The following is a 112272-nucleotide window of genomic DNA, read 5'->3' as shown; positions in this document are numbered from 1 at the left end:
GAGGTGCTGGCCAAGCTCACGCCGTACCCGGTCGACGACAACGGCTTCATGATCGGCGCCGACACCCCGTACGCGCAGTCCCACCGGCACTACTCGCATCTGCTGATGGTGTACCCGCTGTACCTCGTCAACTGGGACCAGCCGGAGAACCGTGAGCTGATCACGAAGTCCGTCGAGCACTGGCACTCGCTGACCGGGTCCCACCGGGGCTACAGCTACACGGGGGCCGCCTCGCTGTACGCGATGACCGGCGACGGCGACACCGCGATCGCCTACCTGCGGAAGTTCTTCGACACCAGCACCCGCTACCCGTGCCGCCCCAACACGCACTACACCGAGGCCGGTCCGGTCATCGAGACGCCGCTGTCCGCCTCGCAGTCGCTGCACGACATGTTCTGCCAGAGCTGGGGCGGCGTCGTGCGCGTCTTCCCGGCCGTCCCGGCCACCTGGGCGGACGTCACGCTGCACGACTTCCGCACCCAGGGCGCGTTCCTGGTCAGCGCCGTCCGCAAGGCGGGGGCGACCCGGTTCATCCGCGTCAAGAGCCTGGCGGGCGAGCCGCTCAGGCTCCGGCACGGGCTCACCGGCCGCGTCACCGCCGTGCTGGACGACGGCTCCCCGGCCCGCACCCACGACCTGGGCGACGGCACCCTCGCCATCGACCTGCCCCGGGGCCGCGAGGTGCTCGTCCACACGGGCTCCCGGCCCGACCTCGTCATCGCGCCCGTCGCCGTCAGCGAACCGGGCCCGGCCTGGGGACTGCCGTAACCAGCTGTCCGACCGACCGGCTGTCCGACCGACCGGATTCCCGACCGACCGGATTCCCGGCCGTCCGAACGGCCGTCCGTACGCACGTACAACAGAGAGGTTCTTCATGGCTGTTCCGATCAGGACCGCGGTCGCCGCGCTCTGCACCGGGCTGCTGGCCACGCTCTTCACGACCGCGCCCGCGAGGGCGGAGCAGGACTCCGGTGCGCACCAGCGCGCATGGACCGTGTCCGCGGCGGCCCACGCGCCGCGGGCGCAGATATCCCTGGACGACACCACCGGCTCACTGAGTCTGACGGTGTCCCGGGACGGCCGCACGGTCCTCGAACCGTCGCCCGTCGGCATCGTCACCGAACAGGCCGACCTGTCCCAGGGGTTGCGCTTCCTGCACCGCAAGGACCGCCGGATCGAGGAGAGTTACCGGGCGAAGTCCGGGAAACGGCTCGACCGCAAGGTCCGTATGAACGAGACCCGGCTGTCGTTCGCCTCCGCCGCCGGCGCCCGGCTCGACCTCGTCGTCCGCGCCTCCGCCGACGGCGTCGCCTACCGCTACGTCCTGCCCGGCGGGTACGGAGACGTGCTCGGCGAGACCTCCGCCTTCAACCTGCCGCCGGACGCGAGCGCCTGGCTCAGCACCTACCGGGTCGACAACGAGGGCCAGTTCGTCCAGCACACCGCCGCGAGCGCCCCCACCGGCGCGTACTCGCCGCAGGCGCTCTTCGCCACGCCCGGCGGCTACGCCCTGCTCGCCGAGTCCGACCTCACCGGCGCCTACTCCGGTGCCCGGCTCGCCCACACCCAGGGCAGCAGCGGCTACCGGATCCAGCTCGCCGACCAGCGGGTCCGCACCGACGGCCGACTCGCCACCCCCTGGCGGGCGATGGTCACCGGCGACCTCGCCACCGTCACCCGGTCCACCTTCACCGACGACCTCGCCCCCGCCTCCAAGGTCGCCGACCGCTCCTGGATCCGGCCCGGGACCGTGCTGTGGACCTGGCTCGCGGGCGGGAAGGAGGCCGGGCAGAGCCTGGCGGCGCAGAAGGCGTACGTCGACTACGCAGCCGAACGGAACTGGCCCTACGAGGCCGTCGACGCGGGCTGGTACTTCAAGACCGACGCATGGGACACCACCGACCCGGACTGGCAGACGAACAGCTGGATGCCGGAACTCGTGGAGTACGCGCGCGCCAAGGGCGTCGGGATCATCGTCTGGATCCACCAGCGCGAACTCGACACGGCCGAGGAACGCGCCCAGTGGCTGCCGACGCTGGAGCGATGGGGCGTCAAGGGCGTCAAGATCGACTTCATGGACTCCGAGGCGCAGTCCATGCTCCAGTGGTACGACGCCATCCTCCCGGAGACCGCCGCCCACCACCTCATGATCGACTTCCATGGCTCCACGCTCCCCAAGGGCATCCAGCGCACCTGGCCGCACGTCATGACCCTGGAGAGCGTCGCCGGCGAGGAGAAGCGCACCAACACCGCCGCCCACCTCACCACCCTGCCGTTCACCCGTAACGTCCTCGGTTCCATGGACTTCACCCCTGGCGCCTTCCAGCGCGTCGGTCTGCGTCCCAACTCCGACGCGGCCGAGGTCGGGCTCACCGTCGCCTACGAGTCGGGCCTGCAGATGTTCGCGGGCACCCCCGCGTCGTACGACCAACGGCCGCTCGCCCGGGCCTACTTCGACCAGGTCCCGGCCGCCTGGGACGACACCCGGCTGCTCGCCGGGGCGCCCGGCCAGGAAGCCGTCGTCGCCCGCCGCAGCGGCGACCGCTGGTTCATCGGAGGGGTGTACGCGGGCGCCGCCCGCACCGCCGAGGTACCGGTGGACCTCGGGCCGGGACGCTGGCTGGTGCAGACGATCCAGGACGGCGCCGAGGGGCTCGTCCAGGACAGCAGGGTCCTGCGCAACGGCGACACGCTGAGCGCGGACATCGTCGGCAACGGCGGTTTCGCCGCCCTCGCCTGTCCGTGGCGGCCCGGCGTCACCACCTGCTACCGCTGACCCGGCCGACCGCCCGCCCGGGACCTAGTCGGGGGCGTGATCCCCTTGGTCCCGGGCGGCGCGGAAGGTCCCTAGGCTGGGCGCATGTCCACCACAACACCCGGTCAGACGACCCTGGTTGAGCACGACCAGCTCATCGCGGACCCGTACCCGGCGTACGCCCGGCTCCGCGAGGCGGGGCCCGTCCACCGCATCACCGGAACGGACGGGCTGCCGGCCTGGCTGGTCACCCGCTACGACGACGTACGCCGGGCCCTCGCCGACCCCCGGCTCTCGCTCGACAAACGCAACTCCAGGCCCGGCGGCTACCGCGGACTCGCGCTGCCGCCGGCGCTGGACGCGAACCTGCTGAACATGGACCCGCCGGACCACACCCGCATCCGGCGCCTGGTCTCCCGGGCGTTCACCCCGCGCCGCGTCGCCGCCCTGCGCGCACCCATCAGGGAGACCGCCGACGCGCTGCTCGACGCGATCGAACCGCTCGGCCGCGCCGACCTGATCGCCTCGTACGCCGCGCCGCTGCCCATCGCCGTGATCTGCGATCTGCTGGGCGTGCCCCCGCACGACCGGCGGGACTTCCGGTCCTGGACCGACGCGCTGGTCGCCCCGGACCCGGCGGAGCCGTCCCGGGCGAAGCACGCCGTGGGCAGCATGCTGGCGTTCTTCACCCGGCTCATCGCCGACAAGCGCCAGAACCCGGCCGACGACCTCCTGTCCGCCCTGATCGCGGTACGCGACGAGAGGAACGACGACGAGAACGACGACGAGGCGAACGGCAGGAAGAACGGCAAGGCGGACGGCGAAGCGGTCGGCGCGGACCGGCTGAGTGAGGACGAGCTGATGTCGCTCGCCTTCCTCATCCTCTTCGCCGGCTACGAGAACACGGTCCACCTCATCGGGAACGCCACCGTGGCCCTCCTCGGCCACCCCGGCCAACTGGCCGCCCTGCGCGCGGACCCCGGTCTGCTCGGGCCCGCAGTGGAGGAACTGGCCCGCTACGACGGCCCGGCGCCGCTCGCCATCCGGCGCTTTCCGACCGAGGACCTCACCATCGGCGGCGTCACCGTCCCCGCGGGCGACACCGTCCTGCTCGGCCTCGCCGCCGCCCACCGCGACCCGGCCCGGTTCAGCGATCCCGACCGGCTCGACCTCGGCCGCGACGCGACCGGCCATCTCGCCCTCGGCCACGGCATCCACTACTGCCTGGGCGCGCCCCTGGCCCGGCTGGAGACCGAGATCGCCCTCGCCGCCCTCCTCGACCGATTCCCCCGGCTGTCCCTCGCCGTGCCCCCGGACGCACTGCGCCGCCGGCCGTCGATGCGCGCCCGCGGCCTGCTGGAGCTACCGGTCACCTACTGATCGGGCGGCCCCGGCGGACCGCTACGCGCAGGACGCCCCGCCCTCCTCCCGCAGGGTCCCGATCTCCTTGCGGGAGGCGATGCCGAGTTTCGAGAACACCTTGCGCAGGTGCCACTCGACCGTGTGGGGGCTGATGAAGAGCTGGGCGCCGATCTCGGGGTTGGTGAGCCCCTCGCCGGCGAGTCGGGCGATCTGCGCTTCCTGCGGGGTGAGGGCCGCCTGCGTCGCCGTGGTGCGCTGTCTGCGGACCTTCGCCCCCGTGGCCTGGAGCTCGCGTCGCGCACGTTCGGCGAAGCCATCGGCCCCCATGTGGCTGAGCATCTCGTGCGCGGTGCCCAGCTGGGTGCGGGCGTCGGCGCGGCGGTTCGCCCGGCGCAGCCACTCGCCGTAGAGCAGCCGGGCGCGGGCGGCGTCCATCCGCACCTGGGTGTTGCCGAGCCGCTCGACGGCCTCCCGGTAGAGGGCGTCGGCGACCTTCCCCTCGCTGACCAGGGCGCGGGCGACGGCCGAGACGCCCAGGGCCCAGTCGGTGCCGCCGGCCTGTGCCATCTCGCCGATCCGCTGGACGGCCTCGGCGGCCTCCGCCGGTCGGCCGAGTCGTGCCGCGGCTTCGACGAGCTCGGCCGTGGACTGGATCGACAGGCCGAGCTCCTGGGGGTTCTCGCTGCCGCGCCGGGCGGCCGCGAAGGCCTCCTCGTAGCGGCCGAGGCCGTTGTAGAGCACGGCCGCCGCCCATTGCGTGGCGGTGTTCACCTTGCCGTCCCCGCGCAGCATCAGGTCCTGGGTGATGGCGTCGATCGCCTGCCGGGTCGCGGACTCCCGGCCCTTCCACGGCTCGACGACCAGGGCGCTGTAGTGCGCGAAGAAGCTGCTGCCGGTGGCCTCGCCGATCGCGGACGACTCCACGACGAGGGACTCGGCGCCCGCCAGATCGCCGGCGAAGACCCGGTTCGACAGCCGCAGGAGCAGCGCCGACGGCAGCACGGACAGGGCGCCCGTCTCGCGTGCCATGTCGACCAGCCTCGCCGAGAGCACGGACCAGGTGTCGAAGTCCCAGGTGCTGTGGGCCATCCGGCAGACCAGCGGGAGCCAGCCGAGCCCTTCGCCCCGGGAGACCTCGTCGGTGCGGAACTCACGCAGCGCGCGGAGCACCAGCGGCGCGCCGACGCCGTAGCCGTCCGTGATCATCCGGGCGACGCCGTCCAGCAGCAGATCGTCGCGGGTCGGTTCGACGGGCGTCGGGGCGTTCAGCACGGCCTGGGCCACTTCGAGGACGCCGCCGTTCGGCAGCCGGCCGGCGGTGAGCGCCGCGTAGATCGCGTCCCGGTAGGTCTCCCGGGCGATCCGGGCGTCGAGCGGCCACAGCCGCTTGGCCGCTTCGAGCATCAGCGGGATGCCCGCGCCCGCGCTCCGGGAGGCGGACATGATCCGGCCGCGCAGCAGTTTGGACTGTGCGGCCTCCAGTTCGTCGAGGGCGCTCAGCTCCGCCGCGTCCGCGAGCTCGCGCGCGGCGTCGAACGCGCCGGCCTGGTACTTGGCCTGGGCCGCCGCCAGCTGTCTGGTGCCTCGCCGGACGGGGTCGGGGGTCAGTTCGGCGGCCCGGTCGAGGAAGGCCGCCGCCGCGGCGACTCCGCCCCGCGCCTGGGCGCGGCCGGCCGAGCGCTCCAGTTCGGCGGCCACGCTCTCGTCGGGTCCCGCGGTCGCGCGGGCCAGATGCCAGGCCCGACGATCGGGATCGAGCCCGGCGTCGGTGGCCTCCGCCAGGGCTCTGTGCACCTCGCGACGGTCGTACAGGTCGGCCGAGCGGTAGGCCGCCGAGCGCACCAGCGGGTGCCGGAAGCGCACCCAGGTGCCTAGCGTCATCAGCCCGGACGCCTCGGCGTCCACCGCGGCCGTCTCCAGGTCGATGCCCAGCAGTGCGGCCGCCCGCCGCAGCAGCGGCACATCGCCGACCGGCTCGGCGGCGGCGGTCAGCAGCAGGCGTTGGGTCCCGGCCGGGAGCGACTGGACGCGGCGCAGGAAGCCCTGCTCGATCTGGCCCGCCAACGGTTGTGCGTCGGGGTGCCCGAAGCCGCCGGCCAGCTCCACCGTGGACAGCCCGCGAGGCAGCTCCAGCAGGGCCAGCGGGTTGCCGCGCGTCTCGGCGATGATCCGGTCGCGCACCCGCTGGTCCAGGGGGCCGGTGACGACCAGGTCGAGCAGGGTCCGGGAGTCGCTCTCGGTCAGCCCTCGCACCGGCAGTTCGGGGAGACCGGCGAGGATCTCGCCGGCGGTGGGCTCGCGGACGGCGAACACGAGCAGGATCGATTCAGCAAAGAGCCGGCGGGCGGCGAACGCCAAGGTCTGCGCCGACACGTGGTCCAGCCACTGGGCGTCGTCGACGAGGCAGACCAGCGGCTGCTCCCCGGCGGCGTCCGCGAGCAGGCTCAGCGTGGCCAGGCCCACCAGGAACCGGTCGGGCGCGCTGCCCGCCCGCAGCCCGAACGCCGTGCGCAGCGCGTCGCGCTGGGGCTCGGGCAGGTGGTCGAGGCCGGCCAGCAGGGGGGCGCAGAGCTGGTGCAGGCCGGCGTAGGACAGCTCCATCTCGGACTGGACGCCGGCGGCGCGGACGACGCGGCAGGCGGTGGAGCGCTCGAAGAGGTGGTTCAGCAGTTCGGTCTTGCCGATCCCCGCCTCGCCGCGCAGGACCAGGACCGCGCTGCGCCCGCCCTTGGCGCCTTCCAGGAGGCCGTCGAGGGCGCGGCACTCCTCCTGCCGCCCGAGGAAGCCGACTCTGGGACCACGGTCCGTCATGGCAGCCTCCTCCGCACCGGTACTCCGAGCCGCGACCTGCCCGCCCCCACCGCGCCGCACACCCCGGTGCAGCGGCGCACAGGCCTCACTCCGCCTCGTGTCTCCGCAGGTGAGGCGGGTCGGCCGGCGTCCGGCCACGGACCCGCCCGGGTACGACCACGAAGCCGACCACGGCCTCCCCGGGGTGCGCGGGAGTGCGTCCGGGCGTAAGGCTGGTTGTCACCAGCCTTCACCCCCCGGACCCCCGAACGAAGGAGCTGGTCGTGGACAGGTACACCGCCCCAGCCGGACAAGTTCGCGAGCGGGTCGGCCGTGCGGCCGACCCGATGGTCGGCGACCTGGAAGGGGCGACGAACGTGTTCGTCCGCGACATACCGGGGCTGCTCAAGATCGCCAACCGGATCGTGGGAAACGCGAACGAGGCCGAGGACGTCGTCCAGGAGGCCTGGCTGCGCTGGCAGGGCACCGACCGAACGGTCGTCCTGAATCCGTCGGCGTTGCTCAGGACGACAACCGCCCGGCTGGCGATCAACGTCGTCCAGTCCGCCTGGAGACGCCGGGAGTCCTGCGCCACTCCTTGGCTCCCGGAACGCACAGACATCCATGAGACCCCAGAAGTGCTGGTAGAGCAGCAGGACGCTGTCGAGGAAGCGGTTCTCCTCCTGATGGAGAGACTCACGCCCAGTCAACGGGCAGCCTACGTTTTGCGGGAGGGATTCGGCTACCCGTACGACCGGATCTCCGAGCTCCTGAGCCTCACCGTCGCCAACTCCAGGCAGCTGAACACCCGCGCCCACCAGCGGCTCGCCGCCGATCGCGGCAGGCAGCCGGTGGACGCGGCCGCGCATCGGCGTCTCGTCCAGGCCTTCCTCGCGGCTGCCCGGTCCGGTGATACCGCGCAGCTGGAGGACGTCCTCGCCGCGGACGCCGCCCGCGACCGCTGCGGCCCCGCACAGCCCGCCGCACGACCCGCCGTCCGGACCCCGTGCGGACCCCGCCGGGGGTAGGCCCCGGGGGCCGCGCCGCTCTCAGCAGATCCGGGGCAGTTGCTCCCCGATCGGCAGGTCGACCACCCGGGTGCCGCCCAGCCCGGTCCGGGCCACCACCATGCCGGGATGCGCCTCGACGGCCTCACCGATGACGGCGGCGTCCGCGCCCAGCGGATGGGCCCGCATCGCCGCGAGGACGGCTTCGGCGTGCTCGCGCGGGACGAAGGCCACCAGCTTGCCCTCGTTGGCCACGTACAGGGGGTCCAGGCCCAGGATGGCGCAGGCGTTGGCCACGGCCGGCGGCACGGGGACGGCGCGTTCCCGGACGACGACGCCCGTTCCGGACGCCCTGGCGATCTCGTTGAGGGCCGCTGCCAGGCCGCCCCGGGTGGGATCGCGCAGCACGTGCAGATCCCGGGTGACGGCCAGCATGGCGTCGACCAGACCGCCGAGCGCCGCGCAGTCGCTCTCGATCTCCACCCCGAACTCCAGGCCCTCGCGGACGCTCATGATCGCCACACCGTGGACGCCGACGGCCCCGCTGACGATCACCACATCCCCGGGGACGACCCGCTGCGGGCGCAGATCGACGCCTTCGGGGACGAGCCCGATGCCCGCGGTGTTGATGAAGATCCCGTCGCCGTGCCCGGCCTCGACGACCTTGGTGTCGCCGGTGGCCACCTCGACGCCGGCGGTGCGGGCCGCCGCGCCCAGGGCCTTCGCGACCCGGGCGACCACGTCGAGCTCGACGCCCTCCTCCAGGATGAACCCACAGGACAGGTAGGCCGCGCGAGCGCCGCTCATGGCGAGGTCGTTGACCGTGCCGTTGACGGCGAGGTCGCCGATGCTGCCGCCGGGGAAGAACAGCGGCCGCACCACGAAGGAGTCGGTGGAGAACGCCAGCCGGGCCCCGCCCAGGGACACGGCGGCGGCGTCGCCCAGCTGGGCGAGCACCGCGCCGCCGTAGGCGGGAGCGAAGATCTGCTGCACGAGTTCGGCGGAGAGGACCCCGCCGCCGCCGTGGCCCATGACCACCCGGGGCCGGTCGCGCAGCGGCGCGGGACAGGTCCACGCCTCGATGTCCAGCGCGGTCGCCGGGGCGGGGGCGGTGGCCGGGGCGGGGAGGTCGGTGGTGTCAGACAACGGGGGTCGCCTCCCGGGCCGTCGCGGTGGGCAGGTCGAGCCGCCGGTAGAGGTAGTAGGCGGCGCAGGCGCCCTCGCTGGAGACCATGGTGGCCCCCAGGGGCGTCCGCGGGGTGCACAGCGTGCCGAAGGCCTCGCACTCGTGCGGCTTGAGCAGCCCCTGGAGCACCTCGCCGGCGCGGCACTCGGCCGGTTCCTCGGTCCGGATGCCCTCGACCGAGAAGCGGTGCTCGGCGTCGTGGTCGCGGTACTTCGGCGACAGTCGCCAGCCGCTGTCCGGGATCACCCCGATGCCCCGCCAGGCACGGTCGGTGACCTCGAAGACGTCCTCCAGCATGGCCTGGGCGGCCGGGTTGCCCTCCGGGCGGACCGCGCGGGCGTAGGCGTTGTCGACGGTGTGCTCGCCGCGTTCCAGTTGGCGCACGGTCCGGCGTACGCCTTCGAGGATGTCGAGCGGCTCGAAGCCCGTCACGACGATCGGCACCCGGAACCGCTCGGCGAGCTCCGGGTACTCCGCCATGCCCATGACGCTGCAGACATGCCCGGCCGCGAGAAAGCCCTGCACCCGGCAGCTCGGCGAGGACATGATCGCCTCGATGGCGGGCGGCACCCGCACATGGGAGACCAGCATGCTGAAGTTGCGGACGCCCAGTTTGCGGGCCTGATGGACGGTCATGGCGTTCGGCGGGGCCGTCGTCTCGAAGCCGATGCCGAAGAACACCACCTCGCGGTCCGGGTTCTGCCGCGCGATCCGCAGCGCGTCGAGCGGCGAGTAGACGACCCGTACGTCGCCGCCCTCGCCGCGCACCTGGAACAGGTCCCGGCCGGTGCCGGGCACCCGGAGCATGTCGCCGAAGGAGCAGAAGATCACGCCCGGCCGGGAGGCGATCTCCAGCGCCTTGTCGATGACCTCCAGCGGGGTCACGCACACCGGACAGCCGGGTCCGTGGATCAACTCGACCTCCTCGGGGAGGAGTTGGTCGATGCCGTGCCGGATGATGCTGTGCGTCTGGCCGCCGCAGACCTCCATCAGCGCCCACGGCCTGGTCACCGTGGCGTGGATGTCGTCGAGGAGCCGGCGCGCCAGGTCCGGGTCCTGGAACTCGTCGATGTACCTCACTGGTTGCTCACCTCTTCCACCGGGCCCGCGCCGGCCTCCGGCACCGTCTCCCAGGGATCGCCGAACTCCTCCTGGAGCAGGCCGAGTTCGGCGAAGAGTTCGAGGGTCTGCTTCGCCGACTCCTCGTCCAGCCGTTGCAGGGCGAACCCCACGTGGACGATGGCGTACTCGCCGACCCGCAGGTCCGGCAGGTACTCCAGGCACACCTCCTTGACCACCCCGCCGAAGTCGACGGTGGCCATCCGGGTGCCGTCCCGTTCCTCGATGTCCAGCACTCTGCCGGGTACCGCCAGGCACATGGGCCTCTCCTCGCTGTGGCACGTCTTGGTCAGTCGGTGGCATCGGTTGCGTCGACGGCTTCGGCGTCGGCGACAGGGGCACGGGCACGGGCGGCCACCATCAGCTGGCCGAGGGCCAGCCCGCCGTCGTTGGGCGGCACCAGGCGGTGTCGCAGGACCGTGAAGCCGTCCTCGCGCAGGAGAGCGGCGCAGGCCGAGGACAGCAGTGTGTTGGCGAACACGCCCCCCGTCAGGGCGACCGTGTCCAGCCCGTGCCGCTCCCGCGCCCGCCCGCAGACCCGGCGCACCAGGCCCGCCACGCCCCGGTGGAACCGGGCCGCGACCAGGGCGGGTCGCATGCCCGCCCGCAGATCGGCGACGATCGCCGCGAGCACCGGCGCCGGGTCGGCCTCCACGGGGCCGTCCCCGGGCGAGCGCAGGCCGAAGACGTACGCCGTGGCGTCCCCGGCGGGTGCGCCCAGCGCGGCGTTCTCCAGCTCGACGGCGGCCTGCGCCTCGTAGCCGGACCGGTGGCACACCCCGGCGAGCGAGGACACGGCGTCGAAGAGCCGACCCATGCTGGAGGTGGGGACACAGTTCAGCCCGCGCTCCAACTGCCGTTCCAGAACGCGCAGTTCGTCGGGCGGGCAGACGGCCGTGCAGGCGAGGTCGGCCGACCAGCCGAGACCGGCCGCCCGCAGCTGCGCCAGCGCCATCCGGTACGGCCGGCGCACGGCCGCGTCGCCGCCGGGCAGCGGAACGTAGGCGAGATGCGCGAACCGCGTGTACCCGTCGTAGTCGGCCAGCAGGAACTCGCCGCCCCACACGGCCCCGTCGTCGCCGTGACCGGTGCCGTCGAAGGCGACCCCGATCACCCGCCGCCCGCCGTCCAGCCCGTGTTCGGCCATGGCGGCGGCGATGTGGGCGTGATGGTGCTGGACGCGTACGACGGGCCGGGCGGCCGCGTTCCGGTCGGCCCACTGTGCGGAGCGGTATCCGGGATGCCGGTCGGCCACCAGGGCCTCGGGCCGCACGCCGGTGATGGACTCCAGCTGGGTCACCGCGCGGGCGAAGACGGCCTGGGTGCCGAGGTCGTCCATGTCACCGATGTGCGCCGACAGCCACGCCCTGCGGTCCGCCCCGAGGCAGAAGGCGTTCTTCAGGTCGCCGCCGACGGCGAGGGCGGGCCGGACGGGCAGCGGCAGGGTGACCGGCAGCGGTGCGTAGCCGCGGGACCGGCGGATCACCAGCGGCTCCCCGTCGCACACGCGGACCACGGAGTCGTCGCAGGGGACGTGGATCGGCCGGTCGTGCACGAGCCAGGCGTCGGCCAGGTGCGCGAGCCGCTCCAGCGCCTCGGCGTCGTCGATGACGATCGGCTCCCCGGAGACGTTCCCGCTGGTCATGACCAGCAGCCGAGGGCCGTCCGGGTCGCCGGGCAGGCCGAGCAGCAGGTGGTGCAGGGGCGTGTACGGCAGCATCACGCCGAGGTCGGGGCTGCCGGGCGCGACGGCCGCGGCGACCGGCGACGCGACCACCTGCGATGCGGCCACCGGCGAGGCGGCCACCGGCGAGGCGCGTCGGCGCAGCAGCACGACGGGCCGGGCGGGGTCCTCCAGCAGCCGCCGCTCCTCGGGGCCGAGGCGCACCAGGTGCTCGACATCGTCCGCGCTTCTGGCCATGACCGCGAACGGCTTGTCCCCGCGCGCCTTCCTGAGCCGCAGCCGGGACACGGCGTCGTCGTCCGTGGCATCGCAAGCCAGGTGGTAGCCGCCCAGCCCCTTCACGGCGAGGATCGCGCCACGCGCCAGCAACGCCCGCGCCTCGGCGACCGGATCGCCGCCGCCCGCGTCCGCGCCCGCGCCGACCAGCCGCAGCCTCGGCCCGCACTCCGGGCAGGCGACCGGCTGCGCGTGGAAGCGCCGGTCGGCCGGATCGCCGTACTCGCGGGCACACTCCGCGCACATCGGGAAGCCGGCCATGGTGGTGTGGGCGCGGTCGTAGGGGACGCCGGTGACGATGGTGAAACGCGGGCCGCAGTGCGTGCAGTTGACGAAGGGGTGCCGGTACCGCCGGTCGGCCGGGTCGGCCAGCTCGGCGAGGCAGTCGGCGCAGGTGGCCGTGTCCGGGGAGACGAGCGTACGGGCCGGGCCGCCCCCGCGCGAGGCGAGGATGGTGAACGCCTCGCCTCCCGCCGCCGCCAGTTCCTGGTGGTGGACGGACTCCACCCGGGCCAGCGGCGGCGCCTGCGCCGCGATCCGGTCGCAGAACTGGGCCACGGCCGCGAAACTGCCCTCCACCTCGGCGACGACGCCCTCCGGGGTGTTGGTCACATGCCCGACCAGGGCGAGTTCGGTGGCGAGGCCGTACAGGTAGGGCCGGAAACCCACGCCCTGCACCACGCCCCGGACCACCACCCGCCGACGCAGCGCCGGGGTGCTCACGAGGGGAGGTCGGCCAGATCGCCGCCGCCCGCATGCGCATGCGGGTGCGGGTGCGGGTGCGGATGTGCATGCGGTGCGCGGGCCATGACCGGCTGGTGGACGGGCGCTCCCGAGGCCGCCACGAGCGCCCGGTCGAGCACCGCGCCTACCCCCTCCCCCCGGCGCGCCGAGGTGCGGACGATCTCCACCCCCGGATTGACCTGTTCCACGTGCGCGCGGAAGGCGTCCTCGTCGAATTCGACGGCCGCGGCGATGTCGGTCTTGGTGATCACCACCAGCTGGGCGAGACCGAAGGCGGTGGGGTACTTGAGCGGCTTGTCCTCGCCCTCGGTCACGGACGCGAGGACGACGCGGAGCGTCTCCCCCAGGTCGTAGGAGGCCGGGCAGACCAGGTTGCCGACGTTCTCCACGAACAGCAGCCGGGTGTCGTCGGGCAGCCAGCCCACCAGGTGCCCGGCGAGCATGCCGGACTCCAGATGGCACAGTCCGTCGGTGAGGACCTGTTTGACCGGGACTCCCGAACGGGCCAGCCGGGCCGCGTCGTTCTCGGTGGCGAGGTCGGCGGTCAGTGCCGCAACCGGCAGGGAGCGTTCCCGGGCCAGCAGCAGTTCGCGTTCCAGCAGGGCGGTCTTGCCGCTGCCGGGGCTGGACAGCAGGTTGACGATCGTGGTGCCGCGGGCCGCAAGGTTGCCGCGCAGCGCCTCGGCGCCGGCGTCGTTCTTCGCGAGTACGGCCTGCCGGAGGTCGACGGCACGACACATGGTTCAGCACTCCTCGGAGATCGGTTCGCGGGTGGGCGGGCGCGCCGTCGTCGGCTCGCCGCCGGCGTCCCAGCGCACGCCGACGATGCTCAGCTCCCGGCCCGCGAGCAGATCGGTCTGCGTCCCGCCGCACGCGGGACAGGTCAGCCGGGGCGGCATGCCGACGGCCCAGGTGTGCGCGCAGGACGTGCAGCGGGCCCGTCCGGGCACCGTTTCGGTGACCAGTTCGGCGCCTTCCAGCAGGGTTCCGGCACAGGCCAGTTCGAAGCAGAAGGCGAGCGAGTCGGGTACGACGCCGGCCAGTTCGCCCACCTGGAGCCGGACCGAGCGCACCGCCGTGACGTCTCCCGCCTCGGCGGCGGCCGTCTCCACCTGGTCGATGACGGCGAGCGCCACGGACATCTCGTGCATGGGTCGGTCTCTCCGTCCTCCCGGAACCGACTTCATTACAGATGCGGGTTCCGGGTCCGGCGGCCAGGCACGCCGTGACCGGCCGGGTGGGTACGCCGTTCGCCCCACCGGATCTCTGGTTCACATCCGTCGGATCCGCAGATAGCGCCGGACGTCGGGGAGCATCTCGACGAGCACGACGGCCACGACCAGGGCCGCCCCACCAGCGATGATCTTCTTCATCCCGTCTCTCCTCGGGTCGGGGCCCCATCGGTCGAGGCCTGCGCCACGGGCGGCTCGGCGCCGCCCCGCAGCAGCTCTTCGATCAGCCGCACGGCCTCGGGCACGGCGTGCGACACGGGGGCGCTGAGGCCGATGCCCTCCGCCACCGAGGCGGGCTCGCAGCCGACGATCAGGACGTGCCGCGGCGGCTCGCCCCCGGTCCCTGCGCAGAGGGTGTGCAGCAGCGCCAGGACGGCGTCGGGGGTCATCCGGTGGCCGTCGATCGCGGGCGCGGCTCCTTCGGCGGTGTCGCCGGGGCCGTCGTACTCGATCACGTACAGGGTGCCGGGGGCCTCGCCGCGGGCCGTGGCGTCGACGAGGACGAGGGTGTCGTAGCCGTCCAGGAGCTGGTAGGCGAGGTGCACCCCGCGCACGCCGATGTCGACGATCTCGACGTGCGGCGGCAGTCGCCGCTGCGTCCGTTGGCGTTCGGTCAGCCGGCGCGCGGTCTCGACGCCGAAGCCGTCGTCGCCGAGGAAGATGTTGCCGATGCCGGCGACGAGGGTGCGGGTCATGGCCGGCCGTCCAGGGGGACGATTTCGTCCGGCTGGAAGTAGAGGTAGCGGCCCTGTGCGCGGCGGATGTCGGCGCCGGGGTCGCCTTCGACGGTGACCGCCAGGTGCACCGTGCCGTCGACGTCGTGCAGTACCGCCTCGACGGTCGCGGCGCGGCCCTGGAGGAACAGGTCCTGGGCGTCGGTGTGGCGCAGGCCGGGCCGCAGTTCCACGCGGCTGCCCTTGCGCACCGGCCGGCCGTCGACCACGACCGTGTCCTGCTCGGGGTCGAAGCCCGCGTCGCTCGCCGGGTCCCACCAGGGCGTGTCCGGGCGCTGCACCCCGTGCTCGTCGGGGAAGCCGGGCGTCGTCTCCCTGATCTCCCCGGGCTCCCCGGTGACCTCCCGCAGGCTGCGCACCGCGCCGTGCAGGCGTTCCAGGACCTCCGGCGGCATCGAGTCCGCGAGGTCGATCACGGCGGCGGCCCGCTCGTCGGTGCCCCGGGCCTCGCGTTTCTCCTCGTCGGTCAGGGCGGCCGTGCGCAGCGCGAGGATCTCGTCGATCTCGGTGGCGTCGTAGAGCGTGCCCGGGCTCTCGGGGGCGATGGCCGGGTGGTCCTCCAGGATGATCGGCGAGGAGAGCACGAGGTCGGCGCGGCCGGGTTCGCCCGCGAGCACGGGCCAGGTGTGCAGGTTGCGGCACGCGGCGGCGGCGCCCTTGGCCCACTCGGGGGGATCGGTCATCGAGAGGAACGATCCGGCGCTGAGGGCCATGAGGAGGTGGGCGGAGACCAGGGAGTGCGGGAGTGCCGCGTCCCGGTCGGCGCCGCGCCCTTCGGGGGCCGTCCAGTCGCTGGTGTTCTCGACGACCGCGGTCAGCCGCAGGGTGCGGTAGGGGCCGTCGAGTTCGCGGGCGGACAGCCTGATCCGCCCGCTGATCTCCTCGCACCGGCGCACCAGTCGGCCGACGGTGCGGCCGGCGGCGTCCAGGACCGGTTGGGCGTCCTCCCGGGCGGGCCGTCGGAAGGGGTGCGTGACGCCGTCGCCGAGCAGGTCCGTCACCTGCGCCACGACCTCGACGCGCTCCTCGACGCCCTCGTCCCAGGGCACCAGCACCCGGTCGTCGAGGCGGAGTTCGGGGACCGTCTCGTAGTCGCCGTCCGGGCGGAGCCGCTGCACGGTGCGCCGCCGGGCGTGCAGGAAGCGCGCCTCGACCGCGAGGGTCGCGCCCGGCTTCGGCTCCATCAGGCACTCGGTGTACTGGAAGTCGTGCTCCTCGCACTCGGCGCCCCAGCCGGGCGGCACGAGCACCCCGAACTGCCAGCGCAGCCGGTTCTTGGCCGCCGAGGCGCGGTACGGGTAGAGCACATAGCCCTCGAAGAGCACGGCGTCGGCCACCTGCCGGGCGAGGGCGAACCGCTCCTCCGTCTCGGGGGCGAACGCGGTCACGGTCACGGGTCGGTCCTTCCGGTGAGCGCACAGAACGGGTCGCGCACGGACGGGTCGGGCGCAGACGGATCGGGCGCAGACGGGTCGGCGTGGTCCAGCAGCGCCTTCAGCGTCGCCTCCCAGGAGGGCAGCGCGTGCCGGGAGCGGTAGGCGAGGAGGGCGTCCATGGTGTCGCTCGGGAGTCGGATCCAGCCGCAGCCGGGGAAGTGCTGTTCGAGCATCTCCCGCCATACGGCGACCGGCATCCGGAAGTTCGCCTCCCGGTCCCATGGGACGGGCTCGACCTGGAAGCCGGCGGCTCCGGTGAACGCCGTGCCGGAGAAGAGCATCAGCAGCGGGACCTCTCCGTCGGCGAGGGCGGTGAGGTACCGGGTGGCGGCGATGTCCATGTCGTAGGTGCAGGGGACGACGAGATCGACGTCGGTCTCCCCGGTGAAGGAGGGCACCATCACCGGCACCTGGGCGAACTGCACCGGCTGGAGCGTGCTGCCCCAGCGGGAGCGTTCGCCGAAGAGGTCGCTCAGGCCGTCGGCCTCGGCGGACGTGTAGCCGCGGCGGGCGGGTTCGATGCGGAGCTGGCAGCGCAGCGCGAGGGCGTGCACGGGGGCGTTCCGGGAGGCCGTGACGCGCAGCCGGAAGACGAGGGTCGGGCCGGCCGCGTACCGGTCGGCGCGGACCCCGGTGCAGGCGAAGGAGAACTCGGTCACGGTCGGACCGCCTCCTCCACCGGTCGGGCCCGCCGCCCGACCTCGTCGAAGAAGGCGTCCAGGGCGGCCCGGGCCTCGGCCCCGCCGTCGAAGCCCTGCCACAACAGCCGCATGCGGCCCACGAGTTCGTAGCAGATGTCGATCGGGACGAGATGGCACTCGATCCGGCCCTCGGTGCGGCGCAGGAGCAGCGCCTCGACGTCCGCTTCGAGGAGCTCCGCGAGCCGGCTGCCGCCGAGGACCTCGGTCCAGACGGCCGGTTCGAGTTGGCTCTCGGTGGCGCCGGCCGGACTCGGGTAGAGGGCGACCAGCCGGTCGAGGGCGGCGTTGCGGAAGAAGAAGGCGACGCCGACCGGGATCTGGAGCGCGTCCCAGGCACCGTCGTCGAGGCGGTGGGCAGGGTCGGTCAGAAAGCGGTCCGGGACCGCGCGGAAGCGGCCCGCGGCGGCGCCCGGCGTTTCCATCAGCAGCGCGCAGGCGGTGCAGGCGCAGGCGAGGGCGCGCTTCTCGGTGTCGACGAGGTGGCGGTGGTCGCCGGGCACGGGCACCGCGCACAGTTCGCACCGTTCGGGCTGCGGCGGGCGCTCGGTGAGGAATCTGCGCAGGCCCAGCGCGTTCATCGGCTCCCCACCGGGCCGGTACCGATCTGGAGCAGTGCGGGCGCCGACTCCACGACCACCGCCGTGACCTCCGGCGCGAAGCAGGCGAGGGCGGCCCGCGCGGCTTCCTGGGCATCGGCTCCGGAGCCGCAGCCGCAGCCGCCGGAGGCGCGCGAGCGCAGCCGCAGGGCGCCGCTCGCCGTGTCGAAGTCCACGGCCTCCAGGCCGTGTTCGCGCACGCTGTCGAGGGCCCGGGCGATCCGGGCGTCGCGGTCCTCGGGGTGCAGGTCGTGCAGGACGAGCAGGCTCGCGACCAGTTCGTCGCCGAGCAGCGTCCCGGGAATGCCCGCGGGCGCGGCGGACAACAGCTGGACGACGCGGGCGAGGCCGGAGCCGTAGAAGTCCATGAGGGAGCGGACGAGTTCCTCGGCCGCGGCCGACGCGAGCGGGTCGCCGCTCGCGGCCAGCTTGTCCAGGACCTCCTCGATCCGGCGCCCGGTCTGCTCGGCGTCGGCCGGCCGGGCCGCCGCCGACGGGCTCGCGCTCATCCGCCGAGTCCGCTCAGGCCGGTGGGCACGTGCATGGTCTTCACCGTCTTGCCGCCGCCGACGTACATGTGGACGCCGCAGGGCAGACAGGGGTCGAAGCTGCGGACGGCGCGCATGATGTCGATGCCCTTGAAGTTCTCCGGGGTGTTCTCCTCGAAGATCGGGGTGTTCTGCACGGCGTCCTCGTAGGGGCCGGGCGTGCCGTAGGAGTCGCGGACGCTGGCGTTCCACGGGGTGGGCGGGTAGGGGTGGTAGTTGGCGATCTTGCCGTCGCGGATCACCATGTGGTGGGAGAGGACGCCGCGGACGGCCTCGGTGAAGCCGACGCCGAGCCCTTCGTCCGGGACCTCGAACTTCTCCCAGGTCTGGGTGCGTCCGGCGCGGACCTCCGCGAGGCCCTGCTCGGCGCAGTGCAGGGCGACGGCGGCGGCGTAGGCCTGGAAGTAGGTGCGGGCGCGGTTGCGCTCCAGCGCGTTGGACCACTTCGGGATCTTCCACTCGAAGGTGGTCTCCGGCTTGGTCATGGTGCGCGGCAGGTTGATGACCACGCTGTGGCCGGTGGCCTTGACGTACCCGATGTCGACGAGCCCGGACAGGGCGGTGGACCACAGGCGGGCGATGGGGCCGCCGCCGGTGTCCAGCGCGAGGTGGTCCTTGCCGTCGAACCAGCGCGGGGACATGACCCAGCTGTACTTGTCGTCGAAGTTCCGCTTCTGCGGGGCCGGGATGGTGTGCTGGTTCCACGGGTGGCGCGGGTCGACCGGGTTGCCGAGCGGGTCGTGGGTGACGAACTGCTCCTGGCCCTGCCAGTCCTCGTAGTAGGAGCTGCCCAGCAGGATGCGGATGCCGAGGTTGATCTCGGTGAGGTCGTTGGTGACGAGCTTGCCGTCCACGATGACGCCGGGGGTGACGAACATCCGCCGGCCCCAGTTCGTCATGTTGGCGTAGGTGAAGTCGCAGTACTCGGGGTCGTTGAGGGCGCCCCAGCAGCCGAGCAGGACGCGGCGGCGGCCGACCTCCTCGTAGCCGGGCAGCGCCTCGTAGAAGAAGTCGAACAGGTCGTCGTGCAGGGGGACGACGCGCTTCATGAACTCGACGTACCGCATCAGGCGGCTCATGTAGTCGGTGAAGAGCTGCACGGAGGCCACCGTGCCGACGCCGCCCGGGTAGAGCGTGGAGGGGTGCACATGGCGGCCCTCCATCAGGCAGAACATCTCCCGCGTGTACCGGCTGACCTGGAGGGCCTCGCGGTAGAACTCGCCTTCGAGGGGGTTGAGCGAGCGCATGATGTCGGCGATCGTGCGGTAGCCGTGCTCGGCGGCGTGCGGGGCCTCGGTGCGCTCGGCGAGTTCGAGGACGCCGGGGTTGGTCTCCCGGACCATCTTCTCGCAGTAGTCCACCCCGACCAGGTTCTCCTGGAAGATGTTGTGGTCGAACATGTACTCCGCGGACTCGCCGAGGTTGATGATCCACTCGGCGAGGTGCGGCGGCTTCACGCCGTACGCCATGTTCTGCGCGTACACCGAGCAGGTGGCGTGGTTGTCGCCGCAGATCCCGCAGATGCGGCTGGTGATGAAGTGCGCGTCGCGGGGGTCCTTGCCGCGCATGAAGACGCTGTAGCCGCGGAAGACCGACGAGGTGCTGTAGCACTCCGCGACCCGCTTCTGCTTGAAGTCGATCTTCGTGTGGATGCCCAGGCTGCCCACGATCCGGGTGATCGGGTCCCAGGACATCTCCACCAGGCCGCTGCCGTCGCCGGCCGTCTTCGTCCGTGCCATCGTCTGTGCCGTGCCCTTCGTTGCGGGTGGGGTGTCGGGTGCTCCGGTGCGTCGGGTGCTCAGCTGCGGCGGCGGGTCACCACGGGGGCCGGTAACCGGTGGTGATCTTCTCGCCGGTTCGGCGCCACTTGGGTTCCTTGTCCAGCGTCTTCGCCGTGATCGTCCGCATCCGTCGGACCACGGCCCCGTAGGCGCCGCTGGCGGTGGTGGAGACCTTGGCTCCGGGGGGCTCGTCCATGAACGGCATGAACTTGTCGGGGAAGCCGGGCATGGTGCAGGCGATGCAGATGCCGCCGACGTTCGGGCAGCCGCCGATGCCGTTCATCCAGCCGCGTTTGGGCACGTTGCACTTGACGACCGGACCCCAGCAGCCGATCTTGACCAGGCACTTCGGCGAGTCGTACGTCGTCGCGAACTCGCCCTGCTCGTAGTAGCCGGCGCGGTCGCAGCCCTCGTGGACGGTGTTCCCGAACAGCCAGGTCGGGCGCAGCTTGTCGTCCAGCGGGATCATCGGGGCGGAGCCGGCCGCCTGGTAGAGCAGGTAGGTGAGCGTCTCGGCGAAGTTGTCGGGCTGGATCGGACAGCCGGGGACGCACACGATCGGGATGCCGGCCTTGGACTTCCACTCCCAGCCGAGGTAGTCCGGCACGCCCATGGCTCCGGTCGGGTTGCCCGCCATGGCGTGGATGCCGCCGTAGGTGGCGCAGGTGCCGATGGCGACCACGGCCAGCGCCTTGGGCGCGAGCCGGTCGATCCACTCGCTGGTGGTGATCGGCTGGCCGGTCTCGGGGTTGTCGCCGAAGCCGCACCAGTAGCCCTCGGGCTTGATCGCCTCGTTGGGCACGGACCCCTCGACGACCAGCACGAACGGATCGATCTCGCCCCGCTCGCCCTTGAAGAACCACTCGATGAACGTGTCCGCGCCGCCGACCGGACCGCACTCGAAGTCGATCAGCGGCCAGTGCACGGCGATCTTGGGCAGCCCTGGCAGCACTCCGAGGACGATCTCCTCGATGCTCGGCTGCATGGCCGCCGTGAGCGCGACCGAGTCGCCGTCGCAGCTCAGGCCCGCGTTGATCCAGAGGATGTGGATCGTGGGTGTCTCTTCGGCCGTCTTCGGCGCCGCCTCAGTCATGGGATCGCCTCCTGGGGAGGTAGGGGATCAAGGCGAGCATTCGCCCTAAATGTTCTCCGGAGTCCTTCATGTTTCTTCGTATCAGCCGTTCGGCCGCGACGAGACGCCATGGGGGGCCGTTCCGGTGAATTCGACGGCGAACGGCCCCGTAGGGGTTTAGACGAGGTGCGAGGGGGTGTGGCCGGGGCGCTCCTTGCGGACGAAGGCCCGGCGCAGGGCGTGGTACGGGGCGTCCGGGTCGTCGAAGGTCTGCCGCATCCGGGCCAGCTCACGCTCCCGGAACCCGGCGAGCGGGGCGGTGCTCTCCCGCAGCTCCAGCTCCCTCTTCTTCGCGGCGATGCGGGCCTCCGTCGCCGGCAGCCCGGCCAGATACGCGGCCAGCCGGCGGACGTCCGCGGCGAACGCCTCGGGGTCGGCCTCCACCACCAGGTCGACGAGGCCCAGCTCCTCGGCGCGCGCCGAGCTCACCGGCAGCATGTCCCGCATGAGCCGGTCGGCCACCGCCGGACCGACCCTGCGGGGCAGGGTGTGCGTCCAGTACTCCGAGCCGTACAGGCCCAGCAGGCCGTAGTGGGGGTTCCACACGGCCCCGGCGCGGCACCACACCTCGTCCGCCGCGAGGGCGAGCATCGCCCCGCCGGCCGCTGCGTTGCCCGCGACGGCGGCGACGACCAGGCGGTCCGTGGTGGTCAGCACCGCCTCGACGAGGTCGTCCATGGCGTCGATGTTGGCCCAGGACTCGGCGCCGGGGTCGTCGGCGGCCTCGATGACGCCCAGGTGGATCCCGTTGGAGAAGAAGTCGCGCTCGCCGCCCAGCACCAGTACGGAGGTGGGGCGGGCGCAGGCCTCGCGGTAGGCGCGCAGCAGGCGGCGGCACTGCTCGGTGCTCATGGCGCCGCCCGGGAAGGAGAACGAGAGGCAGCCGACGCTCCCGTCCTCCCGGTAGCGGATGTCGGTCCATCCGGGGTACCCCGCGTCGGGCAGCGTGGGCGGGGCGTGCTCGGGCAGGGGCGGCAGCCGGTCGCCCAGCGCCTGTACGGCGGGGAGCCTGAACGTGGGCGGCCGCCCGGGCAGCCGGCGCGGCCTCAGCTCGGGGATCCACACCGCGCCGTCGGTGGTGGCCCGGCAGATCGCCCCGGCCCGGGTGGCGAGCAGTTCGCCGGGGCTGCCGCGCAGCACGCCTTCGGGGTGGCCGCCGTGCAGATACCATTCGCCGCCGAGCAGCACGTCGAGCACTCCGGGCTGCGAGTCCGCGGCCCGCAGCTTGCGCACGACGGTCCGGGTGGAGTCCTCGGCCCAGTCGATGCGCCGCACGCTCTGGTCGAGGTAGGGGCGGACGCGCGGCAGGCCGTCCTGCGCGCACAGTTCGCTCTGGGGGCGCGGCTCGTGGGTCCCGCCGGCGAAGCGGTCCACGGCGAGGAGGACGGCTTCGAGGGCGGCGTCGGCGATCTCGCCCCGGTACAGGTCGCTCTTGGCGACCGGGGGAACCCGGCACGCGACACCGGCCCACACGTCGCCCGCGTCCAGCTCCCCGACGGCCTGCAGCACCGTGACGCCCCACGCGTCGACGCCCTCGTGGATCGCCCAGTCCAGCGAGGAGGGTCCGCGGTCGCCCACCGGCCCCGGATGGACCACGAAGCAGGTGTACGCCGTCCACACCTCCTCGGGGATCGCCGTCTTCAGTATCGGCGCCACGACGAGCTGCGGGTCGTGGCGGCGGACGGCGGCCGGCAGCGAACCGTCCGGGAGGGCGAGTTCCACGGCCACGTGGTGGCCGCGGTCGCGGAGTTCGGCGTGGACACGCTGGGTGAGGCTGTTGAACGCGCCGGCCACGAGCAGGATGTGCACAGCTGTCTCCAGGCGGACGAGGGGCACGCCGGGACGCCCCGGCCGACTGCGATCCTCCGGTGCGCCGGGCGGCTGCCGCCGCCGACAGACGGTGAGGTCATCCGAAAGCAGGCCTCGATCCGCCGTCCGGCCTCAACGCCGGGGCGATGTCCTGGTCAGCGTGGCCGCAGGCCGCTGATGACGCGCTCCCAACGGGAGCGGGTGGCGCCGAACCCGGTCTCGTGGGTCCAGCTGTGGGTGCAGGAGGGGCACTGCAGATGCAGCAGGCTGCCGGTGTTGGAGAGCAGGTAGCGCCAGTGCGTGGAGCAGCTGCGGCCGTCGGCGCAGGCGGCGCAGCCCTGCCGGTCGTCGCAGTTCGGGCAGGCGATCCAGGCGCGACGGCCGATGTCGGCCTGCGGGTCAAGGGGCAGCATGGCCGTCCCCTCGCCCGGGGAGCACACCGGCGGCGACCAGTTCGTCGTGGACGCGCTGCTGGTCGGCGTCGAGGCCGGAGTACAGCAGGGCGTACGCCTCCTGCTCGCCGCGCAGGGCCTCGCCGGGATCCCAGTCGGGGCCCACGGCGTCCAGCACGTGCGCCCGCCGGAGCATTTCGTGCGCGCTGAGATCGATGGCGAAATCGTCGGACATGCGACTGAACTTAGGTAAGCCTTCCTCTCCCGGGCAAGAGTAGGTGGGGGAAGTCACAGCTCCGAAGACCGCAGGGCCGCGGTGCAACCTTCAGGTCAATCCGGTTGTCTCAGTAGATATCCGACACATACAGCTTCGGGGGAGATCATGGTACGAACCAGAATCGTCTGGGCGACCGCCGCCCTGCTGACCGCCACGCTGGCCGTGGCCGCAGCCCCGGCCGTCGCCGCACCCACCACCGCCACCCGGGCCGCCGCCGCCTGCCCGACCGGCTGGGGCAGCCTCGACAAGACGTACCTCTCGGGCACGACGACGCCGGTGACGAACGTCAGGACCGGCCGCCACGACTGCTACGACCGGTTCGTCATCGACGTTCCCGGCACGAGCAGCGCCGAGCTCGGCTACGCGGTGGGCTACGTCGACCAGCTCTACCAGGACGGATCCGGCCGGCCCATCGCGGTCGGCGGCGGGGCCGTCATCGAGGTCCGGGTGAGCGCGCCCGCCTACGACGTCGAGACCGGCGCCTCCACCTATCCCGGGCGGGTCGCACAGCCCCTGCCGGGAGTGAACCTCACCGGGTACTCCACGTTCCGGGACACCCGCTACGCCGGCAGTTTCGAGGGCGTGACGCAGTTCGGGCTCGGGGTCCGCGCGCGGCTGCCCTTCCAGGTGCTGCGGCTGCCCGGCCATGTCGTGGTGGACGTGGCCCACACCTGGTGACACCTTCCAGGCCGCGATGTCCGACCCGGGGACATCGCGGCCGAGTCCTCGTAGGCTGACGGTCGCCGCTCGCACGCCCGCCACCCCCCGCAGAGGACCGGATGCCGACCACTCGATCGACCCGACTTGTCAAGTACCTGACAGCACCTGCCGTGGTGCTCGCCCTCCTGACCCCGGCGCCGACCGCAGCGGCGGCCGACGCACCGGCCGAGGCCACCGCTCAGGCCGCTCCCCGGAGCGCTTCTCAGGCCGCTTCCCCGGCGGCCGAGGCCGCAACCTGGCAGCCGCCCCTGTCCACCCGCGGCCGCTACATCGTCGACGCCCAGGGGAACCGCTTCCGGCTGAAGTCGGCCAACTGGGACGGCGCTCAGGGCTCGTGGACGGGCAGCGGCAGCACCGCCGACCCCGCCAACCACCACGCCGGCCAGAACTCCTACGGAGTGCCCCTGGGCCTGGACCGCGCCCCGCTGCGGCAGTTGCTCGCCGATTTCCACGCGCTCGGCGTCAACAGCATCCGGCTGCCGTTCTCAAACGAGATGATCCGCGCGACGGCCGCGGTGCCGGACGCCGCCGTCACGGCCAACCCGCACCTGCGCGGCAGGACGCCCCTGCAGATCTTCGACGCCGTCGTGGCGGCCCTCACCCAGGACGGGTTCGCCGTCGTCCTCAACAACCACACCAACACCTCCCGTTGGTGCTGCGGCCTCGACGGCAACGAACGCTGGAACAGCGGTCAGAGCACCCGGCAGTGGGCCGACGACTGGGTCTTCATGGCCCGCCGCTACGCCGCCGACCCCCGGGTGGTGGGCGCCGACCTCTACAACGAGGTACGCCGTGACGTCCTGGACGACCCCAACTGGGGCCTGGGCGACGACCACGACTGGTACGCCGCGGCCCAACTCGCCGCGGACCGCATCCTCACCGAGGCCAACCCCGACCTCCTCATCGTCGTCGAGGGAATCAACTGGACCGGGCTGCCCGTGGACGGGCTGCCGCACGAACGCCCCACCCTCGCCCCCGTGCGCACGCTCTCGCACACCCTCGTGAACGCGCGCAAGCTGGTCTACTCCGCCCACTTCTACGGCTACACCGGCCCCCGGCACAGCGGCGCCACCGGGATCGGCGAGACCCACGATCCGCGCTACCAGGACCTGACCCGCGACCAGCTGTACCAAGTCCTCGCCGACCAGGCCTTCTTCGTCACGGCCGAGGGACAGCACCACACGGCGCCCGTGTGGATCAGCGAGTTCGGCGTCGGCGGCAACGAGACGGGCGCCGCGGCCCGCACCTGGTTCGGCAACCTCACCGACTACTTCGCCGACCACGACGCCGACTTCGCCTACTGGCCCCTGGTCGGCTGGGAGGGCCACGACGACTGGGCGCTGCTGCGCTACGACCCGGCCGGGCGCCGCTACGGCATCCTCGACCAGGGCGACTGGCGCGGCACGGCCTGGAGTCACCTGATGACGGCCGCGTCGGTCACCGGGCCGGTCGCGCCGACGGCCGTCCGGCGGATGCTCGCCACCGACCACGGCGACTCCGTGCAGTCGCTGCGGGTGCGGGCCGGCGGGGACTGGGATCCGGGGGCGTCCAAGGCCGCCTGCCCCGACGGGCTGCGGCTGACCGGCCTCAGCCACACCGGCGGCCGCGGTCTGTGCACCGACGAGCCGGGCGGCGACCTGCGGGCCCCGGGCAACGCGCAGACCGTCGTCACCGACGAACGGCACGTCCCGGCGGGCGGCGACTGGGCCGGCGGGTACACCAAACTCCAGTGCCCCGCCGGGCAGTTCCTCATCGGCTACAGCCGCCGCGGCGAGCGGGTCTCGGCGGCGCTGTGCGCCCCCGCCCGCACACCGCTGGGCGGCGCCGGACGGACCGTGTGGTTCGACCGCTCCGACAACCGGCCGGCCGACGGCGGCGACTTCGCCCAGGGCCGCTACAAGGGTCAGTGTACCGCCGCCGAGTACGCCGCCGGCATCGCCTTCACCACCCGCCTCGGCAGCACCCCCGGACCCGCCGCCCTGCTGTGCGCCCCGCTGCGCCCCTGAAGGTCCCCCTCAAGTGTCCGCAATCGGTAACAGGCGGATCCCGTACGGCAGTTTCGTCGTCCTGACAGCTGCACGGGGTCAACCACGAGGGCGAGGACAGGGCAGACATGGCGCGACATGGCGGGCGGGGATGGCACGTCCGAGTACTCGCGGCGGCGATCGGGGTGACGGCGCTGGCGGCCGTCACCTCGGTCTGGACCGCGCAGGCCGGATCCGTCGGCGGGGCCCAGGCGGGAGCGGGCCCCTCCGCGAGCCCTTCGGCGCCGGGCGCCGCCCGCGTCCTGGCGGCGGTGTCGGTGGAGATCGCGCACGCGTCGGACAAGGGCGCGCGGGGCGTCAACATCACCATCGACGACGGCCCGGACCCGGGCTGGACACCGCAGGTCCTCGAGGTGCTGCGGGAGAACGGCGTGAAGGCGACGTTCTGCATGGTCGGCACCCAGGCGCAGGCCCACCCGGACCTGGTCAAGGCGGTGGTGGCGGACGGGCACCGGCTGTGCGACCACACGGTCTCGCACGACACCACCATGGACACCAAGCCCGAGTCGTACCAGTCGCAGCAGATCCTGGACGCCGAACGCATGATCACCGAGGCCTCCGGCGGTGTCCGGCCGATGTACTACCGGGCGCCGGGCGGCGCCTTCACCCCTTACAGCCGCAAGCTGGCCGCCTCGCGCGGGATGCGGCCGCTGGGCTGGAACGTCGACACCAAGGACTTCGAACGGCCCGGCGCCGCCGGCATCGTGGCCACCGTGCAGCATGAGGTGACCAACGGTCCGACCATCCTCTTCCACGACGCCGGCGGGGATCGCGCGCAGACCGTCACCGCCCTGCGCGAGATCCTGCCCTGGCTGAAGGAGCAGGGGTACGCGTTCGGTTTCCCCGTGCGCTGAGGCCGGCTCCCTCGGGTCCGCCTACTTGCTCAGGGCGGACTCGATGCTGTCGATCACGCCCATCGCGGCCGTGTACGAACCCGGCAGGAAGTCGGAGGTGCCTTGTTGGCGGGGGAACCGTCGCTGTTCGCGTAGTAGACGACGTAGTCGGCGTCCTTCAGCAGGTCCGCCCGCTCGTAGGACACCGACGACGTGCCTCCCGCCTTCACCCCCGCGGACGCCCCAGCAGGCGCGCCGCGACGGCATGGGTCCCGCGCACGCCGGTGGGGCGCACGCCGCTCGGGCGCATGCTCGTGACGCGTATGCCTGTGGTGCGCATGCCTGTGGTGCTCATCGTGCTCCTTGGCGACGTGCGTGCCGACGCAAGGAACCGGCGGGAACGGCCGGACCTGACCGGGCGGAGCGGAACGGCCGTCGCCGTTCCGCCCGCCTGCCCGCCCCGGCAGCCCGCCCCTCAGCGGACGGCGGCCTGCCCGTACGGGACCAGCCGTACGGGGCCCGTCAGGCCGTGGTCCTGGCGGGCGACGGCGCCGAAGACCGCCGGCTGGGCGACCCGCAGCCGGTTGACGAGCGGGGTCGCCACCTCGACCTCGATCACGTTGCGGCCGCGCCGCAGCAGCGGGCCGACGTCGACGACCGGGCGGAGTCGGTCGACGGGCGGCGCGCCGACGCCGTTCACGGTGACGCGCGCGGTGTCGGAGACCTGGCCGAGTTCCAGCCGGGCTCCGTGCGCGGAGGTCCAGTCGGACGGCAGGTCGATCGTCGTCCGGTAGCGCCCGATGCCCGCGGAGTCGGCCAGTTCCGGGATCCGCGACCAGGGCGCCAACGTGTCGAGCGTGAGGCTGCGGTGGACGCGTTCGGTGCGGGTCGCCGAGGCTCCGGGGTACCAGTCCTCCACGTCCAGCTGCCACCGGTCCGGGGTGACGGGAGCGGGCACGGGCGGGATGGACGTGGTGACGGTACGGCCCGAGGACAGCCGGGTCGTGCAGGTGCCCGAGCTGTCCGAACGGACCGTCAACTCTCTTCCGACGAACAGGACTTCGGGCGCGTCGGAGGCAAGGGCGTGCGGCCGTGCCCCGTTCCGGTCGCCGAAGAGTCCCGGGCGTCCCAGGGCGACGATCGTCGCCTGGCCGGGCTGGAGGGCGACGCGCACGGTGACGTCGCCGCCGTCCTCGGTGTACCGGGCGATCCGGGTGACCTCGCCCGTCCACGGGTCCAGCAGGTAGGGGACCGTCGTCCCGTACCGGGTGCGGCGGGTGTGGCGCAGGGTCACCTCGTGGTCGATCGCGGCCACCGGCGGTTTCACCGTCTCGGCGTGCTTGCCGTTGCAGAGGTAGTAGTAGTCGGCGTCCCAGGTGACGCGGTGTGCGTTCAGGAGCGTGGACGCGGTGGCGTGGCGTACGTCCGGGGTGATGCCGAGCCGGGCGAGGGCGTCGCCCACGGCGGCCTTGTCCGTGACGCGGACGACGTTGGGCAGGCCGAGCAGCCGGGCGAGGAGTGCGCGCAGCCGGTCGGTCTCGCCGTCGTCGGGGATCCCCGGGGTCAGGGCCTGGTCGAAGGCGCCCAGCACCACGATCGGCAGCCCGGCCTCGGCCAGCCTCAGCAGACGGCGGGCGTCGGTCACGGCGAGGGTCGGGGTGGAGGCGTAGAAGAAGTCGCCCTCGACGAAGAGGGCCTTGTAGGCGGGTCCGTCCGGGGCGAGGCGGCCGGCCGACACGGTGGCGTTCGGCAGTTCGAGCAGCGGCCCGCTGAGGAACTGGTGGGTCCAGCCGAGCGGGACGCCGGTCGCGGTGAACCAGGAGGCGCCGATGCCGGTCGCGGCGTAGCCGGTCTGCCGGAAGACGGCGACGTCCGCCCGTGCGGTGCCGGACTGGAGCACCCCGTGCACCCGGCCGAGGTAGGAGGCGATGTCCGGGAGGTGACGCCAGGTCGGCTGGCGGGGACCCCACGACTCGCCGTAGCCGGGACCGCCGTTGTACGGACTGAAGGCGGCGAAGCCGGGCCAGCTCACGCCCGGGACGGTGGCGTAGGAGAAGCCGTGGACGACGGTCTGGTTGACGCCCGCCGCGTAGGCGCCGCCCATGGTGCGCAGGAAGCGGTCCCAGGTGGTGCTGTACGCGGAGCCGTTGTACGCGCCCGCCTCGCAGGACAGCACGGTGTGGCCCGCCATGTCCCGGCCGCCGGCGAGGCAGCGGAAGTCGTCGAGGTTCTTGAAGCCGAGGGACTCGCCCTCGGCGTGGTCGAGGATCGCCGCCGACGCGATCGCGTCGGTCTGCAGCCCGTAGGGCTGGGCGCGCAGGGTCATGCCGAGGGAGTGCGCCCAGTCCCGCAGGGCGCGCACATGGTGACGGTTGAACAGGTCCGAGAACGTCTCCCAGAAGTCGTGCCGGAGCTGCCGGGTCAGCTGCGCCTCGAAGGCGAACACCTGGTTGCCGTCGCTCAGGATCAGAGCCGGCAGATACGGCAGCAGGAGTCGGCCGGTGTGCTTCTCGAAGGCGTCCGGCAGCGCGGACGTCCAGGTCAGGCCGTCCGTCTCCAGCTCCACGGAGTCCTCGAAGAAGGCGCCGCCGGCCGCCTTCAGCAGGCCCCGCAGGGCGGGCGTCAGCAGTTCCCGCTCCCAGAAGCCGGTGACGGCGGCGGTGCCGGCCGGGGCGAGATGGTCGACGACATGGGCGGCGGGCGTGGAGTGCGGGCCGGACTCGGGCTGCTGGCCGCTGCCGCGCACCCAGTAGGAGATCAGCGCCCACTCCCCCGCCTCGGGCGCCGTCCAGGTCAGGACGCCGTCCTCGGCGACGGTGGCGGTGAGGTCGCGGACGCTGGAGAGGTCGAGCCCGGTCTCCTTGCGCGTGGAGTGCGCGGCGTCGACGCGGGCGGCCTGCACGGCGAGGAGGCGCTGCCGGGTGACCCCGGCGGCGGGCGCGTGCACGGGTGGCGGCACCGGCCCCCGGTAGGTGGCCCCGCCGCTCAACGAGGCCCGGCCGTGGACGAGTTCCTTGGCGGCGGCCTCGTCGTCCGGGCCGATGCCGGGGACGGCGACGGGCCAGCTCGGGCCGAGGGTGAGATCGAGGGTGAGGCCCCGGCGCGCGGCGCGGCGCAGGGCGGCCTCGACGCCGTCGCGCCAGGGTCTGCCGCCCCAGCCGTGGTGCGCGGGGTCCAGGACCGACTTGTCCTTGACGCTGTGGTGTACGGCGGCGATCTCGGCGCCGCCGAAGCCCGCGTCCGCGATGGTGTCGACCTCGCGGGTGATCTCGTCGGGGTTCACCAGACCGTCCGGCCACCACCAGCGGAACTTGGGGCGCACCGCGCGGGCGGGGTCGGCGAACCGGTCGGCGGCGGTGCCGTGCGTGTCGGCGACGGGCCCGGCCTGGGCCGCCGCCGCGGTCGTCGCGGATCCCAGGGCCGCGACGGTCCCGGCCGCGATGCCCGCAGTCGCCCCGGCGGCGAGGACCGCCCGGCGCGACACGCCGTTTCCGTCGGCGTCTCCGTGAGCGTACCCATGGGCGTTCCCGTGGGCGAGGGACTCTCGCTCGAACGGTTCGTGCCCGAGCGGCTCCGGCCCGAACGGCTCCGGCGCGAACGGTTGCTGCATGAGCGTCCCCCCAGGTGGTCCCGCAGGTCGTCCCGCAGGTCGTCCGGCATGATGTGAATCGTTTCAATCAGGTGCCAACGCGGGAACGCTAAGCCCCGGTTCCGACCGGGGTCAAGATCTACGACGCGTCAACCGGGGCCCGGGACCGTGCCGCCCTTGAGGCGTTCCAGGTCCGAGGGGCGGACCTGGATCACCAGGACCGCGATCAGCGCGGCCAGGACCGTGAAGATCGCCGCCATGACGAAGGCGGCCGAGACGCCGGCGGTGAGGACCTCGTCCGCCCAGGGGTCGGGAAGCACCCCGGTGCGCCGGAACTGCAGCCGCTCGGCCGGGGTCGCCTGGGACAGGAAGTCGGGGAGCTGCTTCTCCGCCTCGTTGCGGCTCGCCGTGCCGTACATCGTGACCAGGATGGACAGGCCGAGCGAACCGCCCACCTGCTGGGTGGCGTTGAGGAGTCCGGAGGCCGCGCCGGTCTCCCGCGGGGACACGTTGGAGAGCGCCATCAGCGTGAGGGACACGAACTCCATGCCCATGCCGAGGCTGAAGACGAGCATCGGCCCGAGGACACTGCCCGCGTAGGTGGAGTGCACGTCGGTCAGGGTCAGCCAGGACAGGCCGCCCGCCGCGAGGATCGCGCCCACCACCATGAAGGGCTTGGGGCCGTATGTGGGCAGGAACTTGGAGGCCAGCCCGGCGCCGATCGCGATGACCGCGCTGACCGGCAGGAAGGCGAAGCCGGCCGCGAGCGGGCTGAAGTCGAGCACGTTCTGCACGAAGAGCGTGAGGAAGAAGAACATGCCGAAGATCGCGGCGGCGAGGCACAGCATGATCCCGTACGTGCCTGCCCGGTTGCGGTCGGCGAACATGTGCAACGGAGTGATCGGCTGCCGCGAACGCCGCTCGACCAGGATGAACATCGCCAGGATGACGACGGCGGCGCCGAACGAGGCCAGCGTGAGGGCGTCCCGCCAGCCTTCCTGCGCGGCTCTGATGAACCCGTACACCAGCAGGACCATGCCCGCGGTGGAGGTGAGCGCGCCGGTGATGTCGAAGTGGCCGGGGTGCCGTTCGGACTCCTTGATGAACCGAGGCGTGGCGAGGGCGATGAGCAGTCCGATGGGCACGTTGACGAAGAGCACCCACCGCCAGTTCAGCCACTCGACGAGGATGCCGCCCGCGAGCAGGCCGATGGCGCCGCCGCCCGCCGAGACCGCGGCGAAGACCCCGAAGGCCCGGTTGCGCTCGGGGCCTTCCTGGAACGTCGTGCTGACCAGGGAGAGCGCGGTCGGGGAGGCGATGGCGCCGCCGACGCCCTGCAGGGCGCGTGCGGCGAGGAGTTGGGCCTCGTTCTGGGCGAGTCCGCCGAGCAGCGAGGCGAGCACGAACAGCAGCACGCCGAAGATGAACACCCGCCGTCTGCCCAGGATGTCGCCGACCCGGCCGCCGAGGAGCAGCAGACCGCCGAAGGTGAGGGTGTAGGCGTTGACCACCCACGCCAGGCTGGTGGTGGAGAAGTCCAGGGAGCGCTGGATGTCCGGCAGCGCGATGTTCACGATGGTGATGTCGAGGACCACCATCAGCTGGCACGAGGCGATGACGAGCAGCGCCATCGCCTTCCCGCCACCGTCCTGTCGGGCGGAGGCCTGGGTCGCTGAAGTCGGCTGCGGAAGGCTGCTCATAGTGTGTTCGCCCGCTCGGGGGCGGGCCCTTGGAGAGGTCAGCGGACGGCCGCGTCCACTGTCGGGTCCACCGTTTGACGGTACGCCCGCCTCCGGGCCGTCACCACTCGATCATCCGCGGCGCTCGGTCCCCGCGGCCGGTGTGCGGCGGCGGGGTCTCCGTGCCGTGCCAGGACTCCCCCGTCGTCCTGGCACGGCCCGCGTCCACGCGGCCTGCGCCGCGGTGATCTTCATGGTGCAGGAGGGACGCCCGCTGTGTCGTTGGCCTACCGTCCACGCCTACTTGGCAGAGCGTCCACACCGCCGGACAACGCCGCGTTCATGGCCTGTTCGCGCAGTTCGCCGGGCGGAAGGCCGTAGGCGGTGCGGAACGCCCGGCTGAACTCGGCGGCGCGCGGGAAGCCCCAGCGGGCGCCGACGGCGTGGATGGGCAGCGCGCGCAGCCGGGGGTCGACGAGGTCGCGGCGGGCCTGCTCCAGTCGCTGGTCCCTGATGTAGGCGGCGACCGTGAGCCCTTCGGCCTGGAAAAGGCGGTACAGGTAACTGCGGGAGATGTGGTGCACGGCGGCGACCCTGCCGGGGGTCAGGTCCGAGTCGCTCAGATGCCGGCGGATGTACGACTTGGCGCGGAGGGCGAGGGTCCGGCCGTGGGCCTCCGGCAGGAGCCGGAGGTCGGCGTCCGCCGCCTGCGCGAAGAGGGCCGTGACGAGGTCGACGACCACCGTTCCCAACCGGGGCGCGTCCGAGGGCTGGTAGGGCGAGGTGTCCGCGACCAGTTGGAGCAGGAACTGCGCCAGCAGCGCGCCGATGCCCTCCTGCCCCGAGACACGGCCCCCGACGAACCGGTCGAAGCGGTGGCCGGGCACGACCACCGAGGACCGGGGGAGTTCGAGGCCGACGAGGGTGACCGGGTCGGGGCCGGTGGTGATGTCCCAGGACCGGGAGGAGGAGTTGGTGTGGAAGTCGTTGATCCGGTAGGCGGCCTGTTCTCTGCCCCAGTTCGCAGCTCCCTCGCCCGCCAGCAGGAGGGACAGGTGGTACGTCTCGGGGTCGGACTGCCGGATGAGTTTCGGCGTGCGGCGGAAGACCAGATGGTCGAAGGTGGCGGGCCACACCATGACGTCGTCGCCCAGCCCGATCACGCGCTGGTGGCCGTGGTAGTCCGCGGTGCGGTCGCTGCTGAGCTGCATGGGCGCGTGCGTACCGCCCATGCGCTCCGCCCACGCCTCGAACCGCGTGTCCACCGGTAGGTCCGCGGTCCGGAAAACCGATTCGTGCAGCACGGACAGAGTCAACCACACCGCCTGGACGGGCTCGCAGGGGCGAGGGCCAGCACGTTACCGATCAGTCATATTACTGAACCGTAACCTACCGACCGCTACCCGAGGTAACCCACCCCCCGCTACGGTCCTGACAGTTCGTCCAATAGCGGTGCCGGGCAGCGGTGGACGACCGAGGCCCCGCACCGCTCGGTCGTCACGGTCCGCACCCCACCGGGCCGTCCCCCACCCGAGCCGCAGACGAAGGCTCGGCCTCCCCCTCACCGGAGGTCCGCCATGCCCGCCCCCACCCGCCTGCTGGCCGCAGCCGTCGCCGCTGCCGCCTGCCTCGGAGCCACCGCCGTACCCGCCGACGCGACGACCCCGTCGGACGCCGTCGTCTCGCGCGGCGTCACCATCCCCACGTTCTACAACCCGCCCGCCTCGCTCCCGGCGGCCGACGGCGCCCTGATCCGATCCGAGCCGCTCCCCCTCGCGTTGAGCCTCCCGGGCATCGACGGACCGCTGCCCGGCACCGCGACCCGCCTGATGTACAAGTCCACGGACTCCGCGGGCCGGCCCATGGCGGTCACCGGCGCCTACCTCGAACCGACGGCCCGCTGGACGGGCAACGGGCCCCGGCCGCTGGTCGCCCTGGCGCCCGGCACCATGGGCCAGGGCGACCAGTGCGCCGCCTCCCTCGGCCTCGAACACCCGCTGCTCGTCAACGGGCAGACCCTGTCGGTCGGTTACGAGACCCTGGCGATCTACCGTCTCCTCGCCCGGGGCATCGCCGTCGTGGTCACGGACTACACCGGGCTGGGCGCGACGGATCGGCTGCACACCTACGTCAACCGGGTGGACGAGGCCCACGCCGTGCTGGACGCCGTCCGCGCGGCCCGCTCCCTCGGCGGGACGTCGCTCACGGCCGGCTCCAAGGTGGCGCTGTTCGGCTACAGCCAGGGCGGCGGGGCCACGGCCGCCGCCGCCGAACTCCAGCCGTCCTACGCCCCCGACGTCACCCTCTCCGGAACCTACGCCGGGGCGCCGCCCGCCGATCTGGCCGCCGTCACCGAGGCCATCGACGGCAGCGACCTGGCCGGGGCGCTGGGCTGGTCGGTGAACGGCTTCCTGGAGTCCGACCCCGCCCTGGAGCCGATCGCCGGCGCCCATCTGAACGCGGCCGGCCGCGCCGCGCTCAAGGACCTGTCGACGATGTGCGTGGGCGACGCGCTGCTCGCCTACAACTCGGCGCGCAGCACCGCCTGGACCACGGACGGGCGGTCCATCAGCGATGTCGTCCGGTCGGAGCCGGCGCTCGAGGCGTTCCTGGCCGACCAGCGCATCGGCCGCCTCGAACCGACGTCTCCGGTACGGGTGGCGACCGGCACCGCCGACGACCTGGTGCCGCACGCGCAGGCCCGCGCCCTCGCCGTGGCCTGGTGCGCCAAGGGCGCCGACGTCACGTACAAGCCGGTGATCCTGCTGCCCCTCGGCCGGGCGCTGATCAACCACTTCACGCCGCTGCTCGTCGACCAGGGCGACGCGATCTCCTGGCTGGCCGACCGGCTCGACGGCAAGCCCGCGCGCTCCAACTGCTCCACTCTTCCGCTGCTGCCCTGACCTCGGGGGGCATCGCTCACCCGGGCACGGTCGCGGCCGGCGTCCGTGCCCGGTGTGCGACGGGTCACCGGCCTGTCGCGGTGCGGCGGCCCGCTCAGCCGAGGTGATAGCTGTCGCCGTACACCTTCCAGTCGAGCGGTGTGTCGAGGTTGAGGTTGCCCTTGCGCAGGAACACGCGCTGGGCGGTGTCGACGCGGCTGGTGTCGCTGTGCGCCTCCTCCTGCTTCATGGCCCAGACCCGGGCGTCGAGGAAGGCGTTCAAGTACGCCGTCTCGCCGCCGCCTTGGGCCGGCGGCTTCGCCTTGGCCAGCGCACGCTTGCGGATGCTGCGGAAACTGGTCGGGTCGGTGCCGTCGCCGTGCATGACGATGGCGTCGTAGTACACGAACTGACCCAGGACGCCCAGGCCGTCCGTCTTGCCCTGGCTGACGGCCGGGTTGAAGTAGACGCGGTCGCGTTCGTCGTTCTGGGCCTGCTGGAACGCCGTGTCCTGGGCGGCCTTGCGCCAGTCCTTGGGGTAGTTCGGGTCGAGGCCGGCATGCGAGTCGGTACCGTCGACCGCGCGCAGGGCGGGCAGGTACTTGGCAAGGACATTGCCGGGCTTGCGGTCGGTGTAGAGCTCCACGAGGTCGAACATGTCGCTGGTGCCGGAGCAGAAGCCGACGATGCCGGCGGTGTAGCCGCGGCCGTCGCCGATGTCCTCGATGTACTGGTACTGGGCCTTCCAGTCGAGCGAGGAGTTCTCCGCACTCGACACCAGCTTCATGGCGATCTCCTTCTTCGCCGGATCGTCCAGGCCCTTCGCCTTCGCGGCGGTGGCCGCGCCCGCGCTCTGCGCGTCCAGGAGCGGGACGGCCGCCAAGGCACTGGCGACGACTCCGGTCAGGGCGAGGAAGACCCGACGGGAGGTGGGGGCGGGGGTCGGGGTGGGGCCGTCGACCGGCCGGGATATGTGCGCCACAGAGGCTCCAGAGGAGGAGTGGGGGGTGGGGGTGAGTTCCGCGTTGCGATCGAGTTCCGACTGACAGGAAAGTTTCCTATCAAGCGTGCGCGACAGAAGTAACCCTGTCGAAGTCATGTTCGTGCGATCGAACAAAGATCCGTCGCGCCGCGGGTCAGGCTAGAGCAGACGCATCATCAGAAACACGAAGAAACCAATGAGTCCGATATGAAAAACGACCATGCAGATCCACTGGGACACCGGCATACGCCAGCCCGTCGACCCGAGGATCTCCCACTCGCTCACCGCGAAGGCGGCCAGCACCAGGCCGAGCACCTCCCACAGCACGATCCACCAGCCGGACGGACTCGCCCCCAAGGTGCCGTCGATCGCAGCCGGAATGCGCGTCGCCCGATTCAGCAGGAAGAGACCGATGAGGAGCTTGTGCCAGCCATGACGGACCCCGGGTACGGCGGTTGCGTGTGCGGCTGGCGTGGCAGGCGTGAATCCGGTCGACATTCGCACATTTGATCACCCTCGCGCGACGGAAGCCATCATTCCCGTCGCCGCGAGATCCCTTTACGTCAGTGTCATGGCCCTGTAACTTCCGTCGACAGGTTCGCAAGTCCTTTCAGGAAATTGCCGGTTGCTCTTTCAAGGCGACGGCGAGCTCCCCCTTCACTGCCCTTCACTGCCCTTCACTGCCCGTACCGGGAGAGGCCATGAGGCGCGCACCAACGACGTCCCGCAGACGCAGGCCAGCACGTCCGCTCGCCGCCGCCCTGGCGGCGGCCGGGCTGTTCACCCTGGTCGCGGGGCCGTCCGAAACCGACCCCGCTGCCTTGCAGCCGACCGCGGCCGCCGCGTCGAACACGGCGACCGTCTTCTACTACACGAAGACCAAGAACTGGGCCTCCACCTATCTGCACTACGCCCCCGACGGCGGCGCCTGGACCACCGTCCCCGGCACGCAGATGGAGTCGGCCTGCACGGACTGGGTCAAGAAGACCGTCGATCTCGGCTCCGCCGCCGGGCTGCAGGCCACGTTCAACAACGGCAGCGGCACCTGGGACAACAACGGCGGCAACAACTACGCGCTGGGCACGGGGACGATCACCGTCAAGGACGGGGTGATCGCCCACAGCGACCCGTGCGCCGACACCGGCGGCGGGTCCGGCAACCAGGCGACCGTCTACTACTCGACGGCGGCCACCGGCTGGACCACCGCCAACATCCACTACGCGCCGGCCGGCGGCTCCTGGACCACTGTCCCCGGCGTCGGCATGGAGAGCGCCTGCACCGGCTGGTGGAAGCGGACGCTGGACATCGGCACGGCCACGTCCCTCAAGGCCGCGTTCAACAACGGCAACGGCGTGTGGGACAACAACAACAGCGCCGACTACACGATCCCGCTCGGCACCACGACCGTGAAGGACCGGACGGTCACCTCGAACGCCGCGAACCCGTGCGCGGCCGAGCCGCCCGACACCGAGCCGCCGACCGCGCCCACCGGTGTCACGGCCGCCGCCACCGGCACATCCGTCGTGGTCGGCTGGAACGCGGCCACCGACAACAAGGGCGTGACGAAGTACCAGGTCACCCGTACCGGCGGCAGTTCGGGAACCGTGGTCACGGATGTCGCCTCGACGGTGTTCTCGGACCCGGGCCTCGAAGAGCGGACCTCCTACACGTACACGGTGAAGGCGGTCGACGCGGCCGGGAACACCTCGGCGGCCTCCGCCGCGGCGACCGCGACGACCGGTGAGCGCGACCCGGCCCCCGCCTCCGGCACCCCGCTCGGCACCGATCCGCGCAAGGACCCGATCTACTTCGTGCTCACCGCCCGCTTCTACGACGGCGACACGAGCAACGACCGCGGCGGCGGCCAGCACACCAAGTCCGGCAACGCGGCCAACAACGACCCGATGTTCCGCGGGGACTTCAAGGGCCTGGTCGAGAAACTCGACTACATCAAGGCCCTCGGCTTCTCGGCGGTCTGGATCACCCCGGTCGTCCTGAACCGCTCGGACTACGACTACCACGGCTATCACGGCTACGACTTCTACAAGGTCGACCCGCGCCTGGAGTCCGCCGGCGCCTCCTACCAGGACCTGATCAACGCGGCCCACGCCAAGGGCATGAAGATCTACCAGGACGTCGTCTACAACCACAGCTCGCGCTGGGGCGCCAAGGGCCTGTTCACCCCCACCGTGTACGGCGTCCGGGACACCCAGTGGAGCTGGTACTACGACGAGAAGGCCGAGGGCTTCGAGTACGACGGCCTGACCGTGGAGCCGAAGTCCGGGAAGTCGTACTACAACGGCGACCTGTGGTCGACCGCCGAGCCGACCGGCAACACCTGCCTGAACTGGGGCACGCCCACGGGCGGCAAGAGCGCCGAGGGCTACACCCTCTACAACTGCCAGTGGCCGAGCCCCACTTCGGGGATGTTCCCGAAGGCGTACTACCACCGCTGCTGGATCGGCAACTGGGAGGGCGAGGACTCCCGGTCCTGCTGGCTGCACGAGGATCTCGCCGACTTCAACACCGAGTCGACGCCCGTGCAGAACTACCTCATCGGCGCCTATGACAAGTACATCGACATGGGTGTCGACGGCTTCCGGATCGACACCGCCGTGCACATCCCGCGCGTCACCTGGAACCGTCGCTTCCTGCCCGCCATCTACGACCGCGTGACCCAGAAGTTCGGCGCGAGCGCGGCGCAGAACTTCTTCGTCTTCGGTGAGGTGGGCGCCTTCGTCAACGACAAGTGGAACCGCGGATCGGTGAACCACTCCGCGCAGTTCTTCACCTGGAAGGAGCGCAAGGAGTACAGCGCCGACGACGAGACGGCGGCCCTGGAGCAGTTCACTTACGAGAACAACCTCGGCACCGGCAACCAGCCGACGTCGACCAACGCCTTCCTGAACGGCAACAGCTACCACACCCCGGACCGCAGCCAGTTCTCCGGCATGAACATCATCGACATGCGCATGCACATGAACTTCGGCGACGCGCAGAACTCCTACAGCAACGGCAAGGACTCCGACGACAGCGTCAACGACGCCACCTACAACGTGGTCTACGTGGACAGCCACGACTACGGCCCGAACAAGTCGAGCACGCGCTACAGCGGCGGCACCGACGCCTGGGCCGAGAACATGGCGCTGATGTGGACCTTCCGCGGCATTCCGACGCTGTACTACGGCTCGGAGATCGAGTTCCAGAAGGGCAAGCAGATCGACTGCGGGCCGAGCTGTCCGCTGGCGTCCACCGGGCGCGCGTACTTCGGCGACCACCTGGCCGGTTCCGTCACGGCGTCCGACTTCGGCACGGTCGCGAGTGCGAGCGGCACGGTGGCCACCACCCTCGCCCAGCCGCTGGTCAAGCACCTCCAGCGGCTGAACCAGATCCGCCGTGCGGTGCCGGCCCTGCAGATGGGCCAGTACTCGACCGACGGGATCAACGGCGGGATGGCGTTCAAGCGCCGCTACACCAGCGGGAGCACGGACAGCTTCGCCCTGGTGACCGTCACCGGCGGGGCGAGCTTCACCGGCATCCCGAACGGCACCTACACGGACGCCGTCACCGGTGACGTGAAGACCGTCTCGAACGGCTCCCTGACGGTGTCCGCGCCCGGCAAGGGCAACCTGCGGGTGTACGTGCTGAACGGACCCGGAAAGGTGGGCGCGGACGGGCCCTATCTGAAGTAGCGCCGCACACGGCCGAGTTCGCTGCCCCTGCCCCTGACCCTCATGGGATGTCGCCCCGCCAGTCGAAACGGCGGTCGTCGGCGCCGCGCCGCTCGTACAGGGCGCGGCCGCCGGGCCCGTAGCGGCCTATCTCCGTGGTCAGCGCCACCTCGCGCAGTTCGTGGGCGGAGCGGTCCGTGACGTCCAGCAGCAGTCCGTCCAGCGGGCCGCCCACCAGTTGGGCGTACACGCGGTCCGGGCGGGGGCCCGCGTCGTCGTGGTCGGCGCCGTAGACCCGGCCCCGCAAGAACTCAACCTCGTCCATGACCAGCAGCTTGTCACCCACCACTGACAACGGCCCGTCGCGCGGCCCGCCGGGGGCGTCTTCGGCCAAGGCCGTGGCGGGAAAGCGACGTACGGGCGCAATTCCCATGGGGGCGGGTATCCATCCGGTACACGTCGTTTGTGTACGGGCTGGGGGGCCGACCCTGATGGCACACGCGCGGCAGCAGGGGCAGGCGCCGGCACACGGCGGCGAGTCGGCGGGGGACCGGCGCCGTCGGGCGGTGCGTGAGCTGCGTGCGGCGGGCCGCTACGGGCCCCGGTTGCGCGAGGTGCTGCCGGCCCTGGCCGCTCTGATCGTCGTCGGCTGCGGCGCGGTCGCGGGAGTCGCGCTGGTCTCCCGGAGGTTCGGCGGGCCGGCCGGTGCGCTGGTCCTGGCGCCGTTCGCGGTCGTGGCCGTCGTCGTGCTGCGTCGGTCCCGGCGGCCGAACCGGCGGCGGGGCGGCCACTACACCGCCGAGGAACTGGCGGAGCTGGACATGCCCGCGCTGGTGGTCGCCGTGGCCCGGATGCTCCGGCGGGACGGCTGGCGGGTGCTGCCGCCGTCGCGGCACGACACCCTTCATCTCGCCGCCCGGGACGGCCGGGGGCGGCTGCTCGACGTCGCGTTCCGTCCGGTGGCCGAGCCGCTGCCCGACGAGGAGGCGGCCTGTTCCTGCCGGGCGCGGGTGCTGGCGCGAGGCCGGGCCGGTCCCCCGCTGCGGCTGGTCGTGCACCGGGGCACGTTCACCCACCGGGACGAGCTGTGGGCCGCGCGCGAGGCCCATACGTATCTGATAGACGGCCCACGGCTGCGGCTGTGGGCGCACGGCACGCCCTTGGCGCAGCTCGCGGGCGGGATCGTCCCCGCGCCCAGGCGGCCCTGAGGACCGCGAGCACCGCCCGGGCCGCGACGGGCCCAGGCGGTGCTGTGGGGCGGAGTGTGCTCAGGCGGGCTGTGATCAGGGGGTGAGCTGCCAGCGCTGGATGTAGCCCACGTCGATCGCCGCGCGGTCCTGGACGCGCAGCTTCCAGGTGCCGTTGAGCGGCTGGGCGGACGCGTCGACCGTGAAGGTCTGGTCGACGTTGTCGGCGGCGCCGCCGCTGCGGTTGAGGAGCGAGTAGACCGTGCCGTTGGGGCCGACCAGGTCGACGGTCAGGTCACCGCGGTAGGTGTGGACGATGTTGACGTACACCGAGGCGGTGGCGGAGGCGTTGCCGTCCCGGCCCGCGATGGTGATCGGGGACTCCACGGCCCCGGCGTTGTCCGGGATGTCCACCCGGGTGCTCGTGGCGTAGACGTAGGCGATCCGCCAGCTGAAGGTGTCCGTGACGGACGCGCCCGTGCTGTCGGTGACCGTGACGGAGACGTCGCTGGTGCCGAGGGTCGTGGGGGTGCCGGAGATCAGACCGCTCGCGCTGAGGCTCAGGCCGTCGGGCAGCCCGGTCGCCTCGTAGGTGAGGCCGGCGCCGCTGTTGGTGGTGTACGCGTCCACCTGGAGGCTGACGTCCTGGCCGATGCCGCTGGTCTGGTCGGCGATCGGGGCGACGTTGACGCCGAGCGCTATCCGGCTGCCGACGTTGACGCCGGCCCAGGCGTCGGCGACGGCGAGGTAGGTCGGGCTGTACGCGCCGAACAGGTCGGTCGCGGCCTGGAGGGTGGCGGTGCGCGCGCCCGCGTAGTTGGTCGACGAGGTCATGTACGTCGTCAGCGCCCGGTACCAGATGGCGGCGGCGTTCTCGATGCCGATGCCGGTGACGGCCCGGCCGTCGGAGGTCGGGCTGTCATAGGCGACGCCGTTGACGGTCTTGGCACCGCTGCCCTCGGAGAGCAGGTAGAAGAAGTGGTTCGCGGGGCCCGAGGAGTAGTGGACGTCGATGCTGCCCAGCGTGGAGCTCCAGCTGTCGCGCGAGGAGCCGTCCCTGGAGGGCTTGTCCATGTAGCGCAGCGGGGTGCCGTCGCCGTTGATGTCGATCTTCTCGCCGACGAGGTAGTCGGGTGCGTCGGCAGCGAGGTCCGAGTGGAACTCGACGGCGGCGGCGAAGATGTCGGAGGTCGCCTCGTTGAGGCCGCCGGACTCGCCCGCGTAGGTGAGGTTGGCGGTGGCGGCGGTGACGCCGTGGCTCATCTCGTGGGCGGCCACGTCGAGCGAGGTCAGCGGGTGGGTGTTGCCCGAGCCGTCGCCGTAGGTCATGCAGAAGCAGCTGTCCTGCCAGAACGCGTTGACGTAGTTGCTGCCGTAGTGGGCGCGGCTGTAGGCGGCGACGCCGTCGTTGCGGATGCCGTTGCGGCCGTACACGTCCTTGTAGTAGTCCCAGGTGGCGGCGGCGCCGAAGGCCACGTCGACACCGGCGGTCTGCCGGTTGGACGGCAGACCGTTGCCCCAGACATCGTTGTCGTCCGTGAAGAGGGTGCCGGTGCCCGAGGTGCCCTGGTTGAGGTCGTAGGTGCGCTGGTTGGCGCGGGTGGGGTCGACGAGCTGGTACGTCGATCCCGACAGGGTCGTGCCCAGCGGGACCGTGCCGCTGAACTGGCCGGTGCCCGTGCCGGTGTGCACCTTCTCGGCGGCGAGCAGCTGCTTGCCCGTGCTCGCGTCGGTGACGACCTGGAGTTCGCTGGGGGTGCCGTCCTGCTGGACGCCCTCGACGACCGTCTCCCAGGCCAGGACGGACTTGGTCGCGCCTGCCCAGACCACGAGACGGGGCGCGCGCTCGGCCTCGGCGCCGGTGACCTCGGCGCTCTTCGCGGCCGCGAGGGCCTTGCCGCCGGCGGTCGACGCGGTGAGCTTCGGGGTGAGGGACGCCGGTGCGAGCGTCGCGTCCGTGGCCTTGGACACGGTGGTCCGGCCGCTCTGGAGGTGGACGACGAGGTCGCCGCCGAGCACGGGCAGTCCGGCGTAGGTGCGCTCGTAGCGGGTGTGCGTGGTGCCGTCGGCGTCTCGGACGACGTCCTTCACGACGAGCTTTTCCTGGGCGCCGAGGGCGAGCCGCTGGGCCGTGGCGCCGGACGTGCTCTGCGCGCTCTTGATCAGTGAGGCGCGCAGGGCCGGCGACAGGGGCGTCGCGGCGGCGCCGGCGCGCGGTGTGGCGGTGCGGGCGGACGGGCCCGGGTCGGCGGGGGCCGCGCCGGCGGTGCCGGTGGGGGCGCCCAGGGCCAACAAAGTCCCGATGGCCGTCAGTGCGATGGCGGTGGCGCGTCTGCGCCGGAGGGTGGGGCGGGGTCGCCGGGGCAACGGGTTCTCCTTCAGTGCGACGGTCGGCCGGTGATGGAGGCCGAGGTGGGGGCGGACCGACGGGGTGGGGCCGGTCCGGAGCGCTGCACGACAGGCGGGTGGAAGGAGGTGGGGGGTGAATGGGGGGATGCCCCGCATGATGCGGGTGTGAAGGAATGGTGAACTGCGGCAGCAGCGTGGCACTGCGTGCACAGCTTTGTCATGGGAATGCCAAAACATCGGCTTGAATTGACCATGGCGGTCTGGGGATTCGCCCTGCTCGGCGCACGTTTTCAGCCGCGACCGCGCGCGGCCCCTTCCGCGAACCGAGGAATGCGGGTACCTCGACGGCGCGTCGCAGGCGCGGGCGGGCGTCCCGCGGGGCGGCTCTGGACCGTTCGAGTGGTCGCCTTCCGCTCGTCGTCGTAGCGTCGGTAGAGAACTTCTTCGGGGCGCGGCACACCGACGGGCCCCTGGTCGGGCGGGCGGGAGCGAAGATGCGACACACGACGAGAACAGTGGTCATGCTCGGTGCGGCGCTGGGCCTCACGGCGGCCGTCGGCTCGGCCTCGGCCGTTCCGTCCGCGTCGCCGCCCACGGCGCGCGAGGCCGTGGTGCGGCAGGCCACGACGCCCGTTCTGGTCGACTGCTTCTGGAAGGCCCAGGTGCGGCCCGGCGACTTCATCCTGGCCTGCGGCGACGGCAACAGCCGGCTCGTCTCGCTGCACTGGGACAGCTGGGGCGCGGAGTCGGCGCGGGCCACCGGGGTCAACGTCGTCAACGACTGCGATCCCTACTGCGCGGCGGGCGAATTCCACCCCTACGCCGTCGAGGTGAAGCTGGACCGGCCGCAGGCCTGGGAGAAGAACCCGCAGGTGCAGCACTACAGCCGGATCACCCTGACCTACCCCGGAGCCAGGCCCGAACAGTTCGGCCAGGTCGTGACGTATCCCCTCTGGAACTGAGCGGGACCGCCTACTCCATCAGGCCGGCCGCCAGCGTCGCGCCCAGTTCCCAGCAGGCCGCCAGCTCCGCCTTGCCCGGTTCACCGGTGACGGTGACCGGCTCGGCGGCGCGGCGCCAGCCCAGGCCCGTGGTGACGGCCTCGATGCCGCGCACCGCGCCGGTGACGTCGTTCCCGCCGTGCACGTAGTAGCCGAAGGGCCGGCCCGCGGTGGTGTCGAGGCAGGGGTAGTAGACCTGGTCGAAGAAGTGCTTGAGCGCCCCGGACATGTAGCCGAGGTTGGCCGGGGTGCCCAGCAGGTAGGCGTCGGCGGCCAGGACGTCGGAGGCGGTCGCGGCGAGCGCGGCCCGCCGTTCGACGCGGACGCCCTCGATCTCCGGCGCCGTCGCGCCCGAGACGACCGCCTCGAAGAGCGCCTGGCAGTTGGGCGAGGGCGTGTGATGGACGATCAACAAGGTGGCCACGGCACGGAACCCTGCCCGCTCCCCAAGCCAACCGCAAGCAGCACCGCTGCGCGGGGCGATGCGTGGTCGCCAGCGCCCCGAAGGGGCGCGGGGAACTGCGCGACCAGCCACGACGGCGCCGCAGCGAAACGACGACACATCGCGGCACGCCGGTGTCCGTGGTCAGGCGCCCCGGCGGATCCGGGCGGCCTTGCGGGCCTCGGCCGTCTGGCGGGCCTCGGCGGCGCGGCGGGATTCGCCGCCCGCGCGACCGGCCCGCCCCGGGCGGGTGCCCATGCCCCGGAAGGGGGCGCCGCCGCGCTGCGGGCGCTCCGTGACCGGCGCGCTGCCGTCGACGGGGACCCCGGAAGGGGCCTGCGCGCCGGTGATGCGGCTCAGTTCGGCCTCGCCGGAGCGGACCTGGGTGATCTGCGCGCGGATGCCCGCCGCGGACATGAGCCGGGCCATGTCCCGGCGCTGGTTGGGCAGCACCAGCGTGACGACGCTGCCGGACTCGCCGGCGCGCGCGGTACGGCCACCGCGGTGCAGGTAGTCCTTGTGGTCGGCGGGCGGGTCGACGTTGACGACGAGGTCGAGGTCGTCGATGTGGATGCCCCGGGCGGCGACGTTGGTGGCGACCAGCACCGTGACGTGGCCGTCCTTGAACCGGGCCAGGGTACGGGTCCGTTGGGGCTGTGACTTGCCGCTGTGCAGCGCCGCCGCCTTGACGCCGCTGCCCAGCAGGTGCCGGGTGAACTGGTCGACGGAGTGCTTGGTGTCCAGGAACATCAGCACGCGCCCGTCGCGGGCGGCGATCTCGGTGGCGGTGGCGTACTTGTCGGCGCCGTGCACCTGCAGCACGTGATGCTCCATCGTGGTGACCGCGCCCGCCGACGGGTCGACGGAGTGGACGACGGGGTCGTGGAGATAGCCGCGGACCAGGAGGTCGATGTTGGCGTCCAGCGTGGCCGAGAACAGCAGGCGCTGGCCGTCGGGGCGTACCTGGTCGAGCAGTCGGGTGACCTGGGGCATGAAGCCCATGTCGGCCATCTGGTCGGCCTCGTCCAGGACGGTGATCTTCACCCGGTCCAGCCGGCAGTCCTTGCGCTCGACGAGGTCCATGAGCCGTCCGGGCGTCGCGACGACCACCTCGGCACCGCCGCGCAGGGCGCTCGCCTGCCGGCCGATCGACATTCCGCCGACGACGGTGGCCAGCCGCAGCTTGAGCAGCCGAGCGTACGGGGTGAGCGCGTCGGTGACCTGCTGGGCCAGCTCGCGCGTGGGCACGAGGACCAGGGCCAGCGGCTTGCGCGACTCGGCGCGCTGCCCGGCCGTGCGCACGAGGAGCGCCAGGCCGAAGGCGAGGGTCTTGCCCGATCCGGTGCGTCCGCGGCCCAGGACGTCGCGTCCGGCGAGGGAGTTGGGCAGGGTGGCGGCCTGGATCGGGAAGGGCTCGGTCACGCCGTGGCCGGTGAGCATCTCCAACAACTCGGCGGGCATGTCCAGTTCGCCGAAGGCGGAGACCGCGGGAAGCGCCGGGGTGACGGTGACGGGCAGCGCGAACTCCCCTTGCGGACGATTACGGTCGTTCGTGCGAGTTGAACGGCTCATGGCGAACCTTCCTCGACAGGGCACGCATCGAGGAATTCCCGACAGGACCGCGTCGGATGAATTGCAAGAACGAGCCGAATGCAAAACTGACAAGAATCCGGTGGATTAAATGGGAAAGCAGGAGCCGGGGCCCCCACTGGGTGGGGGCCCCGGCTGCTTCATGCTGTTCCGCGTCAGGCGGGGGTGATGTTCTCCGCCTGCGGGCCCTTCTGGCCCTGCACGACGTCGAAGTTCACCTTCTGGCCTTCCTGAAGCTCACGGAAGCCCTGCGCGGCGATGTTCGAGTAGTGGGCGAAGACGTCGGGGCCGCCGCCGTCCTGCTCGATGAAGCCGAAGCCCTTTTCCGCGTTGAACCACTTGACGGTGCCAGTAGCCATGTCACATCTCCTTCGGGGCAGTGCCCGCGGGCCCACTCTGTGTGGACCCCTGCGTTGCCACAAATGAACCCCGTCCGGATGAGCACCGGAGATACAAAAGTGCCCGGCGACATCCAGTCGCCAAGGCACTTGAAGTTTCGGGAACCACAACTGCAACTAGTAACGAGTATAGCACGGCACATTAATACGCACGTTTTGTCCGGTGGCCGGGCTCGGCAGTCGTTCTCGTGGCCGGAATATGTATGCCGCTCTCGGTCGTGCCGTCGGGGAAGCGCAGCCGCAGGCTGCCGTCGGGGGCGGGGACCGCGCTCGCGCCCGTCAGGCCGTCCCCCGCGACCAGCGGGTCGGCGGTGAGGAGCACCAGAGTCGCGAGCAGCAGCACGCCGCCCGGGTGGGGTGCGGTGAGGACCGGGACGGCCGAGTGCTCGCCGTAGGCGTTGTGGCCGCGGGCCCGTGCCACCTCGGCGACGGCCTCGTCGCAGCCGAGCAGGCCGACGAGGGCGGAGGTCAGTCCGTCGGCCCGGCGGGCCACCGCCCAGGTCCGGCCGGTCTGCCCGGCGGGCGGGGCGTCGTCGCAGGCCACGGCCCAGCCGCCGGCCCGGACCGGGGTGCCCGCCGGGGCCTCGACGCGGTGCACCCGGATCTCCCAGGGTCCGTGCACCACGCTCACGGTGGTGAGCGGCGCAGCCCCGTCGCCGTCCGCGCCGAGCGGGATGTGCGAGGAGGCCGCGCGCCGGCCTTCCGTGCACAGCGGGTGGATGCGGCCCCGCCGGGAGGGGCCGGTGGGGGTCAGCAGGGCGATGCGGTTGTCGGGGCCCGGTTCCGCGCCGGGGGGCGGGGTCTCGGGCGCGGTCGCGGTGGAGTAGGCGAAGCCGGTGTAGTGCGGGCTGTCGGCGGAGGCGGCGGGCGGGGGCGGGAGCCGGTCGCTGCCGTGGTTGACCAGGCGGACGATCCCGTCGGCGGCCGTCGAGTGCAGCAGCCAGCCCGGTGCGGGCAGGGAGAGCTGCCGGTCGGCGGTGTCCACGGGGCCCGCTTCCTCGCGCGCCGTCCAGACGGGGTGGTCGGCGGGCAGGAGCAGACCGAGGAAGGCCTTGCTGGCCCAGTACGGGGAGGCCGGTCCCGAGTACGGCTGGGTGACGGGCAGGTAGGGGCGGTACCAGCCGAGGCTCAACAGCCCGTTCTCGTCGGACACTTGACGGCCGGTGAAGTGTTTCAGCGCGCCCGAGGCGAGGCGGCGGGTGCGGCCGGGCGGCAGCGGGGTGGCGTCGGCGAGGGCGCCCGCCCACAGCGGTGCGGCGGCGGCGTAGCGGTAGGTGAGGGAGCGGCCCTGGTGGACGGGGGCGCCGTCGGAGCCGAAGAAGTACTGGTGGACGCCGAGGAACTCGCGCAGCCGGGAGCGGTGGACGGCGACGCGGGCCGGGTCGGCGCGGGGGCCCGCGATCCGGGCCCACAGGACGGGGTAGAGGTGCAGGGCCCAGGCGTTGTAGTAGTCGAACTTGCGGCCGTCGCCGTCGGTGTACCAGCCGCCGCCCCGGTACCAGTCGTCGAGGCGGTCCAGGCCCGCGTCGATCTCGGCGCGGTCGTGCGGAGCGCCGACGGAGGCGAGGAACTCCTCGGCGATGACCTGGAAGAGCCGCCAGTTGGAGTCGTTGACGGTGGCGCCGACGAAGCCGCCGAGCCAGTCGGCCGTCCTCGCCTTCGTCCTCTCGTCGAGCCGGTCCCAGATCCAGGGGCGGGTCTCGTGCAGGGCGAGGGCGACGGAGGCGGCCTCGACCATGGGCTGGCTCCGGTCGGTGATGGGCGGCCAGTGCTCGGGATGGCGGGGGTCGACGCCCGCGGCGAGCCCGGCGGCGTAGCGCTCGACGAGATCGGGGCCGACGGCTCCGTCCGAGCCGGCGATGCGGAAGGCGGCCAGCAGGAAGGAGCGGGCGTAGCCCTCCAGGCCGTCGGACCAGGCGCCGGAGTGGCCGGTGCGGCCGGGCAGCCGGTACTGGGCGAGGCCGGGGGTGGCGTACGGCCGGAGCGCGGCGAGCAGCCGGTCGGCGGTGGTCTCCCAGTGGGCGCGGGTGTAGCCGGTGCGGGGGGACAGGTCGGGGTCGGGGGGCGGCAGGTGGCCGGCGTCGGCCGACAGATGCGGCGCGGTCATACGGGGGCGGTACCTCCGTCGGTCAGTGGGCGCGCCCGGGTGGGGGGCGCGGCGACGCTGTCGCGTACGACGATGTGGGTGCCGAGCAGATGGTGGGATCCGGCGGCGTGTTCGGGGTCGCGCAGGGCGATGCGTACGGCGGCGCGGCCGAGTTCCTCGGCGGGGGTGCGGACGGTGGTGAGGGGCGGGTTGAAGTCCTCGGCGAGCGGGATGTCGTTGTAGCCGACAACGGAGAGGTCGTCGGGGACGCGCAGTCCGGCTTCGGCGATGGCGCGCAGCGCGCCGGCCGCGACCATGTCGTCCCCGGCGAAGACGGCGGTGAACTCCGGGCGTTCCTTGAGGAGTCGGGCCATGGCGCGCAGGCCGGCGGCCCGGCCGAGGCCGCAGTCGACGACATGGGCGGCCTCGGGCGGCAGTCCGTGTTCGGCGAGGGCGGCCCGGTAGCCGTGGACGCGGGCATCCAGGGCGGTGTTGCCGGGCAGTCCGCCGAGGAAGACGATCCTGCGGTGGCCGGCCGAGAGCAGGTGTCCGGTGATGGCGCGGGCCCCGGCCTCGTTGTCGAACTCGACGACGAGTGCGGGGATGTCGGGGTCGGGTGCGGGGCGTCCGCACAGCACCAGGCGGGCGCCGGCGGAGTCGAGGGCCTGGGCGTAGTGGGCGACGCGCTCGCGGTAGGCGTCGTCCTCGACGACTCCGCCGACGAGGATCACCAGCCGGGCCCCCTCCTCCCGCATGAGCTGCACGAACTCCAGCTCGCGCTGGGGGTCGCCGCCGGTGGTGCCGACCAGGCAGAGCCGGCCGTGGACGGCGGCCTCGGCCTCGACGCCCTCGGCGACCTGCGCGTAGAACGGGCTGGTGACCTGGCGGACGACGACGGCGACGGTCTTGCGGCCGCCGCCGACGAGGGCGCGCGCGTGTGCGTTGGCGACGTAGTCGAGGGCCCGGGCGGCGCGCAGGACCCGGGTGCGGGTGGCGGGCGGTACCGGGTAGTTTCCGCTGAGCACGCGGGAGACCGTGGCCACGGACACGCCCGCCCGTTCGGCCACCTCTCGGATGGTCACCCGCCCCTGCCCCTGTGCCGTCATGTCGCTCCCCGTTCCCCTCGGCCGTGTCTGTGTTCGCGTCCGCCGCTGTCGCCGACTCAGGTGTTGGCGTCGTACTCCTCGGCGAACTCCCCGGCCATTCTGTCGCCGCCCCGGGAGCGCCAGGTCCGTACCGCCTCGTCGTACTCCGACATCGGGGCGCGGCCGGCGACGACGGCGGTGACCGTGTCGTCCATCAGGGCCTTGAGCGTGGCGCCCTGGGAGGTCTCGGTGCGGGACTTCAGGCCGAAGGAGGCGTTGCGGATCGCGACCGGGACCACGGCCTGCTGCCAGCCGTGCAGGGCTCGTACGGCGTCGGGCAGGCCCGGCAGGAACAGCACCTGGGGGCCTTCGGCGAGGTAGCGGAACGGCAGGTTGGAGACGTTCTCCACCTCGCCGAGCTTGGTCGCCTGCGGGGAGCCGTCCTTGCCGCGGGTGAAGTGGACGCCCTCCAGGCCGTAGTGGAGGAGTTCCCATTCCTTGCTGCCGAAGGGGGCGGCGAGGTGGTCGAGGAGGCGCAGCAGCAGCTGGATGCGCTCCTTCTTCGCCTTCTTGAGGATCGTGTAGCCGAAGGAGCGGCGGGCGGCGACGATGCCGCCGGGCGTGCCGTCGACGCTGTACGGGAGGGCGGGCGCCGGGGTGAGCAGGCCCTCGGCGTCGCGGTAGCGGGTCTGGTAGGAGCCGAAGCCGTCCTGGAGGGAGGCGACGGTGCCGTTGAGGAAGAGGGTGCTCAGGTCCACCAACGACATCGAGGTGGCGTCGGGGTGGTAGGAGCCGTTCTTGCGCAGTTGGGCCTGGAAGGCGACGGCGGCTTTGTACCGGTCGTCGGTGTAGTGGGGGTGGAAGACGCCGTTCTGGTCGACGGCCCAGGCGTTGGGGGCGTTGTGGGCGGCGGCGTGGACGGCGTTGCCGAAGAGGGAGCCGACGGAGGCGCCGAGCGCGTACTGCTTGCCGTGGGTGCCCTTCCCGGCGACGGCGGTGAAGTCCGCGGAGGTCCAGCCGTTCTTCATGCCGGCCTCGGTGAACGCGCCCTGGTTGAGCCAGAGGGTGGAGCCGGGCAGGGGGCGTTCGAGGGGGATGCCGTAGAGCCGTCCGCCGATGCGGCCCATGTCGCTCCAGGCGTGGGTGGGGATGCCGGCGAGGTTGGGGTAGTCGCGGACCGCGGCGCCGGAGAGGTGCGGGGTCAGGTCCTCGGCTCTGCGCTGCACGAACTGGGCCTCGCGGGGCAGGGTGACCCCGGTGAAGACGTTGATGATGTCGGGCAGGCTGTCGGGGTCGCCGGCCATGACGGTGGCCATCTTCTTCTGGTAGTCGGCCTGCGGGACCACCGTGAACTCGATCTTCACGCCGAGGGCCTTCTCGACGGCCCGCCAGTACTGGTTCTGGGCGGCCGGCTTGGGCGGGGTGCCGAAGGTGACGGTGAGGACCTTCACGGTGGAGCCGTCGCCGGGGGTCCGGGCGACCGAGGTGACCAGGGAGGAGGGGTAGGAGGTGAATCCGGCCTGGACGCCCGCCTCGGTGGGGGCGAGGTCGGGCCGGGGCCCGGCGGGCGCCGCGTAGGCGGGCCACGGGGCGAGTTCCTTGCCCGCGTTGGAGACGTCTGGGTCGTCCGAACCGGTGGAGCAGGCGGTGAGCAGACCGGGGACGGTGACGGCGGCGCTGCCCGCGGCCATGGAGCGCAGCAGCGTGCGTCGGGACATGCTGGGCATGACGAATGACCTTTCTGCGTGCGGGTCTTGAAGGCGGTGGTGTCGCTCAGCTCTTGACGGCGCCGGTGAGGACGCCCTTGGTGAAGTACTTCTGGAGGAAGGGGTAGACGAGCAGGATCGGCACGGTGGCGATCACCAGCACGGCCATCTGGATGGTCTGCGGAGCGTTGACGGTGGCCTCGCCGGTGGTGGTGTCGGTGAGGCCGGAGCCGGCCACGACGTAGGTGCGCAGCACCTGTTGCAGCGGCCACTGGTCGCTCTCCAGGTAGAGCGCGGCGTAGAACCAGGAGTTCCAGTACGACACCGCGTAGAAGAGTCCGACGACGGCGAGCGCCGCCTTCGACAGCGGCAGCACGATGGACCACAGGACCCGCCAGTCCCCGGCGCCGTCGAGGCGGGCCGCCTCGTAGAGTTCCTCGGGGATGCCCTGGAAGAAGCCGCGCAGCACGACCAGGTTGAAGACGTTGACCAGCACCGGCAGGATCAGCGAGCCGTAGTTGCCCAGCAGGTCCAGTTCCTTGACCAGCAGGAAACCCGGGATCATGCCGGGCGGGAAGAGGAAGGTGAACAGGATCAGCAGCAGGACCGGGCGGCCGCCGAACACCCCGGGGCGGGAGAGGGCGTAGGCGAGGGCGACCGTGCAGGCGAGGCTGAGCGCGGTGCCGACGACGGTGACTCCGGCGCTGACGGCGAGGGCGTGGGTGACGATGCCGCCGTCGAGGATGTCCCGGTACGCCTGGAGGGTGGGGTGTTCGGGCCACAGCACCCAGCCGCCGTTCGCGACGACCTCGCGGGGGGCGGCGAGCGAGGTGGACAGGATGACCAGGAAGGGCACGCAGACCAGCAGGACCACCGTGGCGAGGGCGAGGGCCTTCGCCGCCTGGGTCAGGGGTCGCGGCTTCTCCATCCAGCCGGGCCGGACGTGGGCGCTCAACGGTAGACCCCCTGTTCGCCGAGGCGGTGGGCGACCTTGTTGGCCGCGTACACGAGCAGGGCGCCGATCACGCCCTTGAACAGGCCTGCGGCGGCGGCGAATCCGTAGTCGCCGCCGACGATGCCCTGGTAGTAGACGAAGGTGTCGATGACTTCGGCGGTCTGCGGGCCGACGGCGTCGCGCTGGAGCAGCATCTGCTCGAAGCCGACGGAGAGGACGTCGCCGAGCCGCATGATGAGCAGCAGCACGATGACGGGCCGGATGGCGGGCAGGGTGATGTGCCAGAACCGCCGCCAGGGGCCGGCCCCGTCGATGGCGGCGGCCTCGTACTGCTGCTCGTCGACCTGGGAGAGCGCGGCGAGGAAGATGATCGTGCCCCAGCCGGCGTCCTTCCAGATCACCTGGGCCACGACGAGCGGCCGGAAGGCGTCGGGGTTGCCGATGATGTCGACGGTGCTCAGGCCCGCGTCGCCGAGATAGCCGTTCACCAGGCCGGTGTCGCCCAGCACCTGCTGGAACAGGGCGACGACGATCACCCACGAGATGAAGTGCGGCAGATAGGCCACGGACTGCACGAAGCGCCGGACCGTGGTCCAGGTGAGGCTGTGCAGGAGCAGGGCGAGGCCGAGCGGGACGGGGAAGTAGAAGACGAGTTGGAGGACCGCGATCCAGACGGTGTTGAGGACCGCGTCCCAGAATCCGGCGTCCTCGAACATCCGCCGGAAGTTGCCGAGGCCGACCCAGGGGCTGCCCCAGACGCCGTCGAAGGGCACGTACTCCTTGAAGGCGATGAGGTTCCCGGCGAGTGCGCCGTAGTGGAACACCAGGAAGTAGACCAGCCCCGGCAGCATGAGCAGGAACAGGGTCCGGTTGCGCCGATCCTGAAAACGTTTCCGGTCGCTTCGCCGCCGCATCGAACGGCGGAACGAGCCACTCTCTTCCGTCTTACTGGGGTTGTCACGCAGCAATGTCGCCACGCAGTCTCCTCCCCTCGGGGTCCGAGTGAGGTGAAGTTAAAACGTTTTCAGAGACTCGGTCAACACTTCTGACACAACTGCGCGCCGGAGCCGACCACTTCGGTGAAAGATCGGGACATGCCCCGCACACGACACCTCAGCGACCCGGCCACGGGCCGGACCTGGACCAGCCACTGCGCCGACGGCGTCGTCGAGACCGTCGCCGGTTCCCCCGGACGGGAACGGCGGACGAGGAAGGAGGGGGCCGGGCCGCAGGACGCGGTGAAGCAGGAGTGGGCCCGGCTGCGGAAGGGGTTCCTGCTCAGCGATCCCACGGCCGCCCCGGGAGAACCGGTCATGCACCGGTATCTGGGCCCCGCCTACACCGGCGCGATGGTGGCCGAGGCGGTGGAGGGACGGCTGCTGTGCAACCGGTTCGACGACACGGACAAGCGTGATCGGCTGTTCCTTGTCGACGAGGACGGCGGCCTGGCCGACAGCGTGTCGCTGCCCGCCGGCCGGCTCGCCTGGCAGGCCCGCCCGATCCTTCAGGGCCGGGGTGAATGCCCGCTCCCGCGGAGCGGGCCAGGGGCAGCCGGATCGCAATCAGGACGATGCGGCGTCCTCGTCCAGGATGCTGAGGGCGGCCGCGGACAGGTGGCGGTGACGGGGAGTCGATGACCCGGTGGCCGGTGGGGGTGTAGTCACCCGGACGGGTGACGGTGGTCAATGAAGTGCGTGGCCGGGGAACGCGTGCTCTACGTTCGCGGCATGGCACGGTTTCGGATGTACCCGACGGGCGGGCAGGAGCGGCGGATGCTGCTGCACTGCGCGCACGCCCGCTACGTGTGGAACCTCGCCGTGGAGCAGCATGCGCACTGGAGGCCGGGCCGCGGGTCCGCGCCGGGGTTCGCGGAGCAGTGCCGTCAGCTGACCGAGGCCCGGCGCGACAACGAGTGGCTGGCCGCGGGGAACGCGGACGTGCAGCAGCAGGCGCTGAAGGACTTCGCCACGGCCAAGAACGCCAGGTTCACGTCCGGGTTCGGTGAGCCGACCTGGCGCAGGAAGCTCGAGCACGAGGGCTTCCGGATCATCGGCACCAACCGCGTCCCCGAATGTCAGGAGGACGGCAGGCCGAAGCTGAACGCGAGGACCGGCAGGCAGGTCATGGGCCGCTCAGTGGTCGTGCGCAAGCTCAACCGGCGGTGGGCGCAGGTCAGGGTGCCCGGCTGCGGATGGGTCCGTTTCCGCCTCAGCGCCGGGGGCAGGGGCGCGTTGCTCCCTGCAGCAAAGACGTTCCGGGTCACCTTCCGCAACGGGCAGTGGCACGCCGCGTTCGCCGTCGTCCCCGACCCCGTCGACAAGCCGGGCACGGGCGAGGTCATCGGCGTCGACCGGGGCGTCAAGATCACCGCCGCGCTCTCCGACGGCCGGAAACTGAACTGCCCCCAGCTCACCGTGAAGGAGCGCGCCCAGGCCCGCAAGCACCAGCGGCGCGCCGCCCGCGCGAAGAAGGGCAGCCCCGCCAAGACTGCCGAGTACGCCAAGGTCGCCAAGCTCAAGGCGCGCGAGGCCAACCGGCGCAAGGACTGGTGCGAGAAGACCTCCACCCTGCTCGCCCGCTCCTACGACCTGATCCGGTTCGAGAAGCTGAACATCAGGAACATGACCCGCTCCGCGAAGGGAACCCTGGAGCAGCCCGGCCGGAACGTGGCGCAGAAGACGGGACTGAACCGGGGCATCCTCGCCCAGGGCTGGGGCCTGCTCCGCCAGCGCACCGGACACAAAGCACCGGGCCGGGTCGAGGACGTCCCCGCCCCCTACACCTCTCTGCGGTGCAGCGCTTGCGGCTGGATCGACAAGAACTCGCGCAAGAGCCAAGCCGAGTTCGAGTGTTCCTCCTGTGGTTTCACCTGCAACGCGGACACCAATGCAGCAGTCAACGTCGCGGCAGGACAGGGCGGGATCCCCCGCCCCCGGCGAACAGCCGGTGCCGGAGGGGTGACAGCGGCCACCGGCCGTTCGAGCGCCCGTGAACCTCAGCCCAAATGGGTCGAAATCCCCCTCCCTCCAGGGCCTGCACCTCCAGGGGCAGGCTGAGCAGCACGGTGCGCCGCTCGCGCACGGCGCGCCGCACCGCGGCCAGGGCCTGCGCCACCGCGTCCTCGGCCGAGGTGATCCGCATCGGCTCCGCGCCCACCGCACGCGCCAGGGCCTCCTGGCCGATGTGGAAGTTGGAGCGCGGCTCGGTCACGTCGGCCGCCAGGACGAGCAGCGGCGTGCGGCTCTTGGCCGCTTCGGCGATCCCCGTCAGGGCGTTCGTCAGCCCGGGACCCTGGTGGACGCTCAGGGCCGTCAGGTCGCCGCTCACGCGCGCGTACGCGTCCGCCATCGTCGCCGCGCCGCCCTCGTGACGTGCGGCGACATATCTCGACCCGGCGGCGACCATGGCGTTGGTCAGATGGAAGTTGCCGGAGCCGACCACGCCGAAGACCTGGCGGACCCCGGCCGCGGCCAGCGCCCGGCCGACGGCTTCGGCGACCTTCATGCGCGCTCCACCAGGGCGAGCACGCGCGCGGGCGCCCCGGATCCCGTGACGATGGGCAGCGGGCCCGCGACGACGACGCTGCCGGTCGCGGGGAGCGCCGCCAGGTTCCGCAGCTGGGTCAGTCCGTACTTGTCGCTGCCCATGAGGTGGGCGTGACAGGGGAACGCCGGGTCGAACGAGTGCGCGCGTCCGGCGTCGGTGCCCACCGTCTCCACGCCGAGGCCGATCACCGGCGACTCCTGCGCCACCCAGCGGGCGCACTCGGGTGACAGGCCGGGGGTGTGCGGGCCGGTCCCGTCCGCGTTGAGGAACGCCTCCTGGGAGTGGCCGCGGGCGTCCCAGCCGGTGCGCAGCAACAGCCAGCCGCCCTCGGGCAGCGGCCCGTGCTCGGCCTCCCAGCGCCGCACGTCCTCCACTTCCACGAGGAAGTCGGGGTTCTTCGCCGCCTCGGCGGTGAAGTCGAGCACGGCGGCCGGCGCGATCAGCCGGCCGGCCGGCACGGACGCCACGTCGTCGAGGTCCTTGCCGGTCACCCAATGGTTCGGGGCGTCGAAGTGGGTGCCGGTGTGCTCGCCGCTGCGGAAGTTGTTCCAGTACCAGGCCGGGCCCCGGTCGTCGTACCTGCTGATCTCCGTCAGCTCGAACACCGCCGTCTGACCGAACTCGGGCGGCAACTGGATCACCGGCGTGGACGAGGACAGCGGTGAGGTGAGGTCGACGACCTCGATCGACCCGGCGCGCAGCGCGGACACCAGCGCGGCGAGAACGGACGGTTGGGACATGCTTCCTCCCGGGAGACGGCGGAACTCACAGCATGGCACTCTGATATGACGGTTCTTCAGGTATCGACACGCGAGGAGTGCGCAGTGCTCGCTCGGAGTTCGGCGATGGTGTGCGCGGCCGGTGTGCTGGCCCTGGTCGGCTGCTCCCCCGGGGACGACGGGGATTCGGCGAAGCCGACGTCCACCGCACGCACCACCGCGACCGCGTCCCCTTCGTCCCCCTCCGGCTCGTCGACGCCCTCCCCGTCCGCCTCCGCATCCGAGTCCGCCTCCCCCACGCCGTCGGTCCCGGCGTCCGCGCTGCCGTCGCCGGTGCCCGTCACCGGACCGGATCAGAAGCTGGTCGTCATGACCGTCAGCGGTGGCTTCGCCGGGGTCAGCAAAGAGGTGGTCCTCCGGGGCGACGGCACCGTCCGCACCGCCGACGACGGCGAGACCGCGGTGCGCCGCACCACCGCGGCCCAGTTCACGAAGCTGCGCACGCTGCTCGGGGATCCGGCGCTCGACGACGTGCCGTCGTTCACCATGAACATGGCGGCGAACGATCTGTTCCAGTACACGCTGCGGTTCGACGGCCGTACGGTCATGACGGACCGCTCCAGCGAGGAGCCCGCGCTGGACCGGCTCATCGACGCCCTGGAGCAGTGGCTGCCGAAGAACTGACCCGGAACTGACCCGGCGGGCACGGCGCCGGATGCGCCCCGACCTCCTGACGGCCGTCTGGCATCATCGGTTCGGACATTCGGATATTCGGACATGCGGCCACGAGGAAGCGTCATGACGCGAGGGACAGGACGGGGCGGCAGCTCCGCGGCGCCGCGCAGCGTGGACGTGGCCCACCTGGCCGGCGTCTCCCAGAAAACGGTCTCGCGGGTTTTCAACGACGAGCAGTACGTCTCCGCGGACGTCCGTCGCCGCGTCCTCGAAGCCGCCGAGCAGCTCGGCTACCGGCGCAACAACGCCGCCCGCGCTCTGGCCTCCGGGCGGAACCGCTCCATCGGCGTGGTGACGCTGGGCACGGCCCTGTACGGGCCCGCCTCCCTGCTCATGGGCGTCGAGCGGGTCGTCCGGGACACGGGGTACGCGCTCCGCGTCGTCAACACGATGGAGGGCGACCCCGCCGGCATCGCGGGCGCCGTGGACTCGCTCCTCGACCAGGGCGTGGACGGCATCGTCATCTCCGAGCCGATCGACGAGCGCACGGACGGCGGCGCCGGGTCCCTGCGCGTCGACGTCCCGGTCCTCGTCCTCGGCGCGCCGTCCCCCGTCTCCGCCCCCCTCGTGCTGACCGCGGGCGACGGCGCCGGCCTGATGGCGCGCGCCGCCACCGCACACCTGCTGGCCCTCGGTCACCGGACGGTCCACCACCTCGCCGGACCGCGGCGCTGGTACGCCGCCCGGGACCGGCTGGAGGGCTGGCGGACGACGCTGGCCGCCCAGGGCCGGGACATCCCGCCGGTCGTCGAGGGCGACTGGTCGGCCGCCTCCGGCTACGCGGCGGGCCGCGCGCTGGCCGCGGACGCCGAGGTCACCGCCGTGTTCTGCGCCAACGACGACATGGCGATCGGGCTGATCCGCGCGCTGACGGAGGCCGGCCGCCGGGTGCCGGAGGACGTCAGCGTCGCCGGCTTCGACGACATTCCGGTCGCCGCCTATGTGACTCCCCCGCTGACCACGGTGCCGCAGCCGTTCGACGCCATGGCGCGGGACGGGCTCGAACGGCTCGTGCACGCCATCGAGCACCCGGACGCCGACCCGCTGCCGGCGAGCGACCCGCCGGTCGAGCTGGTCGTCCGCGCCTCCACCGCGCCGCCGCCTAGCCGGTAGGCCGCTGAGCGCTCCGCTGGAGGTGCCGCGATGTGCCCTCGTTTCGGTGCGGCGCCATCGTGGCTGGTCGCGCCCTCGCGGCGGAGCCGCATATGTCAGCGCCCCGCGCCCCTTTGGGGCGCCGCCGAACCGCAGCCGACTTCGCCCGACCCGGTCAGGCCGTCGTGTGCAGGGCGCGCAGCACGTCGGCGTCCGAGAGCTGCCGGAAGTCGTCGTACCAGGGGCCGACGGCCATGAAGTGGGCCGGCTGATGCAGACAGATGACGTCGTCGGCCTCGGCGCGCAGCCGGTCCACCGTGTCCCGGGCGCCGACCGGCACGGCCAGCAGGACCCGCCGGGCCTCGCGGCGCCGTACGGAGCGCAGCGCGGCGCGGGCCGTGACCCCGGTCGCGAGCCCGTCGTCCACCACGATCACGGTGTGTTCGCGCAGGTCGGGGGCGGGGCGGCCGTGCCGGTACAGCCGTTCGCGGCGGCGCAGCTCCGCGCGTTCGCGTGCCACGACCGGGGTGAGCGCGTCCGCGCTCAGGCCGAGCCGGTCGAGGGCGTCCGGGTCGAAGACGGCGTCCTCGTCGTCGCCGGTGATCGCGCCGACGCCGAACTCCTCCTGGAAGGGGGCGCCGATCTTCCGTACGACCAGCACGTCCAGCGGGGCGTCGAGCGCCCGGGCGACCTCCGCGGCCACGGGGACGCCGCCGCGCGGGAGGGCGAGCACCACGGGGTCGGGCAGAGCGCCCCGCTGCTGCCGGGCCCGCAGCGGCTCGGCCAGTTTCCGTCCGGCCTGCCGTCGATCGAGGAACCGCATGGCCGCCGCGTACCCCTGTCGATCCGCTCAATTCATATATCCGTGTGATCAGAAAAGTGCGGGGATCTTCGTCTTCCGAAGCCCTTTGGCCCAGTCCCGGACCGTGTCACCCCTGCGGGGGACGGGCTCCGTACGGTCGGCGGACCAGCGGGGCCGGTGGAGCCCGGGCCCGCGCAACCGGCAGGAGAAATGTCATGGCGAATGTGGAGATCTCGATGAAGGAAACGATGACCGCGATCGAGGGGGCGCTGGGGGTCGCCGTCGTGGACTACACCAGCGGCATGGCGCTCGGCACGCTCGGCGGCGGCAAGGACCTCGACCTGAACGTCGCCGCGGCCGGCAACACCGATGTGATCCGCGCCAAGGTCCGCACCATGGAACACCTGGGCCTGAAGGGCGAGATCGAGGACGTCCTGATCACGCTCGGCAGCCAGTACCACCTCATCCGGCTGCTGAAGGGGCGCGGCGGCAGCGGGCTGTTCCTCTACCTCGTCCTGGACCGCGGCCGGTCGAATCTGGCCATGGCCCGGCACCAGCTCAAGCGCATCGAAGCCGAGCTCGAGGTCTAGACGAACGGAGGTCAGCGGCTTCGCTTGCCGTCGAATTGAAGGTTTCTTCATCTCGACACATCCAGATGGGCGCATCACACGGATGTGCGGAGCCCCCAGCCACCAGGATCGAGAACCACGCACCGAACGCGGCAGGGAGCGAGCGACCGACCATGCAGGTTCCCCTCTACCAGGCCAAGGCCGAGTTCTTCCGCATGCTCGGGCACCCCGTCCGCATCAGGGTCCTCGAACTGCTGCAGGGCGGCCCCGTGGCCGTGCGGGACCTGCTCACCGAGATCGAGATCGAACCGTCGAGCCTGTCCCAGCAGTTGGCGGTGTTGCGCCGGTCCGGGATCGTGGTGTCGATCCGGGAGGGCTCGACGGTCAGCTACGCGCTGGCGGGCGGTGACGTGGCAGAGCTGCTGCGGGCCGCCCGCCGCATCCTGACCGAACTCCTCGCGGGGCAGAACGAGTTGCTGGCCGAGCTGCGCCAGGCCGAGCTGCCGTTGCCGGTCCCCCAGCGCGGCCCCGGCGGGCAGGGCTCGACGGGCTTCAGGTTTCCTTCAGGTACGTCCTGAAGCTTGGGCTCCATGCACGGACACGGACACCGACCACGCACCCCCGAAACCGAGCGCAGCCGTCGCTGGTTCATGAACAAGGCGCTGCTCGCCGGCGGAGTCGCCGCGATGGCGACCATGACCGGCTGCTCGTCCGGCGCCTCCGGCGCCGCGGCCTCCGCCTCCTACGGCGGCGGCCCGGGCGGGATGCCCTCCGGCGGCCCCGGCGGCGGAGGCGGTGGGATGGGCCCCGGCGCGAGCGAGGTCAAGTACGCCGACTTCGTCGGGGTCACCACCGACGGCAAGGTGGTGGACGACCTGTACTCGATCCACGCCACGGACGTCTCCACCGACAAGGTGGTCAAGGCCGCCCAGGCCTTCCTGGACGGGCTGACCGCCGCGGAGCGCAAGGCGTCCGTCTTCGAGGTGGCCGACGACGAGTGGCTGGCCTGGAGCAACGTCGACGGCTATCAGCGCGAGGGCGCCCGGATGGGCGATCTGACCGAGAAGCAGCGTGATCTCGGCTACGCGCTGCTCGGCGTCGCGCTCTCCGCCGAGGGGCTCGCCCAGACGCGCAACATCATGAAGCTCAACGCGTTCCTGGGCGAGTACAGCGGCGGCGGCCGGGACACCCTCACCGAGGGCGCCTACTTCTTCACCTTCATGGGCACGCCGTCGACCACCGAGCCGTGGGGCTTCCAGTACGAGGGCCACCATGTGGCCGTCAACTACTTCGTGCTCGGCGACCAGGTCGTCATGACGCCCACCTTCATGGGCTCCGAGCCGACCTCGGCCACCTACAACGGCGAGCAGATCACCCTCTTCAAGAAGGAGACGACGGCCGGGCTGACGCTGCTGCGGTCGCTCACCGACGCCCAGCGCGCGAAGGTGATCTCCGCGGAGACCAAGGCCGGCGACAACCTGAAGGCCGGCGCCGGCCAGGACAACCTGAAGCTCGCCTACCAGGGCCTCGTGACCTCCGGGTTCACCGACGCCCAGAAGACCGGCCTGCTCGACCTCGTGCGCGTCTACGTCGGCAACCTGGACGACGCGCACGCCGAGGTGAAGATGAAGGAGGTGGAGGAGCACCTCGACGCCACCTACTTCTACTGGATCGGCGAGACGAAGGATTCCTCGGCCTTCTACTACCGCGTGCACAGCCCGGTCGTGCTCATCGAGTACGACGCCCAGTCCCCGCTGGCCTACGGCAACAAGGACAGCGGCGGCGGGGGCGGGGGCGGCATGGGCGGGCCGGGCGGCACTCCCACCCAGCAGCACATCCACACCGTCATCCGCACCCCCAACGGCGGCGACTACGGCGTGGACCTGCTCAGGCTGCACCTGGAGAACGACCACTAGGACCGACGGCGGGGTGGAACAGGAGCCCGAAGGTCGAACGAAAGAGACCGAAACGCCAGGGTTCGCCACCCCTTCCACCCCATAGAAATATCCACCAGCATGCATATGCCCGGTCGGCATGCGGCCGCCGGGGAGGTGACTCGGAGCCGACATGAGCGATGCGATGTTGTGGATGCGCGGCGTGGAGTGGCTCGCCGCCGCGGCGACGGACCCACGGGCGTGCAAGCGCGAATGGGACCAGGGCGAGGGGATCGCCCTTCTGGAGGCGGGCCGCTACTGGGACGTGCTGAGCGTGCCCGACCGGCTGGGACTGCTGACGCTGGACCTGCTGTGGCAGGCCTCGCGTCCCGCGCCGGGGCCGACGCTGGTGGACACCGTCGCGCACCGGGTGGGCTTCTTCCTGCCGCCCGATCCCGGCAGCCGGTGGATCGGCGCGGGACTGCGGCGGGCGGGCCGGGGCTCCTGGGTGGCGGTGCCGCCGCCGTACCGGGCGGCCCGGTCCCTGGAGTGGCTGGTCCCGCCGGACGGGACCGGCGGGCTGCACGCGCCCGCCACGCTGGAGTTCGCGCTGCGCCAGGCCAACGGCACGCTGGCCGTACTGACCCCGGCATGCCGTCCGTGACGTGTCAAGGTCAGCGATAGGGCCGGAGCGGGACGCCGAGGACGCCGACGGCACCCCACCGCGGGCCCGGGCGGGCGGGCACGGTGGTCCGGCCGCGGGCGCGCCACTGCGCGACGAGCCCGGCACGGATCGGCATTCGGCGGTGGGCGCCGTCCGCCCGCCGGGCGTGGAGGAGGGCGGGCGGGCCGTCGTCGCGGGGCGCCGCGGGAGGCGTTCGGTGCATGCCGGGCCAACGCGAGGGAGCACGCCGGTGGTTCGCGCGGGGAGCGTGCGCCCACCGGCACGGGTGAGCGCAGCGTGCGCTCGGAGTCGCACGGCATTTCCGACAGTCGGCGCAGAAGCGAACAGAAGGTGGGCACTTTCGTCGCCAAGTCTTGCTCAACCGTGCGGGATCGGTCGATGACGGTGTGTACTGTGCTGCGAGTGCCCGGTCCGAGCCCATCGGACCCACCCCTGCCCTGAACTCCGTGCCGACGCCCGACCTTTCTGGAACCCAAGCGATGATCGAACTACCGGATCTGGTGGCCGGCGGCCTGGCCGCCGGCACACTGTCCGCGCTCGCCCTCGGCGGCGGGGTGCTGCGACTGCGGCGGCAACAGACCCGGCAGCGAGCGGAGATCGCCGCGCTGCGCACCCGACTCGACGGATCCCTGCGGGCGTTCACCGCCGAGGTCGAGCATCTGGCCGCGCAGCGGGTGCCCGCCGCCGCCCGGCACGTGGCCCATCCGCATCTGACCGTGCCGGGCCCGCTCCAGCCGCTCACCGCCGGCACCCCCCTGGGCATCGCCCTGGAGAACGTGCTGCTGGCGCTGCAGTCCGAGGTGGCCGCCCAGCGCACCCGGGTCGACGCCGCGGCGCAGGCCGGCATGCGGGGCGCGGTCCGGGAGATCCAGGCCGCCCTCTACCGGCTGCAGGACGCGCTGCGCGGACTCCAACAGCGTTACGACGACCCGGAGCTGGCCCAGACGCTGTTCCGGCTGGACCATGAGAACGAGCAGTCGCTGCGGCGCGCGCAGGTCGCCGCCGTGGTGTGCGGGGCCTGGGTCGGACTGGCCCGCGAGGAGTCCCATCTGGTGGACGCGGTGACCGGCGGCCAGGCCCGGCTCGCGGGCTACCAACGGGTGCGGGTCCACAACCACTTGGAAGCCGGTACGGCCCTGGTCTCGCACGCCGTGGAGCCGGTGGCCATCATCGTCGCCGAACTGCTCGACAACGCGCTGCGGCACTCGTCCCCGGACACCGATGTCCTGGTGAGCCTGGAGCACGTCCACCACGGGGTGTGCGTCACCGTCGACGACGCCGGTCTCGGCATGACCCGGGACGAACGCGACCGCGCCCAGCGGCTGGTGGCCGGCGACGACCTGATCCTGCTGACCGACCTGGGCGATCCGCCGCGCATGGGACTGGCCGCGATCGGCCGGCTGACCCGGCAGTTCGACCTGAGCGTCGACGTCTCCTCGGCCTCCCCGTACGGCGGGGTGCGCGCGGTGCTGCGGGTGGACAGCCACCTGCTCAGCCACCTCGACCCGGTCGACCGGCCCCCGGCCGCGAGCGCCCCGCGCACGACGCGCCGAGCCGCGCCCGAACGGCCCGCCCCCGCCCACGCGTACGGGACGGAGGCCGGCGCCCCCGAGGCCCCTCCCGGGCACCACGAGCCGGAGGACGCCGAGGGCCTGCCGCAGCGCCGGCGCCGCACCCGGGCCGCCGCCCCACCGCCGCCGCCCCCGACGCGGCGTCCCGCGCGCCGCCCGGAGGAGGCCGCGGCCTCGCTCGGCGCACTGCAGTCCGGCACGGCCGCGGCCCGCGCGCAGAACGCCGCCGCGAACACCGCGGCCGACGACATCGACCCGACCGACAACGAAGGGGGTACGGACAGATGACCAGCAGCAACACGGGCGACACGGCATGGGTGCTGGAACCGGTCCTGCAAGTGCCGCACGTGCTGGCCGCCGTCATGCTGACCCGGGACGGACTCGTGACGGGGTACACCGACGCCCTGTCCCAGCCGTCGGCCGAGCGGGTCGCCGCCATCACCAGCACGGTGCAGGGGGCCTGCCGTACCGCGGCGGCCGCGTTCGCCGACCGGGAGCGGGCCGAGATCCGGCAGATCGTCATCGAGTCCGACCACGGATACGTGCTGATCGTGCCGACCGACCACGGCACCTGTGTGGCCGCGTACGGCGACGGCGAGGTGCGGCTGGACCTGCTGGCGCACCGGGTGCACTCCCAGGTGGCGCGACTGGGCGAGAAGGCCATGGCGGCAGCGCCCCGAGGAGCCGACGACAACGCGTCGGCATGACCGCCCGCCCGGCCGGCCGCCCCCTGGTTCCCGCCTATCTGTCGACCGGCGGCGTGGCCCGGCCCAGCCGCCCCCATCTGGAGCGGCTGTCGGTGCTGACCCGCAGCGAGGAGCCGCTGCCCGCCGACCTCCCCGCCGCCGAACTCGCCCTGCTGGACACCCTGGAGGGCGGCTCGCTGGCGATGGTGGAGACGGCGGCGCTGCTCAGGCTGCCGTTCTCCGCGGTGCGGGTGCTGGCGGCCGGCCTCGTCGACCGGAACCTGATCATCGCCCGAGCGCCGATCCCGCCCGCCGAGCGGTTCGACCCCGACCTGTTGAAGAGAGTGGCCGATGGCCTCCGCGCCCTCAAGCTCAGCCCCTAGCGCCTCAGCACCTGGCGCCGCGGCACGTGACGCCGCAGGCCCTGCCGCCGCGCCCGGCGCCGTCCACCTCCCCGACACCGCTCGCGACCTGGTGAAGATCCTGGTCGCGGGGCCGTTCGGGGTGGGCAAGACGACCCTGATCGACTCCGTGTCCGAGATCCGGCCGCTGCACACCGAGGAGCATCTCTCCGAGGCGTCCGCGCAGGTCGACGACGTGGCCGGGGTGCGGGAGAAGTCCACGACGACCGTCGCCATCGACTTCGGCCGGATCACGCTGTCCGGGGACGTCGTGCTGTACCTGTTCGGCACGCCCGGGCAGGAGCGCTTCCGGGCGCTGTGGGACGACATCGCCTACGGCGCGCTCGGCGCGCTGGTCCTCGTCGACAGCCGCCGGCTCGACGCGTCGTTCGACGTGCTGGGCCTGGTGGAGGAGAGCGGGCTGCCGTACGCGGTGGCCCTCAACGCCTTCCCCGACACGCCCCGCCACTACGGCGAGGAGCGGCTGCGCCGGGCGCTTGACCTGGAGCCGGGGACGCCGATGGTGACCTGTGACGCCCGGGACCCGAACTCCTCGATCGACGCGTTGCTCGCGCTGGTCGACCATCTGATCGGCCGCGACCCCGTGGAGACCCGGTGACGACCTATCCCTCGGACCGGCGCGACTTCTCCCGCTCGGTGCCCGTACGGCTGTGGGAGGACGGCTTCGCGCCGGATCCGCAGCGCTACTACGCCGCCCTGCGCGCCCAAGGCCCCATCGGCTGGGCCGAGTTGGCCCCCGGCGTGCCGGCGTACGTGGTGACCGAGCGGCGGGCGGCGCTGGACGTGCTGCACGACGAGGAGACGTTCTCGCACGACCCGCGGGCCTGGGAGACGACCGTCCCGGTCGACTCGCCGGTGCTCGGCATGATGCGGTGGCGGCCCAACGCCCTCTTCTCCGACGGCGCGGCGCATCTGCGCTACCGCACCACCCTCATCGACGTGTTCGACCTGGTGGAACCGCACGACCTGCGGGGACGCGTGCACCGGGCGGTGCGGCTGCTGGCCGCGCGCATCGGACCCCGCGGCGAGGCGGACCTGGTCGCGGACTTCTCCCGGCCGCTGATGGCGCTGGTCTTCAACGACCTGTTCGGGCTGCCGGACGATCAGGGCGACCGGCTCGAGAAGGGCCTGGGCAAGATGATGGAGGGCGGCGCGCAGGCCGCCGAGGGCGAGGCGCTGTACGCCCAGTACGTCCTGGACGTCATCGCCGCCAAGGCCGCGCAGCGCGGCGACGACCTGCCCAGCCGGCTCCTCGACCACCCCGCCGGACTGACCGCGGAGGAGGTCACCTGGCAGGTGTTCCTCACCCTCGGCGCCGGGTACGAGCCGACCGCCAACCTGGTGTCCAACACCCTGTCCCGGATCCTGGGGAACCCGGAGTACTACTCCACGCTCACCAGCGGCGCCCGGCCGGTCATGGACGCGGTGGTCGAGGTGCTGCACCACGAGACGCCGCTGGCCAACTACGGCATCTACTACGCCCGCAGGCCCGTCGCCTTCCACGGGGTGTGGCTGCGCGACGCGGTGCCGGTGGTGGTGTCGTACGGGGCGCTCGGGGTGTTCGCCGAGCAGGAGATCACCGGCGGCCGGCATCCGAACGACGCCTCGCATCTGTCGTGGGGCGCGGGCGCGCACGCCTGTCCGGTGAAGCAGCACACGCTGCTGCTCGTCACCGAGGCGATCGAGCGGCTCACCCAGTGGCTGCCCGATCTCGATCCCGTCCTGCCCCGGGATCGGCTCGACTGGCGGCCGGGTCCCTTCCATCGCTCGCTGACCGCGCTGCCCGTCCGCTTCAGCCCCCGCACGCCCGCCCCTGTCTCCTCCGACTCTTCCGACTCTTCCGACCAGCCAGGAGTTCGACCGTGACCGTGACCGACCGCATCGCCCTCGACCCGCTGGGCGCCGACATCCCCGGGGAGAGCGCCCGGCTGCGCGCCCTGGGGCCGATCGTGCCCGTGGAGCTGCCCGGCGGCATCCCGGCCTGGGCGCCCACCGGATACGACACGCTCAAGGAGCTGATCCTCGACCCCCAGGTCAGCAAGGACCCGCGGCGGCACTGGCGGCAGTGGCCGGAGCTGGGCGAGCATCCGTCCTGGGGCTGGATCCTGGGCTGGGTCGGCGTGGTCAACATGCTCTCCACGTACGGCGCCGACCATGCGCGGTTACGCAAGCTGGTCGCGCCGAGCTTCACCCACCGGCGCACGGAGGTGCTGCGGGGCCGGGTGGAGGCGATCACGGCGGAGCTGCTGGACGCCCTGGAGAAGGACGGCGCCGAGGTCGTCGATCTGAAGGCCGGGTTCGCGCATCCGCTGCCGCTGCGGATCATCTGCGAACTCTTCGGCGTGCCGGAGGAGTTGCAGGAGGCCACCGCCCGGCTGATCGCCGCGATCATGGACACCTCCGATCCGACGCCGGAGCACGCCGCGTTCGTCCAGGAGCAGATCGGCACGGTGCTGGGCGCGCTGATCGCCCACCGGACCGAGCACCCCGGCGACGATCTGACGACCGAGCTGATCCGGGTGCGGGACGAGGACGGCGACCGGCTGAGCGGCGAGGAGCTGGTGTACACGCTGCTGCTGGTCATCGGGGCGGGCTTCGAGACGACCGTGAACCTCATCGGGAACGCGACGGTGGCGCTGCTGGGCCGGCCCGAGCAGCTGGCGGCCGTGCGGCGGGGCGAGATCGGCTGGGACGCCGTCGTGGACGAGACGCTGCGGGTGTATCCGTCGATCGCGACGCTGCCGCTGCGGTTCGCCGTGAGCGACCTGAAGGTGGGGGACGTGACGATCCCGGCCGGGGACGCCATCGTCACCACGTACGCGGCGGCGAACGTGGACCCGGCGCACTACGGGGCGGACGCGGAGGTGTTCGACGCGGCCCGTGCGGCCGACGACCATCTGGCCTTCGGGCTCGGTGTGCACCGGTGCATCGGGGCTCCGCTGGCCCGGATGGAGGCGCTGACGGCGCTGCGGGGGCTCTTCGACCGGTTCCCCGAGCTGCGGCTGGACGCCGGCGGCGAGGAGCTGCGGCAGGTGCCCTCGTTCATCGCGAGCGGCTGGCAGGAGATCCCGGTGCGGCTGCGGGGCTGAACACACACGGGGGTGCGACCGGTCCCCCGTACCGGTCGTACCCCCGCGGTTCCTTGAACCTAACGGCCCGGCGGGCGGCTTGGGAATCGTGGCCGTGCCCGCTCGCGGGGCCGGAGGGCTCACCCGTGCACAGGTGAGTCCGGATGGCCCGATTACGCCCGGTGGGGGTGTCCTTGCAGGTCGGGCTGGTCGAGGTCGCCGGCGGCGAGGTGGGCGAGCACGACCTCGTACAGGTCGCTGCCGCCGGCCAGGAGCTGGCGTTCGAGGACGGGTTCGGCGCTGCGGACGTGTTCGCGGACGGTCTGCGCGTGCACGCTCAGGCGCTGGGCGGCGCGTTCGGCGTTGCCGCCGGCGGCGATCCAGGCGCGCAGGGTGCCGCGCAGGTCCCGGCCGTCGGTGTCGAGACGGGCCAGCAGTTCCTGCGCCCAGGCGCGCAGCGCGGGCCCGGTGAGCAGCTCGCCGAGCCGGGTGTGGGGCGCCGCGGCGTCGGCGGGCTCCTCCGCTATGCCGGCCTGCGCGTTGAGGGCGAGATGGACGGCGGCCCGGACGGTGAGGTCGGAGAAGTCGGTGCGCAGCAGGTTCTCGACGCGTTCCATGCGAGCGCGGACGGTGTTGCGGCTGACGCCGAGCACCTTCGCCGCGTTCACTGCCGTGAACTCCAGGCCGAGCCGGGTGGTGGCGAGCAGTTCGGCGCGGGTGTGGTGCGGGAGGGTGTCGAGGGGGCGCAGCAGCCGGGTGGTCCAGGCGCGCAGGACCTCGGGGTCCATCAGGCGTTCGGGGTGGGTGCGTTCGGCGTATACGGCCTTCTTGTCGGGGCGGAAGCGGGCGACGGCGAGCGCACTGACGGCCTGCCCGTAGGCGGTGGCGGTGTGGGCGAGGCTCTGCCGGGAGCTGCCCCCGAGGAACGCGCCGGGGTTGCGATCGCACAGGGCGCGCAGTGCGCTGCCCGCACTGTCGTCCGGGACGACGACGATGACATGGCCGTCGAGGGCGGGGCAGCGCACGACCAGTGCCGCGTCCCGGGTCGCCGCGACACAGGCCGCGGCGAGGCGGTCGCGTTCCTCGGGGCTGACCTCGACGACGTAGACGCAGGCGGTGTCGGCGTCGAGGAGGCCGGGCCACAGACCGGCGGCGACGCGGCGGGCGGCGACGGTGTCCTCGACCATGAGCAGTTGCAGGATGGCCAGGCGCAGATCGGCGGTGGCGCGGGCCAGTCGGTGTCCGGTGGCCGCGGTCCCCTGCGCGCGCAGGACGAGCTCCAGGACGCCCGCGGTGTGTCTGAGGACGTCGTTGGCGTGCCGGTCGAAGGGGCTGGTGCGGGTCACGGCGAGCACGCCGACCGATCCGGGCCGGGTGAGTTCGACCCTGATCAGGCGTACGCACCTGCCGTCGCCCTCCCAGGCGGCGGAGGCGAGCCGGCCGTCGGTGATGTCGGCGGCCAGGTTCTCGTCGAGCGGCGTGGACGGTCCGGCGAGGGAGGCGCCGGCGGCGTCGCGCAGGGAGACCGTCGCGTCGAGCGTCGTCGCGAGCCAGTCGACGATGCGGCCGACGTCGCGCCCGGTGGGGCGCAGGTGATCGAGGAGTGCCTGCGCCCACGTCGATCCGGCGCCGTCCGCCGCTTCGGTGTGGAGGTTCTCGTCGTCCCGGCCGCCCATGTCGGCGCTCTCCTCGTCGCTCATGGCCCCTGTGGGCCGAACCAGTCATATCGGTCGGGGACGTTACCTCACCGGCCTGGGAGACCGGGCCCGGCGAGCGCGGTGGGCCGGGGCGGTCCGCCGAAGGTCACCGGGTCGGCCGATGCCACCGGGCCGGCCGGTCCGCGGGGCGGGGCGGGGTGGGCGGCGGCCTTGCGCGGCAGCGCCCGCCGGCACGGCATAAGCTCGGTCAATGGCCAAGTACTACGACGTGCACCCCGAGAACCCCCAGCCGCGCACCATCTCCCAGGTCGCGGCCGCCATCCGGGCGGACGACGCGCTGATCGCGTACCCGACGGACTCCTGCTACGCGCTGGGCTGCCGGCTCGGCAGCAAGGACGGCATCGACCGGATCCGGGCCATCCGCGACCTCGACGACCGGCACCACTTCACGCTGGTGTGCCAGGACTTCGCGCAGCTCGGCCAGTTCGTGCGGGTGGACAAGGACGTGTTCCGCGCGATCAAGGCGTCGACGCCCGGCAGTTACACCTTCATCCTCCCGGCGACGAAGGAGGTGCCCCGTATGCTCCAGCACCCGAAGAAGAAGACGGTGGGCGTGCGCATCCCGGACCACGTCGTGACCCAGGCCCTGCTCGCCGAGCTCGGTGAACCCCTGCTGTCCAGCACGCTGTTGCTGCCCGGCGAGGACGAGCCGATGACCCAGGGCTGGGAGATCAAGGACCGGCTCGACCATGTGGTGGACGGCGTGGTCGACTCCGGGGACTGCGGCACCGAGCCGACGACGGTCATCGACTTCTCCGAGGGCGAGGCGGAGATCGTGCGGCGCGGGGCGGGCGACACCTCCCGGTTCGAATAGGGTCCTCGCGGGCGGTTCCGTGGCGCGTGCCACGATGAGCGCCATGACCTCCGTAGCTGGAACCATCGTCGACATCCCCACCGAGGACGGCGTCGCCGACGCCTATCTGGCGCACCCCGGGGACGGGGCGCCCCGGCCGGGCGTACTGCTCTACCAGGACGCCTTCGGTCTGCGCCCGCATCTCGAGGCCATGGCGGACCGGCTCGCCGAGGCGGGGTACACCGTGCTCGCACCGAACGTCTTCTACCGTCACGGGCGCGCTCCGGTCGTGGAGTTGCCCGAGTTCATCGACCCGGCCGCGCGTCCGGAGATCTTCGACGTGCTGTACCCGATCATGCGGTCCCTCACCCGCGAACTGTCCGTGCGGGACGCGGGCGCCTATCTGCGGTGGATGCAGGAGAGCGAGCTGGTCGCGGCCGGGCCGGTCGCGCTGACCGGCTACTGCATGGGCGCCCGGCTCGTCCTGTGGACCGCGGGCGGCCATCCGGACCGGGTCGCGGCCGCGGCGGGCTTCCACGGCGGGCAGCTCGCGACCGACGCGCCGGACAGCCCGCACCTGGCGGCCGAGCACATCGCGGCCGAGGTCTACCTCGGCCACGCCGACCAGGACGCGGCCCTGCCGCCCGAGCAGATGGAGCGCCTGGAGCAGGCCCTCACCGCGGCCGGCGTCCGCCACACCTGCGAGGTCTACGAAGGCGCGCGGCACGGCTACACGCAGGCCGACACCGCCGCGTACGACGAGCGGGGCTCGGAGCGGCACTGGGCCGCGCTCCTGGACCTGCTGAAGCGCACCTTCGGCTGAGCCTTCGGCCGAACCCGTCGTGCCGGCCCCGGACACGGCGGCGTCCCGCACCCGGGGGGAGCCCGGGTGCGGGACGCGGTCAGGCGGGGCCGGTCAGCCGGTCGTGACGGCGGTGTCGTCGATGACGAAGCTGGTCTGGAGCGAGGAGTCCTCGACGCCGGAGAACTTCAGGGCGACGGTGCTGCCCGCGAAGGAGCCGAGGCTGAAGGACTTCTGGACATAGCCGGTGGCCGCGTTGAGGTTGGAGTACGTGGCCAGGGTGGTGGACCCGGCGGTGACCGTCAGCTTGTCGTACTGGGTGCTGGTGGTGGTCTCGGCCGTGTCGATGTGGATATAGAAGGTGAACGTGGTGTTGGTGCAGCCGCTGGGGATCGTCACCGACTGCGTGAGCGTGTCGGTGTGGGTCGATCCGTAGCCGTCGAGCCAGGCCTTGTAGGAACCGGTGCGGGCCGCCTGGCTGCTGGAGCTGGTGATGACCCCGCTGGTCGCGGTCCAGGTGGTGTTGCCCGACTCGAAGCCCGCGTTGCCGAGGAGCTGCGTCGAGGTGCAGGAGCCGCCGCCGGTCGAGCTGACCGTCCAGGTGAAGGACGCGGTGCCGGTGGCGCCGGTGGAGTCGGTCACCGTGACGGTGGTGCTGTAGGAGCCGGCGGTGGTCGGCGTGCCGGAGATCAGCCCGGTGGAGCTGATCGACAGGCCGGTGGGCAGTCCGCTCGCGGCGTACGTCAGAGTGCCGCCGTTGGTGCTGCTGGCCGAGATCTGCAGGCTGACCGCGGTGCCGACGGTGGTGGACTGGCTGCCCGGGTTGGTGACCGTGACGCCGGTCGACGGGACCGTGATGTGGCTGCCGACGTTGATGCCGGCGAAGGCGTTGCCGACCCCGGCGTACTGGGTCGAGCTGGAGCCGTACAGCGCAGTGGCCGCGCTGAGGGCGGCGGTGCGGGCTCCGGCGTAGTTGGTGCTGGACGTCATGTACGTCGTCAGCGCCTTGTACCAGATCTGCAGCGCGGCGGCCCGGCCGATGCCCGCGACGGCCACGCCGTCCGAGGTCGGGCTGTTGTAGGTGACGCCGTTGATGGTCTTGCTGCCGCTGCCCTCGGAGAGCAGGTAGAACATGTGGTTCGCGGGGCCCGAGGAGTAGTGGACGTCGAGGTTGCCGATGCCGGAGTACCAGCTGTCGGCGGAGCTGCCGTCCTTGTCGGGCTCGTCCATGTAACGCAGCGGCGTGCCGTCGCCGTTGATGTCGATCTTCTCGCCGATGAGGTAGTCGCCGACGTCGGTGGAGTTGGCCGCGTAGAACTCCACGCCGGTGCCGAAGATGTCGGAGGTGGCCTCGTTCAGGCCGCCCGACTCACCGGTGTAGTTGAGGTTCGCGGTGTTGGAGGTGACGCCATGGGTCATCTCGTGGCCGGCCACGTCCAGCGAGGTGAGCGCGTGGGTGCCGCCGGAGCCGTCGCCGTAGGTCATGCAGAAGCAGTCGTCGTCCCAGAAGGCGTTGACGTACGCCGAGCTGTAGTGGACGCGGCTGTAGGCGGCGACGCCGTCGTTCTTGATGCCGCTGCGGCCGAAGGTGTTCTTGTAGAAGTCCCAGGTGGTCTGGGCGCCGAAGTGGGCGTCGACGCCGGCGGTCTGGGTGTTGGAGCCGGAGCCCGTTCCCCAGGTGTCGTCGGTGTCGGTCATCAGGGTGCCGGTGCCCGACGTGCCGTTGTTGAGGCTGTACGTCTTGTGGCCGCCGCGCGTGGTGTCGTACAGCTGGTACGTCGAGCCGGACAGCGTGGTGCCGATGGTGACGGTGCCGCTGTACTGGCTGTTGCCGGTGCCGGTCTCGATGCCCTCGAAGCGGGAGAGCTCGGCGCCGGTGGCCGCGTCGGTGACGACGTGCAGCTTGCTCGGCGTGCCGTCGTCCTGCAGCCCGCTGACCACGGTCTCCCAGGCCAGCTTCGGCGTGCCCTCGCCCGCCCAGATCACCTTGCGGGCGCTCTGCGCGGCGGGGTTCTCCGCGTCGAGGGCCTTGGCGGCGGTCAGGGCCTTGGTCTCGGCGGCCGACTTGCTGAACGTGGCGGCCGTGGACTTGACCGACACGGTACGGCGGTTGTTGTTGAAGGTCGTGCTGACGGTGCCGGCGGCCAGTGAGGCCGGGGGCGTGTGCACGACGAGGTCGCCGCCGAGGACGGGCAGACCGGCGAAGGTGCGCTCGTAGCGCGTGTGCACGGTGCCGTCGTTGTCCTTCACGACGTCCTTGACGAGCAGCTTCTCCTGGGCGCCGAGGCCGAGGGAGTCCGCCGTCTGCGTCGTCTTCGCCTCGGCGCTCTTGATCAGCGTCGTGCGCTGGGCGGGCGTGAGGTCGGCGGGCAGGCCGCCGGCGCGCAGGGGGCTGGGGTGGGGGGCTGCGGGCTTCGCGGCTGCCGGGACCGTCGAGACGCCGACGGCCAGGAGGGCGGCGGTGGAGAGCAGGGCTGCTCCGACCGCGGTCCGCTTGCGGGGGTTGGGTCTCACTCGTTCTCCTACTGCGGCGGCCGCGGGGTACGGCCGGTGACAGACCGGACAGACGGGTGTGCTGTCCGGGACGAGCTGAGTGGTGCGGGACCGTGAGGGTGTGCGGGCAACGTGCCGCTGTTGTGCGGCAGTTGGGTGGGAGAATGACAGGCTTGACAGTGGCATGTCAGCCACAGCGGGGTGCTTCGAGGGTTATCCCTCGGTACCTGAGGGTGTCGGAGTCGTCACCCGCGGCCGGACTGTGAGCGGTCTGTGCGTTCACTGTCCGGACCGGCGGTTCGCCCGGGTGAACGCGGGTGCGCCAAGTGCCTCTGCAGGAAGTCCACTTGGTGGCGCAGGACCTCTTCGGTGCACGCGGTGCCGACCGGCTGATGGCCGGTACCGGCCATCAGCACCAGATCGTGCGGACGCCCGGCTGCGCCCGACGCGTCGGACATCCGCTGGTCGGTGACGGCGCCTCCGGCGACGGCGGCGTGGAAGACGTCCGGACGGCGCAGCACGGCGAGCAGGGCGAGGGTGCCGCCGAAGGACCAGCCGTGGACGGCGACCCGGCCCAGGTCGAGGTCACGGTGGCGGCGGGCCGCCTCGTGCAGTGCGGTGTCCTGGTCGTCGAGGACGGGTCCGAACAGGTCGCCGTGGACCGCGCGTTCCCAGTCGGGCCCGCGCCCGGGGGTACCCCGTCCGTCGGCGACCAGGACGGCGAATCCGTGCTCGGCGCACCACTGCGACAGCAGGGTGTCGGAGTCCGTCCCGGCGGTGACCCGCTGGGCGCCGGCCCCGCCGTACGGGTCGAGGAGGACGGGCAGGGGTCCGCTGCCGGGGCGGCGCCAGGAGGGGGAGGTGGAGCCGGGCCCGCCGGGCGCGCGGGCCGAGGCGGAGGGCGGTGGCGTGCACGTCGAGCACCGGACGCTCGGCGTACGAGGCGATGGGCACGGCGGGTTCCCCCTCCCGCAGGACCGCGACCCGACCGGCGGCCCGACCAGTGGCCTGACGGGCGACCTGACCGCCGGCCTGAACTGCAGTCGCTAGCCGCCCTCCGCCATGCGCTGTCCGGGGACCACCAATCCGGTCTCGTAGGCGGCGATGACGGCCTGGACCCGGTCGCGCAGGCCGAGCTTGCCGAGGACGTTGCTGACGTGCGTCTTCACCGTGTGCTCGCTCACCACCAGCGCCCTGGCGATCTCGGCGTTGGACAGGCCGCCGCCGAGCAGCCGCATCGTCTCGCGCTCGCGGGCGGTGAGGACGTCCAGGCGTTCGGTCCGCGGCGGCGGCACGGCGGAGCCCGAGGTGAACGCGGCGATCAGGGTGCGGGTGACCGAGGGGGCGAGCAGCGAGTCGCCCGCCGCGACCACCCGGACCGCGTGGACGAGATCGTCCCGCCGGACATCCTTGAGCAGGAACCCGCTCGCGCCGGCGCACAGGGCGTCGAACAGATAGTCGTCCTGCCCCCAGGTGGTCAGCATGATCACCCGGCTGTCCGTTTCGCGGCAGACGATCCGGGCGGCCTCGATGCCGTCCATCCCCGGCATCCGGATGTCGAGCAGCACGACGTCCGGGCGGTGGGCCCGGGCGGCGCCGACCGCCTCGAACCCGTCCCCGCTCTCCGCGACGACCTCGATGCCGGGCTGTGCCGCCAGGATCATGGCGAATCCGGCGCGCACCAGCTCCTGGTCGTCGGCCACCACCACACGGATCGTCATGCCATCGCTCCCGCTTCCGGCGCGGCCAGAGGCAGCCGGGCCCGCACTTCGAATCCCGGGAGGCGGTCCGCCCGGGGACCGGCCGTCGCGCTCCCGCCGCAGGCCGCGGCCCGCTCACGCAGGCCGGTCAGGCCGTTCCCGCCGGACGGAAGGCCCCTTCCCGCGCCGCGGCCGTCGCCGCGGCCGTCGTCGACGACCCGTATCTCCAGACCGTCGTGCCGCCAGCGCAGCCGTACCTCGGCGCGGTCCGCTCCGGCGTGCTTGACGACGTTGGTCAGCGCCTCCTGCACGATCCGGTACGCCGCGGTGTCGCCGTCGGCGGGCATCGGACGAGGCTCGCCCTCGGCGGTGCAGGACACCTCCAGGCCCGCCCCCGCGACCTGGCGGGCGAGCGCGGGCAGGTCATGGATCGTCAGCCGCGGGGCGCGCGGGTCGTATCCGCCCTTGCCTCCGTGCCTCCTGTCGTCCTCGCCGTCGTCCTTGTCGTCCCTGAGGACGGCCAGCATGGACCGCAGCTGGTCGAGGGCGTCGCGGCCGGTGCCGGCGATCGCGCCGAACGCGGCCGAGGCGCGAACGGGGTCCGTGTCCAGCACGACCGGCCCGGCCTCGGCCTGGACCACCATCAGGCTGATCGAATGGGCCAGCACATCGTGCATGTCCCGGGCGATCCTGGCGCGTTCGCGTTCGGCGGCGCGCTCCTCGTCCATCCGGCGGTCGCGTTCGAGACGGGCGGCGCGTTCGGCCAGCACGGCCGCCTCGGCGCGGAAGCCGGCGGAGGCCCGCCCGAGCGCGTAGGCAGCGACGTACAGGACGATTCCGCGGGTCGCGGTGTCCGGCGAGCCCACCGTGGCGAGGCCGACGGCGCACATCACCAGGAACACCGGGATCCGCACCCGGGGCGGGGAGACCGACGCCATCCCGTACAACGCGATGAGGTCTCCGTACCAGAGCGGCTGCGGAGCGACCGGTTCGGCGAGGTCGTAGAGGCCGGAGAAGGCGGAGCAGACGAGCAGGACCGGCGCCGGGGCGCGCCGACGCGCCGCCAGGGGAAGCGACGCCCCGACTGCCGCGACATACCCCCACCAGTGCCAGGGGCGTCCGCCGTCGCTGTGCGCGAACAGCAGGGGCGCCGACTGGGCGACGGCGGTGACGACGGCGAGCGCGACGTCCGACCACGGCGAACCCGCGAGGCGGCGGAGCGAGGGGGGAAGGGGCAGTGCGGGCATGGCGACGGATTCTTCCATGGGGGCGTTCGGCGGCGGTCGTTCAGCTGCGCGCGGCGGTGGGAGCGGCGCCGCGGCGACCGGGCAACGGCGCGAGTCCGACGTACAGCAACAGGCCGACGGCCGGCAGCGCGTCCAGTCCCAGGAGGGAGACCAGCACGGCGAGCGCCACCGCGACCGCCCGCCACACGGGAACCGCGCGGGCCACGGCGAGCCGGCCGAACATGACGAGCAGACCGAGGAAGAGCAGCACCGGGCCCACGGTGTAGACGACGAGGTCCACCCCGGGGACGCTCTGGACGTCGGCGAACATCCCCCGCATGGCCTCGTGATCGGCGGCGCGCGCACCGACGACGATGTCGATCGCGATCTGGACCATGGAGCAGACGGCGCCGACGATGCCGACGACGGCCGTGCCCGTGGCGAACGGGCCGCGGCCCGCCAGTCGGCGCAGTGCCAGGAACACCGGGACGAACAGGATCAACGCGGCCAGGAACGCGAGGTGCCCGGTCGTCCAGGCCGGCCCGGGACCGCGCTCGCCGTCCAGGCCGTCCAGGATGCGCAGGCCCGCGTAGACGATGACGAGGAGTGGGGCGGCGGCGAAGGCGATGGTTTTGTCCATGCCGTGGATCCTCGCCGCGGCGGCACCCCCCGGACATCGCCGACGCGACCCATCTGCGGCCTCCCTCGGAAGAGGGAGGAACGATGAGTCCGCAGGAATCGCTTGCGTTCACCTCTCCCTTACCCGTAGACATAGCTTCCTTGAACGTCCGTCACTCTGGGGGGAGTTGGCGTGGAAGGCACGATCGACGGGTTTCGCTACGGAGTGGTCACCCCGGTGGCGGCCTTTGTGATGGCCTGTCTGGGAGGAGCGCTCGGGCTGCGCTGCATCGTGCGGACGCTGCTCAGCACCGATTCCTGGAAGCCCGGCTGGCTGGCGCTCGGGGCCGCGTCGATCGGCTGCGGCATCTGGACGATGCACTTCATCGCGATGATCGGCTTCCAGGTGGAGGAGACCCGGATCGGCTACGACGTCGGCCTGACCGTGCAGAGCCTCGCCGTCGCGGTCGCGGTGGTCGGCGTCGGCGTGTTCATCGTGGGCTACCGGGGCGCCGGCCGCGGGGCGCTGTCGCTCGCCGGCGTCGTCACCGGTCTCGGGGTCGCTGCGATGCACTACCTGGGCATGGCGGCGATGCAGCTCAACGGGGACATCGAGTACGCCCCGCGCACGGTGGCGCTCTCCGTGCTGATCGCGGTGATCGCCGCGACCGCGGCGCTGTGGGCGGCCGTCACCGTCCGCGGGTTCCTCACCAGCCTGGGCGCCAGCCTGGTGATGGGCCTCGCGGTGTCGGGGATGCACTACACGGGGATGGCCGCGGTCAGCGTCCATGTGCACGGCGCGACCTCGTCGTGGGCCGGCGACAGCCCGACCTCGCTGCTGCTGCCGATGCTGATCGGCCCGGTGATCTTCCTGCTGCTGGCCGGCGTGGTGGTGATGTTCGACCCGCTGCTCGTGCTCGGCGACGGCGATTGGAACCGCGCCTCCCGGGCCGGGCGGGCCGCGGCCCCGGCGGAGGAGCCGGCCGGCAAACCCGCCGCCGGTCGGTCATGGAGCGCCGGGCCACGGTGAGACGCCTGGGTCGGTGACGTCAACTGGGCGTCATGCGGCCCCAGTTGACCGGCAGCGGCAGCTGTCCTCACCGCCCACCCGGGTCCTGGCATGTTCGCGATGATTGCTACGGTGCACCGGTGTCTGACTCCTCACGCGATACCGCCGAAGGCGCCGGCTGGGGCGGCGCCGACCGAGGCGCGTACCAGCGGCTCATGCCGGCCGAGGTCGAGAAGATCTCGTGGCTGAACCCCCGGACCCTGTGGGCCGCCCGCAACGGCGTGCTCGCCTCCTGGTTCGGCGACCCGACGGGCCGTACCCGCGCCCGGTGGGTCGCCCAGCGGGCGGCTGCGGGCGCCCCCGCCGACAAGGTGATCCGACGCACCGACCCGGACCACTTCTCCTTCATGGTCATCGGCGACACGGGCGAGGGCGACGATCCCCAGTACGCCGTCGTGCCGGGCTTTCTGAGGGCGAGTCAGGGAACGTCCTTCGCGGTCCTCGCCAGTGACGTCATCTACCCGGTGGGCAGCGCCGACGACTACGGCAGCAAGTTCTTCCGCCCGTACCGCGACTACCAGGCCCCCATCTACGCGATACCGGGCAACCACGACTGGTACGAGGACCTCGGCGCGTTCATGCGGGTCTTCTGCGACGACGCCCCCGCCCTGCCCGCCGAGCCCGCGCCGCGCCTGTTCAGCCGCGCCCGGCTGCGCTCGTGGCTGTGGCACCGACCGAGCGCCCGGGACGGCGAACGCCTCGCCGAGGCACGGGAGTTACGGTCGGCATCGGGCCAACGGGCCGCGCAGCCCGGGCCGTACTGGGCGATCGACACCGGACCGGTGCGGATCATAGGCATCGACACCGGGCTCCTGGGCTCCCTCGACGCCGAACAGGGCGCATGGCTGCGCGAGGTGTCGCAGGGGCCGCGGCCGAAGATCCTGATCACCGGCTCGCCGCTGTACGTCGACGGCGAGCACCACCCGTGCCCCATCGACGGGGGCGGCACCGTCGACGACATCGTCAGCGCGCCCGAGCACCGCTATGTGGCGGCGATCGGCGGCGACATCCACAACTACCAGCGCTACCCGGTGCGGTTGGCGGACGGCCGGACGCTCCAGTACGTCGTCTCGGGCGGCGGCGGCGCCTTCATGCACGCCACGCACACCATCCCGCGCGTGTCCGTCGCCGGCGTGACGGAGGAGGACTTCCGCTGCTATCCGCTGCGCGGCGACTCCCTGGCCTTCTACAGCGGGCTCTACGGCCGACGGCTGCGACTGCGCCGCTTCTTCTCCCTCACCGCGGCGCAGAGCCAGGCGGTCGTCGCCGAGCGGCTGGGCATCCCGCCGACGCGCACCCCGGGTCCGGAGGTGAAGGTGACGCGGCGGATCCGGCTCGTCGCCGGCCTGCTGGGCACCGGGAGCCGCCCGGAGCGCCGCAGACGCTTCCGGCTGCCCGTGCGGAAGATCTACACCCAGCTCTTCTCGCCGAGCTCGGCCACCTACAGCCCGCCGTTCTTCAAGTGCTTCCTGCGGCTGGACGTCTCACCGGAGTCGGTCCGGCTGCGCTGTTTCGCGGCCACCGGGAATCTCGCGCAGGAGCTGAACCCGCCGGTCGAGGACGACGTCACCATCCCGCTCGGCTGACGCCACCCGGGACGGCGCGGGAGAACGGCACGGGGAATGCCGCGCGGCCCGTACGACTTGTACGAGCTGTAGACCGTACGCAGTGACGCCGAACGTGCCGCGCACCATGGAGGAGCTCTTGTCGTCGACCTCACGCCCCTTGCGCAAGCTGGGCTTCCTCACCATCGGACTGTTCGACGGGGACGACCCGGCCCGAGGCCACGAGACCACGCTGGAGATCATCGAGCTGGGCGAGCGGCTCGGCTTCGACAGCGCCTGGGTGCGCCATCGCCATCTGCAGTACGGCATCTCCTCCCCCGTCGCCGTCCTGGCCGCCGCCTCGCAGCGCACCCGCCGCATCGAGCTGGGCACCGCGGTCATCCCGCTGGGCTGGGAGAACCCGCTGCGCCTCGCGGAGGATCTCGCCACGGTCGACGTCCTGTCCGGGGGCCGGCTCAACCCGGGGGTGAGCGTGGGCCCGCCGATGCACTACGACCAGGTCAAGGAGGCCCTGTACCCGGACACGGCCGACGCCGAGGACTTCAGTTTCGAGCGGGTGCGGCGGCTGCTGGACCTGGTGCGCGGCAAGTCCGCCTCCGACTTCAGCGGGGTGGAGGGCTTCGAGGTGTTCTCCGACCGGGTCCAGCCGCACTCGCCCGGCCTGGGCCGCCGCCTCTGGTACGGCGGGGGCAGCCTGCGCTCGGCGCAGTGGGCAGGCGAGCACGGGATGAACTTCCTGACCAGCAGCGTCGTCAAGGCCGAAGGGCCCGACGACACCCGGGACTTCGCGGAGATCCAGCTCTCGCACGTGCGCGCCTTCCGCGCCGCGCACCCCGACGGCGAGGCCGCCCGGGTCTCCCAGGGCCTGGTGGTCATCCCCACCGACTCCGCCTCGCCCGAACAGCGCGCGAAGTACGAGGAGTTCGCCGCCAAACGACTGCCGCGCACCGCCGCCCCGCAGGGCCCGGCGCGGCTGCTGTTCGCGCCGGACCTGGTCGGCACCTCGGCCGAGATCGCCGAACGCCTGCACGCGCACGCCGCGTTCCGGGAGATCGACGAGGTCGCCTTCGCGCTGCCGTTCACCTTCGACCACGAGGACTATGTGCAGATCCTCACCGACATGGCGACGAAGCTCGGCCCGGCGCTCGGCCGGCAGCCGAGCGCCTGAGGTTCACCAGCGACCGGGCTCCGTCCCCGTCACCGGCTCCGACGGCCTGCCGTCCACGCCGACGGGGACGTCGCCGGCGAGCATCACCCGGTGCATGGTGCGCGGGAAACCCAGGTGGGCGCTGTCGCCGGGGGCGAGATGCATCGTCGCGCGGTTGTCCCAGAAGGCCACGCTGCCCGGTTCCCAGCGGAAGCGCACCGTGTACTCGGGGCGGGTCGCCTCCTCCAGGAGCAGGTCCAGGATCGCCCGGCTCTCGGCGCGCGAGAGGCCGGTGATCTGCTCGACGTAGTAGCCGTTGACGTACAGCACCCGCTCGCCGGTCTCCGGGTGGACGCGGACCAGCGGGTGCACCGAGGCGACCTGGTGGTCCAGGAGGTGACGCAGATACGCGTCGTCGCCGAGGCGTGGCTGGTAGCCGACGCCGAGCCGGTGCTCGGCGCGCAGCCCGGCGGTGAACTCCCGCAGCGGCGCGGAGAGTCCGGCGTACGCGGCGGCCAGGTTGGACCAGGTCGTGTCGCCGCCGTAGGGCGGCACGGTCTCGGCGCGCAGGATCGTCGCGGCCGGCGGGTCGACGCGGGCGCCGTGGTCGCAGTGCCAGCCGCGCAGGAGGGTGTGCCGGCGGCGGCGGAGCCACTCCTCGTGCTCCATGCCGAACTTCCCGCCCAGTTCCAGCCGGTCGGCGGTCGTCTCGATCTCCGGGAAGTCCGGCGGCGAGGCGCTGCCACGCTTGCGCGGGACGACGGGTTCGCCGAACCGGCGGGCGAACGCCACCTGCCCCGCGTGGTCGAGGCGCTGGCCGCGGAAGAACACCACCTTCCAGCGCAGCACCGCCGCCCTGATCGCGGCGACCTGGGCGTCGTCGAGGCCGGCGGCCAGGTCGACGCCGTCGATCTCGGCGCCTATGTGCCCGGCGACCGGATTCACCGCCACTGCGGCCGACTCCGTCACCCGGCCGTCGAAGTCCGTCGTCATGCCCGCTCCGCTCGCTCGTCGTGGCTCGTCCGAAGCCACCCCTGCCCGGGTGTCCGGTTGATCAATCCGCCCCCCGTCCCCGAGGCTGGGGAACGACACAGTCGAGGGAAGGTCCCATCGTGATCAACATCCCGCAGCACACGCTCAACGACGGCACGCAGCTCCCGGCCCTGGGTCTGGGCACCTGGCCGATGGACGACGCGGAGGCGGAGCAGGGGGTGGCCGAGGCGCTCGGCCTCGGCTATCGACTCGTCGACACGGCGACGAACTACCGCAACGAGACCGGGGTCGGCCTGGGCGTGGCCCGCAGCGGAGTGGCGCGCGAGGAGCTCGTGGTCACCACGAAACTGCCCGGCCGCCACCACGGGTACGAGGAGACGCTCGCGTCCTTCGAGGAGTCCCGTCGGCGGCTCGGCCTCGACTACGTGGACCTGTATCTGATCCACTGGCCGCTCCCCCGGGTCGACCGGTTCGTCGACTCCTGGCGGGCCATGATCAAGCTGCGCGAGGAGGGTCTGGTCCGGTCGATCGGCGTCTCCAACTTCACCGCCGCGCACATCGAGCGGCTGGAGGAGGAGACCGGCGTCCTGCCGTCCGTCAACCAGATCGAGCTGCACCCGCTGTTCCCCCAGGACGAGCTGCGCGCCTTCCACGAGGCCAAGGGCGTGCGCACGGAGAGCTGGAGCCCGCTGGGCCGCGGTTCGGCGCTGCTCCAGGATCCGGCCGTGGTGTCGGTCTCCGAGGCGCTGGGCGTGACCCCCGGCCAGGTGGTGCTGCGCTGGCACGTCCAGCTCGGCCTGGTGCCGATCCCGAAGTCGTCGAGCCCCGAACGCCGGCGCGCCAATCTCGACGTCTTCGGCTTCGAGCTCGGCCCGGCGCAGCTGGCGGCGATCACGGCGCGGGCGCACCGGCGGCTGGGCGGCGACCCCGAGGTGCACGAGGAGTTCTGAGCGTTCGCGCCGCCGGCTCACTCGGGTGCCAGCGGCTGCTCCGCCCAGATCGTCTTGCCCCGGCCCGTCTGCCGGCTGCCCCAGCGCTGGGTGAGCTGCGCGACGAGCAGCAGGCCGCGCCCGCCCTCGTCGAAGGCGTGGGCGCGGCGCAGGTGGGGTGAGGTGGAGCTGCCGTCGGACACCTCGCAGATGAGGGTGCGATCGCGGATCAGGCGGAGCTGGACGGGGGCCGCGCCGTAGCGGATGGCGTTGGTGACGAGTTCGCTGACGACGAGTTCGGTGACGAAGGCGGCCTCCTGAAGTCCCCAGGCGGCGAGTTGCTCGGTGGCGGCCTGTCGGGTGGCGGCCACCTGGGCGGGGTCCGGGGTGACGTCCCAGGTGGCGACCCGGTCCGTGCCGAGGGCGTGGGTGCGGGCGAGCAGCAGCGCGACGTCGTCGCCGGGCTCCTCCGGCAGGACCGCCTTGAGGACGCTGTCGCACAGGGCGTCGAGGGTGGCGGCGGACGCGGTGAGGGCGCTGCACAGTTCGCCGGTGGCGCGGTCGACGTCCCGGTCGCGGTCCTCGATGAGGCCGTCCGTGTAGAGGGCGAGGACCGATCCCTCGGGCAGTTCCAGCTCGACGGCCTCGAAGGGCAGTCCGCCGACGCCGAGCGGCGGTCCGGGAGTCATGTCGAGCAGTCGGGTGGTGCCGTCGGGCAGGACGAGGGCCGGCGCGGGGTGGCCGGCCGCGGCGGCGGTGAGGCGGCGGCTGACGGGGTCGTAGACCGCGTAGAGGCAGGTCGCGCCGAGTTCGGCGACCTCTTCGCCGCTCTCGCCGCCTTCGTCGTAGGCCGCCAGGTGGGTGACGAGGTCGTCGAGGTGGGTGAGGAGTTCGTCGGGCGGCAGGTCCACGTCGGCGAGGGTGCGCACGGCCATGCAGAGCCGTCCCATGGTCGCCGAGGAGGGGATGCCGTGTCCGACGACGTCGCCGACGACGAGGGCGACCCGGCTGCCGGAGAGCGGGATGACGTCGAACCAGTCGCCGCCGATGCCGGCCGTGGAGCCGCTGGGCAGATAGCGGTGGGCCACGTCGACGGCGGCCTGTCCGGCCAGGCCGCGGGGCAGCAGGCTGTTCTGGAGGGCGAGCGCGGTGGTGCGCTCGCGGGCGAAGCGGCGGGCGTTGTCGATGCAGACGGCGGCCCGGCTGGCAAGCTCCGCGGCGAAGACGGCGTCGTCGTCCTCGTAGTCGTCGGGGTGGGCCATGCGGATGCCGACCAGGACGCCGAGGACGGTGCCGCGGGCCCGCAGCGGCACGGAGATCATCGAGTGGACGCCGCGGCGGTAGCGGCCGCCCTCGGGAGCGCGCGCGTCGCGTTCGGCGAGCCAGCGCATGAAGTCGGGCTCGCCCGCCCGGCTGAGGATCGCGTGCCCTTCCCGCAGGGCGCGGGCGGGCGGGCTGAACGGCGGATGGCTGTCGGTGTCGCCGAGGTGGACCGCGGCCTCGGGGGTGCCGTCGCGGACGGAGCCGTGGGCGACGCGGCGCAGCACGATCTCGCCGTCGGGCACCGGGGGCGGCTCGTCCGTGCCGAGGACCCATTCGAGGAGGTCCACGGCGGCGAAGTCGGCGAACTGCGGGACGAGCAGCTCGATGACCTCCTCGGCGGTGCGCACCACGTCGAGGGTGGTGCCGATGGAGACGGCCGCCTCGTTGAGCAGGGCCAGGCGCTGGCGGGCCAGATACTGTTCGGTGCTGTCGAAGGCCGCCAGGGCGACGCCGGCGACCTCCCCGGAGGCGTCCCGCACGGGCCACATCTCGGTGGTCCAGGCGTGTTCCCGGTTGAGGGAGGGCGCGCCGGTCCAGCTCTCGTAGCGCACCGGGCGGCCGGTCTCGGCGACCTGGCGCAGATGCCAGTTGAAGCCCTTGCTGTGCTCGGCCTCCTCGATGGTGTCGGGGAAGTAGCGGCCCAGCAGGACGTCCTCGGCGACGCCCATGACCCGGCAGGCGACCTCGTTGAGGCGCAGGTAGCGCTGCCGGGGGTCGAAGACGGACATGGACATGGAGGCCTGCTGGAAGGCGCGTCCGGCGAGGGTCGGCTCCGGGGCGGCGGGCCGTTCGGCGGTGAGCGTCCAGCCGATGGGAGCGCCGTCGGGGCCGAGGGTCGGGCAGGCGGTGACGGCGAGGGCGACGGGGTGGCCGTCGCGGTGGCGCACGACGACGGGGCCGGTCCACTGGCCGGCCCGACGTCGTGGCAGCTTCTCGGCGAGCAGGTCGACCGCGGCCCGCCCCACGGCCTCCTGGGCCGCATGGCCCGTCAGCAGACGGGCACCCTCGCTCCAGCCCGTCACGATGCCGCGCGCATCGACGACCGCCGCAGCGACGACATGCTCCATGTCGTCCATGTCGTCCAGAATGGTCCCTTTGGCCCGGTGCATCAACCGCGCCGGGGCCGGGCCGGGCGGGGTCAGGCCGGGCCGGGTCAGGCCCGGTGGGCCCGTACGGCGTCGAGGGCGCGGTCGGCGTGGGTGTTCATCCGCAGCTCGCTGCGCACGACGTCCAGGACGGTGCGGTCCTGCCCGATGACGAAGGTGACCCGCTTGGTGGGGGCCAGGGAGAAGCCGCGCTTCACGCCGAACCGTTCCCGCACCGCGCCGTCCGCGTCGGACAGCAGCGGCATGCCGAGGGTGTGCCGGCCGGCGAACTCCTGCTGACGGTCGACGGTGTCCCCGCTGATGCCGACCGGGCGGGCGCCGACGGCGGCGAACTCGGCGGCCAGGTCACGGAAGTGGCAGGCCTCGGCGGTGCAGCCGGGGGTGAGGGCGGCGGGGTAGAAGAAGAGGACCACCGGTCCGTCGGCGAGCAGTTCGGTGAGGCTGCGCACCGTGCCGGTCTCGTCCGGCAGCGCGAAGTCGTCGACGAGGTCGCCGGTCTGCAGAGCCTTGGTCATGCCCGTCCCTCCAGGGGGTTCGCGGTGGTGGCGGTGCGGTCGGCGACGCTGCGGGCCCACAGCACGAGCGGCGCCTGCAGGGGGAGGCGGCCGATGGCGGCGGCCTTGAGCGGGGTGGGACGGTGCCGCCAGTCCCAGGCCATCTTGACGTTGGCGGGGAAGACGCCGACGAAGAACGCGGCCGTGGCGAGCGCGGCCGGTTTCCTGGTCCGCGGCCACGCCACTCCGGCCGCCAGCGCGAGTTCGGCGACGCCGCTGGCGTACGTCCAGGCCCTGGGCGAGCCCGGCAGCGCCCGGGGGACGATCGCGTCGAACGGGCGCGGCACGGCGATGTGGGCCGCCCCCATGCCGGCCAGCAGGCCTGCCAGCAGCAGGGGTGAGCGTTCGGACCGGGGCACGGTTCCTCCTCTGATGACCTGGGGCCAGAGATTACTGGAGGGTAGGCGGCGGTCCGGCGGCGGGGTCCCGGGCCGGGCGCTCCCCAACTCGCCCCTGGTGGCGGCCGGGTGTGTACCCATGCGGAGGACGAGCCGCAGCGGTGGGCGACCGTGGTGACGGCAGTGTCGTCGGCCGGCAGGCGCAGGGCGCGGTAGAGCCGGGACGGGGTGCGCCACTGGGGAAGGTCATACCGAACTCGCGCCGAAAGAGGCGCCTGAGGATGCGTCCGCCGGCGCCGACCGCCGCGCCGAGGACTGCGAGGGTGCGCTGGTCGGCCGGGGCGACTGGCCGGCGTTCCTGCGGCTGTCGGGGGCCGTGGGGTGCCGCTGCTCGGTCGTCTTCGTCGGCCTGAGCGCGTTCGTCTCGCTGTACGTGCGGGAGCGCACCGGCGCTGGGGAGACCGCCGGTACGGCCGCGCTGTGCGGGCGGTGCGGTGCGGTGCGGTGCGGTGGGGACGCTGGCCGGGAGCCGGCCGGCCGAGCGGCAGGGGCGGCTCACGTCGTCCGCCGCTCGTACGGGGTCACGCTGCTCGCGGTCGCGGGCGTGCTCCTCATGCCCGGTGGGCCGCTGTACCTCTTCGTGGCCCTGGCCTCGGCGGGGCTGTACGTGCCGTTCTCGCTGCACGTGACGCTGGGCCAGGGCTGTCCGCCCCGGCGCGTCGGCACCGCCAGCGCCGTCACCCCGGGGCTGACGGTGAGCGTGGGCGGCGCGGCGGCGGCCCCGGCGATCGGGCTGCTCACCCTGCTGCTGCCTCCCGGCGGCGCGGTCTGCGCGAGCCCGCGCCGGTCCCGGGGCCCCGGTCAGGCGGTGACGGGGGGCTGCTCCGGCTCGTCCTCGACCGCGTAGGAGAGGAAGTCGTCGACCATGCGGTGGAAGAGGGCGGCGAGCTGGCCCAGCTCCTCGGGGGACCACTCGGACAGCGCCAGCTGCATCCCTCGGGCGCCCGCGTCCCGGACCCGGTCGACGGCGGCGCGGCCGGCCTCGGTGAGCTGGATCCGCTGGGCCCGGCCGTCGTCGGGGTCGGGGACGCGGGTGACGTACCCGGACTTCTGGAGCTGCTGCACCGTGCGGGTCACATGGGAGGCCTCCACGCCCAGGCGCTGGGCCAGCTCACCGGGCCGCAGCGGCTCGGTGTCGGCGACCTGCCGCAGCAGGGCGACTGCGGCGCGGTCCAGCGGGACTCCGGCCATCGACATCAGCCGGTCGTGCTGGCGGGCGCGGGTGCTCAGATAGGTGATGCGCGTGAGCGCGCGCTCGATCTCGATCACTTCCGGAGTGGCGACGGAGGGCAGGGGGAGCGGTTCGGTGGACATGCGACCCACTTTACCATCTTGTTGCGTAACTCAAGTAATTTACTGCCTCCGCCGTGCCCGGCACGGGTGCCCGCCCGTCGGCCAAGCGCTCCGCTGGAAGTGCCGCGATGTGCCGTCGATTGACTGCGGCGCCATCGTGGCCGGTCGCGCCGTTCCTCGCACCCCTTCAGGGCGCTGCCGAACCGCCGCCGACTTCGCCCGACCCGCTCAGGCCGGGACGGGGACGCTGTCGCCCCAGGCCGCGCCGGCCGCGATCGTCTGACGCCACGCCCGGATCGCCTTCGGCGGCATCCCGACCGCGAGCGCCCCGCTCACCCGGTCGCCGGTGCGGTACACGGCCACGAACCGGCGTTCGGCGAGATCGCCCTCGACGACGGCCACCTCGTCGTGGCCGCGCAGGAACCCGTACGCCTGGATCTTCATGTCGTACTGGTCCGACCAGAAGTACGGCACCGGTGCGAAGGGCTTGCGCGCCGCGGCAGGGGCGAGCAGGTTGCGGGCGGCGGCCATGCCCTGTTCGGCCGCGTTGGTGCGGTGCTCGATCCGCATCGACGTCCCGAACAGCGGGTTGTGCCAGCGGGCCACGTCCCCCGCGGCGTACACCCGCTGCGCGGCCTCCAGGTACGGGTCGCAGACCACGCCGTCGCCCACCGTCAGCCCACTGCCGGCCAGCCAGTCGGTGTTGGGCGTGGAGCCGATCGCGACGAGCACCTCGTCGGCCTCGACGAGCTCGCCGTCGCCGAGCCGCACCCCGTCCTCGGTCACCTCGGTCACGGTGACCCCGCAGCGCAGGTCGACCCCGCGGTCGAGGTGGGCCCTCGACAGGACCCGTCCGACCTGCTCCCCGACCGCGTGGGCCAGCGGCACCTCAGCCGGTTCCAGGAGCGTGACCTCCGCCCCGAGCCGCCAGGCGACGGCCGCCGCCTCCGCGCCGAGGAAGCCCGCGCCCACGACGACCAGCCGCCGTCCGGGCGTCAGCCGTTCCCGCAGGGTGAGCGCGTCCTCCAGGGTGCGCAGCACGTGCGCGCCCTCGCCGGGCAGCCGGCGCGGCCGGACCCCGGTGGCGAGGATCAGCCCGTCGTAGGGCGCGTCGGTCCCGTCGGCCAGCCGCACCACGCGTCCGGCCGGATCGAGTCCGGTGGCCGCCACGCCGAGCCGCAGGTCGAGGTCTAGGGCGGCGAGGTCGCCGGCCGGGCGCAGCTGGAGCCGGTGCTCCTCCCATGCGGAGGCAAGCACCTGCTTGGACAGCGGCGGCCGGTCGTACGGGAGGTGCGGTTCGTCCCCGATCAGGGTGAGGGGGCCGGTGTGGCCCTCGCGGCGGAGGGTCTCGACCGCGGCGAGTCCGGCGGCCGAGGCGCCGACGACGACGATCCGGTTCACTGCTCGACCAGCCGGATCGCGGCCGCGGGACAGACGGCGACGGCCTCGCGGACGTCGTCGAGGAGTTCGGACGCGGGCCGCTCCTCCAGCAGGATCGCGATGCCGTCGTCGTCCTGATCGAAGACCTGCATGGCGGCGACCACGCACTGCCCCGAGGCGACGCACTTGTCGGCTTCCAGCTCCACCTTGACGGCACTCATGGGATGTCCCTTCTTCATGTTCTTCACGGTCTGTTGTGGGGGTGTTGGGGGTGTCTCGGGACGGGAAGCCGTCACCAGGTCACGGGCAGGGCGTGGACGCCGTAGATGAAGGCGTCGTGCTTGAAGCGGACGTCGTCCGGCGAGCCGGCCGGCCGCAGGGTGGGGATGCGCTTGTAGAGCGTGCCGTAGACGACCTGGAGCTCCATGCGGGCCAGCGGCTGGCCCAGGCACTGGTGGACGCCGAAGCCGAAGGCGACATGGCGGCGGGCGTCGCGCGTGAGGTCGAGCCGGTCGGGGTCGGGGAAGACCGCGGGGTCCCGGTTGGCGATCTCGTTGGCCAGGATGAGGCCTTCGCCGGCCTTGACGACCTGTCCGGCGATCTCGATGTCCGCAACGGCTGCGCGCCGCCGGCCCAGGTGGGTGATGTGCAGATAGCGCAGCAGTTCCTCGACCGCGGAGGCGACGAGCCTGGGGTCGTCGCCGTCGCGGAGCAGGGCGAGCTGGTCGGGGTTCCGGAGGAGGGCGAGCGTGCCGAGGGCGATCATGTTCGCGGTCGTCTCGTGTCCCGCGATCAGCAGGAGGAGCGCCATCTCGGTCGCCTCCCGGTGGTCGATCTCACCGGCGGTGATGCGTCCGGCGATGCTCGACAGCAGGTCGTCGCGCGGGTCGGCGAGCCGTTTGCCGATGAGCGCGGCGAGGTAGCCGGCCACTTCGCGGCCGGCCTGTCCGCGCTGTTCGGGGGTGGCGTCCCGGTGGACCATCGTCTTGGTGTTGTCCTGGAAGAAGGCGTGGTCGTCGTAGGGCACGCCGAGCAGTTCGCAGATCACCAGCGAGGGGATCGGGAGGGCGAACGCCTCCACCAGGTCCACCGGTTTGGGACCGGCCAGCAGGTCGTCGATCAGCTCGTCCACGATGCGCTGGACGGTGGGGCGCAGGGCCTCGACCTTCTTGATGGCGAACGGCGCCGTCACCATCCGGCGCAGCCGGGCGTGTTCGGGGTCGTCCATCATGATGAAGCTGAGCTTGCCCTCGCCGCCCTCGGGACTGGCCTTGGTCGGATAGCCGGGGCTGTCGGTGTCCGCGCTGACCCGGGGGTCGCCGAGGACGGCCCGCTGTTCGGCGTAGCGGGTGACGAGCCATGACTCGCTGCCGTCCCAGAGCCGCACCTTCGTCAGGGGCGCCTGTTGCTGCAGTTCCTTGAGGGCGGGTGGGGGGTCGAAGGGGCAGCGGGCGGCCCGGGGCATCGGGAACTCGGGTACGGCGTCGGGGACTTCGGGGGCCGCGCCGGTCAGGGTTTCGGCCATGGGCTCTCCTCGGTGGTGGGGGGCTCCGGGAGGCCGGAGCACCGGGGGGAAGGGGTCGAGGCCTCGATGAGCACATGCAAACAGAGGGGGCTGACGCCTTCCGGTCAGTTACCTGACAGACACCTGACGTGGCATGGATCACATGGGGAGTTGAAGTTCGCCGCGCGTACGAAACGTTTCCTCAACTCACCTGCAGAGACTGCCGATTGTGCCGATCACGGTAAGTTCGCCAGGAATGCGACCGGGCGGCGGCGCAGCTCTCACACGCCGCAGCCTCACAGCACCGCCCGTCACTCGTCGGCGCACGGCGTCTTCAGCGCGTGCACCGTCGGGTCTCAGCCGTCGTCGTCCGCCTTTCCCAGCCAGTAGCCGAAGCCCCGGCGTGTGTGGATGAGCACGGGCGCGTCGCGGTCCACCTTGCGCCGGAGCCGGGAGACGAGTTGCTCGATCGCGTTGTCGCCCCGAAAGTCGCCCCAGACATACCGGCTGATCTGCTCCTTCGACAGCACCCGGTGCGCGTTGACGAGGAGATGGCGCAGCAGGCGGTACTCGGCGGGCGTCAGGTCGAGGCCGCGGGCGCCGCGCCGGGCCCGGCACAGGGTGTCGTCCAGGACCAGATCGCCGTAGGCCGGGGCCCGGTCCGGGCCGCGGCCCGGAGAGGCGGCGCGCAACAGCAACTGCATACGGGTGAGCACCTCGGCCACCCGGAAGGGCTTGGTGACGTAGTCCTTCTCCCCCAGGCCGAGTTCGGGCAGCAGACGGCCGAGGGAGTCGTAGGCGGTGAGATACAGGACCGGCGGCCGATGGACGATCACCGGACGGCCCCCCGCGCCCAGCCCGGCCAGATCCGGCAGATCGGCGTCGACGACCAGCAGGTCGAACCGGAGCGCGTCGAGGTGGACCAGCGCCTCGACCGCCGCGCCCGTGAGGGTGATCCGGTACCCGGCCAACTCCAGAGTGGTGGCGAGCAGTTCGGCGATGGCCGGCTCGCCGGCGACGACCAGGACATGCTGTCCGGCGCCACGGGCGAGGGCCGGTTTCCCACTCGCATAGGACGTTTTCTCACGCGCGTCGCTGTACATGGCCGCAGCCGTTCGTCGGGGACTCTGATTCGGGGCGGGGTTGAGGCTCGGGTTCACGTTCGGGTTCAGGTTCGGGCTCGGGTTCGGGTTCGGGGGTGACCGTCCCGGGAGGTCGGTCTCGCCCATGCGGTCCGCGAGGCCGAACCGTCGGTCGTCACACCCTGGTTGACGCCGGTCGTCACGCCCTGGTTGACGCATCGCCCGCATCGGACCCACGCCTTTCGCCGTCAGGATCGTCGAACGCGTCCACCAGGCGGTGGAACAGGTCGGCGAGCCGCCGCAGTTCGGACGGCGACCAGTCGGCCAGAACCAGTTGCATGCCCCGGGCGCCCGCGTCGCCCAACCGCGCCACCGCGTCCTCACCGAGCGGGGTGAGGCGGACGCGCCGGGCGCGACTGTCCTCGGGATCGGCGACCCGGGTCACATAGCCCGCCTTCTGCAGCCGCTGCACCTGCCGGGTGACATGGGAGGCCCGGACGGCGAGCACCTGGGCGAGCTCCCCCGGGCGCAGGGGGTCGTGGTCGGCGATCCTGCGCAGCATCGCCACGGCCGCCCGGTCGAGCGGCACGCCCGCCATGGCGACCAGCCGGTCGTGCTGCCGCGCACGGACGCTCAGATAGGCCACCTGGGTGAGGGCCCGCTCCATCTCGACCGCCGCGGGCGAGGCGGGGAGCACTGCGGGCGGTACGGGGGACATGACACTCACCCTACCTTTCTACTTGCCTGACTCAAGTAAATCTCGGCGTTTGCTTGACTCAAGTAATCCAGATGTGTTTGCCTAACTCAAGCAATCCTGCACGGCACCGACCAGAACCACACCGAGAACCACACCGAGAAACCGAACCGAGAACCACACCGCACAGACCGGAGCCGCCTTGAGCGGGAGGCAGGCTCCCGGCGCCGAACCCGTGGGGACGGGGATCGGCGCTGTCCCCGGGCCCGGCAGCCGGCTCACTCCCCCCGACCGGCGCCGGGTCCCGGGACCCCCTTTTCCACCCCTTCCACCCCTCCACGCCCGCTCGGCCGCCCCGGCCGTCTCTCCCCCGGCCGAGCAGGGCTCCCGTCCGGAGTCCCGCGGCGTGGATCACCCGGGACGACAGACAGGACCTCCCATGAAGACCTCGGTACGAGCCGCGCTGGCCGGGGCGCTCGCCTGCGGCGTGCTGACCACCGTGATCGTGGTCGGACGACCCGGCGACAGCCCCGAGTCCGACCCGCCGAGCGGCCCCTACGTCGCGCTGGGCGACTCCTACACCGCCGGCCCCGAGATCCCCGGCCAGAACGGCAGCCCGGCCGGCTGCGAGCGCTCGGACCGCAACTACCCGGCGCTCGTCGCCCGCCGGCTGGGCCTGACCGCCGCCGACTTCCGTGACGTCAGCTGCAGCGGAGCGACCCTCGCCGACCTGACCGCCGCCCAGTCCACGGACCGGGGCACCAACCCGGCGCAGCTGTCCGCCCTGTCGGACCGCACCCGGCTGGTCACCCTCGGCATGGGCGGCAACGACATCGGCTTCGCCTCGCTGGTGAAGACCTGTGTGAAGTCGGGTGTGCTCACCTTCGCGCTGAAGAGCCTGAAGGTCGGAGCCGGGGACGCGGAGGGCGCGGGGGACGCGCCGTGCCGTGCCCGGTACGTCTCCGACGGCGCCGACGAGATCCGGCAGCGGATCCGCGCGGCGGACGAGCGGCTGGCGAAGGCCCTGGCCGAGGTCGAGCGGCGGGCGCCGAAGGCCCGGGTCTATGTCGTCGGCTACCCGGCGATCCTGCCGCCGCACACCACCGGCTGCGGCGCCGAGATGGGGCTCGCCGCAGGTGACATCGGCTATCTGCACGAGAAGGAGCAGCAGCTGAACACGATGCTGCGCGAGCGGGCCGAGAAGGCGGGCGTCGGCTACGTCGACACCTACTCCCCCTCGGTCGGGCGGGACGCCTGCGCCGACCGGCAGGTGCGCTGGATCGAGCCGCTCGTGCCGTTCGCCCCGGCCGCCTCCGTCCACCCCAACGAACGCGGGGAGCAGGGAATGGCGAAGGCCGTCCTGAACACTCTCGGCGCCTGACCTCCCACCGATGCCCGAACCGCCGATACCGATACAGATACCGATCACCACACCCGGTACCCACACCGATCCCGATATCCGATACCCGAAAGAGGCCCACATGAGCACGATGAAGTCCGTCCGGACCGGCGGCGTCGACAAGATCGAGGTCGTGGACGTCGAACGACCGACGCCCGGTCCCAAGGACGCCCTCGTCCGGATCCGCGCCTGCGGCATCTGTGGCACCGACGTCACCTTCCTGCACATGGGCGGCATGCCCGCCCGCGCCCACCTGGGCGGCGAGCTGGTCCCCGTGCCGCTCGGCCACGAGCCGGCCGGCGAGGTGGTGGAGGTCGGCGCCGAGGTGCAGGGCCTCGAGGTGGGCGACCGCGTGGTCGTCAATCCGCAGGACGCGCCCACCGGCATCATCGGCTGCGGCGGAAAGTTCGGCGGGATGAGCGAGTACCTGCTGATCGAGAACGCGGAGGTCGGCAGGAGCGTCGCCGTCTTCCCCGACTCCGTGCCGTTCGACGTGGCCTCCCTCAACGAGCCGATGGCCGTGTCCCGGCACGCCGTCAACCGCTCCGGGGCGGGGCCCGACGACAAGGTCGTCGTGTTCGGCGCCGGGCCGATCGGTCTGGGCGCGGCGATCTGGCTGAAGCTGCGCGGTGTGCGGCACGTGGTCGTCGCGGACGTCATCCCGTCGCGGCTGGAGAAGGCGCTGGCCGTGGGTGCGGACGCCGTCGTCAACTCCGCCGAGGAGGACGTGGCCGCGCGGCTGACCGAGCTGCACGGCCAAAGCGCCAACGCCCTCGGCCAGCCCCGGCCGGGCACCGACATCTTCATCGACGCGGCCGGCGCGCCCGCCGTGTTCAACACCGTGGTGCAGTCGGCGAAGTGGCACGCGAAGCTGGTCATGGTGGCCGTGCAGAAGAAGGGCGAGATCGACCTCGGCGGCATGCTCCGCAGCGAGCTGACCCTGGTCGCCTCGCAGGGCTACCCGACCGAGATCTTCGAGGTGACCCCGGAACTGGTCGAGCACCAGGAGCGGTTCGCCCAGCTGATCAGCCATCGCGTCCCGTTCGCCGAGGCCGAGCACGCCTTCGAGCTGGCCCGGACGCCGGGCGCGGCCGAGAAGATCGTCGTCACGCTGGACGACTGACTGACGCGCCGCCGCACTCGCCGCGAGGCGTCGCCGTTCTTCGTCGGCGGCGCCTCCGTGGCCGGTCGCTGCCGAACCGCAGGGGATCTCCTCCGCCCCGCTCTCCTGCTCCTCATCACCGGAAACGGCACTCCATGCGCGCAACCCTGCGACAGGCGGCGCGGGCCACGGTCCACCTCTTCCTGGCCGCGGTCATGGCCTTCGGGTCGTACCTCTTCATCACCGTCCTGCTGATCGCCGCCACCGGCGCGGTCGCGGTCGTCGGGATCTGGCTGCTGCCCGAGACCGTGCTGCTGATCCGCCGGATCGCCGGGGCCAAGCGGCGGTTGACGGCCCGCCGGACCGGCCGGGAGATCCCGGAGGCGTACCGGCCGATCACCGGGCCGGTGCGCGAGCGGGTGCGGACGGCCGTCACGGACCCCGGGACGCTGACCGACGTCCGCTGGCTGGCGGCGTACTACGCCTACGGCTGGCTGACGGTGCTGATGCTGCCCCTGTGGCCGGCTGGGCTCGTCGTCGACGGTGTGTGGAGCGGGCTGCTGGGGCGCGAGGCGCTCGTCCTGCCGTGGCTCGTCCGGCTCGCGGACCTGGAGGCGGGCTGGTCGGCCGCCCTGCTGCGGCCCTCCCCCAAGGCGCTGCTGGCGAAGCGGGTCGAGCAGCTCACCGCGACCCGGGCGGACGCGGTCGCCGCGCACGGCGCCGAACTGCGCCGGATCGAACGGGATCTGCACGACGGCGCGCAGGCCCGTCTCGTCGCGCTCTCCATGCGGATCGGGCTGGCCCAGCGGGCGTACGGGGCCGACCCGGAGGCGGCGCGCAAGCTGCTCTCCGACGCGCAGGACCAGGCCGAGGAGGCGCTGACGGAGCTGCGGCACGTGGTGCGCGGCATCCATCCGCCGATCCTCACCGACCGGGGGCTGGTGGGAGCCGTCCGGGCCCTCGCGGCCGGCAGCGGCCTCAGGGTGACCGTCCAGGCGGACGACCCCGCGGACGGGCCGACGGAGGGCGCGGCGGACGGACCCCGGGCGCCGGCCGCCGTGGAGGCGGCCGCCTACTTCGTGATCGCCGAGGCGCTGACCAACGCCGCGAAGTACAGCGGCTGCGACCGGGCGGAGGTCGTGCTGGCCCGCACCCGGACCGGCCTCGGCGTGCGGGTGCGCGACGAGGGGTGCGGCGGGGCCGACGAGAGCGCGGGCTCGGGATTGCTGGGCATGCGGCGCCGGGTCGCCGCGCTCGACGGGACGGTACGGGTGAGCAGCCCCGTGGGCGGGCCGACGGTGATCGAGGTCGACCTGCCGTGCGTGTGGTGAGCGGCGCCCCGTCGGGCCTTCCCGACGCGAAGTGCGGCCCGAGCCCCGACCTCGTCGTCAGCCCGCTCACGGTCCGCACCCATGTCCACCGCGCCATGACGAAACTCGGCGCCCGCGACCGCGCCCAGCTGGTCGTCGTCGCCTACCGGACGGGCCTGGTCCAGGCGCCCCCGCCGCCGACCGGCGGGAGCAGACGGCTCGTCGGGCACAGCGCCGTTCAGGCGAAACCGGGGCGTCGGCCGCGTGCGGCGGCCCGGCGGCGTCCACAACTCAACCCGTGACCCTCCCGCGCATCGCCCCCATGCTCGCCACCCCGGGCGCTCTGCCGCCCGCCGCTCAGGACGCCCGGTGGGCCTACGAGACCAAGCAGGACGGGCAGCGGGCGGTCGTGTACCTCGCCGGGGACGGGAGCATCGTCCTGCGCGCCCGTTCGGGGGAGGACATCACCGGCGCCTACCCCGAACTGCGGCCGCTGGGCGCGGCGCTCGGCGCGACGCCCGCCGTGCTGGACGGGGAGGTGCTCGCCCTGGACGAACTCGGGCGCGCCGACTTCCAGTTGCTGCAGTCCCGGATGGGGCTGGTGCAGGCGCCGGGCAAGGCCGCGCGGCTGGCCGCGGCGGCGCCCGTGCACCTGGTCCTGTTCGACGTGCTGCACCTGGGCGGGCGTTCCCAGCTAGCCCTGTCCTACGCGCGGCGCCGGGCCCGGCTGGAGGCGCTGGAACTGGCCGGGCCGTGCTGGTCGACGCCGGGCGCCCTGGTCGGGCATGGCCGGGAGGCGCTGGCGGCAACCCGGGCGCACGGGCTGGAGGGGCTCGTCTGCAAGCGGCTGGACTCGGTGTACGAACCGGGCGTGCGCTCCCGGGCCTGGATCAAGATCCGGAACATGTCGGTCGCGGACGTCCTGGTCGGCGGCTGGCTGCCCGGCAAGGGGCGGCTGACCGGGCTGCCCGGGGCCGTCCTGGTCGGACAGCGCGCCGCGACGGGTCTGCGGTACGTCGGCAATGTGGGCACCGGCTGGAGCGAGGCCGAGCGCGTCGAACTCGCGGCGCTGCTGCGGGCCGCCGGGACCGACGTCTGCCCCTTCGACTCCGTGCCGCCCGCGGCGGGCGCGCACTGGGTCGTGCCCCGGCTGGTCGGCGAGGTCCGCTATCGCACGCGGACCCGGGCGGGGTTGCTGCGCCAGCCGTCGTGGCTGCGGCTGCGTATCGACCTGACGCCCGAGGAGTCGGCGGCGGACCTTCCGGACACATCCGCCTGACCCGGCATCAGATGGCCAACTATTGGGCTGTCCTTCATCACTGATACGCCTGCGACCTCTTGGCGCGGAAGTGAAAACCCTGGAAGCTGAACTTCCTTTTCCCCCACAGCCGTTCGGCTGCGCCCGCCTCACAGGAGAACGCGTGTCCTCTGCCACGTTCAAGACCAACCGCAGGAGATTGCTCACCGGTCTCGCCGGTGCCGCCGCACTCGTCCTCGCCGTCCCCTCGGCCGCCTTCGCCGCGCCTCCCCAGGCGCTGTCGCAGAACGCCGAGGCCGCCGAGCTGACGTACCAGCCCGCCTTCGACTACGACACGGACGGGTGCTACCCCACGCCCGCCATCGGACCCGACGGCACGATCAACGGCGGTCTGAAGCCGACCGGTTCGCTCAGCGGCGACTGCCACGACGCCTCCGACCTGAACAACACCAACAGCTACTCGCGCTACAAGTGCAACAACGGCTGGTGCGCGTACATGTACAGCCTGTACTTCGAGAAGGACCAGGCGCTGGCGAACAGCAGCATCGGCGGGCACCGGCACGACTGGGAGCACGTGGTCGTCTGGGTGCAGAACGGCGCGGTGCAGTACGTCTCGACGTCCAACCACGGCTCGTTCACCGTGCACGCGGCGTCGACGGTGCGGTTCGAGGGCACCCACGCGAAGGCCGTCTACCACAAGGACGGCATCAGCACGCACTGCTTCCGGCTGGGCAACTCGGGCGACGAGCCGCCGGAGAACGCCAAGGGCACCTGGCAGTACCCGCCGCTGGTCGGCTGGAACGGCTACCCGTCGGGCCTGCGCGACAAGTTGAGCGCGTACGACTTCGGCAGCGCCAACTTCGGTCTGAAGGACGCCAGCTTCGCCGGCAACCTGTCGTCGGCCAAGCCGGCCGGGATCTCCTTCGACCCCAACGCGTGACCCCGGGCCGGGATCGGCCCCGAGGCGGCATCCCGTGTCCGGGGCCGCCCCGGGGCCGGTCCTCGGCCACGTTGAACCGACCGGTCCGTACCTTGACCGTGGACGGCGGCGCGGGTACGTCGCATGATGTTCGGATGGATCTTCACGACGAACTGCCGTCGGCCGTCCCGGCGAAGGAGTTGCGCGCGCTCGCCGAGGGTCACCACGCCCGCGCCGCCCGCCCGTTGGGCGTCCAGGAGGTCGCCGGACACCTGGTCAAGACCTACGCGATCGAGGCCCCGGGGCGGACGGTGACCGAGCGGGACGCCCAGGCGGCGCTGCGGATCGCCGAGGGCCAGCTGGCGCTCGGCGAGCTGCGCGGCTCGCTCGGTCTGGCCGTCGTCCTGGTGCACGCGGGCGGCGACGGGGACTACCTCCTGATCCACACCTGGATCGAGGGCCATATGTCGGACCTGGCGGTGTTCACCGGTCCGGCCGGCAGACCGGACGCGCTGCGGCCCGGGAGAGCGGGGCTCGCCCCGTGCGTGTGGGAGGCCGCCGTCCTGGCTCATGAACGCGACGCCTTCGCACGGCAGGTCCTCGACGGCGCCGGCTCCCTCGCGGAGCGGCTCGCCGCGTGGGGCGCGGACACGATCGAGGGAGACGTCAGGTGAGCGCCGCCCGGGTCCGGCACGCCGAGCGGTCGGATCTGCCGCGCGTCGCCGAACTGGCCGCCCTGCACGCGGAGTACGAGCGTGCCGCCCCGCCGACGCCCGACCTCGCGGGCCGCCTGGCGGTGCTCCTCTTCGACGACCCCGCCCCCCGGCTGTGCTGTCTGGTCGCCGAACTGCCCGACGGCGAGCTCGTCGGCTACGCCACCTGCGCGCCCGAGCTCTCCACCTGGGAGGGCCGCGAGTACCTCCACATGGACTGTCTGTTCCTCGCCCCCGGCCACCGCGGCCTCGGACTGGGCCCGCTGATGATGGACGCGGTCGCCGACCGGGCCCGCAGCCTGGGCCTCGCCGAGGTGCAGTGGCAGACCCCCGTCTGGAACGACGGCGCGATCCGGTTCTACGCCCGCAACGGCGCCCTGGGCACCGACAAGCGGCGCTTCAGCCTGCGGGTGAACCCCTGAGACGCGAGGGGATGGGCGCCCGCCGGCTGTACGAGGCGCTGCGCGACGGAACGGCGGACCGCGACCCCGCCCCGGTCATCGCGGCCTGGCTGGCCCGCGCCGAGGGCGCCTACCGCACCGAACTCCTCGCGGGCGCAGGCGTGTTGGCGACTCGCACCGGACCGCAGGACCGCCGGGCGGAACTGCTCTGGGAGCTGTACGCGCTGAGCCGGGTCAGCGATGTGCTGCTGCTGTCCCGTCAGCCGCCGCCCGCCCCCGGCGAGGAGGACCGCTTACGCCACTGGCCCACGGTGGGACCGGACGAGTACACGGCCCTGTTCGCCGGGCTCGGGATGACGCCGTTCGAGGAGAGCCGGGCGTTCGATCCGTTCCGGCACGAGATCGTGGAGGTCGAGCAGGCCGAGGACCCGGACGAGCCGGTGCGGATCACCGGGACGCTCTGGCCGGGGCTCCGGCTGGGACCCGTCCTGTTCGGCCGGGCCGGGGTCCGGGTGCGCGCGGGCGTCCGGCACGCCGAACGCGGGGTCGCCGACCGCTCGCCCCTGTACTGGACGTTTCTGCGCCGGCACCGCCCGACCGTCGACGAGTCCCTGGGCTGGGGGCACAACTCCCAGTGGCGCACCGACTTCAGGGTGGACCTGCGCACCGCCGACGGCGAGGTGCTCAACGCCGAGGGACCCGACGACGCCCACTCGGTGCAGGACGACCCCCATACGGCCCTGCTGACGCCCGCGGAGCGAAGCGAGCTGCTGCGCCACCGCTGTCTGCTGCGCACGCCGTCGCGGGTCGCCGAACTCGACGCCGTCTCACCCGACTGGGCCACGGACCTCTACCCCTTCGACTGGCGGGCGCATCGCTGACGCGTGGCCGAAACCTGCCATCGGTGCGGGGCGCGGGTCGCGAGGGTCTATCGTGTCCCGCATGTCCGTCCCGGAACTGATCCGCATCGTCTCCCGCGACTCGCCCATGGCCCTGGCCCAAGTGGAGCGCGTCCGCGCGGAGTTGACCGCCCTGTACCCCGCCGTGCGCACCGAGGTCGTCCCGGTGAAGACGACCGGCGACAAGTGGATGGGCGACCTGTCCAAGGTCGAGGGCAAGGGCGCGTTCACCAAGGAGGTCGACGCCGCGCTGCTGGCCGGCGAGGCGGATCTCGCGGTGCACTGCGTCAAGGACGTCCCCGCCGACCGACCGCTGCCCGCGGGCACGGTGTTCGCCGCGTTCCTGCGACGCGACGACATCCGCGACGCCCTCGTGCACCCGGGCGGCCTCACCCTGGACGAGCTGCCGGCCGGGACCCGCGTCGGCACCTCCTCGGTGCGCCGGATCGCCCAGCTCGCCGCCACCCACCCGCACCTGGAGTGCGTGCCGTTCCGCGGCAACGCCAACCGGCGGCTGGAGAAGCTCGCGGCGGGCGAGGCGGACGCGCTGCTGCTCGCGGTGTCCGGCCTGGAGCGCATCGACCGGCGTGACGTGATCAGCGAGGTGCTGTCGCCGGAGACCATGATGCCGCCGATCGGCGCGGGCATCCTCGCCCTGCAGTGCCGAGAGGGCGACAGCGAGCTCATCGACGCGGTCAGCGGGCTCGGCGATCCGGCCACCCATCGGGAGGCCACGGCGGAGCGCATGTTCCTGCACGTCCTCCAGGGGCACTGCAACAGCCCGATCGCGGGCTTCGCGCGGGTCGACCGCAGCGGCGAACTGTCCCTGCGTGCCTGTGTGTTCACCCCGGACGGCAAGACCCGGCTGAACGCCCACGAGTGGGCGGGTCCCCTGGACCCGGCGACGCTCGGCACCTCGGTGGCGGTGTCGTTGCTGCGTCAGGGCGCGCGCGACATCATCGACGGCATCCCGCACTGACGGTTCGACAACTGCACCTGTACGAGAGGGCGTCGCCGGTCAGGCGGTGCCCTCTTCGGCCTGTTCGCGCAGGAAGTTGCTCACCTGGCCGGCCAGACTGTCACGGGCGGCTCCGGCCGAAGCCCCGCAGGCCCCCTCGTGCAGTCCCATGCCGCCCGTCCACAGCCGACGGTCGGCCCAGTCGTCGTCGACCCGCAGCTGGATCTGGACGTCCACCTGCCCGAGGGACGCCTCGGGTCCGGCCGCGTACAGCACGGCGGTGACCCGGCGCAGCGGATAGACGTCGAAGCCCTCGATGAACTGCGAGTTGCGCCAGTCGATGAACGCGCTCTCGCCGTCCGGCCCGAGCCGTACGTCGATCTGGCCGTCCTCGAGGTGGATCGTGGGGTTCAGGCTGCCCCGGTTCTCGACGGTCACCCGCAGGCTGAAATAGGTGAGCCCCTCGGCTGCGTCGTCGCGCCCCCGCGGCGGCTCGCTCTGCTCCATGCGGTGGACGCGGACCCGCAGACCGGCGTACTCGTCGTACTCGTGCCAGTCCCCGACCACGTTCGGCTCGTACACAGTCCACCTCTCGACTTGCTATCGGCTGCTTCCTATCCGTGTGCCGAGCGCACTGTCAAATGCGCAGAATGCGCTGTGGCCAGGGAATTCGCCCCCTCTGATCATTGATCAAGCCGTGCGCAGGGACAATCCGCCGACCGGCTCGGAAAGGGCTTGCCGGGGGCGTGCCGCACATCACGTCCGCGGCCAAGATCAGCGGGCCAGCCGCCCCAGGAGCGAGGAGGCCGCGGTGATGCCGAGCGCCGCCGCCACGATCAGCACCCCGAAGTCGAGGGCTAGGTGCGCGGGCGTGCCGAGGAGCAGCCCGCGCAGGGCGTCCACTTCGTAGCTGAGCGGGTTGACCTTGCTGACGGCCTGGAGCCAGCCCGGCATGATGTCGACCGGGTAGAGGGCGTTGGAGCCGAAGAACAACGGCATGGTGATCGCCTGGCCGATGCCCATCAGGCGGTCGCGGCTCAGGACGATGCCCGCGATGGTCATCGACAGACAGGAGAAGAAGGCCGAGCCGAGGACGACGATCGCGGCGACCCCGAGCAGCTTGAGCGGGTTCCAGGTCAGGGCCACGCCCAGCAGGGCGGCGATGACGACCACGACGACCGCCTGGATCACCGACTTCACCCCGGCCGCGAAGGCCTTGCCGGTGATCAGCGCGGACCGTGGAGTGGGCGTCACCAGCAGCTTGTTGAGGACTCCGGCGTCCCGCTCCCAGATGATCTGGATGCCGTAGAAGATGGCGATGAGCATCGCGGACTGGGCGATGATGCCGGGCGCCAGATAGTCGATGTAGGGGATCCCGCCGGTCGGGATCGCCTTGATGCGGGTGAAGGTCTGACCGAAGATCAGCAGCCACAGGGCGGGCTGGACGGCACGCGTGTACAGCTCAGTGCGGTCGTGGCGCAGCTTCTGCAGTTCGACTGCGCACAGGGCGGCAATCCGGGCCGGCAGCAGCAGTCGGCCGGCCCGGGGCCGGGGCGGCACCAGCAGCAGCTCGATGCCCTGCGCCCGGGCGCGCTCAGCCGACGCGTCGGGCGGTGCGGCGGGTGCTTCGGACATCGCGGAAACCTCCTGCCTGCTCGTCGAGGGCACTGCCGGCGACCTCCCGGAAGACGTCCTCCAGGGTCGGCAGCGGATCCGTGGCCGCCGCGCCCTCGGCACGACGGCGTTCCCCGAGCTCCTGCCGCAGCTCGACGGGGGCGCCGAGGGCGCGGATCCGGCCGCGGTGCATCAGGGCGACCCGGTCGCAGTACTGGTCGGCCTCGTCCATGTAGTGCGTGGTCACCAGGACCGTCATGCCGGTGGCCTCGCGGACGGCCGTGATGTGCTCCCAGACACTCGTTCGGGCGATCGGGTCGAGGCCGATCGTCGGCTCGTCGAGGATCAGCAGCCGGGGCGCGCTGACCAGGGCCTGGGCGAGTTCGAGACGGCGGACCATGCCGCCGGAGTAGGTCCCGGCCAGCCGGTCGGCGGCGTCCGAGAGGTCGACGGCGGCGAGCGCCTGCCCGACGCGTGCCGCCCGCTCGCGCCGGGGCACGTCGAAGACCCGGGCGAACAGCGAGACGTTCTCCCGGCCGGTCAGGCCCGCGTCCGCGGAGAGCTGCTGCGGCACATAGCCGAGCAGCCGGCGTACGGCCATCCGGTCCCCGGCGGCGTCGCGGCCGAAGACGCGCACCATGCCGGCCGGGACCGGCAGCAGTGTGGTGATGCAGCGGATGGCGGTGGTCTTGCCGGCTCCGTTGGGCCCGAGCAGGCCGAAGACCTCGCCCTCCCGCACGGTCAGCTCCAGCCCGTCGACGGCCCGGGTGTCGCCGAACGCGTAGGCGAGCCCCGTACAGGCGACGGCGTCCGGGGCGGTGTCGCCTCCGGTGCCGGTGCCGGTGTCGGTGCCGGTGTCGGTGCCGGTGTCGGTGTCGGTGTCGGTGTCGGTCGTCATGAGTCCTCGGACTCCTCGTGCAGATCGACGGCGAGTGCGCGCAGGGCCGGGAGCGCCGCGCGCAGGGCCTCCCGGTCGGCGGCGTCGAGCCGAGCGACGTGCCGGCCGACGAGCGCGGCGCGCCGCTCCTGCCAGGCCCGCAGCCGGGTCTCGGCCGCCTCGGTGAGCAGCAGTCGGGCGGCCCGCCGGTCGGCGGGGTCCTGCTCCCGGACCAGGTAGCCGTCCTTGACCAGCTGGTTGACGAGGGTCGAGACGGAGTTGCCCGCGAGGTACAGCTCCTTCGCGGCCTCCGAGACGCCGATGCCGGGCCGGGTCCCGACCAGGCGCAGCAGCTCGACCTCGGCGCCGCGCAGCCGTGGCACGGTCAGCCCGGCCCGCAGGCGCCTCCTGAGCAGCCGCTGGACGCCGACGAGCGCGTCGGCGAGCTCTTCCGGGAACGGGTCGTGCCGCGCGTCGCCTTCCACACGTCGACGTTACCTCTGCATCAGAGGTAATCGACCCAAAAGGAGGTCAAGAGCGCGAAGGTCGAGAGCGGGACGCCGGAAGCCGGGGGGCAGGAGCGGGGCGCCAGGAGCCACACTGTATAAATAGGTCAAAACCGTTTCAAAATGCTCGATGCCGGGAATCGGGCACGAAGTGCTTCGGACAGGAGGCACGTCCGTGGGACCGACCCGGCACCCTCCTGAGGGAGGCGCGCATCATGCGTACGACGACCGTCCGATCCAAGCAGCACCCCCACGACGACGCCCCGGACACCACCGAGGCCTTCGTGCGGCTCGTGGGGCTGCCCGACGGGCCGCAGCGCCAGGCGCTCAAGGACGAGCTGGTCCGCCTCTGGCTGCCCATGGCCGAGCGGATAGCCGTCCGGTTCCGGGGGCGCGGCGAGGCCCTGGAGGACCTGTACCAGGTCGCGGCTCTAGGGCTCGTCAAGGCCGTCGATCACTACGATCCGGACCGCGGCCGCGCCTTCGAGGCGTATGCGGTGCCGACGATCACGGGTGAGATCAAGCGCCACTTCCGCGACCACATGTGGACGCTGCATGTGCCGCGCCGGGTCCAGGATCTGCGCAACCGGGTCCGGCACGCCGCGAAGGAGCTGTCCCAGACGACTCCGGGCCGCCCGCCGACCGACGCCGAGATCGCCGCGTACGCGCAGCTGACCGAGGACGAGGTGCGCACCGGCGCCGAGGCCCTGGACTGCTTCTCCGCGCTGTCGCTGGAGGCCGAGCTGCCCGGCACCGACGGCTACGCCCTGGAGGACGCCCTCGGCGTCCCCGACCCCGGCTTCGACACGGTCGTCGACCGGGTGGCCGTCGCGCCCTGTCTGCGGGCGCTGCCCGAGCGCGAACGGACCATCCTCTACCTGCGGTTCTTCGCGGGCATGACACAGAGCCGGATCGCGGAGCAGCTGGGCATCTCGCAGATGCACGTCTCGCGGCTGCTGAGCGGCTGCTTCGAGCGGCTGCGCGAGGAGATCGACGAGATCTCCGTCGAGCCGAGCCGATCCGCCCCGCACTGACCTCGCCCGGAGCACTCGGCAGGCGCCTCGGACGGTTCCGGCCGGACACTGGTGGGGAGCCGTCCGCCCGCCGACGGCAGAGACCAGGAACGCGAGTGCCATGAACCATCGCCCGACCCCCGCCTCCGGTGCGCGGAGAGCCGTCTCCACGCAGTCCGTGTTCGGTGCGCCCTGCTGGGTGAGCCTGACCAGCCGCGATCTGGAGGCCACCCAGGACTTCTACGCCGCCGTGCTGGGCTGGGAGTGGCGTCGGGCCGGGCTCGGCGACCACTTCCGCACGGCCTTGGTCGGCAACGTCCCGGTCGCCGGGGTGGCCGCCGTGGCGTCGATGTGGCAGATGGCGGTCGCCTGGACGCCGTACTTCGCCGTGCCCAGCGCGGACGAGGCGGCGTCCCGGGCCCGGGAGCGCGGCGGGACGGTGGCGGTGGGGCCGATCTCGCTCCCGCCGGGCCGGGCGGTGCTGCTGGCCGACCGGGACGGCGCGACCTTCGGCGTCTGGGAGGGCGAGCTGATCGGCAACTGGGAGGCCTGGCAGCAGGCGGTGCCCGCCTTCATCAGACTCCACACGCGCGACGCGTTCGACTCCGCCATCTTCTACGGCGAGCTCCTCGACTGGGCCACGGACCGTCCCGGCGCCTGCGAGGTCCGCTACGAGGGCGGTGAGGTCGTGCTGCGCAGCCGGGGCGAGGTCGTGGCGCGGATCGAGTCGGGCGCGCTGGAGGCGGCGCCCGATCCGACGATCCGTCCGCACTGGCAGGTCCACTTCGCCGTGGCGGACGTGGCGGCGTGCGCGCGGGCGGCGGAGAAGCACGGCGGCAGTGTGCTGGTCGAGAGCGAGCACGAGGCGGTCCTGCGGGATCCGGACGGCGCGCAGTTCACGGTGACCTCGCGCCGGGAGCACTGAACTGCGCCTCCCGCGCCCCTACTCGGAGCGCTTCGGGGGCCGCGACAGCACGAGCAGGCTGCGGGCCTCCAGCGTCACGTCCGCGCCCGCCTTGTACTCCGTCTCGTCGGGCCCGCCGGCCGGCTCCACGGTGTCGGCGCACACCGTCCAGCGTTCGCCGTACGCGGCGCCGGGCAGCCGGAAGACGACCGGTTCCCAGTAGCTGTTGAACAGCAGCAGGAACGAGTCGTCGACGAGCGGGCGGCCGCGCGGGTCGGGTTCGGCGATGGCGTCGCCGTTGAGGAAGACGCCGACGCTGTGCGCGTCGGCGCGCTGCCAGTCCCGGGCCGTCATCTCGCGCGCGTCCGGCAGCAGCCACACCAGGTCGGGCAGCGGCCGCCCGGCGGGTCTGACGGTCACGCCGCGGAAGAAGCGCCGCCGCCGCAGCACGGGGTGGGCGGCGCGCAGCGCGACGAGGCGGCGGCAGAAGTCGGTGAGGGAGCGCTGTTCGTCGGTCAACCCCCAGTCGGTCCAGGAGACTTCGTTGTCCTGGCAGTAGGCGTTGTTGTTGCCGCGCTGGGTGCGGCCGAGCTCGTCGCCGTGGGAGAGCATCGGGATGCCCTGCGACAGCAGCAGCGTGGCGAGCAGGTTGCGCTGCTGCCGGGCGCGCAGCCGCAGGACCGCGGGGCGGTCGGTGGGGCCTTCGGTCCCGCAGTTCCAGGACCGGTTGACGCTCTCGCCGTCCCGGTTGCCCTCGCCGTTGGCCTCGTTGTGCTTGTCGTTGTACGAGACGAGGTCGCGCAGCGTGAAACCGTCGTGCGCGGTGACGAAGTTGACGCTGGCGCGCGGCCGGCGCCCGCTGTGGTCGTACAGGTCGGAGGAGCCGGTCAGCCGGGAGGCGAACTCGCCCAGCGAGCCGGGTTCCGCGCGCCAGAAGTCCCGTACGGCGTCGCGGTAGCGGCCGTTCCACTCCGACCACAGGGGCGGGAAGTTGCCCACCTGGTAGCCGCCCTCGCCGACGTCCCAGGGTTCGGCGATCAGCTTGACGCGGCTGATCACCGGGTCCTGCTGGATGAGGTCGAAGAACGCGGACAGCCGGTCCACCTCGTGGAACTGCCGGGCGAGGGTGGCGGCGAGGTCGAAGCGGAAGCCGTCGACGTGCATCTCGGTCACCCAGTACCGCAGCGAGTCCATGATCAGCTGAAGGACGTGCGGGTGCCGCATGAGCAGGCTGTTGCCGGTGCCCGTGGTGTCGTAATAGTGCGACCAGTCGCCGTCCACGAGCCGGTAGTAGGAGGCGTTGTCGATGCCGCGGAAGGAGAGGGTGGGGCCCTTCTCGCTGCCCTCGGCGGTGTGGTTGTAGACGACGTCGAGGATCACCTCGAGTCCGGCCGCGTGCAGCGCCTTCACCATGGTCTTGAACTCGGTGACCTGTCCGCCGCGGCTGCCGTGGGCGGCGTAGGCGTTGTGCGGTGCGAAGAAGCCGATGGTGTTGTAGCCCCAGTAGTTGGACAGCCCCCGGTCCTTGAGCACGCCGTCCTGGACGTACTGGTGTACGGGCATCAGCTCGATCGCCGTCACGCCCAGCGAGGTGAGGTGCCCGGTCACCGCGGGGTGCGCGAGGCCGGCGTAGGTGCCGCGCAGCGCGGACGGCACGTCGGGGTGGGTGCGGGTCAGCCCGCGCACATGGGCCTCGTAGATCACCGTGTCGGCGTAGGGGCGCCCGAGCGGTTCGTCGTCGCCCCAGTCGAAGGCGGGGTCGGTAACGACACCGAGCAGGGTGTGTCCGGCGCTGTCCGCCGGGTCGGGGTCCTCGCCGGCCCGTTCGAGGAGCGAGGCGTGGTTGTCGATCTGCCCGTCGACGGCCCGCGCGTAGGGGTCGAGGAGCAGTTTCGCCGGGTTGCAGCGATGGCCGGCCTCCGGGTCCCACGGCCCGTGCACCCGGAAGCCGTAGCGCTGCCCGGGGCCGGTCCCGGGCAGGTAGACGTGCCAGACGAAGCCGTCGACCTCGGTCAGCGGGACCTCGCGGGCGGTGCCGTCGTCGTCGACGAGGACGAGGTCGACGCGCTGGGCGACCTCGCTGAACAGCGCGAAGTTGGTGCCCTGTCCGTCGAAGTCGGCGCCCAACGGGTAGGGGTGCCCGCTCCAGGCGGGCACCCCTGCGCCGCGGTGCGTCCGGTTCGGCCGGGAGGTCACCGGGCGGCCGCCAGGACACCGCACGTATCGCCCGACGGGGCGGCCAGGGCGGCCGCCGGGAGCTCCCGGGGCACCCGCAGCACCTCGCGCAGGCTGGGCGTCGGCGTGGTCGGCACGAGCGGCACACGTTCGCCGGAACGGGCCCGCTGGGAGAACCAGATGACCTTGCTGCCGCTGTCGGTCGCGCAGCAGCCCCAGCCGTCGCTCATCGCGGCGATCCGCTCCAGACAGGAGCGCAGGTCCTGGTCGGGGCGCAGCCGGCGGTCGTCGCCGCCGACGGCGGTGATCAGATGCTGGCCGTTCCACCACATCTCGATCGAGATGTGCTTGTCCGTGGCGTGTTCGTCGATGGCCCTCAGCAGCATCTCGGCGCCGTGGCAGACGGGCTCGACGAGCGTATCGAGGTCCCAGTACCTCAGATGGGCGGCCATGATGCGCCTGACCTGGGCGACCCGTTCCGGACTCACGTCCACGTCGAGGTGGTAGTAGCAGGGGACTGCGGTCTTCATCTCGTTCGCTCCTCACCGGCGAGGCTCCCGCTCCTCCTCGGCCCGACAGGTCGAGTTACCCGACACGAAGCGTGAGCGGCAATCGCTTCTGAGTCACAACCACAGTGGGGCTGCTACGCCATTCGTGCAACACGAGCACACCACAACCAAGATCCAACAGGACGTTGGGTGATGCGCCGTGCACCATAAGTGAAGGCCTCGGGAGGTTGGACGCTTTCGCGCCTCTGAGTGAAGGGCCTCGCTGCATGAGCCGACCCGCTCGCCTCGAGCGACGTACCTCTTGAACTCCCGGAAGGTGAACCGCGCGATGCTGCAACCAGCGAAGACCGAAGTCGCCAGAACCCTGCGCAGTTACCGTGCCTGGGAGCGGGCCATGCTCGCGCGCCCCGGCGACCGCTCGGCGCGGGCGACCTTCGAGGACTGCGGCTACACGTTGTGCGTGCTGATGGGCAAGCGCTGCGCACGGGAGGCCGCCGAGGCCGCCGAGGAGTATCTGCGGGCCGGTGCGGACTCCCGCCTGCTGCAGCGCGGGGCGCCCAGCCGACGGAACGGCGTCGCGCGGCTCGCCGTGACCCGTCCGCTGCGCTGCCTGCCGGCGGAGACGTAACGCCACGCGGGTGCAGGTCGTTGGCCCAACACCGGGCGAACAACGCCATTTTCAGCAAGCGGAGGTGCAAGGGTGAAGTCCACCAGGGCGATCGGCCGTATCCCGGTGAGGGACGTCGAACCGCGCGTGGAGTGCGGCAGGCGGCCGGCGAAAGCCGTGACCGGGGAGACGGTGCGGATCTCCGCGACGGTGTTTCGCGAGGGCCACGACGCCATCGGCGCCAACGTGGTCCTCAAGAGCCCGGACGGCGACCGCGGGCCCTGGACGCCGATGCGCGAACTCGCCCCCGGCAGCGATCGCTGGGGCGCCGATGTGACCCTGGAGACCATGGGGCGCTGGACCTACGTCGTGGAGGCGTGGAGCGACCCGATCGCCACCTGGCGCCGCCACGCGGAGATCAAGATCCCGGCGGGGATCGACGCGGGTCTGGTCCTGGAGGAGGGCGGCCGCCTCTTCGAGCGCGCCGCCGCCAAGGCCCCGCGCGGGCCGGAGCGCACCCTGCTGCGGGAGACGGCGAAGAAGCTGCTCGACGACTCCGCGCCGGTCGCCGAGCGCTACGCGGCGGCGTCGGCGCCGGAGGTGGTCGCGCTCCTCGGCCGGCGCCCGCTGCGGGAACTGGTCACCGCGTCCGAGCCGCTGCCGCTGCTCGTCGAGCGGGAACGGGCCCTGTACGGCGCGTGGTACGAGTTCTTCCCCCGCTCCGAGGGCACCCCCGAGCGCCCGCACGGCACCTTCCGCACCGCCGCCCGCAGACTGCCCGCGATCGCCGAGATGGGCTTCGACGTCGTCTATCTGCCGCCGATCCACCCCATCGGCACCACGTTCCGCAAGGGCCGCAACAACACGCTGAACGCCGGTCCGGACGACGTCGGCGTGCCGTGGGCGATCGGCTCGCCCGAGGGCGGGCACGACGCCGTCCACCCGGAGCTGGGCACGCTGGAGGACTTCGCCTGGTTCGTGGAACAGGCCAAGGGCCACGGGCTGGAGATCGCCCTCGACTTCGCCCTGCAGTGCTCCCCCGACCACCCCTGGGTGCACAAGCACTCCGAGTGGTTCCACCACCGCCCGGACGGCACGATCACCTACGCGGAGAACCCGCCGAAGAAGTACCAGGACATCTACCCGATCGCCTTCGACGCCGATCTGAAGGGGCTGATCTCGGAGACCGTCCGCGTACTGCGGCACTGGATGTCGTACGGGGTGCGGATCTTCCGCGTCGACAACCCGCACACCAAGCCGCTCGTGTTCTGGGAGCGGGTCATCGCGGACGTCAACCGCACGGACCCGGACGTCATCTTCCTGGCCGAGGCCTTCACCCGCCCGGCGATGATGCACACCCTCGCCCAGATCGGCTTCCAGCAGTCCTACACGTACTTCACCTGGCGCAACACCAAGGAAGAGCTCACCGAGTACCTCACCGAACTGTCGGGCGACGCCGCCGCCTACATGCGGCCCAACCTCTTCCCCAACACCCCCGACATCCTGCACGAGTACCTCCAGCACGGCGGACGCCCCGCCTTCGAGTCCCGCGCCGTCCTGGCCGCCACCCTCTCCCCCACCTGGGGCGTCTACAGCGGCTACGAGCTCTGCGAGAACACCGCGCGCGAGCCCGGCGGCGAGGAGTACCTGGACTCCGAGAAGTACCAGCTCAAGCCGCGCGACTGGGCGGCGGCCGAACGCGAGGGCCGCAGCCTCGCGCCGCTGATCACGAAGCTCAACGCGATCCGGCGGGCCAACCCGGCGCTGCACCGGCTGCGCAACCTCCGGTTCCACCACACGGACAACCCCGCCGTCATCGCGTACAGCAAGCGCACGGGCTCGAACACGGTTGTGGTGGTCGTCAACCTCGACCCCCACCACACCCAGGAGGCCACGGTCTCGTTGGACATGCCGCAACTCGGCCTGGACCACGGCACAGCCCTGTCCGTCCGCGACGAACTGACGGGAGCCACCTACGCCTGGGGCGGCACGAACTACGTGCGCCTGGAGCCCGGCCGGACGCCTGCCCACGTGTTCCACGTCCGGTGACCCGCACCGCCGATCGGAGGCTCCCGACCGCCATGACCGTCAACTCGCCTGTTCCGGACACCTTCGAGGACACTCCCGCCAAGGACCGCGACCCCGAGTGGTTCAAACGCGCCGTGTTCTACGAGGTCCTCGTCCGTTCCTT

The 112272-nt window shown here is 72.4% G+C and carries 105 protein-coding genes and 2 pseudogenes (1 of these 107 only partly in view); 47 read left to right on the top strand and 60 right to left on the bottom strand.

What is annotated here, in order from left to right:
- The 3 genes from ACWCPF_RS33995 to ACWCPF_RS33985 all read left to right on the top strand — a co-directional run.
- Positions 1 to 768 carry the final stretch of a glycosyl hydrolase family 95 catalytic domain-containing protein gene (locus tag ACWCPF_RS33995; RefSeq protein ID WP_451048954.1) on the top strand. Its footprint begins 1539 nt before the window's first position, so 768 of the gene's 2307 nt are visible here — the last part of the coding sequence; the start codon falls outside the window, past its left edge; the stop codon is at positions 766 to 768.
- A 106-nt stretch (positions 769 to 874) separates the two neighbouring features.
- On the top strand, positions 875 to 2776 hold the full coding sequence (locus tag ACWCPF_RS33990; protein WP_451048945.1) for a glycoside hydrolase family 97 catalytic domain-containing protein: 1902 nt from the start codon (positions 875 to 877) through the stop codon (positions 2774 to 2776).
- Between the two features lie 84 nt (positions 2777 to 2860).
- The gene (locus ACWCPF_RS33985; protein ID WP_451048944.1) at positions 2861 to 4135 is read left to right on the top strand and encodes a cytochrome P450 family protein; all 1275 of its coding nucleotides are present in this window, start codon (positions 2861 to 2863) and stop codon (positions 4133 to 4135) included.
- A gap of 21 nt (positions 4136 to 4156) precedes the next feature.
- On the opposite strand, the gene ACWCPF_RS33980 is transcribed toward ACWCPF_RS33985, so the two are convergent.
- Positions 4157 to 6928: a helix-turn-helix transcriptional regulator gene (locus ACWCPF_RS33980; protein ID WP_451048943.1), complete on the bottom strand. Its 2772-nt coding sequence runs from the start codon at positions 6926 to 6928 to the stop codon at positions 4157 to 4159.
- Positions 6929 to 7191: 263 nt separating this feature from the next.
- Between ACWCPF_RS33980 and ACWCPF_RS33975 the strand changes: the two genes are divergently transcribed.
- The gene (locus tag ACWCPF_RS33975; RefSeq protein ID WP_451048942.1) at positions 7192 to 7935 is read left to right on the top strand and encodes a sigma factor-like helix-turn-helix DNA-binding protein; all 744 of its coding nucleotides are present in this window, start codon (positions 7192 to 7194) and stop codon (positions 7933 to 7935) included.
- 21 nt (positions 7936 to 7956) lie between these two features.
- On the opposite strand, the gene hypE is transcribed toward ACWCPF_RS33975, so the two are convergent.
- From hypE to ACWCPF_RS33890, 17 genes are all read right to left on the bottom strand, one after another.
- A complete protein-coding gene (gene hypE, locus ACWCPF_RS33970) occupies positions 7957 to 9060 on the bottom strand; it encodes a hydrogenase expression/formation protein HypE (protein WP_451048941.1) in 1104 nt (367 codons plus the stop codon).
- Positions 9053 to 10180 (bottom strand): hydrogenase formation protein HypD, encoded by a 1128-nt coding sequence (gene hypD, locus ACWCPF_RS33965; protein ID WP_451048940.1) that lies wholly within the window; start codon positions 10178 to 10180, stop codon positions 9053 to 9055. Before hypD ends, hypE begins: the two co-directional genes overlap by 8 nt.
- The gene (locus ACWCPF_RS33960; RefSeq protein WP_451048939.1) at positions 10177 to 10479 is read right to left on the bottom strand and encodes a HypC/HybG/HupF family hydrogenase formation chaperone; all 303 of its coding nucleotides are present in this window, start codon (positions 10477 to 10479) and stop codon (positions 10177 to 10179) included. Before ACWCPF_RS33960 ends, hypD begins: the two co-directional genes overlap by 4 nt.
- Positions 10480 to 10508: 29 nt before the next feature.
- Positions 10509 to 12902 carry a carbamoyltransferase HypF gene (gene hypF, locus ACWCPF_RS33955; protein ID WP_451048938.1) on the bottom strand — a complete coding sequence of 798 codons (2394 nt, stop codon included), beginning with the start codon at positions 12900 to 12902 and terminating at the stop codon, positions 10509 to 10511.
- Entirely contained in the window at positions 12899 to 13663 is a 765-nt protein-coding gene (gene hypB / locus ACWCPF_RS33950) for a hydrogenase nickel incorporation protein HypB (protein ID WP_451048937.1), read from the bottom strand. The genes hypF and hypB overlap by 4 nt, the downstream gene beginning before the upstream one ends.
- A 3-nt stretch (positions 13664 to 13666) precedes the next feature.
- Complete coding sequence (locus ACWCPF_RS33945; RefSeq protein ID WP_451048936.1) at positions 13667 to 14074, bottom strand: hydrogenase maturation nickel metallochaperone HypA/HybF; 408 nt, start codon at positions 14072 to 14074, stop codon at positions 13667 to 13669.
- Between the two features lie 120 nt (positions 14075 to 14194).
- A complete protein-coding gene (locus tag ACWCPF_RS33940) occupies positions 14195 to 14296 on the bottom strand; it encodes a DUF6893 family small protein (protein WP_451048935.1) in 102 nt (33 codons plus the stop codon).
- Positions 14293 to 14850 (bottom strand): hydrogenase maturation protease, encoded by a 558-nt coding sequence (locus ACWCPF_RS33935; RefSeq protein ID WP_451048934.1) that lies wholly within the window; start codon positions 14848 to 14850, stop codon positions 14293 to 14295. The genes ACWCPF_RS33940 and ACWCPF_RS33935 overlap by 4 nt, the downstream gene beginning before the upstream one ends.
- Entirely contained in the window at positions 14847 to 16283 is a 1437-nt protein-coding gene (locus tag ACWCPF_RS33930) for a hypothetical protein (RefSeq protein WP_451048933.1), read from the bottom strand. Before ACWCPF_RS33930 ends, ACWCPF_RS33935 begins: the two co-directional genes overlap by 4 nt.
- Positions 16280 to 16984 (bottom strand): DUF6084 family protein, encoded by a 705-nt coding sequence (locus ACWCPF_RS33925; RefSeq protein ID WP_451048932.1) that lies wholly within the window; start codon positions 16982 to 16984, stop codon positions 16280 to 16282. The genes ACWCPF_RS33930 and ACWCPF_RS33925 overlap by 4 nt, the downstream gene beginning before the upstream one ends.
- Complete coding sequence (locus ACWCPF_RS33920) at positions 16981 to 17604, bottom strand: DUF5947 family protein (RefSeq protein ID WP_451048931.1); 624 nt, start codon at positions 17602 to 17604, stop codon at positions 16981 to 16983. Before ACWCPF_RS33920 ends, ACWCPF_RS33925 begins: the two co-directional genes overlap by 4 nt.
- On the bottom strand, positions 17601 to 18131 hold the full coding sequence (locus tag ACWCPF_RS33915) for a hypothetical protein (protein ID WP_451048930.1): 531 nt from the start codon (positions 18129 to 18131) through the stop codon (positions 17601 to 17603). Before ACWCPF_RS33915 ends, ACWCPF_RS33920 begins: the two co-directional genes overlap by 4 nt.
- Complete coding sequence (locus ACWCPF_RS33910) at positions 18128 to 19909, bottom strand: nickel-dependent hydrogenase large subunit (RefSeq protein ID WP_451048929.1); 1782 nt, start codon at positions 19907 to 19909, stop codon at positions 18128 to 18130. Before ACWCPF_RS33910 ends, ACWCPF_RS33915 begins: the two co-directional genes overlap by 4 nt.
- Positions 19910 to 19985: 76 nt before the next feature.
- Complete coding sequence (locus tag ACWCPF_RS33905; RefSeq protein WP_451048928.1) at positions 19986 to 21044, bottom strand: NADH-quinone oxidoreductase subunit B family protein; 1059 nt, start codon at positions 21042 to 21044, stop codon at positions 19986 to 19988.
- Between the two features lie 156 nt (positions 21045 to 21200).
- Positions 21201 to 22892 (bottom strand): enoyl-CoA hydratase-related protein, encoded by a 1692-nt coding sequence (locus ACWCPF_RS33900; RefSeq protein ID WP_451048953.1) that lies wholly within the window; start codon positions 22890 to 22892, stop codon positions 21201 to 21203.
- Between the two features lie 155 nt (positions 22893 to 23047).
- Positions 23048 to 23305 carry a hypothetical protein gene (locus ACWCPF_RS33895; protein WP_451048927.1) on the bottom strand — a complete coding sequence of 86 codons (258 nt, stop codon included), beginning with the start codon at positions 23303 to 23305 and terminating at the stop codon, positions 23048 to 23050.
- Positions 23292 to 23519, bottom strand: coding sequence for a DUF6400 family protein (locus ACWCPF_RS33890; RefSeq protein WP_451048926.1), 228 nt, complete (start codon positions 23517 to 23519; stop codon positions 23292 to 23294). The genes ACWCPF_RS33895 and ACWCPF_RS33890 overlap by 14 nt, the downstream gene beginning before the upstream one ends.
- A 147-nt stretch (positions 23520 to 23666) precedes the next feature.
- Here ACWCPF_RS33890 and ACWCPF_RS33885 point away from each other — a divergent pair, with 147 nt between their 5' ends.
- From ACWCPF_RS33885 to ACWCPF_RS33875, 3 genes are all read left to right on the top strand, one after another.
- On the top strand, positions 23667 to 24239 hold the full coding sequence (locus tag ACWCPF_RS33885; protein ID WP_451048925.1) for an AMIN-like domain-containing (lipo)protein: 573 nt from the start codon (positions 23667 to 23669) through the stop codon (positions 24237 to 24239).
- A gap of 101 nt (positions 24240 to 24340) precedes the next feature.
- A complete protein-coding gene (locus tag ACWCPF_RS33880; protein WP_451048924.1) occupies positions 24341 to 26287 on the top strand; it encodes a glycoside hydrolase family 5 protein in 1947 nt (648 codons plus the stop codon).
- A 107-nt stretch (positions 26288 to 26394) separates the two neighbouring features.
- Positions 26395 to 27180, top strand: a complete 786-nt coding sequence (locus tag ACWCPF_RS33875) for a polysaccharide deacetylase family protein (RefSeq protein ID WP_451048923.1) — start codon at positions 26395 to 26397, stop codon at positions 27178 to 27180.
- 454 nt (positions 27181 to 27634) lie between these two features.
- On the opposite strand, the gene ACWCPF_RS33870 is transcribed toward ACWCPF_RS33875, so the two are convergent.
- The 3 genes from ACWCPF_RS33870 to ACWCPF_RS33860 all read right to left on the bottom strand — a co-directional run bounded on the left by ACWCPF_RS33870 (position 27635) and on the right by ACWCPF_RS33860 (position 33731).
- Entirely contained in the window at positions 27635 to 30769 is a 3135-nt protein-coding gene (locus ACWCPF_RS33870; RefSeq protein WP_451048922.1) for a glycosyl hydrolase, read from the bottom strand.
- A gap of 128 nt (positions 30770 to 30897) precedes the next feature.
- On the bottom strand, positions 30898 to 32448 hold the full coding sequence (locus tag ACWCPF_RS33865; RefSeq protein WP_451048921.1) for an MFS transporter: 1551 nt from the start codon (positions 32446 to 32448) through the stop codon (positions 30898 to 30900).
- A 266-nt stretch (positions 32449 to 32714) separates the two neighbouring features.
- Positions 32715 to 33731 carry a helix-turn-helix transcriptional regulator gene (locus tag ACWCPF_RS33860; protein WP_451048920.1) on the bottom strand — a complete coding sequence of 339 codons (1017 nt, stop codon included), beginning with the start codon at positions 33729 to 33731 and terminating at the stop codon, positions 32715 to 32717.
- Between the two features lie 273 nt (positions 33732 to 34004).
- On the opposite strand from ACWCPF_RS33860, the gene ACWCPF_RS33855 reads away from it, so the two are divergent.
- Positions 34005 to 35330: an alpha/beta fold hydrolase gene (locus tag ACWCPF_RS33855; protein ID WP_451048919.1), complete on the top strand. Its 1326-nt coding sequence runs from the start codon at positions 34005 to 34007 to the stop codon at positions 35328 to 35330.
- 94 nt (positions 35331 to 35424) lie between these two features.
- Here the strand turns inward: ACWCPF_RS33855 and ACWCPF_RS33850 are convergent, their stop codons facing one another.
- Both ACWCPF_RS33850 and ACWCPF_RS33845 read right to left on the bottom strand, forming a co-directional pair.
- Entirely contained in the window at positions 35425 to 36282 is an 858-nt protein-coding gene (locus tag ACWCPF_RS33850) for a chitosanase (RefSeq protein WP_451048952.1), read from the bottom strand.
- 168 nt (positions 36283 to 36450) lie between these two features.
- Positions 36451 to 36789 carry a hypothetical protein gene (locus tag ACWCPF_RS33845; RefSeq protein ID WP_451048918.1) on the bottom strand — a complete coding sequence of 113 codons (339 nt, stop codon included), beginning with the start codon at positions 36787 to 36789 and terminating at the stop codon, positions 36451 to 36453.
- Positions 36790 to 36992: 203 nt separating this feature from the next.
- Between ACWCPF_RS33845 and ACWCPF_RS33840 the strand changes: the two genes are divergently transcribed.
- Positions 36993 to 39983, top strand: a complete 2991-nt coding sequence (locus ACWCPF_RS33840) for a carbohydrate binding domain-containing protein (protein ID WP_451048917.1) — start codon at positions 36993 to 36995, stop codon at positions 39981 to 39983.
- Positions 39984 to 40023: 40 nt separating this feature from the next.
- On the opposite strand, the gene ACWCPF_RS33835 is transcribed toward ACWCPF_RS33840, so the two are convergent.
- Entirely contained in the window at positions 40024 to 40287 is a 264-nt protein-coding gene (locus tag ACWCPF_RS33835) for a hypothetical protein (RefSeq protein ID WP_358804896.1), read from the bottom strand.
- 166 nt (positions 40288 to 40453) lie between these two features.
- On the opposite strand from ACWCPF_RS33835, the gene ACWCPF_RS33830 reads away from it, so the two are divergent.
- Positions 40454 to 41170: a hypothetical protein gene (locus tag ACWCPF_RS33830; RefSeq protein WP_451048916.1), complete on the top strand. Its 717-nt coding sequence runs from the start codon at positions 40454 to 40456 to the stop codon at positions 41168 to 41170.
- Between the two features lie 75 nt (positions 41171 to 41245).
- On the opposite strand, the gene ACWCPF_RS33825 is transcribed toward ACWCPF_RS33830, so the two are convergent.
- A complete protein-coding gene (locus ACWCPF_RS33825) occupies positions 41246 to 43516 on the bottom strand; it encodes a M4 family metallopeptidase (RefSeq protein WP_451048915.1) in 2271 nt (756 codons plus the stop codon).
- Between the two features lie 476 nt (positions 43517 to 43992).
- Between ACWCPF_RS33825 and ACWCPF_RS33820 the strand changes: the two genes are divergently transcribed.
- A complete protein-coding gene (locus ACWCPF_RS33820) occupies positions 43993 to 44460 on the top strand; it encodes a hypothetical protein (RefSeq protein ID WP_451048914.1) in 468 nt (155 codons plus the stop codon).
- Between the two features lie 10 nt (positions 44461 to 44470).
- On the opposite strand, the gene ACWCPF_RS33815 is transcribed toward ACWCPF_RS33820, so the two are convergent.
- The 8 genes from ACWCPF_RS33815 to ACWCPF_RS33780 all read right to left on the bottom strand — a co-directional run bounded on the left by ACWCPF_RS33815 (position 44471) and on the right by ACWCPF_RS33780 (position 53612).
- Entirely contained in the window at positions 44471 to 44923 is a 453-nt protein-coding gene (locus ACWCPF_RS33815) for a flavodoxin family protein (protein ID WP_451048913.1), read from the bottom strand.
- A 162-nt stretch (positions 44924 to 45085) separates the two neighbouring features.
- The gene (locus tag ACWCPF_RS33810) at positions 45086 to 46513 is read right to left on the bottom strand and encodes a DEAD/DEAH box helicase (RefSeq protein ID WP_451048912.1); all 1428 of its coding nucleotides are present in this window, start codon (positions 46511 to 46513) and stop codon (positions 45086 to 45088) included.
- Between the two features lie 173 nt (positions 46514 to 46686).
- The gene (locus tag ACWCPF_RS33805) at positions 46687 to 46890 is read right to left on the bottom strand and encodes a cold-shock protein (RefSeq protein ID WP_351907225.1); all 204 of its coding nucleotides are present in this window, start codon (positions 46888 to 46890) and stop codon (positions 46687 to 46689) included.
- Between the two features lie 181 nt (positions 46891 to 47071).
- Positions 47072 to 49036: a DUF2264 domain-containing protein gene (locus ACWCPF_RS33800; protein WP_451048911.1), complete on the bottom strand. Its 1965-nt coding sequence runs from the start codon at positions 49034 to 49036 to the stop codon at positions 47072 to 47074.
- The gene (locus ACWCPF_RS33795) at positions 49033 to 50121 is read right to left on the bottom strand and encodes a LacI family DNA-binding transcriptional regulator (protein WP_451048910.1); all 1089 of its coding nucleotides are present in this window, start codon (positions 50119 to 50121) and stop codon (positions 49033 to 49035) included. The genes ACWCPF_RS33800 and ACWCPF_RS33795 overlap by 4 nt, the downstream gene beginning before the upstream one ends.
- A gap of 56 nt (positions 50122 to 50177) precedes the next feature.
- Positions 50178 to 51827 (bottom strand): extracellular solute-binding protein, encoded by a 1650-nt coding sequence (locus ACWCPF_RS33790; RefSeq protein WP_451048909.1) that lies wholly within the window; start codon positions 51825 to 51827, stop codon positions 50178 to 50180.
- 46 nt (positions 51828 to 51873) lie between these two features.
- Positions 51874 to 52761, bottom strand: coding sequence for a carbohydrate ABC transporter permease (locus ACWCPF_RS33785; protein WP_451048908.1), 888 nt, complete (start codon positions 52759 to 52761; stop codon positions 51874 to 51876).
- The gene (locus tag ACWCPF_RS33780) at positions 52758 to 53612 is read right to left on the bottom strand and encodes an ABC transporter permease (RefSeq protein WP_451048907.1); all 855 of its coding nucleotides are present in this window, start codon (positions 53610 to 53612) and stop codon (positions 52758 to 52760) included. Before ACWCPF_RS33780 ends, ACWCPF_RS33785 begins: the two co-directional genes overlap by 4 nt.
- A 243-nt stretch (positions 53613 to 53855) precedes the next feature.
- Here ACWCPF_RS33780 and ACWCPF_RS33775 point away from each other — a divergent pair, with 243 nt between their 5' ends.
- Complete coding sequence (locus ACWCPF_RS33775; protein WP_451048906.1) at positions 53856 to 54398, top strand: hypothetical protein; 543 nt, start codon at positions 53856 to 53858, stop codon at positions 54396 to 54398.
- 90 nt (positions 54399 to 54488) lie between these two features.
- Positions 54489 to 55817: an RNA-guided endonuclease InsQ/TnpB family protein gene (locus ACWCPF_RS33770; protein ID WP_451048905.1), complete on the top strand. Its 1329-nt coding sequence runs from the start codon at positions 54489 to 54491 to the stop codon at positions 55815 to 55817.
- A 190-nt stretch (positions 55818 to 56007) separates the two neighbouring features.
- Here ACWCPF_RS33770 and ACWCPF_RS33765 read toward each other — a convergent pair.
- The 3 genes and pseudogenes from ACWCPF_RS33765 to ACWCPF_RS33755 form a co-directional block, all read right to left on the bottom strand.
- Positions 56008 to 56265 (bottom strand): annotated as a pseudogene (locus tag ACWCPF_RS33765) (thiamine pyrophosphate-binding protein); the annotation flags it as partial.
- Positions 56262 to 57047, bottom strand: a complete 786-nt coding sequence (locus tag ACWCPF_RS33760; protein ID WP_451048904.1) for a cyclase family protein — start codon at positions 57045 to 57047, stop codon at positions 56262 to 56264. The pseudogene ACWCPF_RS33765 and the gene ACWCPF_RS33760, both read right to left, overlap by 4 nt.
- A gap of 56 nt (positions 57048 to 57103) precedes the next feature.
- On the bottom strand, positions 57104 to 57370 hold the full coding sequence (locus ACWCPF_RS33755) for a hypothetical protein (protein ID WP_451048903.1): 267 nt from the start codon (positions 57368 to 57370) through the stop codon (positions 57104 to 57106).
- Positions 57371 to 57395: 25 nt separating this feature from the next.
- On the opposite strand from ACWCPF_RS33755, the gene ACWCPF_RS33750 reads away from it, so the two are divergent.
- Complete coding sequence (locus ACWCPF_RS33750; RefSeq protein WP_451048902.1) at positions 57396 to 57710, top strand: hypothetical protein; 315 nt, start codon at positions 57396 to 57398, stop codon at positions 57708 to 57710.
- A 114-nt stretch (positions 57711 to 57824) separates the two neighbouring features.
- Positions 57825 to 58874, top strand: coding sequence for a LacI family DNA-binding transcriptional regulator (locus ACWCPF_RS33745; protein WP_451048901.1), 1050 nt, complete (start codon positions 57825 to 57827; stop codon positions 58872 to 58874).
- Positions 58875 to 59028: 154 nt separating this feature from the next.
- Here the strand turns inward: ACWCPF_RS33745 and ACWCPF_RS33740 are convergent, their stop codons facing one another.
- Positions 59029 to 59676: a phosphoribosyltransferase gene (locus tag ACWCPF_RS33740; RefSeq protein WP_451048900.1), complete on the bottom strand. Its 648-nt coding sequence runs from the start codon at positions 59674 to 59676 to the stop codon at positions 59029 to 59031.
- Between the two features lie 194 nt (positions 59677 to 59870).
- Between ACWCPF_RS33740 and ACWCPF_RS33735 the strand changes: the two genes are divergently transcribed.
- The 4 genes from ACWCPF_RS33735 (at position 59871) to ACWCPF_RS33720 (ending at position 62762) form a co-directional block, all read left to right on the top strand.
- A complete protein-coding gene (locus ACWCPF_RS33735) occupies positions 59871 to 60245 on the top strand; it encodes a hypothetical protein (protein WP_451048899.1) in 375 nt (124 codons plus the stop codon).
- Between the two features lie 152 nt (positions 60246 to 60397).
- Positions 60398 to 60802: an ArsR/SmtB family transcription factor gene (locus ACWCPF_RS33730; RefSeq protein ID WP_451048898.1), complete on the top strand. Its 405-nt coding sequence runs from the start codon at positions 60398 to 60400 to the stop codon at positions 60800 to 60802.
- A gap of 12 nt (positions 60803 to 60814) precedes the next feature.
- On the top strand, positions 60815 to 62140 hold the full coding sequence (locus ACWCPF_RS33725; protein ID WP_451048897.1) for a DUF3500 domain-containing protein: 1326 nt from the start codon (positions 60815 to 60817) through the stop codon (positions 62138 to 62140).
- 151 nt (positions 62141 to 62291) lie between these two features.
- Positions 62292 to 62762 (top strand): hypothetical protein, encoded by a 471-nt coding sequence (locus ACWCPF_RS33720; protein WP_451048896.1) that lies wholly within the window; start codon positions 62292 to 62294, stop codon positions 62760 to 62762.
- Positions 62763 to 62772: 10 nt separating this feature from the next.
- On the opposite strand, the gene ACWCPF_RS33715 is transcribed toward ACWCPF_RS33720, so the two are convergent.
- Entirely contained in the window at positions 62773 to 62985 is a 213-nt protein-coding gene (locus tag ACWCPF_RS33715; protein WP_451048895.1) for a hypothetical protein, read from the bottom strand.
- Between the two features lie 277 nt (positions 62986 to 63262).
- Between ACWCPF_RS33715 and ACWCPF_RS33710 the strand changes: the two genes are divergently transcribed.
- From ACWCPF_RS33710 to ACWCPF_RS33685, 6 genes are read left to right on the top strand one after another with little or no spacing between them, the layout of a single operon-like run.
- Complete coding sequence (locus tag ACWCPF_RS33710; protein ID WP_451048894.1) at positions 63263 to 64642, top strand: ATP-binding protein; 1380 nt, start codon at positions 63263 to 63265, stop codon at positions 64640 to 64642.
- On the top strand, positions 64639 to 65061 hold the full coding sequence (locus ACWCPF_RS33705) for a roadblock/LC7 domain-containing protein (RefSeq protein ID WP_451048893.1): 423 nt from the start codon (positions 64639 to 64641) through the stop codon (positions 65059 to 65061). The genes ACWCPF_RS33710 and ACWCPF_RS33705 overlap by 4 nt, the downstream gene beginning before the upstream one ends.
- The gene (locus tag ACWCPF_RS33700) at positions 65058 to 65423 is read left to right on the top strand and encodes a DUF742 domain-containing protein (protein ID WP_451048892.1); all 366 of its coding nucleotides are present in this window, start codon (positions 65058 to 65060) and stop codon (positions 65421 to 65423) included. The genes ACWCPF_RS33705 and ACWCPF_RS33700 overlap by 4 nt, the downstream gene beginning before the upstream one ends.
- Positions 65392 to 66060 carry a GTP-binding protein gene (locus ACWCPF_RS33695; protein WP_451048891.1) on the top strand — a complete coding sequence of 223 codons (669 nt, stop codon included), beginning with the start codon at positions 65392 to 65394 and terminating at the stop codon, positions 66058 to 66060. The genes ACWCPF_RS33700 and ACWCPF_RS33695 overlap by 32 nt, the downstream gene beginning before the upstream one ends.
- The gene (locus ACWCPF_RS33690) at positions 66057 to 67328 is read left to right on the top strand and encodes a cytochrome P450 (RefSeq protein WP_451048890.1); all 1272 of its coding nucleotides are present in this window, start codon (positions 66057 to 66059) and stop codon (positions 67326 to 67328) included. Before ACWCPF_RS33695 ends, ACWCPF_RS33690 begins: the two co-directional genes overlap by 4 nt.
- A complete protein-coding gene (locus ACWCPF_RS33685; protein WP_451048889.1) occupies positions 67325 to 68551 on the top strand; it encodes a cytochrome P450 family protein in 1227 nt (408 codons plus the stop codon). The genes ACWCPF_RS33690 and ACWCPF_RS33685 overlap by 4 nt, the downstream gene beginning before the upstream one ends.
- Before the next feature lie 152 nt (positions 68552 to 68703).
- On the opposite strand, the gene ACWCPF_RS33680 is transcribed toward ACWCPF_RS33685, so the two are convergent.
- Positions 68704 to 70206, bottom strand: a complete 1503-nt coding sequence (locus ACWCPF_RS33680) for a helix-turn-helix domain-containing protein (protein WP_451048951.1) — start codon at positions 70204 to 70206, stop codon at positions 68704 to 68706.
- Between the two features lie 232 nt (positions 70207 to 70438).
- On the opposite strand from ACWCPF_RS33680, the gene ACWCPF_RS33675 reads away from it, so the two are divergent.
- The gene (locus ACWCPF_RS33675) at positions 70439 to 71062 is read left to right on the top strand and encodes an L-threonylcarbamoyladenylate synthase (protein WP_451048888.1); all 624 of its coding nucleotides are present in this window, start codon (positions 70439 to 70441) and stop codon (positions 71060 to 71062) included.
- Between the two features lie 43 nt (positions 71063 to 71105).
- Positions 71106 to 71864: a dienelactone hydrolase family protein gene (locus tag ACWCPF_RS33670; protein WP_451048887.1), complete on the top strand. Its 759-nt coding sequence runs from the start codon at positions 71106 to 71108 to the stop codon at positions 71862 to 71864.
- Positions 71865 to 71957: 93 nt separating this feature from the next.
- On the opposite strand, the gene ACWCPF_RS33665 is transcribed toward ACWCPF_RS33670, so the two are convergent.
- Positions 71958 to 74357, bottom strand: a complete 2400-nt coding sequence (locus ACWCPF_RS33665; protein ID WP_451048886.1) for a M4 family metallopeptidase — start codon at positions 74355 to 74357, stop codon at positions 71958 to 71960.
- Positions 74358 to 74581: 224 nt separating this feature from the next.
- Positions 74582 to 75163: a prolyl oligopeptidase family serine peptidase gene (locus ACWCPF_RS33660; protein WP_451048950.1), complete on the bottom strand. Its 582-nt coding sequence runs from the start codon at positions 75161 to 75163 to the stop codon at positions 74582 to 74584.
- A gap of 34 nt (positions 75164 to 75197) precedes the next feature.
- Between ACWCPF_RS33660 and ACWCPF_RS33655 the strand changes: the two genes are divergently transcribed.
- Positions 75198 to 75386, top strand: coding sequence for a hypothetical protein (locus ACWCPF_RS33655; protein WP_451048885.1), 189 nt, complete (start codon positions 75198 to 75200; stop codon positions 75384 to 75386).
- On the opposite strand, the gene ACWCPF_RS33650 is transcribed toward ACWCPF_RS33655, so the two are convergent.
- Genes ACWCPF_RS33650 through ACWCPF_RS33640 form a run of 3 tightly spaced genes read right to left on the bottom strand, consistent with a single transcriptional unit; the run spans position 75383 to position 77902 of the window.
- Positions 75383 to 76057, bottom strand: a complete 675-nt coding sequence (locus tag ACWCPF_RS33650) for a response regulator (protein WP_451048884.1) — start codon at positions 76055 to 76057, stop codon at positions 75383 to 75385. The two genes, ACWCPF_RS33655 and ACWCPF_RS33650, sit on opposite strands and share 4 nt — an antisense overlap.
- Positions 76054 to 77283 (bottom strand): sensor histidine kinase, encoded by a 1230-nt coding sequence (locus ACWCPF_RS33645; RefSeq protein WP_451048883.1) that lies wholly within the window; start codon positions 77281 to 77283, stop codon positions 76054 to 76056. Before ACWCPF_RS33645 ends, ACWCPF_RS33650 begins: the two co-directional genes overlap by 4 nt.
- 40 nt (positions 77284 to 77323) lie before the next feature.
- Entirely contained in the window at positions 77324 to 77902 is a 579-nt protein-coding gene (locus ACWCPF_RS33640; protein ID WP_451048882.1) for a hypothetical protein, read from the bottom strand.
- Positions 77903 to 78073: 171 nt separating this feature from the next.
- Between ACWCPF_RS33640 and ACWCPF_RS33635 the strand changes: the two genes are divergently transcribed.
- From ACWCPF_RS33635 to ACWCPF_RS33625, 3 genes are all read left to right on the top strand, one after another.
- Entirely contained in the window at positions 78074 to 78910 is an 837-nt protein-coding gene (locus tag ACWCPF_RS33635; protein WP_451048881.1) for an MHYT domain-containing protein, read from the top strand.
- A gap of 119 nt (positions 78911 to 79029) precedes the next feature.
- Positions 79030 to 80535: a metallophosphoesterase family protein gene (locus ACWCPF_RS33630; protein WP_451048880.1), complete on the top strand. Its 1506-nt coding sequence runs from the start codon at positions 79030 to 79032 to the stop codon at positions 80533 to 80535.
- Positions 80536 to 80653: 118 nt separating this feature from the next.
- Complete coding sequence (locus ACWCPF_RS33625) at positions 80654 to 81682, top strand: LLM class flavin-dependent oxidoreductase (protein WP_451048949.1); 1029 nt, start codon at positions 80654 to 80656, stop codon at positions 81680 to 81682.
- A gap of 3 nt (positions 81683 to 81685) precedes the next feature.
- Here the strand turns inward: ACWCPF_RS33625 and ACWCPF_RS33620 are convergent, their stop codons facing one another.
- Complete coding sequence (locus ACWCPF_RS33620) at positions 81686 to 82654, bottom strand: TauD/TfdA dioxygenase family protein (protein WP_451048879.1); 969 nt, start codon at positions 82652 to 82654, stop codon at positions 81686 to 81688.
- A 119-nt stretch (positions 82655 to 82773) separates the two neighbouring features.
- Here ACWCPF_RS33620 and ACWCPF_RS33615 point away from each other — a divergent pair, with 119 nt between their 5' ends.
- Positions 82774 to 83604 carry an aldo/keto reductase gene (locus ACWCPF_RS33615; protein ID WP_451048878.1) on the top strand — a complete coding sequence of 277 codons (831 nt, stop codon included), beginning with the start codon at positions 82774 to 82776 and terminating at the stop codon, positions 83602 to 83604.
- Positions 83605 to 83621: 17 nt separating this feature from the next.
- On the opposite strand, the gene ACWCPF_RS33610 is transcribed toward ACWCPF_RS33615, so the two are convergent.
- From ACWCPF_RS33610 to ACWCPF_RS33600, 3 genes are all read right to left on the bottom strand, one after another.
- The gene (locus ACWCPF_RS33610) at positions 83622 to 85973 is read right to left on the bottom strand and encodes a SpoIIE family protein phosphatase (RefSeq protein WP_451048948.1); all 2352 of its coding nucleotides are present in this window, start codon (positions 85971 to 85973) and stop codon (positions 83622 to 83624) included.
- 86 nt (positions 85974 to 86059) lie between these two features.
- Positions 86060 to 86527 (bottom strand): peroxiredoxin, encoded by a 468-nt coding sequence (locus ACWCPF_RS33605; protein WP_451048877.1) that lies wholly within the window; start codon positions 86525 to 86527, stop codon positions 86060 to 86062.
- The gene (locus ACWCPF_RS33600) at positions 86524 to 86925 is read right to left on the bottom strand and encodes a DoxX family protein (RefSeq protein ID WP_451048876.1); all 402 of its coding nucleotides are present in this window, start codon (positions 86923 to 86925) and stop codon (positions 86524 to 86526) included. The genes ACWCPF_RS33605 and ACWCPF_RS33600 overlap by 4 nt, the downstream gene beginning before the upstream one ends.
- Positions 86926 to 87280: 355 nt before the next feature.
- Between ACWCPF_RS33600 and ACWCPF_RS33595 the strand changes: the two genes are divergently transcribed.
- Positions 87281 to 87811: a hypothetical protein gene (locus tag ACWCPF_RS33595; protein ID WP_451048875.1), complete on the top strand. Its 531-nt coding sequence runs from the start codon at positions 87281 to 87283 to the stop codon at positions 87809 to 87811.
- On the opposite strand, the gene ACWCPF_RS33590 is transcribed toward ACWCPF_RS33595, so the two are convergent.
- The 6 genes from ACWCPF_RS33590 to ACWCPF_RS33565 form a co-directional block, all read right to left on the bottom strand.
- Positions 87766 to 88278, bottom strand: coding sequence for a MarR family winged helix-turn-helix transcriptional regulator (locus ACWCPF_RS33590; protein ID WP_451048874.1), 513 nt, complete (start codon positions 88276 to 88278; stop codon positions 87766 to 87768). The genes ACWCPF_RS33595 and ACWCPF_RS33590 overlap by 46 nt on opposite strands.
- Positions 88279 to 88485: 207 nt before the next feature.
- Positions 88486 to 89658 carry an NAD(P)/FAD-dependent oxidoreductase gene (locus tag ACWCPF_RS33585; protein ID WP_451048873.1) on the bottom strand — a complete coding sequence of 391 codons (1173 nt, stop codon included), beginning with the start codon at positions 89656 to 89658 and terminating at the stop codon, positions 88486 to 88488.
- On the bottom strand, positions 89655 to 89858 hold the full coding sequence (locus ACWCPF_RS33580) for a ferredoxin (RefSeq protein WP_363171689.1): 204 nt from the start codon (positions 89856 to 89858) through the stop codon (positions 89655 to 89657). The genes ACWCPF_RS33585 and ACWCPF_RS33580 overlap by 4 nt, the downstream gene beginning before the upstream one ends.
- A gap of 71 nt (positions 89859 to 89929) precedes the next feature.
- Positions 89930 to 91162, bottom strand: coding sequence for a cytochrome P450 (locus ACWCPF_RS33575; protein ID WP_451048872.1), 1233 nt, complete (start codon positions 91160 to 91162; stop codon positions 89930 to 89932).
- Between the two features lie 335 nt (positions 91163 to 91497).
- Positions 91498 to 92244, bottom strand: coding sequence for a response regulator transcription factor (locus ACWCPF_RS33570; protein WP_451048871.1), 747 nt, complete (start codon positions 92242 to 92244; stop codon positions 91498 to 91500).
- Between the two features lie 178 nt (positions 92245 to 92422).
- Positions 92423 to 92941, bottom strand: coding sequence for a MarR family winged helix-turn-helix transcriptional regulator (locus ACWCPF_RS33565; RefSeq protein ID WP_451048870.1), 519 nt, complete (start codon positions 92939 to 92941; stop codon positions 92423 to 92425).
- 415 nt (positions 92942 to 93356) lie between these two features.
- Between ACWCPF_RS33565 and ACWCPF_RS33560 the strand changes: the two genes are divergently transcribed.
- The 10 genes and pseudogenes from ACWCPF_RS33560 (at position 93357) to hemC (ending at position 101897) form a co-directional block, all read left to right on the top strand.
- The gene (locus tag ACWCPF_RS33560; protein ID WP_451048869.1) at positions 93357 to 94298 is read left to right on the top strand and encodes an SGNH/GDSL hydrolase family protein; all 942 of its coding nucleotides are present in this window, start codon (positions 93357 to 93359) and stop codon (positions 94296 to 94298) included.
- A gap of 100 nt (positions 94299 to 94398) precedes the next feature.
- Positions 94399 to 95439 carry a zinc-dependent alcohol dehydrogenase gene (locus ACWCPF_RS33555; protein ID WP_451048868.1) on the top strand — a complete coding sequence of 347 codons (1041 nt, stop codon included), beginning with the start codon at positions 94399 to 94401 and terminating at the stop codon, positions 95437 to 95439.
- Between the two features lie 134 nt (positions 95440 to 95573).
- Positions 95574 to 96749: a histidine kinase gene (locus tag ACWCPF_RS33550; RefSeq protein WP_451048867.1), complete on the top strand. Its 1176-nt coding sequence runs from the start codon at positions 95574 to 95576 to the stop codon at positions 96747 to 96749.
- Positions 96750 to 96799: 50 nt separating this feature from the next.
- Positions 96800 to 96925, top strand: a pseudogene (locus ACWCPF_RS33545) (response regulator transcription factor); the annotation flags it as partial.
- Between the two features lie 101 nt (positions 96926 to 97026).
- Positions 97027 to 98007, top strand: a complete 981-nt coding sequence (locus tag ACWCPF_RS33540) for an ATP-dependent DNA ligase (protein ID WP_451048866.1) — start codon at positions 97027 to 97029, stop codon at positions 98005 to 98007.
- A 142-nt stretch (positions 98008 to 98149) separates the two neighbouring features.
- Positions 98150 to 98926, top strand: coding sequence for an NPP1 family protein (locus tag ACWCPF_RS33535; RefSeq protein WP_451048865.1), 777 nt, complete (start codon positions 98150 to 98152; stop codon positions 98924 to 98926).
- Between the two features lie 134 nt (positions 98927 to 99060).
- Complete coding sequence (locus tag ACWCPF_RS33530; RefSeq protein ID WP_451048864.1) at positions 99061 to 99579, top strand: hypothetical protein; 519 nt, start codon at positions 99061 to 99063, stop codon at positions 99577 to 99579.
- Complete coding sequence (locus tag ACWCPF_RS33525) at positions 99576 to 100040, top strand: N-acetyltransferase family protein (RefSeq protein WP_451048863.1); 465 nt, start codon at positions 99576 to 99578, stop codon at positions 100038 to 100040. The genes ACWCPF_RS33530 and ACWCPF_RS33525 overlap by 4 nt, the downstream gene beginning before the upstream one ends.
- A gap of 11 nt (positions 100041 to 100051) precedes the next feature.
- Positions 100052 to 100900, top strand: a complete 849-nt coding sequence (locus ACWCPF_RS33520; protein WP_451048862.1) for a hypothetical protein — start codon at positions 100052 to 100054, stop codon at positions 100898 to 100900.
- Between the two features lie 61 nt (positions 100901 to 100961).
- Positions 100962 to 101897 (top strand): hydroxymethylbilane synthase, encoded by a 936-nt coding sequence (gene hemC / locus ACWCPF_RS33515; protein ID WP_451048861.1) that lies wholly within the window; start codon positions 100962 to 100964, stop codon positions 101895 to 101897.
- A gap of 39 nt (positions 101898 to 101936) precedes the next feature.
- Here hemC and ACWCPF_RS33510 read toward each other — a convergent pair whose 3' ends face one another.
- The 4 genes from ACWCPF_RS33510 to ACWCPF_RS33495 form a co-directional block, all read right to left on the bottom strand.
- Positions 101937 to 102458: a hypothetical protein gene (locus ACWCPF_RS33510; RefSeq protein WP_451048860.1), complete on the bottom strand. Its 522-nt coding sequence runs from the start codon at positions 102456 to 102458 to the stop codon at positions 101937 to 101939.
- Between the two features lie 192 nt (positions 102459 to 102650).
- Positions 102651 to 103511, bottom strand: coding sequence for an ABC transporter permease (locus tag ACWCPF_RS33505; RefSeq protein WP_451048859.1), 861 nt, complete (start codon positions 103509 to 103511; stop codon positions 102651 to 102653).
- Entirely contained in the window at positions 103471 to 104388 is a 918-nt protein-coding gene (locus ACWCPF_RS33500) for an ABC transporter ATP-binding protein (RefSeq protein WP_451048858.1), read from the bottom strand. The genes ACWCPF_RS33505 and ACWCPF_RS33500 overlap by 41 nt, the downstream gene beginning before the upstream one ends.
- Positions 104385 to 104852, bottom strand: coding sequence for a MarR family winged helix-turn-helix transcriptional regulator (locus ACWCPF_RS33495; RefSeq protein ID WP_451048857.1), 468 nt, complete (start codon positions 104850 to 104852; stop codon positions 104385 to 104387). Before ACWCPF_RS33495 ends, ACWCPF_RS33500 begins: the two co-directional genes overlap by 4 nt.
- Positions 104853 to 105088: 236 nt before the next feature.
- On the opposite strand from ACWCPF_RS33495, the gene ACWCPF_RS33490 reads away from it, so the two are divergent.
- A complete protein-coding gene (locus tag ACWCPF_RS33490) occupies positions 105089 to 105907 on the top strand; it encodes a SigB/SigF/SigG family RNA polymerase sigma factor (RefSeq protein ID WP_451048856.1) in 819 nt (272 codons plus the stop codon).
- A gap of 100 nt (positions 105908 to 106007) precedes the next feature.
- Complete coding sequence (locus tag ACWCPF_RS33485; protein WP_451048855.1) at positions 106008 to 106811, top strand: VOC family protein; 804 nt, start codon at positions 106008 to 106010, stop codon at positions 106809 to 106811.
- An 18-nt stretch (positions 106812 to 106829) separates the two neighbouring features.
- Here ACWCPF_RS33485 and glgX read toward each other — a convergent pair whose 3' ends face one another.
- The gene (gene glgX, locus ACWCPF_RS33480; protein ID WP_451048854.1) at positions 106830 to 108947 is read right to left on the bottom strand and encodes a glycogen debranching protein GlgX; all 2118 of its coding nucleotides are present in this window, start codon (positions 108945 to 108947) and stop codon (positions 106830 to 106832) included.
- Between the two features lie 35 nt (positions 108948 to 108982).
- On the bottom strand, positions 108983 to 109495 hold the full coding sequence (locus tag ACWCPF_RS33475) for a pep a2 (RefSeq protein WP_451048853.1): 513 nt from the start codon (positions 109493 to 109495) through the stop codon (positions 108983 to 108985).
- A gap of 307 nt (positions 109496 to 109802) precedes the next feature.
- Here ACWCPF_RS33475 and ACWCPF_RS33470 point away from each other — a divergent pair, with 307 nt between their 5' ends.
- Both ACWCPF_RS33470 and ACWCPF_RS33465 read left to right on the top strand, forming a co-directional pair.
- On the top strand, positions 109803 to 110102 hold the full coding sequence (locus tag ACWCPF_RS33470) for a DUF5133 domain-containing protein (protein WP_451048852.1): 300 nt from the start codon (positions 109803 to 109805) through the stop codon (positions 110100 to 110102).
- A 72-nt stretch (positions 110103 to 110174) separates the two neighbouring features.
- Entirely contained in the window at positions 110175 to 112130 is a 1956-nt protein-coding gene (locus ACWCPF_RS33465; RefSeq protein ID WP_451048851.1) for an alpha-1,4-glucan--maltose-1-phosphate maltosyltransferase, read from the top strand.
- Positions 112131 to 112272: the final 142 nt, after the last annotated feature.

This window comes from Streptomyces sp. NPDC001858, from assembly GCF_053594615.1.
The sequence above is the reverse complement of the archived record's forward strand: the minus strand, read 5'-3'. Positions and strand labels throughout refer to the sequence as shown.

Excerpts from the sequence above, each read along its gene's own strand:
- ACWCPF_RS33935 (WP_451048934.1), bottom strand. The coding sequence starts at position 14,850 with ATGACCCGCACCCTCGTCGCCGGCATCGGCAACATCTTCCTCGGCGAC.
- ACWCPF_RS33620 (WP_451048879.1), bottom strand. The coding sequence starts at position 82,654 with ATGACGACGGACTTCGACGGCCGGGTGACGGAGTCGGCCGCAGTGGCG.
- ACWCPF_RS33725 (WP_451048897.1), top strand. The coding sequence starts at position 60,815 with ATGCACGGACACGGACACCGACCACGCACCCCCGAAACCGAGCGCAGC.
- ACWCPF_RS33795 (WP_451048910.1), bottom strand. The coding sequence starts at position 50,121 with ATGACGGCACAGGGGCAGGGGCGGGTGACCATCCGAGAGGTGGCCGAA.
- ACWCPF_RS33945 (WP_451048936.1), bottom strand. The coding sequence starts at position 14,074 with ATGCACGAGATGTCCGTGGCGCTCGCCGTCATCGACCAGGTGGAGACG.
- ACWCPF_RS33580 (WP_363171689.1), bottom strand. The coding sequence starts at position 89,858 with ATGAGTGCCGTCAAGGTGGAGCTGGAAGCCGACAAGTGCGTCGCCTCG.
- ACWCPF_RS33740 (WP_451048900.1), bottom strand. The coding sequence starts at position 59,676 with ATGCGGTTCCTCGATCGACGGCAGGCCGGACGGAAACTGGCCGAGCCG.
- ACWCPF_RS33810 (WP_451048912.1), bottom strand. The coding sequence starts at position 46,513 with ATGAGCCGTTCAACTCGCACGAACGACCGTAATCGTCCGCAAGGGGAG.
- ACWCPF_RS33880 (WP_451048924.1), top strand. The coding sequence starts at position 24,341 with ATGCCGACCACTCGATCGACCCGACTTGTCAAGTACCTGACAGCACCT.
- ACWCPF_RS33915 (WP_451048930.1), bottom strand. The coding sequence starts at position 18,131 with ATGAGCGCGAGCCCGTCGGCGGCGGCCCGGCCGGCCGACGCCGAGCAG.
- ACWCPF_RS33490 (WP_451048856.1), top strand. The coding sequence starts at position 105,089 with ATGCGTACGACGACCGTCCGATCCAAGCAGCACCCCCACGACGACGCC.
- ACWCPF_RS33475 (WP_451048853.1), bottom strand. The coding sequence starts at position 109,495 with ATGAAGACCGCAGTCCCCTGCTACTACCACCTCGACGTGGACGTGAGT.
- ACWCPF_RS33735 (WP_451048899.1), top strand. The coding sequence starts at position 59,871 with ATGGCGAATGTGGAGATCTCGATGAAGGAAACGATGACCGCGATCGAG.
- ACWCPF_RS33800 (WP_451048911.1), bottom strand. The coding sequence starts at position 49,036 with ATGACCGCGCCGCATCTGTCGGCCGACGCCGGCCACCTGCCGCCCCCC.
- ACWCPF_RS33770 (WP_451048905.1), top strand. The coding sequence starts at position 54,489 with ATGGCACGGTTTCGGATGTACCCGACGGGCGGGCAGGAGCGGCGGATG.
- ACWCPF_RS33985 (WP_451048944.1), top strand. The coding sequence starts at position 2,861 with ATGTCCACCACAACACCCGGTCAGACGACCCTGGTTGAGCACGACCAG.
- ACWCPF_RS33835 (WP_358804896.1), bottom strand. The coding sequence starts at position 40,287 with ATGGACGAGGTTGAGTTCTTGCGGGGCCGGGTCTACGGCGCCGACCAC.
- ACWCPF_RS33865 (WP_451048921.1), bottom strand. The coding sequence starts at position 32,448 with ATGAGCAGCCTTCCGCAGCCGACTTCAGCGACCCAGGCCTCCGCCCGA.
- ACWCPF_RS33485 (WP_451048855.1), top strand. The coding sequence starts at position 106,008 with ATGAACCATCGCCCGACCCCCGCCTCCGGTGCGCGGAGAGCCGTCTCC.
- ACWCPF_RS33890 (WP_451048926.1), bottom strand. The coding sequence starts at position 23,519 with ATGTCCGACGATTTCGCCATCGATCTCAGCGCGCACGAAATGCTCCGG.
- ACWCPF_RS33640 (WP_451048882.1), bottom strand. The coding sequence starts at position 77,902 with ATGGACAAAACCATCGCCTTCGCCGCCGCCCCACTCCTCGTCATCGTC.
- ACWCPF_RS33715 (WP_451048895.1), bottom strand. The coding sequence starts at position 62,985 with ATGCACCGAACGCCTCCCGCGGCGCCCCGCGACGACGGCCCGCCCGCC.
- ACWCPF_RS33895 (WP_451048927.1), bottom strand. The coding sequence starts at position 23,305 with ATGCTGCCCCTTGACCCGCAGGCCGACATCGGCCGTCGCGCCTGGATC.
- ACWCPF_RS33775 (WP_451048906.1), top strand. The coding sequence starts at position 53,856 with ATGCCCCGCACACGACACCTCAGCGACCCGGCCACGGGCCGGACCTGG.
- ACWCPF_RS33760 (WP_451048904.1), bottom strand. The coding sequence starts at position 57,047 with ATGTCCCAACCGTCCGTTCTCGCCGCGCTGGTGTCCGCGCTGCGCGCC.
- ACWCPF_RS33840 (WP_451048917.1), top strand. The coding sequence starts at position 36,993 with ATGAGGCGCGCACCAACGACGTCCCGCAGACGCAGGCCAGCACGTCCG.
- ACWCPF_RS33720 (WP_451048896.1), top strand. The coding sequence starts at position 62,292 with ATGAGCGATGCGATGTTGTGGATGCGCGGCGTGGAGTGGCTCGCCGCC.
- ACWCPF_RS33605 (WP_451048877.1), bottom strand. The coding sequence starts at position 86,527 with ATGACCAAGGCTCTGCAGACCGGCGACCTCGTCGACGACTTCGCGCTG.
- ACWCPF_RS33670 (WP_451048887.1), top strand. The coding sequence starts at position 71,106 with ATGACCTCCGTAGCTGGAACCATCGTCGACATCCCCACCGAGGACGGC.
- ACWCPF_RS33870 (WP_451048922.1), bottom strand. The coding sequence starts at position 30,769 with ATGCAGCAACCGTTCGCGCCGGAGCCGTTCGGGCCGGAGCCGCTCGGG.
- ACWCPF_RS33505 (WP_451048859.1), bottom strand. The coding sequence starts at position 103,511 with ATGTCCGAAGCACCCGCCGCACCGCCCGACGCGTCGGCTGAGCGCGCC.
- ACWCPF_RS33570 (WP_451048871.1), bottom strand. The coding sequence starts at position 92,244 with ATGTACAGCGACGCGCGTGAGAAAACGTCCTATGCGAGTGGGAAACCG.
- ACWCPF_RS33500 (WP_451048858.1), bottom strand. The coding sequence starts at position 104,388 with ATGACGACCGACACCGACACCGACACCGACACCGGCACCGACACCGGC.
- ACWCPF_RS33560 (WP_451048869.1), top strand. The coding sequence starts at position 93,357 with ATGAAGACCTCGGTACGAGCCGCGCTGGCCGGGGCGCTCGCCTGCGGC.
- ACWCPF_RS33980 (WP_451048943.1), bottom strand. The coding sequence starts at position 6,928 with ATGACGGACCGTGGTCCCAGAGTCGGCTTCCTCGGGCGGCAGGAGGAG.
- hypB (WP_451048937.1), bottom strand. The coding sequence starts at position 13,663 with ATGTGTCGTGCCGTCGACCTCCGGCAGGCCGTACTCGCGAAGAACGAC.
- ACWCPF_RS33855 (WP_451048919.1), top strand. The coding sequence starts at position 34,005 with ATGCCCGCCCCCACCCGCCTGCTGGCCGCAGCCGTCGCCGCTGCCGCC.
- ACWCPF_RS33780 (WP_451048907.1), bottom strand. The coding sequence starts at position 53,612 with ATGCTGCCGGGGCTGGTCTACTTCCTGGTGTTCCACTACGGCGCACTC.
- ACWCPF_RS33550 (WP_451048867.1), top strand. The coding sequence starts at position 95,574 with ATGCGCGCAACCCTGCGACAGGCGGCGCGGGCCACGGTCCACCTCTTC.
- ACWCPF_RS33575 (WP_451048872.1), bottom strand. The coding sequence starts at position 91,162 with ATGGCCGAAACCCTGACCGGCGCGGCCCCCGAAGTCCCCGACGCCGTA.
- ACWCPF_RS33805 (WP_351907225.1), bottom strand. The coding sequence starts at position 46,890 with ATGGCTACTGGCACCGTCAAGTGGTTCAACGCGGAAAAGGGCTTCGGC.
- ACWCPF_RS33745 (WP_451048901.1), top strand. The coding sequence starts at position 57,825 with ATGACGCGAGGGACAGGACGGGGCGGCAGCTCCGCGGCGCCGCGCAGC.
- ACWCPF_RS33750 (WP_451048902.1), top strand. The coding sequence starts at position 57,396 with ATGACCGTCAGCGGTGGCTTCGCCGGGGTCAGCAAAGAGGTGGTCCTC.
- ACWCPF_RS33940 (WP_451048935.1), bottom strand. The coding sequence starts at position 14,296 with ATGAAGAAGATCATCGCTGGTGGGGCGGCCCTGGTCGTGGCCGTCGTG.
- ACWCPF_RS33695 (WP_451048891.1), top strand. The coding sequence starts at position 65,392 with ATGGCCTCCGCGCCCTCAAGCTCAGCCCCTAGCGCCTCAGCACCTGGC.
- ACWCPF_RS33990 (WP_451048945.1), top strand. The coding sequence starts at position 875 with ATGGCTGTTCCGATCAGGACCGCGGTCGCCGCGCTCTGCACCGGGCTG.
- ACWCPF_RS33710 (WP_451048894.1), top strand. The coding sequence starts at position 63,263 with ATGATCGAACTACCGGATCTGGTGGCCGGCGGCCTGGCCGCCGGCACA.
- hemC (WP_451048861.1), top strand. The coding sequence starts at position 100,962 with ATGTCCGTCCCGGAACTGATCCGCATCGTCTCCCGCGACTCGCCCATG.
- ACWCPF_RS33790 (WP_451048909.1), bottom strand. The coding sequence starts at position 51,827 with ATGCCCAGCATGTCCCGACGCACGCTGCTGCGCTCCATGGCCGCGGGC.
- ACWCPF_RS33730 (WP_451048898.1), top strand. The coding sequence starts at position 60,398 with ATGCAGGTTCCCCTCTACCAGGCCAAGGCCGAGTTCTTCCGCATGCTC.
- ACWCPF_RS33590 (WP_451048874.1), bottom strand. The coding sequence starts at position 88,278 with ATGTCCACCGAACCGCTCCCCCTGCCCTCCGTCGCCACTCCGGAAGTG.
- ACWCPF_RS33520 (WP_451048862.1), top strand. The coding sequence starts at position 100,052 with ATGGGCGCCCGCCGGCTGTACGAGGCGCTGCGCGACGGAACGGCGGAC.
- ACWCPF_RS33910 (WP_451048929.1), bottom strand. The coding sequence starts at position 19,909 with ATGGCACGGACGAAGACGGCCGGCGACGGCAGCGGCCTGGTGGAGATG.
- ACWCPF_RS33610 (WP_451048948.1), bottom strand. The coding sequence starts at position 85,973 with ATGGAGCATGTCGTCGCTGCGGCGGTCGTCGATGCGCGCGGCATCGTG.
- ACWCPF_RS33845 (WP_451048918.1), bottom strand. The coding sequence starts at position 36,789 with ATGTCGACCGGATTCACGCCTGCCACGCCAGCCGCACACGCAACCGCC.
- ACWCPF_RS33830 (WP_451048916.1), top strand. The coding sequence starts at position 40,454 with ATGGCACACGCGCGGCAGCAGGGGCAGGCGCCGGCACACGGCGGCGAG.
- ACWCPF_RS33820 (WP_451048914.1), top strand. The coding sequence starts at position 43,993 with ATGCGACACACGACGAGAACAGTGGTCATGCTCGGTGCGGCGCTGGGC.
- ACWCPF_RS33555 (WP_451048868.1), top strand. The coding sequence starts at position 94,399 with ATGAGCACGATGAAGTCCGTCCGGACCGGCGGCGTCGACAAGATCGAG.
- ACWCPF_RS33675 (WP_451048888.1), top strand. The coding sequence starts at position 70,439 with ATGGCCAAGTACTACGACGTGCACCCCGAGAACCCCCAGCCGCGCACC.
- ACWCPF_RS33645 (WP_451048883.1), bottom strand. The coding sequence starts at position 77,283 with ATGCCCGCACTGCCCCTTCCCCCCTCGCTCCGCCGCCTCGCGGGTTCG.
- ACWCPF_RS33705 (WP_451048893.1), top strand. The coding sequence starts at position 64,639 with ATGACCAGCAGCAACACGGGCGACACGGCATGGGTGCTGGAACCGGTC.
- ACWCPF_RS33885 (WP_451048925.1), top strand. The coding sequence starts at position 23,667 with ATGGTACGAACCAGAATCGTCTGGGCGACCGCCGCCCTGCTGACCGCC.
- ACWCPF_RS33905 (WP_451048928.1), bottom strand. The coding sequence starts at position 21,044 with ATGACTGAGGCGGCGCCGAAGACGGCCGAAGAGACACCCACGATCCAC.
- ACWCPF_RS33470 (WP_451048852.1), top strand. The coding sequence starts at position 109,803 with ATGCTGCAACCAGCGAAGACCGAAGTCGCCAGAACCCTGCGCAGTTAC.
- ACWCPF_RS33530 (WP_451048864.1), top strand. The coding sequence starts at position 99,061 with ATGGATCTTCACGACGAACTGCCGTCGGCCGTCCCGGCGAAGGAGTTG.
- ACWCPF_RS33680 (WP_451048951.1), bottom strand. The coding sequence starts at position 70,206 with ATGGGCGGCCGGGACGACGAGAACCTCCACACCGAAGCGGCGGACGGC.
- ACWCPF_RS33650 (WP_451048884.1), bottom strand. The coding sequence starts at position 76,057 with ATGACGATCCGTGTGGTGGTGGCCGACGACCAGGAGCTGGTGCGCGCC.
- ACWCPF_RS33565 (WP_451048870.1), bottom strand. The coding sequence starts at position 92,941 with ATGTCCCCCGTACCGCCCGCAGTGCTCCCCGCCTCGCCCGCGGCGGTC.
- ACWCPF_RS33960 (WP_451048939.1), bottom strand. The coding sequence starts at position 10,479 with ATGTGCCTGGCGGTACCCGGCAGAGTGCTGGACATCGAGGAACGGGAC.
- ACWCPF_RS33700 (WP_451048892.1), top strand. The coding sequence starts at position 65,058 with ATGACCGCCCGCCCGGCCGGCCGCCCCCTGGTTCCCGCCTATCTGTCG.
- ACWCPF_RS33920 (WP_451048931.1), bottom strand. The coding sequence starts at position 17,604 with ATGAACGCGCTGGGCCTGCGCAGATTCCTCACCGAGCGCCCGCCGCAG.
- ACWCPF_RS33875 (WP_451048923.1), top strand. The coding sequence starts at position 26,395 with ATGGCGCGACATGGCGGGCGGGGATGGCACGTCCGAGTACTCGCGGCG.